This window comes from Phenylobacterium sp. (assembly GCF_035309685.1).
Classification (GTDB): domain Bacteria; phylum Pseudomonadota; class Alphaproteobacteria; order Caulobacterales; family Caulobacteraceae; genus Phenylobacterium.
On sequence record NZ_DATGEX010000031.1, the window covers coordinates 160,641 to 243,206 of the forward strand.

Here is an 82,566-nt window from a genome sequence, read left to right on the forward strand (position 1 = left end):
GGTGAGCTCGCCCTTGAAGACGAAGTTCACCCCAAGCCACAGGATCCAGACGATGCCCCCGAAGATCAGCGTGATCACCGCGGCGGTCATCACCGCACGCGCGCTCATCCGGCGCAGGGACGTGCGAAAGGAATTTTCCACCGCCTCGCCGAACCGCGCCGCGCCCGCCGCCTCGCGTCCGAAGGCCTGGACAATTTCCAGCGCATCCAGGGTCTCGCCGGCGTGGCCGACGGCGCGGGCGAACTGGTCCTGGGTCGAGGCGGTGAGCGTGCGCACGCGGCGGCCGAACAGGAAGAGCGGCGCGATCACCACCGGGAAGGTCAAGAGGATCAGGCCGGTGAGCTTGGGGCTGACGATCAGCATGTAGCCCATGCCGCCGATCAGCATCAGGATGTTGCGCAGCGAAACCGAGATCGAGGTGGTCAGCAGGTTCTCGACGATCTGGATGTCGGTGGTCAGGCGCGACAGCACCTCGCCGGTCCGGGTCATGAGGAAAAAGGCCGGGTCCAGCGACAGGATGTGGGCGTAGACGGCCTTGCGCAGGTCCGCGACGATCCGCTCGCCCAGCTTGGTGACGAAGAAGTAGCGCAGCGCCGAGGACAGCGCCAAGGCGATGGCGACGCCGCCCAGGCCCCAGAACCAGGGCGCGACGCTGGCCGCCGGCGCGTGCGCCGTGCGCGCGGCGTTCAGCTCGTCCACCAGGAAGCGCACCGCGCCGGTCATGCCGAGCGTCGCGATGGAGGCGGTGATCAGGAAGAAGCCGGCGGCCAGCGCGTCGCTGCGGTGCCCCGCCGCATAGGGGATCAGGTGGCCGAGCGCGCGGATATTGCGGCTCTTGCCACGGCGCGCCGCCGCCTCATCGATCGACTGGGCGAGCGCCTGGCCGGCGGTCGGCCGGCCGGCGACGTTGGCCTCGCCTCCCAGCTCGACCCCCAACTCAGCAACCGGGGGCTCACTCATGGGACGCTCGCACCTTGCATTTGGGCCGGCGTTTCTCTATACGCCCGGCTTCCTCGAACGGCCCCCTCGCGGGCGGACGTTCAAATCTCATTCGACGCTCCTTTAGAGCAGGCGCCCATCCGATGAAACAAGACACCCATCCGGACTATCACTTCATCACCGTGGTGATGACGGACGGCACGAGCTACCAGACCCGTTCCACCTACGGGAAGGAAGGCGCGACGCTGAACCTCGACATCGATCCCAAGACCCACCCGGCCTGGACCGGCGGCGGCCACCAGATGCTCGACCGCGGCGGCCGCGTGTCGCGCTTCAACGCCAAGTTCGGCGGCTTTACGCGGAAGTGACCGCGTAGCGAGTCATCCCCGCGAAAGCGGGGATCCAGCGAACGCACTATCCCAAAACAGCAACGCCGCGGGTCGTCCCCGCGGCGTTCTGCATTTCAAGATCGATGGGTCGCGGGCGCTAGAGCCCGAACGCGCTCTTCAGGCGGTCCTGCTGCGACAGCACCGGGTGCGGCGCCTCGTCGGCCTCGTGTTCCACATACATCCGCCGGTCAAGGTGGCGGACGCGTTCGTAGAGGCGCTCCGAGCGGTCCAGCAGGGTCACCAGTTCGCCGGGCAGCCCCTCGTTGTCCCCGGCTGAGCGGCAGACGTCCTGCGCGGCCAGCCGGTAGCGTTCCTCGCAGGCCGCGTCCGGCGGCATGTCGCCTTCGCGCACGGCGCGCTGCACGAGCAGCCAGGACGCCACCTGCATCAGGCGCGTGGTCAGCCGCATGCTCTCGGCGGCATAGGCCAGCGCTGCGTTGCGGGAGAGCAGCTTGGAGGCCTGGCGGCCGGCGCCGTCGAGATAGCCGGCGGTCTCCTCCACGAGGTCCATGCCCTCCTGGAAGGTGCGCTGGAACAGTTCCGAGCGCGCGAAATCCTGGATCACCTCGGCCCGCCAGGGGCCCGCGGCTTTGGACGTCGAAGAGGCGTTCAGATCACTCATGGGATGCTCAACCTACACGAAAGCCCGCCAAACGGTCGCGGAAAACCGTCTGTGCAACCCGCATGCCAGCCAGATTGGACCAAAAAACCCGTGAAAGGCGATCTGGCCAACCGATCTGGGCGAATTGGCGGCGGCGAGGGTGCGGCAGATCAGCCCGCAATCAACTTGGCCCCGCGCCGAACAGGGCGTCGGCGGCCGCGCGGCCGGCCCGCTTGCGGTCGATCTGCGCCTGGCAGCGGGCGATTTCCGACTGCAGCACCTCGATCCGCTCTTCCAGTTCGGCGACCCCGAACAGCTCCAGATCCTCACGAACCGCCTCGATGAGGCGCTGGCCGCGGCCAACTCGGACTTCCGCAGGTTCTTCCATGACGGGCTTTACCTTTCCGGTTCCCCGATGGGGCGCTATCTGACCGCGCACGCGCGGCGAGTGCAAGTTTCTGCAACCGCGGCGCTAACAGCTTTGCCGGAGCCGTCCACATGACTGAGATGATGACCGTGATCGCCATCGAGGGCGGCAAAGGTCCCGCCGAGGCCCTCAAGGCCGTGCAGATCCCCCGGCCGGAGCCCAAGGAGGGCCAGATCCTGATCCGCGTCCACGCCGCCGGGATCAATCGGCCGGACATCATCCAGCGCCTGGGCTTCTATCCGCCGCCGCCGGGCTCCCCGGAGACCATGGGCCTTGAGGTGGCCGGCGAAGTGGTGGCCATTGGACCCGGGGCCGCGGGCCGCTGGAAGGCCGGCGACAGGGTCTGCGCGCTGCTCGGCGGCGGCGGCTATGCGGAATACGCCGTCTGCGACGCGCGCCACGCCCTGCCGATTCCCAAGGGCCTGGACTTCATCCAGGCCGCGGCCCTGCCCGAGACGGTGTTCACGGTCTTCGCCAACGTCTTCGAACACGGCCGGCTGCGGAGCGGCGAGACCCTGATGGTGCACGGCGCCACGTCCGGCATCGGCACCACGGCGATCCAAATGGCCAAGGCCCACGGCGCCAAGGTGATCGCCACCGCCCGCGGCGCCGACAAGGCTCAGACGGCCCGCAAGCTGGGCGCGGACGTGGCCGTGGACGCCAAGACCGAGGATTTCGCCGAGGTCGCCAAAAAGGAAGGCGGCGCCGATGTCGTTCTCGACATGGTCGGCGGCGACTACTTCGCCAAGGACCTCGACGCGCTAAAAATCGATGGCCGCATTGTGTTCATCGCCAGCCTGGGCGGCGGCGAAGTCAGCCTGCCCATCGGACGGCTGATGCAGAAGCGCGGCGTCGTCACCGGCTCGACGCTGCGGCCCCGCAACCCCGACGAGAAGGCCCGGCTGGCCGCCGCCGTCGAGGCCTTGGTCTGGCCGTGGATCGAGGCCGGCGAGGTCCTCCCCCAGGTGGACGCGACCTTTCCCCTGGCGCAGGCGGCCAAGGCGCACGCCCACCTCGAGGACGGCGCCCACGTCGGCAAGATCGTGCTGACCATGCCGGAGCAACCCTGAGGTTGCATTCGGTATCAACGGGCGAACGTTGTTACACACCGCTTTTTTGAATGACCTGCAAAAAAGCCTCGAAACTGTCATTTTTCGGCAAACCGTGTTTTCGAAAAGTGGTTGTATTTTTGCCTCAGGGGAGTTGACGCCTCGGTACGGCTGAGCCAGTGGAACAAAAAAAAATCCGCTGGTTTCATTCCTGGCCCGCTGGGCTACTGGGGAGGTACAATTGAATAACAAAGTTCGCCTTTTGGCGTCTGGCGCCGCGCTGTTCGCGATCGCGCTCAGCTCATCGGTCCACGCTCAGACCAAGCCCGCCGCGGTCGCCGCCGCGAGCAACACCATCGAGGAATTGGTCGTCACCGCCGAAAAGCGGTCGCAGAGCCTGCAGGACGTCCCCGTCGCCATCTCGGCCTTCACGTCGGAGAAGCGCGACCTCCTGGGCATCACGTCCATCCAGGACATGACCAACTTCACGCCGGGCCTGAACTACACCAGCGCCAATGACCGGGCGTCCATCCGCGGCATCGGCCGCCTGACCAACGCCCACCCGGTCGCCGTGCCCGTCGCGGTCTACGACGACGGCATCTACACCACCTCGACGGTGACCGCCGGCAAGTCGCCGATCTTCACCGACCGGGTGGAAGTGCTGCGCGGGCCGCAGGGCACGCTCTACGGCCGCAACTCGCTGGGCGGCGCGATCAACGTCATCTCCAAGCGCCCGACCGAGGACCCCTACGGCGAAGTCCGCGCGACCATCGGCAACTACGGCCACACCCTGCTGGAAGCCGCCGTCTCCGGCCCGCTGGCGCCCGACCTGCAGTACCGCATCGCCGGCAACTGGGAAAAGCAGGCCGACGGCTACTTCAAGAACATCGTCCCGGGCATGCCGTCGGAAGGCAATGTCATCGACCAGTACTACCTGGAAGGCCAACTCCAGGCGAAGTTCGGCGAGCACGCCGACGGCTGGGTGAAGGCCTATATCACCGGCTGGAACAACGGCGGCGGCGGACCGGGCGCGCGCTCGGGCTACACCAACGGCCAGATCGGCTTTGGCGAATACGGCGCTCAGAACATCAACGCGGGCTACGCCTGCGCGCCCGGTTCGGGCGTCCTGAACGTCGTGAACACCAGCCCGCAGGGCTGCGTGAACCCCGCGAACAGCGGCGATCACCGCAGCTTCGCCAACAACATCGCCCAGTCCGTGTCGCTCGATGACGCCTATGGGATCGCGGCCACCTACACCTATCACTTCGACAATTTCGACGTGAAGTACATCGGCGGCGGGATCAACTACCACTACACCCTGTTCCAGGATAACTCGAACGACGGCTCGATCAGCTCGTTCCAGATCCCGGTGGCGGCGTTCAATCCGGCTCTGCCCGTCGCGGCGCAGGGTTGCCCGGCGACCAACGCGGGCGGCGGCTCCTGCCTGCCGCTGTCGATCTTCCCGCTGCAGTCCTCGACCTACGCCGAGGACTATCACAACATCAGCCACGAAATTAACGTCGCCTCGACGGGCAACGGCGCGCTGCAGTGGCTGGGCGGCCTCTACTACTACAAGGAAGGCTACAAGCAGCCGGTCTTCACGACCATGCCCAACCAGCCGCAACTGTCCGGCCCGATCACCCCGGCCGCCGCGGCGCTGACCGGCCCGGTGGGGCTGGACTTCCAGAACCGCCTCTACGACGACCGCACCCAGTTCGAGTCGGAATCCTACGCGGCCTACGGCCAGCTGGACTGGAAGTTCACCGACACCCTGAAGGCCACCCTTGGCCTGCGCTACAGCCACGACAAGCTGACCGGCACCGAAGCCGTGCGGGTCATCTGCTTCGGACCGAGCGCCTGCCTCAGCGGGTCCTCGCCGCAGCTGCTCGGCCAGACCTTCACCCCGCCGGTGGACGTGACGGCCGGCGTCGTCAACCTGGGCAGCCTGCCGACCGGCGTCGTGCCGGGCGGCGTGTTCGGCAGCGGCGTGACCTTCACGCCCGACGGCTTCGCGCACCGCGCCTACGACCACAGCTGGTCGGCGACCACCGGCACCGCCGGCCTCCAGTGGGATCCGAGCGCCGGCACCATGCTCTACGCCCGCTACAGCCGCGGCTATCTGATGGGCGGCTTCAACTCCGGCGTCACCAGCGTGCTCGGCGCCTTCCCGTTCACCGACGCCGAACACGAGAACGACTACGAAGCCGGCATCAAGAAGGACTTCTTCAACAAGACGCTGCAGGTGAACCTGGCGCTCTTCTGGGAAGACCTGGACGGCTTCCAGGCCCCGCTCAACGTGCCGTCGAACACGGGCAACCTGGCCGTGAGCCAGAGCCAGTACGTCAACATCCCGAAAGCGGTCAGCCGCGGCTTCGAGCTGGAAACCGTCTGGGCGCCCGTCGACCACCTGAACGTGCTGTTCAACTACTCCTTCAACGACGCCTACATTAAGTCGCTGAAGAACGTCATCGACCCCAATGACCCGGAAGCCCTGGCGCCCGGCGCCAAGCCGCTGACCGCGCTGGCGACCTGCACGGGCACCTCGGCGACCTCGCCGAACCCGAACCCGAATCCGAACGGGCTCTGCGACGTCTTCACCGGCATGGTGCAGCGCCCGCAGGACCTGAGCGGCAACAGCCTGCCGCAGATCCCCCGCAACAAGATTTCGCTGGCCGTGACCTACGCCTTCGAATTCGAAGCGGGCACGCTGACCCCGGAAGTCAGCTACATCTGGCGGGACAAGCAGTACGGCACCCTGTTCCAGCGCTCCTACAACGAAGCGCCGTCCTGGGATCAGACGGACCTGCGCCTGACCTGGAAGGACAAGGACAACCGCTACACGGTCATCGCGTTCGCCAAGAACGTCTTCGATCAGCTGGGCTATGACGGCGGCGCCTCCGGCTCCCGCCTCACCGGCGTCTACTCGGCGGCCACCATCGCGGCGGCCGGCCTGACGCCGGGCCTCGCGGCGACCCTGCCGGGCGGCGGTTTCAACGCCGTGCAGCGCAACGCGACCTTCAACGGGATCGACACCACCTACAATCTGACCCCGCCGCGCACCTTCGGCGTCGAGGTCCAATACCGCTTCTAACCAACGCAGTTTCCGGGGACTTCCCCGGCCTGCCGAGACTTGGAGGGGCGCGTCCGCGAGGGCGCGCCCCTTGTTTTTGCGCTTGGCGCCGCCTTGTTTCTTTGGGGCGAATCTGTGGCGGCCATGCCGACTTTTTGAATATTGCGAGGCCGAAATGGCCAAAAGGCGTTGACGCTGCGCTAGCCCTACCGCAGGTTCGGCGAACAATAGGATCGGACGGCTGCGGATTCCACCGCAGAAACGCCCGACGCAAGCCGCCAAAAGCGCGGCAGGGAGAACGTTATGGGGGCAGGGGGCGGCCTTCAGGCTGAGCTCGCGGGCGTGAGAACGCTTCGCGGCGCTGTGGCTTGCGCGTCCTTCACCCGACCGAACCAATTGAAATCAAAGACGTCCATGGCGGCGCCGCCAGCCAGGCCCGCAGCCCCAAAGGCTGCGCGCCCGGTCGCCGAACATGGATCAACGCACAGGAAACATTGAGTTTAATCAAGGGCCTAGTCGGCCACTGGGGAGGTTACGTTGCAACACAAGGTTCGCCTTTTGGCGTCAAGCGCGCTGCTGATCGCCGCCGCTCTCGGATCATCCGCCCACGCCCAGTCGAAGTCCTCGACCACGGCGGCGGCCTCCAACACCATCGAGGAACTGGTGGTCACCGCCGAAAAGCGGAGCCAGAATCTGCAAGACGTGCCGGTGGCGATCACCGCGTTCACCTCCGCCAACCGTGACCTGATCGGCATCAACACCATCCAGGACATGACCAACTTCACGCCGGGTCTGGCCTACACCAGCGCCAATGACCGCGCCTCGCTCCGCGGCATCGGCCGTTTGTCGAACCAGCAGGCCCTGGCCACGTCCGTCGCGGTCTATGACGACGGCATCTTCACCAAATCCACGGTGACCGCCGGCAAGTCGCCGATCTTCACCGACCGGGTCGAGGTGCTGGCGGGCCCGCAAGGCACGCTGTACGGCCGCAACTCGATCGGCGGCGCGATCAACGTGATCTCCAAGCACCCGACCGAAGATCCCTACGCGGAAATCCGCGCCCGCTTCGAGAACTACCGCCACTTCCTGGTGGAAGCCGCGGTTTCCGGTCCGCTCGCGCCCGACCTGCAGTACCGCCTGGCGGGGAACTGGGAAAAGCAGAGCCAGGGCTATTTCACCAACATCGTTCCCGGCATGCCCACTGAAGGCAACGTGATCGACACCTACTTCATCGAAGGCCAACTGCAGGCGAAGTTCGGCGAGCACGCCGACGGCTGGATCAAGGCGGACATCGCCGGCTGGAACAACGGCGGCGGCGGACCGGGCGCGCGCGCCGGCTATTCGCCGGGGCCGTTCAACTTCGCCGAATTCGGCGGTCTGCTGGGGAACGCCGGGTTTGCCTGCTCCCCCGGCGGCGTGGTGACCCAGGTGGTCAACACCTCGCCGCTCGGCTGCGTCAACCCGGCCTCGAAGAATCCCCGCGATTTCGCGTCCAACATCCCGCAGAGCGTCTCGCTGGATGACACCTATATCATCAGCGCCAACTTCACCTGGCACGCCGACGGCTTCGACACGAAGTACATCGTCGGCGGCAACAACTACCACTACACGCTGATTTCGGACAACGGATCGGGGTCCATCTCCTCCTACGTCATTCCGATCAGCGGCACGGGCACCTGCTCGACGCTGTTCGTGACTCTGGGGGTCTGTACGCCTCTGAAGATCTTCCCGCGTTACGACCAGACCTATCAGGAGAACTTCCACAATATCAGCCACGAGATCGACTTCTCGTCGACCGGCAATGGCGCGCTGCAGTGGCTGGGCGGCCTCTACTACTACCGCGAGGGCATCCGGCAGCCGGAATATACGACCCTGCAGCAGCAGCCGCAGCTCTCCAACGGCTCGGCCGTGGTCGCCGCGGTGCCGTCGCTCATTCCCGGCGGGGCCGTCCCCCTGCCCTTCGCCAGCCGGCTGTTCGACGACCGCTCGTCGTTCCAGAACGAATCCTATGCGGTGTTCGGCCAACTCGACTGGAAGTTCACTGACAGCTGGAAGGCGACGCTCGGCCTGCGCTGGACCCACGACCACCTGTTCGGGCAGGAAGACAACCGCACCCTGTGCTTCGCCACCACGCCTTGCGGCACCACGCCGGAATCGCTGGGCAGCTTCACCCCGGTCGTCGACATCACCGCCTCGCTCGCCTACGGGCCGCTGCAGAGCCTGCTGGCCGGCGGTGCGCCGATTGCGCCGCCCAAGGGCGTGGTCGGTGGGGCTCACGCCACCACCGCCGGCGTCTGGTTCACGCCGGACGGCTACGGCCACCGCAAGTACGACCTTGAATCTCAGGCGACCACCGGCACCGCCGGCCTGCAGTGGGAGCCGACCAAGGACACCATGGTCTACGCCCGCTACAACCGCGGCTATAATGAAGGCGGCTGCGCCGTCGGCGTGACCACCACCCTCGGCTCGAACGCCTGCGTCGACCCCGAGCACGTCAACGACTACGAAGCCGGCATCAAGATGACGATCGGCCACAACCTGCAGGTCGACCTGGCGGGCTTCTACTACGACTTCCAGAACTACCAGGCCCCGCTGACCGTGGTGAACAACACCGGCGCCCTGGCGACCAGCGCCAGCGGCTATATCGACATCCCCAAGGCGGTGTCCGAGGGTATCGAGCTGGAGACCACCTGGACTCCGATCGACAACCTACGGATCCTGTTTACCTACGGCTACAACCCAACCCGCGTCACCGGCCTGACCAACGTGGTCGATCCGGCCGACCCGTTGGCCGTGCAGCCCGGCGCCAAGCCGGTGACGCCCGGCGCGCTGGTGAAGTGCACCGGCACCGGAAGCACGGTCACCGCGGCTAACCCGCTGCCGAACCCGCTCTGCGACAACAACACGGGCTTCGTGCAACGGCCGCAGAACCTCAGCGGCAATGAGCTGCCGCAGGCGGCGAAGAACAAGGTGGCGGTCAACTTCCTCTACACCTGGAACTTCGAGAAGGGTTCGCTGAGCCCGTCGGTCAGCTACGTCTGGCGCGACAAGCAGTACCCCAGCTTCTTCACGCGGGCCTACGACGCCTCGCCGTCGTGGGATCAGGTGGATGCGCGGATTACCTGGAAGGACAAGGACAACAAGTACACGGTGATCGCCTACGTCAAAAACATCGGCAACACCCTCGGCTACGACGGCGGCGCGGGTGGCGGGCGGAACAGCGGCCTCTACGCCAACAACGTCATCGCGGCGAGCCAGGGCACGAGCAACCCGATTGTCGCGGGCAATCCGGCCACGGCCACCACCACCAACGGCCTGCTCACCGGCACGGGCATCGGGCCGGGTTCGATCACCCAGTCCTACGTGATCACCCCGCCCCGGACCTACGGCATCGAACTGCAGTACCGCTTCTAGACCTTCTTAGAACTTCCGGTTCAGGGGGCGCGTCCGCAAGGACGCGCCCTTTGTATTTGTGGAGGAATTTAGCCTCATCGCGCTCGGCGAAGAGACCTGTCTACGATGTAAGATCAAAACCGTTGACGCCTCCCAGAGCCTACCCCACGGTCCCCGGACAAGGATCGGGCAGGCGCCGCGACCACGGCTCCAGGAAGTCCGACGACAAGTCGCGGGCGCGCGCGACGGGAGGACAGTATGGCGTCAAGCGTCAGGGCCGCAGCCTTCGGGCTTCATAGAGCCCAACGACCGTGAGCCTGTCGGTCGCACCGCCGCCGCTTCCAACGTCCATCAAGATCACCTACGGCGTCGGCTCGGTGGCCATGGGCGTGGTCCTGGCGGTCCTCTCCGCCTCGGTCGTGCAGCTCTACTTCAGCCGCGTGCTGGGCGTGCCAGCCATCTGGGTGGGGTCGGCGTTCCTGATCTCCATGGTGGCCGACGCGGTGATCGACCCCTTGATCGGGCAATGGACCGACAATCACCGGTCCAGGCTCGGACGGCGCCATCCCTTCATGTACGCCGCCGCCCTGCCGGCGGGCCTGTTCTTCTACATCCTGTGGCATGTGCCGGGCAGCCTCGGCGCCGGCGCGGTCTTCGCCTTCTCCATCGCCCTGATGCTGGGCGTGCGGCTTTCGCTGTCGCTCTACGAAGTGCCCTCCAACGCGCTCGCCCCGGAACTCGCGCCCGACTACGACCAGCGGACGTCGCTCTTCGCCTGGCGCTGGTTCTTCCTGGTCTTCGCCACCGCGGCGATGGAGTTCATCCTCTACGACGTGTTCCTGGCGAAGGGGCCGGCCAACCCCACCGGCGTCATGAACCGGGCGCGCTACGCCGAGTTCGGGACCCTGGGCGCGGCGGTGATGATCGTCTGCATCCTGGTGTCCTCGGCGGCGACCCACAACCGCATCCCCTACCTGCATCAGCCGCCGAAACGGCAGGTGACCTTCGCGGTGACGACGAAAGAGATCTTCGGCGCGGTCCTCAATCCGGCGCTGCTGTCGGTGATCATCGCCAACATCCTGGGCGGCGCCTCCTTCGGCATGCAGACGGGGCTCTCGACCTACTTCTATTTCGACCTTTGGCGGCTTTCGCCGCAGAACGTCGCCTATCTGGCGCCAGGCGGCCTGATCGCCTCAATGCTGGGTGTCTTCGCCGCGCCCGCCCTCTCCCGCAGATTCGGCAAGAAGACGACGATGATGTTCCTCTTCACCGTCACCCTGCTGGTGCAGCTGACGCCGATCTCGCTCAGGCTCCTGGGCCTGATGCCGCCCGACGGGACGCCGGCGCTGTTCGCCGCCCTCTTCGCCAGCGTGCTGCTCACCTACCTGCTGGCCCTGATGGGTCTGGTGGTCCTGTCTTCCATGGTCGCCGACGTGGTCGAAGACCAGGCGGTGAAATCCGGCACGCGGTCGGAAGGCGTGGTGTTCGCGACCAACGGGCTGGTGCCGAAGATCACCGCCGGGCTGGGCGCCTTCCTGGCGGGCGTCATGCTGACCCTTGTCCACTATCCGCTGGGCGCCGCGCCCGGGACGGTCCCCTGGGAGGACGTCCGGCGCCTGGCGATGCTCTATCTGCCGCTGCTGGCGCTGCTCACCGGCTCGTCGATCTGGGCGCTGAGCTTCTACAAGATCGACCGCGCGACCCACGAGGCGAACCTGGATCGCCTGCGCGAGGTCGCCGCGCTCGCGACGATCCAGGAGCCGCCGCTCTAAGGCCTAGCGCGAGAACAGGCCCATCATCAGCGGCCGCGCGAAGACCGCGGGCGCCGCCTTCTGGCCGACGTCCGGCACCCAGAAGGTGAGCTCGGCGCAGGCGTTGACCATGGCGTTCAGCATCTGGGCGGCCAGGAACGGGTCGACGGGCCGCACCGACCCCTCGGCGATGCCGTCGGAGATCATCGAGGCGAAGCGGTCGGAGACCTTGTCGCAGTGCTGCACCATCTGTCGGCGGATCTCCTCCGGCAGGGCGGCGAGCGCGGAGCTGCGCAACAAAGGTCCGTGTTCGGAGAGCTGGTATTCGGCCAAGGCGGCCGCGGCGCTGGAGAGCTTCGTCCACTGATCGCCCGGCAGGGTGAGCGACAGCCGCTGGACCCGGGTCATCACCTCGAAGGTGCGCTCGAAGCAGGCCACCACCAGGTCGTCCTTGGCGTCGTTGTGATGGTAGAAGCTGCCCTTGGTGACATTGAGCTCGGCCGAGATCTTGTCCACCGAGGCCCCGCGGTACCCCCGCGCGTTGATCAGCCGGGTGGCCGCCAGCAGGAAGGTCTCCCGGGCCATCTCCTGCCGGCCGCGCGGCGTGACCTCGGCCACCGGGACCGGCTGCGGCGCCCAGACCGAGCCGGCCGCGGCGAGCCCGCCGGTCAGGATGTCGTACATCCGCTCGCAGACCCGGCCGTAGTCCTCCGGATCGTATTTCGGCAGCCAGGCCGCGGCCCAGAACAGCTGGGCGAGCAGGAGTTGGGTCCTGGCCGTGCGCCGGCCCCGCGTCAGGCCATCGAACTCCGGCGCCTCGAACAGCTGCCGCAGCCGGCGGAACATCTTCATGTAGGCGGCGGAGACCTCGCCCCGTTGAGGCTGGGCGAGCGCGCGGATCTCGGAGAGCAGCGGCAGCGGCGCGACCTCGCCAAGCGCCGCGCGGCGCATCCGCTGCAGGTAGAGGTCGAGCAGGCAATGCAGGCGCTCGGCCGGCGTCGCCTTGGCCATGGCGACGTTGACGATCTCGCTCAGGCAGGCGACGCCGCGCATCATCACCGCGGCGGCCAGATCGTCCTTGCGCCGGAAATAGTAGGTGACGCTGGTGGTGGAGAGGCCGACCGCGGCGGCGGCGATCCCGAGCGTCAAACCCTTCACCCCGCGACTGTTCAACAGCTCGGTCGAGGTATCGAGAATCGACTCGCGCTTACGCTCGAACCGGTCCGTGGACTGGACCGCAACCTGAGCCATGTTTCGTTCCCAGCGTTTCTGTCGGGAACGTGTTTCATTCCCGTTATTTTGCGGAATTAGCGCATGGAATTCGCCGTCGCGCCAGCGACTTACGCATGCCCGACTTGAAGCAATCGACAGCGACGGCGCCGCTTGTTCGGCGATTGCGTTCTCTCAAATTCAGGTCTCGGAAAAGCCGAACGGCAGGCTGGTGCGGCGGATATCGTCGGGCAGGATCTGGCGGCCGATCGGGGGCTCCGAGCGCGCCGTGCATTCGGTCCGCTGGCAGAGCCGGCAGGTGACGCCGATGGGGGTCGCAGGCGCGTCTCCGGTAAGACCTCCAGCCGGCGCGCCCGCGGTGTAGATCAGCTTGCCGGCGTGCTCGGCCGCACAGCCGAGCGCGATGGCCCGCTCCACCCTGGGCGCCCCAAACGCGCCGCCGCCGGCGGTCACCGTGCGGGCGATGGAGAAGAACCGCTGGCCGTCGGGCAGCTCCAGCCACTGGGTGACAACCTCGCGGGGCGTGCGGAAGACGTGGTGGATCGACCACAGCGGGCAGCCGCCGCCGTGCCGCGCGAAGGGAAAGCCGGCCCCGTCCAGCCGCTTGGACACATTGCCGGCCGGGTCGACCCGGATGAAGAAGAACGGCACCCGCTCCTGGCCGGGCTTCTGCAGGGTGGTGAGCCGGTGCGCGGTCTGTTCGAAGGAGCAGCCGAACTGGCGGGCGAGCGCTTCCACGTCGTAGCGGCGGGCCTCTACCGCGCGCGCGAAGGCCGAATAGGGCATCAGGACCGCGGCGGCGGCGTAGCTGGCCAGCGCGCGCCGCGTCAGGCGCTCACCGCTTTCGCTGGCGAAACTGCCGCCCTCCAGCACCGCGTCGATCTCCGGCGCGAGCTCAAGATAGCAGAGCTGCAGCGCCAGCTGGAACGCCTGGCTGGCGGCGTCCAGGCTGTCGTCGAGCAGCACCTCCTGGCGGTGGCGGTCGAGACGGCGTGTCGAGCCGACCATGAAGCTCGCCGGAACGCGCCGCACCCGCAGCCCGTGGCGGGTCTGGAAATAGCTGGTGACGTTCTCGCGCGCGCCCACCTGCTGGGCCAGGCGTTCGGCCGCGTCGTCGAGCGTGGGGAAGCTGTTGCGCCGCGCCGCCAGGAACCGCCGCGACTCGGCCACGGGGTCCGACGCATCGTCGGCGTCTGCGCCGGCGGCGGCTGCGCCCCGGTCGGCGAAGGCGAGCTGGCCCTCCTGATAGGTGGTGTAGAGCCGCAAGAGCGCCTCGGTGACGCCCGGATAGTTGGTGGCCATGTCGGTGAGCTCGCCCGCCGCCCCATCGATGCCGGCGAACATCGGGTCCTTCAGCACCGCCTGCAGCCGCGCGGTGTCGTCCGCCGCGCCGCCGCCGAGGCTCCCCAGGTCGACGTCGTAGGTCTGGGCGAGCTTCAGCAGCAGGCCCGCGGTCAGCGGCCGGTTGTTGCGCTCAAGCAGCGCGATGTAGGAGGCCGAGACCTCTAGCGCCGCGGCCATGTCGGCCTGGGTCAGGCCAAGGTCGCGCCGCATCCGCCGAAGCCTGGGCCCCACATAGAGCCCGCGTTCCGTCGCCATAGGTCCGCCCACTGAGAACTTTACAGCCTTACAGCATAGTTCTGTAAAGTTTTACAGCTCAACCTTGCGCGGACTCGCCGCGGGGTGGCCTCGCGCGTTAGGGCCGAGGTCAAGTTCGAGGGTCTCCCCGCCTTCGACAGCATGGAAAACGCGTCATGGCCTATCAAGACCACATCATCGAGATGAGCCAGCTCATCAAGGGCAAGTCCGGCGCCTGGGACGGCATCAACGCCGAGGGCGTGGCCCGCATGCGGCTGCAGAACCGGTTCAAGACCGGCCTGGAGATCGCCAAATACACCGCCGGGATCATGCGCGAGGACATGGCCGCCTATGACGCCGACCCCGCCAACTACACCCAGAGCCTCGGCTGCTGGCACGGCTTCGTCGCCCAGCAGAAGATGATCTCGATCAAGAAGCACTTCGGCTCGACCAAGGGGAAGTACATCTACCTCTCGGGCTGGATGGTCGCCGCCCTGCGCTCCGACTTCGGGCCGCTCCCCGACCAGTCGATGCACGAGAAGACCTCGGTGCCGGCGCTGATCGAAGAAATCTACACCTTCCTCAAGCAAGCCGACGCGCGTGAGCTCTCCCTGCTGTTCCGCGACCTCGACGCGGCCCGCGCCGCCGGCGACGCCAAGAAGGAACAGAAGCTGATCGACGCCATCGACGGCTTCGAGACCCACGTGGTCCCGATCATCGCCGACATCGACGCCGGCTTCGGCAACGCGGAAGCGACCTATCTGCTGGCCAAGAAGATGATCGAGGCGGGCGCCTGCGCCCTGCAGATCGAAAACCAGGTCTCCGACGAAAAACAATGCGGCCACCAGGACGGCAAGGTCACCGTCCCGCACGAGGACTTCCTGGCCAAGGTGCGCGCCTGCCGCTACGCCTTCCTGGAGTTGGGCGTCGACAACGGCGTCATCGTCACCCGCACCGACAGCCTGGGCGCAGGCCTGACCAAGCAGATCGCCGTCAGCCACCAGCCGGGCGACCTGGGCGACCAGTACAACGCCTTCCTCGACTGCGAGGAGATCTCGCCGGCCGACATGAAGAACGGCGACGTGGTGCTGAACCGTGGCGGCAAGCTGCTGCGGCCCAAGCGCCTGCCGTCCAACCTCTTCCAGTTCCGCGCCGGCACCGGCGAGGACCGCTGCGTGCTCGACTCGATCACCTCGCTGCAGAACGGCGCGGACCTGCTGTGGATCGAGACCGAGAAGCCGCATATCGAGCAGATCGCCGGCATGATGGACCGCATCCGCGCCGTCATCCCCAACGCCAAGCTCGCCTACAACAACAGCCCCTCCTTCAACTGGACGCTGAACTTCCGCCAGCAGGTCTATGACGCCTGGGCCAAGGCTGGGAAGGACGTGTCCGCCTACGACCGCGAAAAGCTGATGAGCGTCGACTATGACTCGACCGCGCTCGCCATCGAGGCCGACGAGAAGATCCGCACCTTCCAGGCGGACGCCGCCAAGCGGGCCGGCATCTTCCACCACCTGATCACGCTGCCGACCTACCACACGGCCGCGCTCAGCACCGACAACCTGGCCAAGGAGTACTTCGGCGACCAGGGCATGCTGGGCTACGTCAAGAAGGTCCAGCGCGAGGAGATCCGCCAGGGCATCTCCTGCGTGAAGCATCAGAACATGTCGGGCTCCGACATCGGCGACGACCACAAGGAATATTTCGCGGGCGAGGCGGCGCTCAAGGCCGGCGGCGCGCACAATACCATGAACCAGTTCGCCTAAGACGGCGGAACTCGGTCGACCAGACTTGGCTCCCGCCGCAAGGCGGGGGCCTTTCTTTTCTTCAGCGCGGCTGCTTTCTGAGCGCAACGCCCCCTTGAACGCCTGCGGTCATCCCATGGACATCTCTCCCAAGCTTTCGGTCGACGACATCCTGGCCCGTTTCGTCGAGGACGAACTGTTGCCCGGGACCGAGGTTGGCGCCGCGACCTTCTGGTCGGCGCTGGAATCGATCCTCGCCGACTTCACGCCGCGCAACGCCGCCCTGCTAGCGCGCCGCGATGAGCTGCAGGCCCAGATCGACGCCTGGTGGCGCGCGCGCGAGGGCCAGGCCTTCGACGTCGCCGAGGAGACCGCCTTCCTGCGCGAGATCGGCTATCTGCAGCCCGAACCCGCGCCGTTCGAGATTTTGACGACCGGTGTCGATCCGGAGATCGCCAGGCTCGCCGGGCCGCAGCTGGTGGTGCCGGTCTCCAACGGCCGCTTCGCGCTGAACGCCGCCAACGCCCGCTGGGGCAGCCTCTACGACGCCCTCTACGGCACCGATGCGCTCAGCCCCCCGACCGGCAAGGGCGGCTATGACCGGCAGCGCGGCGGCCAGGTGATCGCCTACGCCAAGGCCTTCCTCGACCGCGCCGCGCCGCTCTCGACCGGCAGTCACGCGGACGCGGTCGGCTATATCGTCGGCCACGGCGGCCTGATCGTCCAGCTGGCCGGGGGCCAGGAGACGGCGCTGGCCGATCCGATCCAGTTCGTCGGCTGGCGAGGCGAGACCACCGCGCCGCAGGCGGTGCTGCTGGTTCACAACAGCCTGCACCTGGAAATCCAGATCGACCGCAGCCATTCGATCGGCAAGGACGATGCGGCGGGCGTCGCCGACGTGCTGGTCGAGGCCGCGCTCACCACCATCCAGGACTGCGAGGACTCCGTCGCCGCCGTGGACGCTGAGGACAAGGTCGGCGTCTACCGCAACTGGCTGGGCCTGATGCGCGGCGACCTCACCGCGACCTTCTCCAAGGGCGGCAAGACCGAGAGCCGCGCGCTCGCCGAGGACCGGGTCTATTCGACCCTTCGCGGCAGCCTGACGCTTCCTGGCCGTTCCCTGATGCTGGTGCGCAATGTCGGCCACCACATGACCAACGACGCCGCGCGCTATGCGGGCGAGCCGGCCTTCGAGACCGTGGTCGACGCGCTGGTCACCGTCACCGCCGCCCTGCATGACCTGAAGAGCGATGGCCGCAACTCCACCGCCGGCTCGGTCTATGTGGTGAAGCCGAAAATGCATGGGCCCGACGAGGTCGCGCTGGCGGTGCGGCTGTTCGGCCTTGTGGAGGAGGCGCTCGGCCTCGCGCCCAACACCGTTAAGCTCGGCGTCATGGACGAGGAGCGCCGCACCAGCGCCAACCTGGCGGCCTGCATCCACGCCGCGCGCGAGCGGATCGTGTTCATCAACACCGGCTTCCTCGACCGCACGGGCGACGAGATCCACACGGCGATGGAGGCCGGCCCGGTGGTGCGCAAGGACGCCATCAAGGCCGAACCCTGGCTGCCCGCCTACGAGAAGCGAAATGTCGAGATCGGCCTGGCCACGGGCTTCCCGGGCCGCGCCCAGATCGGCAAGGGCATGTGGGCCGCGCCCGACATGATGGCCGCCATGCTGGCCGCCAAGATCGGCCACCCCAAGGCCGGCGCCAACACCGCCTGGGTGCCCTCGCCGACCGCGGCGGTGCTGCACGCCCTGCACTATCACGAGGTCGACGTGCCGGCGCTGCAGGCGCGGATGGCCAAGGCCGGCGCGAAGACGGGCACGGACGAACTGCTCACTCCGCCGCTGGCGAAGTCCAACTGGAACGCCGCCGACGTTCAGGAGGAGCTCGACAACAACGCCCAAGGGATCCTCGGCTATGTGGTCCGCTGGATCGACCAGGGCGTCGGCTGCTCCAAGGTGCCGGACATCCACGACGTCGGCCTGATGGAGGATCGCGCGACCCTGCGCATCTCCAGCCAGCACATCGCCAACTGGCTGCATCACGGCGTCTGCAGCGAGGCCCAGGTGCGCGAGACCCTGACCCGGATGGCCAAGGTCGTGGACGCCCAGAACGCGGGTGATCCGGCCTACACGCCGATGAGCCCGGACCCGGCGAGGAGCGTCGCCTTCCAGGCCGCGCTCGACCTGGTCTTCCAGGGCCGCGCCCAGCCCAACGGCTACACCGAGCACATCCTCAGCGCGCGGCGCCGTGAGCGGAAAGCCCAAATCGCCGGCTGAGGCGTTGGCGGCCTAGAGCCCGCCGGCGAGCGCCAGCGCCACGCCGCCATCCACTGCGATGGTGTCGCCCACCACATAGTCGCCGGCCGGGCTCGCCAGATAGATCGCCGCGCAGGCCATGTCCTCGTCCTTGCCGATGCGGCGCGAGGGGATTCGCTTGGCCACGGCCTCGCCTTCGTCGCGGGCCACGCGGTTCATCTCCGACGCGAAGGCGCCGGGCGCGATCGCGGTGACGCAGATGTGGTCGGCGATCAGCGTCGCGGCCATCCGGCGGGTCAGGTAGATGAGCCCGGCCTTGGAGGCATGGTAGCTGTAGGTCTCCTGCGGATTGAGCCGGATGCCGTCGATCGAGGCGATGTTGATCACCTTCGCCGGCCGCTCATGCGTACCGGCCTTCTTCAGCGCGCTGTGCAGGGCCTGCGTGAGGAAGAACGGCGACTTCAGGTTCAGATTCAACACCTTGTCCCAGCCGCTCTCCGGGAACTCATCGAACGCTGCGCCCCAGGCCGCGCCGGCGTTGTTGACCAGGATGTCGAGCTTGTCCTCGTGGTCCAGATAGCGGCCGACGAACGACTTGATCCCCTCCATCGTCGACAGGTCCTGCGGGAGCGAGATGCAGTTCTCGCCGAGCTCCGCGGCGGTCTCATCGCATTGGCCGGCCTTGCGCGAGGTGATGTAGACCTTCGCGCAGCCCGCCTCGAGGAAGCCGCGGGCGATCATCTTGCCGATGCCCCGCGAGCCGCCGGTGACGATGGCGGTGCGGCCCTTCAGAGAGAACATGTCGAGCATCATGAGCGCTTCCCCGTTTGGTTGACGCGGCGAGCGCCGCTGTAGGCTTCCCAGACCCCTCGCACATTTGACTTGGAAGGGTCCAGCGGGGTCTGTAACAAGCGTTTGAATTTCGGGGCCGCCACCCCATTTTAGCGAGCGGTCCGCCAGCCATAGGGATGCTTCAGGCCATGACCGAGATCAATGCGGTGACCACGCTGACGCGCGACGGCGACATCGCCGTCATCACGCTGAACTCCCCGCCGGTGAACGCGCTCTCGGCCAAGGTCCGCGAAGGCCTGTTCGAGGGCTTCAAGGCCGCCGGCGCGTCCGACGCCAAGGCGATCGTGCTGATCTGCGAAGGCCGCACCTTCATCGCCGGCGCCGACATCAGCGAGTTCGGCGGCGCCATGGCGGGCCCGAGCCTCTTCGATGTGCAGGACATGATGGAGGGCTCGCCCATCCCCGTCGTCGCCGCGATCCATGGCACGGCGCTGGGCGGCGGCCTGGAGGTCGCGCTCTGCGCCCACTACCGCGTCGCTGTCCCGTCCGCCCGCGTCGGCCTGCCGGAGGTGGCGCTCGGTCTCCTGCCCGGCGCCGGCGGCACGCAACGCCTGCCGCGCATCGTCGGCGTCGAAGCCGCGCTCGACATGGTCACCTCCGGCCGCCATGTGCCGGCCAAGCAGGCGCTGGCCATGGGCCTGGTCGACGAGCTGGTGGAAGAGGGCAAGCTGCTGGAAGGCGCGCTGGCCTTCGCCAGCAAGGCGGTCGCCGAGAACAAGCCGCTGGTGAAGGTGCGCGACAACAACGCCAAGCTCGAGGCCGCCAAGGGCCATCCGGAAATCTTCGCCGATTTCCGCAAGGCCAATGCGCGCAAGTTCCGCGGCTTCATGGCCCCGGAAAACAACATCAAGGCGGTCGAGGCGGCGGTGAATTCGGCCAGCTTCGACGAGGGCCTGAAGGCCGAGCGCAAGCTCTTCACCGAGCTGATGATGGGCGCCCAGTCGGCGGCCCAGCGCTACTATTTCTTCGCCGAACGGCAGGCGAACAAGATCCCCGACGTGCCGGACGACACGCCGATCCGCCCGATCAAGAAGGTCGGCATCCTGGGCGCCGGCACCATGGGCGGCGGCATCGCCATGAACTTCCTCAACACCGGCATCCCGGTGACCATCGTCGAGGTGCAGGAAGCCGCTTTGGAACGCGGCCTCGCCACGATCCGCAAGAACTACGAGCGCTCGCGCACCGCCAAGCCAGAGGAGACCGAGGCGCGGATGGCGCTGCTCTCCGGCTCGCTGGACTTCGAGAAGCTCGCCGACTGCGACCTGATCATCGAGGCCGTCTTCGAGCGGATGGACATCAAGAAGGACATCTTCGCCCGCCTGGACAAGGTGGCCAAGCCCGGCGCCATCCTGGCGTCGAACACCAGCTACCTCGACATCGACGAGATCGCTTCGGTGACCAGCCGGCCTGGGGACGTGATCGGCCTGCACTTCTTCTCGCCGGCCAATGTCATGAAGCTGCTGGAGATCGTGCGCGGCGAGAAGACCGCCAAGGACGTCATCGCCACCTCGATGAAGCTCGCCAAGCAGATCGGCAAGATCGCGGTCCTGGCCGGCGTGTGCCCAGGCTTCATTGGCAACCGGATGCTCTCCCAGCGACAGCGTGAGGCCCAAAAGCTGGTCATGGAAGGCGCCATGCCCTGGGACATCGACCGGGTGCTCTACGACTTCGGCTTCCCCATGGGCCCGTTTGCGATGAGCGATCTGGCCGGCCTCGACATCGGCTGGGTGAAGGAGAACTCCAAGGGCGAGACCATCCGCGACGTGCTCTGCGAGATGGACCGCCGCGGCCAGAAGACCGGCGCGGGCTACTACGACTACGACGAAAAGGGCGCCGCCAAGCCCAGCCCCGTCACCGAGAAGATCATCAACGACTTCATCGTCAAATCGGGCGCCAACCCGCGCAAGATCGGCGACGAGGAGATCCTCGAACGCTGCGTCTATCCGATGATCAACGAGGGCGCGAAGATCCTCGAAGAGGGCAAGGCGATCCGCCCCTCCGACATCGATGTGGTCTGGATCAACGGCTACGGCTGGCCGGTCTACCGCGGCGGCCCGATGCACTACGGCGACCAGGTCGGCGCGGACAAGGTGCTGGCCAAGATGAAGGAATTCCAGGCGACCATGGGCGAGGCGTTCAAGCCCTCGGCGCTGCTCGAGAAGCTGGTCGCCGAGGGCAAGAAGTTCTCCGACCTCAAGGCCTAACTCCTCCCCGAAAGCAGGACACTCCCCATGCGTGAAGCCGTCATCGTCGCCGCCCGCCGGACCCCCATCGGCAAGGCCTACCGCGGCGCGTTCAACAACACCTATGGCGCGACGCTGGGCGGTCACGCCATCGCCGCGGCGATCGAGCAGGCCGGCATCGACCCGGGCGAGGTCGATGACATCGCCATGGGCTGCGCCCTGCAGCAGGGCACGACGGGCAACAACATCGCCCGCCAGGCGGCGCTGCGGGCGGGCCTTCCCAACACCGTCGCCGGCATGACCATCGACCGCCAGTGCAGCTCCGGCCTGATGGGTGTCGCCACCGCCGCCAAGTACATCATCAACGACGGCGCCCCGATCGCCATCGGCGCCGGCATCGAGTCGATCAGCCTGGTTCAGAACGGCCACATCAACGGCTTCATGGCCGTCGATCCGTGGCTGAAGGAGAACGTGCCCGAACTCGGCACCTCGATGATCGAGACCGCCGAGATCGTCGCCGAGCGCTACGGCGTCAGCCGCGAGGCGCAGGACGAATACGCCCTCCAGTCGCAGCAGCGCACCGCCCAGGCCCAGTCGGAAGGCCGCTTCGACCGGGAGATCGCGCCCATGACCACGGTCATGAAGGTGCTGGTCAACAAGGAGACCGGCGAGACGGCGGATAAGGAAATCACCATCGGCGCCGACGAGGGCAACCGCCCGCAGACGACGCTCGCCGACCTGCAGAAGCTTACACCCGTGTTCAAGGGCGGCCGCTACGTCCAGGAGGGCAAGTACGTCACCGCCGGCAACGCCAGCCAGCTCTCCGACGGCGCCGCAGCGGTGGTGCTGATGGAGCGCAAGGAAGCCGAGAAGCGTGGCCTGGAGGCGCTGGGCGCCTATCGCGGCATGGCCGTCGCCGGCTGCGGCCCGGAGGAGATGGGCATCGGCCCGGTGTTCGCGATCCCGAAACTGCTCGAGCGCAACGGCCTGACCATCGACGACATCGACATCTGGGAGCTGAACGAGGCCTTCGCGAGCCAGGTTCTCTATTGCCGCGACAAGCTCGGCATCGACCCGGCGAAGTACAACGTCTCCGGCGGCTCGATCTCCATCGGCCATCCCTACGGCATGACCGGCGCCCGCTGTACCGCCCACCTGATGTATGAGGGCAAGCGCCGCAAGGCCAAGTACGGCGTCGTCACCATGTGCGTCGGCGGCGGCATGGGGGCTGCGGGGCTGTTCGAGATTTTCTAATCTGGATCCTCCCCATTGGGGGAGGTGGCTCGGTGCGTAGCGCCGAGACGGAGGGGGTTTCATCCGCGGCGGATGGACCGTGGGTGCAACCCCCTCAGTCAGTCTTCGCTGACAGCTCCCCCTCAATCGCGCTCCGCGCTGGGGGAGCATCTCTGGGGCAGCATCTTAAGTTGGACGCGCCCTCCTGGGCGCTCTCCGCCTTAAATCTCACGGCAGATGCGAGCCTTCCGGTCTCGGCAAGTCAAGGACGCGCTCTTCGGCGCGCCGCGTCGCGGCCGGGCAAAGCCCGATCCTTGAGTTGCCGAGACCGGAAGGCAAACTGGCCGCCAGGAGATCTATGGCTCGGTCCGTCCGATGGACTAGACTCGGACAAATGGACGGTGCGCCAACATACAAGATCGAAGAGTTAGCCGGATCACGCTGGTGGTGGCTGCTGTTTGCACCTTCCATCGCGCTCTGCCTAAGCGCGCTCGTAGTTGTCCGCGAAGGTCTGCATGACGTCACCATTGGCGATCGAGAACTAGTGGCATCAGCCCGCGTCACTTCCTATGACCCCGAGAACCACCTCTACAGCTACGTCTTCACATATGGAGAGGGGCAGTACGCGGGTAACGGCCATCCATTGGACGGAACCCTTAGGGTCGGCCAGCAGACACCAACCTACTTTGACCCCATCGCACCGCAGGACAACGCTCTGATCGATTTCAGGAGCAGCGGGCGAAGCACCCTGTTCGGGCCGACGTGGCTCCTGGGCGTCTGCGCGATTGCTCTTGTGGTTTTCCCGCTGAAACTCAGGCAGCGCGCGCTGGCGGCCACCTCGCCCCTAGCTCACCCCTCCGCGTCGATCTGAGCGAACGTCAGCCCCTTGGTCTCCTTCGCGAGCAGCACCGCCACGAAGCTGACCGCGCACGACCCCGCCAGGTAGATCGAGATCGGCAGGGACGAGTGGTAGTGCTTGAACAGCGCCAGCGAGATCAGGGGCGCCCAGGACCCGCCGACGATCGAGGTCACCTGGTAGCAGAGCGAGGCGCCGGAATAGCGGATCCGGGTCGGGAAGAGCTCGGCGATGAAGGCGCCCTGCGGACCGTTCATGGCGGAGTGCACGGTGACGCCGACGGCCATCGCCAGGATGATCAGGGCCGGGCTTCGGGTCTCCAATAGCGGGTAGAAGGCGAAGGCCCAGACGATCAGGCCCGCGGCGCCGAAGCCATAGACCGGCCGCCGGCCGATCCTGTCCGAGAGCCAGCCCCAGAGCGGCATGGTCAGCGCCCCCAGCGCCGCGCCGACGAGCACCCCGTTCAGGGCCACGCTGCGCGACAGGTGCAGCATCTCGGTGATGTAGGTGATGCCGAAGGCGGTCATCAGGTAGAAGCTGATATTCTCCCCGAACTTCAGCCCGCCGCCCAGCACTACCTGCCAGGGCCGGCGCTTCAGGGTCTCCAGCACCGGCGCGCTGTGCGCCTGCGCCGCCTCCAGCGCCGCCTCGAACACCGGCGTCTCCTCCAGCGAGGCGCGCACCCACAGGCCAATGACGATCAGCACGACCGACAGCAGGAACGGGATGCGCCAGCCCCAGGCCAGGAAGTCCTCGGGCTTCAGCGTCGCCGCCAGGATCGCCAGCACCAGCGTCGCCAGGAAGTTTCCGAACCCGCCGCCGGCCTGGGTGAAGCCGGTCCACAGGCCGCGGCGCTTGGCGTCGCCGAATTCCGCCGACATCAGGATCGCGCCGCCCCACTGGCCGCCCAGGCCAAAGCCCTGCGCGAGCCGCAGGATCACCAGCATGATCGGCGCGGCGATCCCGGCCTGGCTGTAGGTCGGCAGGACGCCGATCAGGAAGGTCGCCACCCCCATGATCAGCATGCTGATGGTCAGGATCGTCTTGCGGCCCACCCGGTCGCCGTAGTGGCCGAAGATCACCCCGCCGAACGGCCGCGCCAGGAAGCCGACGCCATAGGTCGCAAACGCCAGCATCGTCCCGGTGAGCGGGGTGGAGCTGGTGAAGAACACCTTGCCGAACACCAGGGCGGCGGCCGAGCCATAGAGCAGGAAGTCATACCACTCGACCGTCGTGCCGATGGCGCTGGCGAAGATCACCTTGCCGCCCAGGCGCGGCTTAGTGGGCGCAGCGTCCGCTGTGACCGCGCTCATTTTAACGCGTCGATTTCGGCGAAGGTCAGGCCCTTGGTCTCCCGGGCCTTGAGGGCGGAAAACGCGCTGATCGCGCCGGCGATGGCCAGGTAGATCGCGATCGGGACCCAGGACTTGAAGCGGTCCAGCAGCGCCAGTGCGATGATCGGGGCGAGCGAGCCGGCGAAGATCGAGGTGCCCTGGTAGGCGAGCGAGGCGCCGGAATAGCGCATCCGCGTCGGGAACAGCTCGGCGATGAACGCCGCCTGCGGGGCGTACATCAGCGCGTGGCAGACCAGGCCGCCGATCATGGCCAGCACGATGAGCGGCGTCTGGCCGGTGTCGATCAGGCGGAAAAAGACAAAGCCCCAGCCGGCGATGCCGACCGCCCCCAGGACATAGAGCGGACGTCTGCCCACCTTATCGGAAAGCGCCGCGAAGATTGGGATCAGCACCACCTCAACCGCCGTGCCGATCAGCATGGCGTTCAGCGCCTGGGACCGCGTCAGGTGCGCGTGGTCGACGATGTAGGTCAGGCCGAAGGTGGTGACGACATAGAAGCTGATGTTCTCGGCGACCCGCAGGCCCGCCCCGATGGCGATGCCGCCCGGCCGTTCGCGGATGGCGTCCATCATCGGCGCCTTGGGCGGCGCGCCGGCGTCGTCCAGCGCCTGCTGGAAAAGCGGGCTCTCGGCCAGGCTGATCCGCACCCAATAGCCGATCAGCACCAAGACGCCCGACAGCAGGAACGGCACGCGCCAACCCCAGGCCAGGAAGTCGGCGTTGGACTGGATCGCCGACATGATCGCCAGGACCGCGGCGGCCAGCAGGTTGCCGGCTGGAACCCCCGCCTGCGGCCAGCCGGCCCAGAAGCCGCGCCGGCGCGCGTCGCCGTATTCGGTGACCATCAGCACCGCGCCGCCCCACTCGCCGCCGACCGCGAAGCCCTGCACCAGCCGCAACAACACGAGCCCCAGCGGCGCGAGCAGCCCCACCTGGGCGAAGGTCGGCAGGACGCCGATCAGCATGGAGGATCCGCCCATCAGGAGCAGGCTCAGCATCAACAGCTGCTTGCGCCCGATCCGGTCGCCGAAGTGGCCGAAGATCAGCCCGCCCAGCGGCCGCGCCGCGAAGCCGAGCGCATAGGTCGCGAAGGACAGCATGATGCCCGTGGCGTGCTCGGCCTTGGGGAAGAACAGCTTGCCGAACACCAGCGCCGAGGCCGAGCCGTAGAGGAAGAAGTCGTACCACTCGATGGTGGTGCCGATCATCGAGGCGGCCACCACCTTGCGCAGACTGGCGATGGGCGCGGGCGTCCCGGCGGATGCGGTGGTCAACGAAATTCCCTCCCGAAGGCCCGCTCTGGCGGCGGGCTTGGAGGGTGCAGATGACCGCGAACGGTCGGCGCTTACAAGAGCGGGGCGCCGCTAGGCGAAATCCCTCGCCAGTTCGGCGCGTGTCGCGGGCGTCAGGCCGGCCAGGTGGCTGTACTGCTCGTGGTCGCAGCCGATCAGGATCTGGGTCGCCGGATCGCGGAACCGGGCGATCTGATCGGGGGTCAGGACGAAGCGCAGGAAGTGGACCGACGAGGTCTTGCCGTCCTCGCGGGTGCGCTCGACGTCGCCCTCCGGCTCGCCCGTCGCGCGGGTCTCGCCGACCTGGATGAAGAAGCGGTCCTCGACGCCGCCCAGACGGCTGAGCGCGGCCTCGCGCCGGACCTCGTCGTCGATCTCGAACATCACCGTCGCCACGAGTTCCGACCCTTGCGGGATCAGCGGATTGTAGGCGGCGAGCTCGTCGGGGACCTGCTCGGCGCCGCCGCGCTCGGTGAGCAGCATCTCCTGCACCTGGAAGAGCATGGTGTCGTAGTTCTCGAAGATGAAGGTGCAGATCGGTCCAAGCGGCACGCGGCGCAGGCGCTTGACCGGCAACAGCGCCGCGCGGCGCTCCCGCCGCTCCTTGGCGTAGTCGGCGTCGGGGATCAGGTCGGCGGGGGTTATCTGGCGGGCGGCGGCGGGCATGCTGTTTCTCAGAGCGCGTAAGCGCGGGCGAAAATTTCGATCGGGTGCGCCTGGCGCGGCGCAGCATGGGCCTCGGCGGAGGTCTCGGCGACCATCAGCTGGCCCAGGTGCTTGCAGGCCAGCGGGCAGTCCGAGCAGAGATTGTCCGTCGCCTTCTGCGCGGCCTGGCGCGCGGCCGGGCGGCCCACCTTGTTGGCGACCGCGTGCGTGGCCTTCATCACCCCGAAGGTGCCGCCGTGGCCGGAGCAGCGCTCCACCAGCTCGACCCGGGTGTCAGGGATCAGGCGCAGCATCTCGGCGGACTTGGCGCCCATGTTCTGCGCCCGGGCGTGGCAGGCGTGGTGCAGGGTGACGCCGCCCTCGACGGGGGTCAGGCCGGGCGCCAGGCCGAAGCTCTTCTGCAGGTCCACGACATATTCGCAGATGTCCTTGGTCGCCGCGGAGAGCGTCACGACCGCCTTGTCAGCCGGCTCGATCAGCGGCCACTCGAACTTCATCATCAGGCCGCAAGAGGCGGTGAGCGCGACCACGTCATAGCCGTCGGCGATATAGGGCGCGAAGACTGCCGCCACGCGGCCCGCGCGGCCGGCGACGTCGGCCAGGTCCCCGGCTTCCAGCTGCGGCATGCCGCAGCATTCCGGATAGACCAGCTTCACCTCGACGCCCTGCAGGGCCAGGACCTTGGCCGCGGCGACCGCCGTGTCGGGTTCGTTGTAGTCGACGAAGCAGGTCGCATAGAGCGCAACCTTGCGCTGGCCGAACGCAGGGCCCGCGGGGTTGGGCGCCAGTGGGTTCTTCAGCCGGTCGGTCGCCGTGCGCGAATGGTACTTGGGCAGCTCCGCCTCGGCGTCGATCTGGGCGATCGCCTCCAGCAGTTTGCGCAGCGGCGTGTTCGCCCGCGCGCTCATGGCGTTGACGACGCCGGCGAAGGGCTTGGCGAGCTTGCCGTTGCGGTCGGTCTTGCCCAGCTGTTCGCGCACGAACTCCCGGTGGCCGGCTTTCCGCTTGGCGGCGCGGTAGCGCAGGATCAGGTGGGGGATGTCGATGTCGAAGGGGTGCGGCGGGACGTATGGGCACTTGGTCAGGAAGCACATGTCGCAGAGCGTGCAGGCCTCATCGACCTTGGCGTAGTCGCTCTTCGGCACGCTATCGAGCTCGCCGGTCTTGCTCTCGTCGATCAGGTCGAAGAGCCGGGGAAAGCTGTCGCACAGGTTGAAGCAGCGGCGGCAGGTGTGACAGACGTCGAACTGACGCTCCATCTCCGCCTCGACCGCGGCGAGGTCGTAATAGGCCTCGTCCTGCCAGGCGATGGGATGGCGGAACGGCGCGTCGAGGCTGCCCTCGCGCGGGGGACCGGCGATCGATGATTTGCCGTCTTCGCTCATGCGTCCCGTCCCAAGCGAGCTGTCATCCCGGTTTGGCGGCACGCCAAGACCGGGACCCATAAACGCTTACTTCGAAGGCTTCGCTCGGCGCCGCCGCGGACCGCCTGCGACGCCGAGTCTATGGGTCCCGGTCTTCGGCTGCGCCGAAACCGGGATGACACCGATGGTTAGTCCAGCGTATCGAGCGCGCGCTGGAAGCGGCCGGCGTGGGACTTCTCGGCCTTGGCCAGCGTCTCGAACCAGTCGGCGATCTCGTCGAAGTTCTCGTCGCGGGCGGTGCGCGCCATGCCCGGGTACATGTCGGTGTATTCGTGGGTCTCGCCGGCGATGGCGGCCTTCAGGTTGAGCGCAGTGCCGCCGATCGGGAGGCCCGTGGCGGGGTCGCCGACGGCTTCCATGAACTCCAGGTGGCCGTGCGCGTGGCCGGTCTCGCCCTCAGCCGTCGAGCGGAACACGGCGGCCACGTCGTTGTAGCCTTCCACGTCGGCCTTCTGCGCGAAGTAGAGGTAGCGCCGGTTCGCCTGGCTCTCGCCCGCGAAAGCGGCCTTGAGGTTGTCGAGGGTTTTGCTGGTGGCCAGGCTCATCGTCGTCTCCTTTGGCGGTCCGCCGGCCGGCGCCGGCGCTAAGTCATCTCAATGCCTGACTATGGCGGCCCAGGGACAATAGAGATAATCGTTTTATTCTATCGAGAGCATCGAGCTGATCTGTCCGGAACCGAGCCCTTGCGGCCGGGTTAGCCCTGGAGCAACCGGAGGCCCAGCCATGACCGACAAATCCAAGATTCAGGGCGAGGGCGACTACGCCGCCGCCCGCAAGTTCGACGCCGAGGAACGCGCCTTCGTTGAGAAGGGCGGCATCGAGGAGAAGGCTCGGGCGGCCGAGGCCGCGCTGGACGGGCCGGAGGGCGAAGAGCTGGAACGCGCGCGCAAGGAAACCGGCGAGCGCGGCGCGTCGCCGAAGGCCTGATCGAGATTCAAATTCAACCATCTGGTTGACAATTGGCGGGGGCCGTCTAACTATCAACCACATGGTTGAATTACACACAGCCCCGGCCGCCCAGCTCGACGCCGTCTTCCACGCCCTGGGGGACGCGACGCGCCGGCGGATGCTGCGCGACTTGTCGGACGGCGAGCGCAGCGTCGGCGAACTGGCCGCGCCCTTCGACATGTCGCTGGCCGCAGCCTCGAAGCACATCAAGGCGCTGGAGAAGGCCGGCCTCGTCCGCCGCCAGGTCCGGGGGCGCACCCACCTCTGCCGACTGGAGCCGCGCGCGCTGGAGGACGCCCACGAATGGATCGCCTTCTACGAACGCTTCTGGACCGCGCGCCTGGACGTCCTCGAAGGCCTGCTGCGCCAAGGCGGGGCCCAGAACCCGTTCAACCAGACCCCGCCCAAAACGCCTGAAGGAGACAATTCATGACCGACACCGTCACCCGCGGCGCCTTCGGCGAGCGGATCGACCCGGCCGCGGTGCGGCTGGAGCGGATGCTGCCCGGCCCCATCGAGCGCGTCTGGGCCTATCTCACGCAGAGCGATCTGCGCGGCCAATGGCTGGCGGTCGGCGACATGGACCTGCAGGTCGGCGGCAAGGTCGACCTGACCTGGCGCAACGACGAGCTGACCGGCCACAAGGAGGAACGCCCGGCCGGCGTCGAAGCCCTGCACCGCCAGGAGAGCCAGGTGATCCGCGTCGAGCCGCCGCGCCTCCTGAGCTTCGGCTGGGCCGGCGGCAGCGACGTCACCTTCGAGCTGGAGCCCCGGGGCGAGGAGGTGAAGCTCACCGTCACGCACCGCCGCGCCCGCGACCGCAGCCAGCTGCTGGGCGTCTCCGCCGGCTGGCACGCCCATCTGGACGTGCTGGCGGCCCGCCTGGAGGGCCACGACCCGCAGCCCTTCTGGCAAACCTGGACAGAGCTTCGCGCGGCCTACGACCAGCGCCTGGCCTAGCCGCCCGCCAAACACCCAACACCGCCGTGACCACCAGCAACAGAGAGGTTCGCTATGCAGACTCATGTCGTATCGCCGGAGGCCTGGGCCGCCGCGCGCGAGGAGATGCTCGTCAAGGAAAAGGCCTTCATACAGGCGAAGGACGCGCTCTCCGCCGAACGCCGTCGAATGCCCTGGCAGGCCGTTGAGGCCGACTACCTGTTCGATGGCCCCGACGGCAAGGTGAGCCTGCTCGACCTCTTCGAAGGCCGCCGCCAGCTGGTCGTCTACCGCGCCTTCTTCGAGCCCGGGGTCTACGGCTGGCCCGATCACGCCTGCGTCGGCTGCTCCCTGGGCGCCGACCAGGTGGGCAACCTCGAGCATCTCAATGCCCGCGACACCACGCTCGCCTACGTCTCCCGTGCCCCACAGGCTGCCATCGCCGGCCTCAAGGCGCGGATGGGCTGGACCATGCCCTGGTACACGATCACCGACAGCTTCGACGCCGATTTCGGCGTGGACCAGTGGCACGGCCACAACGCCTTCATCCGCGAAGGCGACAAGATCTATCGCACCTACTTCATCAAGAGCCGCGGCGACGAAGCCATGGGAACGGTCTGGAGCTACCTCGACATGACCGCGCTCGGCCGCCAGGAGACCTGGGAGGATTCGCCCGAGGGCTATCCTCAGGAGCCGCCCTACAAGTGGTGGAAATGGCACGACGCCTACGCGGGCGAGCCCGGCCACGACCCCAAATTCGGCGCGGTGGTGGACGCCGCGATCGCCTCGACGGGCACAGGCCGGACCCCGTGAGCGCCGAGAGTCCCGGCGGACCTGACGCCCCCGCCCTCCGCCGGACCGCCCCAGGCGCAGCCGATTGGCTGCGCCTGGCGGCGACGCCCGCCTTCGCGGTTATGGCTGTCGCGACCGGGATGGACGCGCCCGCGGACATGGTCTGCGGGGCCGCCCACGCCTCGCCGCTGAGCGGCATGGCGCCGATGTACCTGCTGATGAGCGCCGTCCACGCCAGCCCCTGGCTCGCGCTCGTGAGTCACCGATTCAAGATCGGGCTTGCCGCGTAGACCCCGCCGACGGAGGCTGGTTCCAACGAGAGAGGAACCGCCATGTCCATCGACTTCGAGATCCCGCCGGAAGCCAAGGCCGTCCGCGAGCGCGTGCGCCAGTGGGTGAAGGACGAATGCATCCCGGCCGAGAGCCGGATCAAGGACAAGGAAAGCTACAAGGAGGTCCTCGGCGAGCTCCGCGCCAAGGCCCGCGCCCAGGGCCTGTGGCTGCCCTTCGTGCCCAAGGAATATGGCGGCATGGGCCTTGGCCCGCTGGCCAACGCCCTGGTGCAGATGGAGCTCGGCCAAAGCCACCTGGGGGCTCTCTCCATGAACAGCCAGGGGCCGGATGACGCGACCATCCTGACCCTGCTGGCGCACGGCACCGACTATCAGAAGGAGAAGTTCCTCAAGCCGCTGCTGAACGGTGAAAAGCGCGTCTGCTATTCGATGACCGAGAAGGCGTCGGGCGCCGACGCCACCGGCATGCGGACGAGTGCTGTCAAGGACGGCAACGAGAACTACGTCCTGAACGGCGAGAAGTGGTTCTCCTCCGCCGCCAGCGCCGCGGACCTCGCGTTGGTCATGGCGCGCACCGATCCGGACGCGCCGCGCCATCAGCAGTTCTCGACCTTCATCGTCGAGCTGCCGAACCCCGGCTACCGCATCAAGCGCGACATCCCAACCATGGCCGTCCACGGCCCGCTCGCCGAAGTCATGGGCGGCGGCCACGCCGAGATCGAGATCAAGGACCTGGTGGTCCCGGCCGAGAACCTGTTGGGCGGCGAGGGGCGCGGCTTCGACATGGGCCAGCACCGCTTGGCCTACGGGCGGCTGCGCCACGGCATGCACAACATCGCCATGGCCCAGCGCGCGCTCGACATGGCCACCGCGCGGGTCACCGACCGCGAGACCTTCGGTCGCAAACTCAGCGACCGCCAGGCCGTTCAGTTCATGCTCGCCGAGTGCGCGACGCAGCTCTACATCTCGCGCCTGATGCTGCTGCACATCGCCTACAAGGCGGAGAAGGGCATGGACATGCGGCAGGAGAACTCCATCGCCAAGGTCTACCTGGCCCACATGGTCCACCACGTGGTCGACACTGCCATCCAACTGCACGGCGCGCTGGGCTACAGCCTCGATACCCCGCTGGCGTCCTGGTACACCCACATCCGCAGCCAGCGCCTGGTGGACGGGCCGGACGAGGTGCACCGCTGGACCGTGGGCCGCAACGTCATCAAGGCGTTCCAGAAAGAGGGGACGACCGCCATGGCGGCGGGCGGGGACCTGCTCTAGGCGCAACCATCATGCCGGTCGCGCGAATGTGTAAGGCCGCTCGACCCTGGCGACCCTAGAGTCCGGCGGCTCCAGTAGCGTTGCGCATCCAAACCGGCGGCGGCGGGCGTCAGCACGACCGCCAAGCCGCCCTCATGACGAGGTGGTGGAATGGCTTCCGAAACTCTCGACCGCGCCCCTGCGGCGGTCGATCCCGACAAGCTGAACGCCTTCATGGGCAAGATGGTGGGCGAAATGGGCGCGGCGATGTCCGCCTCGCTGGTGGTCCTGGGCGAGCGCCTGGGACTCTACCAGGCGCTGGCCGCGCACGGCCCGGCGAACTCCTTCGAGCTGGCCGACGCGACCAGGCTCAACGAGCGGCTGATCCGCGAGTGGCTGGCCGCTCAGGCCGCCGCCGAATACATCACCTTCGACGCCGCCACCGGCAGCTTCTCGCTCTCGCCCGAGCAGGTGATGGTCTTCGCCGACGAGGAGAGCCCGGTGTTCCTGGCCGGCGGCTTCGAACTGCTGTCGGCCGTCTTCAAGGACGAGCCCAAGGTCGCCAAGGCTTTCCAGTCGGGCCTAGGCCTGGGTTGGCACGAGCATGACGTCTGCCTCTTCCGCGGCACCGAGCGGTTCTTCCGCCCGGGCTACAACGCCAACCTGGTCGCCAACTGGATTCCAGCGCTCGAAGGCGTCGAAGCCAAGCTCAAGGCCGGCGCCCAGGTGGCCGACGTCGGTTGCGGCCATGGCGCTTCGACCATCCTGATGGCCCAGGCCTATCCGAGCTCGCACTTCACCGGTTTCGACTACCACCCGCCCTCGATCGAGCGCGCGCGTCAGGCCGCCGCCGCCGCCGGTGTCGCCAGCCGCACCGACTTCCAGGTCGCCTCCGCTCAGGACTACCCGGGCGATGGCTATGACCTGGTCTGCATCTTCGACGCCCTGCACGACATGGGCGACCCGGTCGGCGCCGCCGCCCATATCCGCAAGAGCCTTAAACCCGATGGGACCTGGCTGCTGGTCGAGCCGTTCGCCCACGACAATCTCGCCGACAATCTCAATCCGGTCGGACGCATGTTCTATTCGGCCTCGACGATGGTCTGCACGCCGGCCTCGCAGAGCCAGGAGGTTGGCCTGGCGCTCGGCGCCCAGGCCGGTGAGGGACGCCTGCGCAAGGTCGTCGAAGACGGCGGCTTCACGCGCTTTCGCCGCGCCACGGAAACGCCGTTCAACCTGGTCCTGGAAGTCCGGCCCTAGGGAAGCCCCGCCCAGCAGAAAGGGCCGCCCCGGGGGGAGAGGCGGCCCTTTCGCTCTATCGAGGCCCCAATTCTTGGGGGGAAAGATTGGGGGAAGCGCTCTTAGGCGGCGGGCGCCGCCTTGAACTCGGCCTCGATGGTGAGGGTGACCTTGTCGCTGATCGCCGGGACATAGGACTTTATACCGAAGTCCGAGCGCACGATTTCGGCCGTGCCCGCGAAGCCCAGCGAATACTTCTTGTCGAGCGGATTGACGCCGCCCTGATTGAACACCGCGTGGACCACCACCGGCTTGGTGACCCCGTGCAGGGTCAGTTCGCCGGCGATGTCGGCGGTCTTCTCGCCGGTCTGGGTGACCTTGCCGGCCTTGAAGGTCGCGGTCGGGAAGGCGGCGACGTCGAGGAAGTCCTTGGACTTCAGGTGGGTGTCGAGCGCCGGGTTGAGCGTACCCAGCGAATTGGCGTCGACGGTGACGTCCAGCGCCGAGGCGCCGACCGCCTTGGGATCGACTTTCAGGGTCGCGTCCACATGGCTGAACTGGCCGATGTAGGTGGAGAAGCCGAAGTGGGTCACCGACCAGGTGATCTTGCTGTGGTTGGGATCGATCTTGTAGGTCCCGGCCTGCACGGCGGCGGGCGAGGTGGTGATCTGCGCCTGGGCGGCGCCGGCCGCGGAGAGCGCGAGCACGGCGGCGAAGGCGGCGGTTTTGAGGAAATTCACGGGGGCGGACCTTCCGTCTGATGGTGTGACGCTAAGGTAGCCCGGCCGCGCCGAATGTTAATCGCCCGGCTTGGCCGTAAACTCATTCCAGATTGGAAATTATGACTCCAGCTCTTCCCCCTAACTCTTCGGTTCAGGGGAGGAGCGCTAGTGCATCCTGGCGATGTAGTCGCGCACCACGGCCAGGCCTTCGTCGTGGACGATGGAGCGGCCTAGCTCCGGCATCATCACGCCCGGCTCGGTCGAGGCCATGCGGAAGGCGATGATCGAGGCGTCGGGACGGCCGGGGACGAGGTCGGTCTCCAGGTCGCCGGAGCCTTTGCCGGCGGCCACCGGGCGCTTGCCGATGCCGTACCGGGCCGGCCGCGCTTCTTCGAGATTGAGGAACAGGCCGGTATTGGACGCCGTGCCCTTGGGGTTGTGGCAATGGCCGCAGTTGCCGTCGAGATAGGCCCGGCCCCGCGCGGCCAGCGGCTCGGCCGGATCGTCCCAGACGGCTGTCCGCGGCCACTTGTCGGGCGTCGGCGCGCCCATCAGCATCCCGGTCCGCGTCCAGTGGGCGAGCTGGTTCTCCGGCCCCTCGGCATAGGCGAAGACGCCGTTCAGGTTGCGCGCCTTGACCCCGATCGGCGCGATGCGGCCCGACAGCGAGTGGCACTCCTTGCACTGGTTCTGGTTGGGCACGTGGTAGTCGACCTGGCGGGCCTGGCCGTGGGCGTCGGTGAAGCTGACGTCGAGCCGCTTGCCGGCCCGCTTCAGCACCGCCTGCGTCTGCTCGTCGTTCCAGACATAGGTCAGCGCGACCCAGCCGCTGCGGCGATGGATCAGCAGCCGCGTTTCGATTCTGCGCACGGCCTCGGCCGGCCGGCGCAGGTCGGCGGGGTAGGCGAAGGTCTTGATCAGCGTCGCGCCCACCGGCAGCTCGACCGCGCCCTCCGGCCTGTAGGCGGCGTGCTTTCCCGGCGGCAGGTAGAGGAAGCGGCTCTTCTCGGCATAGTCGCTGAACAGTGGCGTGTTGAGCGCATAGGGTGTCACGCCGGTGTTGGCGTGCTGCGCGACATCGTCCGTGAACAGACGATAGGCCGCGAGCGTCGGCGCGGGCGTGCTCGACAGCAGCGCCTTCAGCGCCACGCCGCCCGTGTCCTGTGCGGGCGCAGGCGCCGCGCCCAGCAGCGCCAGCGCCGCCAGCGCGGCGAAGGCGCGTCTCATAGGCCGGCTTGCGCCTTGGGCAGGACGACGGGCTTGGGCTCGGCGATGGGCCCGTCATCCAGAGTCGGCTTCACGTCCGGCTTGGCGCTGAACACATTGCCGGGGGCTGCGAAGTGCAGGTTGGCCACCGGCCCGTCGGTGAAATGGACGTGCACGGCAATCGGCGCGGTCATGCCCTTCGGCGTGAAGTTGGTCACCCCGTCCCAGACCACCGGCGGGATGGTCCCGCCCATCGCCTTGGCGATCACGTCGCCGCCGGGGAACTGCGGCGCCCAGCCGTTTTTGCCGATCCGGTTGTCGTGCACGGCGATGTCGCGCGGCAGCGGGTTGTAGGTCAGGTCGTCGTAGTTCTGGGTGTAGCTGACCACCATGACCGCGGCCGTCTGGTTCTGGTCGATGTCGTTGTCGAAGACGTGGATGTCGCGGTTGGCCATCACCATGACGCCGGTCCCGGTCGGCACGTCGCCGACGATCGCGCCCTTCTTGGCGAAGTTCTTGGTGTCGTTCTGCACGACCTTGTTGTGGAAAACCCGTGTGGAATGACCGCCCATCTGCGGCAGGTTCGGCAGGTCGAAGACCAGGATGCCGCCGGCGTTGTGGGTCGACAGATTGTCGTGCACGTCGGCGTTCATCGAGTTCTCGATCTCGATGCCGGCGACGTTGAACTCGGCGGTGGAGTTCCTGACCACGATGTTCTTCGACTGGCCGACGTAGATGCCGGCGTCCGACGCCCCGTTCACCGTCACCTTGTCGATCAGGACGTTCGTCGACGACACCGGATAGACCCCATAGGCGCCGTTGGTCGACTTGGGCCCGCCGGTCCAGACGACCTTGAGGTTCACGAAGCTGATCTGGTCGACGCCCTTGGACTTGATCCCGTCGCCCTTGGAGTCCTCCATCGAGAGGTCGCGGACCGTCACCTTGTTGGAGGTGATCAGGAAGCCCTCGCCGGAGCTCTTCTGGCCCTTGAACGACAGGACCGTCGCGTCCGGCCCCGCGCCCTTCACGGTGACATTGGCGACGTCCAGCGAGAGGCCGTCGGTCAGCTCATAGCGGCCGGCGGCGATCATCACCGTGTCGCCGGGCTTGGCGTCCAGGAGCGCGGTCTGCAGCTTTTCCTGCACGTCGCCGCCGGGCGTGACGGTGAGCGTCTTGGCCTGCGCCTGGCCGGCGAGCAGGGCCGCGACGGCGGCGGTGATCAGCAAACCCTTCATGCGGGCCTCCTCCAGAACCTTCGGCATCGTGACGCGCCGTTCAACTTTGTATGCCGCGCTCCCGTTGCGGCACGCAATGGGCGTTTCAGGTCCTGAAGTTGCGCAAGGTGATGGAGTAGCGGTGGGCCGCCACCGGCGGGATCGAGTGCTCCCAGGCCGCGCGCGCTTCGCCCGTGAGGCGGTAGATCGAGCGCGGGCCAAGCTCCAGGGCCGCCCGCTGGAAGCCGTCGCCAACCCGGCGGCGCAGGCGGAAGGTCGCCGGCGCCAGCAGTGAGATCCCCACCACCGTCTCGAAGATCGGCCGGTCGCGGTGCCAACCGATAGGCGCGCCGGGCAGGTATTCGTTGATCAGGCACTGCTGCAGGTCTTCGGGCGCGAGGTCTGCGAAGGCCGCCGCGCGGCCGCGCACCGCCGAGAGCTCCGCCGGCATGTCGTCCGCCTTCTCCAGGTTGCTGCGGGTGAAGTCATACCGCCAGCCGAAGGAGATCACCCGGCGTTTGCCCTCATAGCCACGGAACTGGAAGGGCTCGAACGGCTGGGTCGCGAGCCAGGCCGCAAGCCCCGCCTCCTCGTTCGCCGACAGGAACTCCGGCTGGTAGACGAACCCGTCGGGCAGGCCGGCCGGCGCCGCCGGCGCCATGGCCTCTTCGAACAGCGACGGTTGACGGGCGAGCGGCATCCCCTGCCATGTAGTGCGCCGTCCGCTCACCGAAAGCGCCACATGCAGCTCGAGTGCTTCCCGACCCTCCCCAATCCACCGCGGATGGTCCCCGGCCGGCCCGACCGGCCCTGGATGGACGCGTTTGGCGGGCGCACGCCCTACCGTTGCCTGCCGCTGACCATGGCCAACACCACCGGCTGGGAGATTCTCTGCCCCTTCGGCTTCACAGCCGAGTGGACCGGCGGCCCAGCGGTCGCCGATCTGACCGTCATCCCGGACACGCCGACCGACGACCTCGGCCGGTTCGTAAGCTCGCACTTCGCCTATGGCACGCTGACCTTCCACACCGGCTATCTGTTCCGCACGCCGCCCGGCTGGGCGACCCAGGTCACCGGCGCGCCGAACCAGATCAAGCACGGCATCCGCGCGCTCGACGGCCTGGTGGAGACCGACTGGCTGCCGTTCCCCTTCACGATGAACTGGCTGTTCACCGGGCCCGGCCGGGTGCGCTTCGAGAAGGACGAGCCCTTCTGCTTCGTCAATGTCATCCCGCACGGCGAGGTCGACCGAATCGAGCCGGTGATCAAAAGCCTGGAGTCCGAGCCGCAGCTGAAGGACCAGTACGAGGTCTGGTCGCGGTCCCGCTCCGAGTTCAACCAGAAGCTCGCCGAGCGCGATCCGGCGGCGCTGAAGGAGTCCTGGCAGCGGTTCTACTTCAAGGGCGCGCCGCCGGAACGCGGCGGCCCTGCGCCCACGGACCACATTAACAAGCGTCGGCTGAAGACGCCCAAGACCAGCTAGTTCGGCTCAGCCCAGGCCAGAAACCGCCTCCGCGACCGCCGCGGACTTCTCGAGAATCAGCATGTGGCCAGCCTCAGGGATCGAGACCAGCTGCGCGCCCGCAATGCCCTTCTTGAAGGCGTGGGCGTAGGTCGGCGAGATCAGCCGGTCCGAATCCCCCCAGACGATCACGGTCTTGGCCTTGATGCGGTAGAGCCGCTGCTGGAGGCCGCGCTCCGGAATCGGGAACAGGATGCGGCCGGCCATGCCGAGCTGGCGGGCGTTGGTCACCAGATAGGCCTGCAGGAAGCCTGGGTCCTCGACATTGCGCCCGGCGGTCAGGATCGCCGCGCCCGCCACCGCGTCGTGGAACAGGAGCTGCGGCATCTCGAAGGGGAGCGTCGCGAACATGTCGACCACCGGATGGTCGTCGTCCCACAGGCCCGCCGGCGCGATCAGGGCGAGCCGACTGACGTCGTTTGGCGCGACGGCGGCCATCTCGGCGGCGATCATCCCGCCCATGGAGTGGCCGACCAGGATCGGATCCTTCAGCCCCAGCGCCTCGACCACGTCCCAGGTATGGAGCGTGAAATCCAGCATGTCGCGGATCTCAGGGCATTCCTCGCTGTCGCCGTAGCCCGGGATCAGCGGGGCGTAGACATGATGCTTCGCCGCCAGGGCGTTGAGGAACGGATCCTCCGCCGTCACGCCGCCTGCGCCATGCAGGAAGACGAGGTCGGGACCGGAGCCACCCTCGAAATAGCGGACGGGGACGTGAGGGGTCTGGACGGTCTTGAGCTGCATCATTCCCCGGCCTCCAGCGCATAGGTCTTGGCCAGGTCCGCGGACGTCGGGGCCTCTTTCGGCAGCCGGCCGGAGGTCACGCGCTTCTCCAGCGGCGTGGTCCAGAAGCGGTTGTCGCTCTCCCAGTCGGGGAACATGCCGCGCAGCTTGGGCATCACCTTCTCGGCGAACAGCTTGGTGGAATACATGCACTTGTCGGCCGGCATGTTCCCCACGTGCATCAGGCAGAAGATGTTGCCGACGTTCAGGCCCTTGCAGAGGTCCTCCATCCGCTGGCGGACGGTCTCGGGGCTGCCTGCGATCACGTGGCCCTGCTCGACGAGGTCTTTCCAGGTGAGCTCGGTGAAGCCCTGCGGGCGGCCATATTGCGACAGCGCGCCGGTCTGGATCGTCTTGATGGTGCGGTAGCCCGGCGCGTCGGCGAAGCCCGGATAGACGTGCAGGCACCGGTTATAGAAATAGCTGACGTGCTCGGAATAGAGCCGCTCGGCCTCTTCGTCCGTGTCGGCCACAAGGATCGTCTGGGCGAAGCCCGCGCGATAGGGGCTCTTGTCGACGCCGCGCTCCTCCACGCGCTTCCAGTAGCCGTTCATCAGGGCCTGGGCGCGCAGGTAGCCGGAGAAGCTGAGGTAGGAGTAGCTGTAGGTGTTGTCGATGCAGAAGTCGTAGGTCTCCACCGACCCGCCGCCGGGGATATGCACCGGCGGATGCGGCTGCTGGATCGGACGCGGCCAGATGTTCACGTGCCGCAGCTTGTTGTAGCGGCCGTTGAAGGCGAAGGGCTCGCGCGTCGTCCAGGCCTTGATGATCAGGTCGTGGGCTTCCTGGTACTTCTCGCGCGTGAGGCTCGGAATCTGGCCGTAGCAGTAGTTGGTGTCCATCGACGTTCCCACCGGGAACCCCGCCACCAGCCGCCCGCCGGAAATGCAGTCCAGCATGGCGAACTCTTCCGCCACCCGGACCGGGGGATTGTACAGCGCGATGGAGTTGCCCAGCACCACGATGGCCGCGTCCTTGGTCCGGCGCGCGAGGCCGGCTGCGATGATGTTGGGGCTGGGCATGATGCCGTAGCCGTTCTGGTGATGCTCGTTCACGCCCACGCCGTCGAAGCCGAGCGTGTCGGCGTATTCGAGCAGGTCCATGTAGGTGTTGTAGACTTCGTGGCTCTTGGCCGGATCGAACAGCTTCTGGTCGATATCCACCCAGACCGAGCGGTTCTTCTCCCGGAAATCGTCCGGCAGATAGGGCCACGGCATCAGGTTGAACCAGGTGAACTTCATGGGCTCGTCCTCCGGGGCCGGCTCTGCAGGCCAGTCTCCTGAACGACGATAACCTTTGTAGGGCGGGCGCCAACCGTGGAATCACGGGTTCGGCACAGAGGAGAGCCATGGCCGACCCAACCCACTTCTATGCCGGCTGGCTGGTCGACCCGGTGGCGCGCGAGGCCCTGCTGGCGCAGTTCCCGCCGCGCTATGAACGCGTGGTCGCCCATCACGTGACGCTGAAGTTCGGCGACGAAACAGCGGCGCCGCCGGCCGAGACGCTGGGCGAGATCGTGGGCGGGGCCGACGATGGCGCGGGCGTCCAGGCCCTGGTGGTGGCGATCGGCGGCCGTCCCGCGCGGCCGGACGGCGGGGTCTTCCACATCACCTGGTCGCTCGGCGAGGGGCGCGAGGCGCGGGAGAGCAACGACGTCATCGCCCGCGGCTGGACGCCCCTGGCCGAGCCGGTGACGGTGCGCCTGATCCCGAAGGCGTAAGCAGCAGTCACGCTTGCTGAGTGCTAAGGCACTGAATTTCCGGAACCTTATCCAAGAATCATGCCTACCCTTGATGCGTACAGAGAGCGTTGGGTATTGGCATGCAGGCGTCGCCCGAATTTGCGAAGCAGATGGCCGGATATGGCCTGACCACCGCCGAAATCCTCTACCGCATGCCCGACCATCCGGCCCTGCTGCAGAGCTACATCTGGCAGGACTACGACCTGTTTCCCGAATTCCCGGCCCTAAAGGGCTTCCTCGAGTTCTGGACGCGCACGCTCGACGGCCCCCTGTTCAAGGTGACCGTCGGCCATTGCAAGCTGATCAAGCCCATCGACTGGAAGGCGCTGGGCGGCGAGTTCCGCCTCCAATAGCGCCTAGCGGTATTCCCAATGGCAAACGCGGTGGGTGTCGTTGTGCTTGGCGATCTGGTGGCCGATGACGCCGCCGGCCACGGCGCCCAGGATGGTGCCGCCGGTCTTGCCGCCGCCGTGGCTGAGCGCATTGCCGGCCAGCGCGCCGCCGACCGCGCCGACCGCGGTGCCGGTGTTGCGGGCCCCGCGGCTCGACACATCGCGGCAGACACGGACGCGGTGGCGCTCGGGCTGGGCCTGGCTGAAGCTGGGAATAGCGGTGGCCACGGCCAGGGCCGAGCACAGCAGGGTCGCACTGGCGATGAACTTGTTGCGCACGAGGAAATCTCCTTGGAAGGCAGCGGACACGCTTCGGACCTAAACGCCGCCCCATGGCGAAGGTTGCGTGGCTCAACTCCTATTCGTCGGCACGGAACCGATGGACGCATGACGCCTTGTTGCTGCAAGCCGCCGGGCGACGTTTGTTTCGCGCCGGCCATTCGGAGAAACGCTCATGTCCCTTCTCGCCTGGCTCGTTCTGGGTCTGGTCGCCGGCTTCATCGCCAGCAAGCTCGTCAACCGCACCGGCAGCGGCATCATCATGGATCTGTTCCTGGGCGTGGTCGGCGCCTTTGTCGGCGGCTTCCTGTTCACCCGCTTCGGCCACGCCGGCGTGACCGGCCTGAACCTCTATTCGTTTATGGTCGCAACGCTCGGCGCCGTCGTGGTGCTGGTGATCTTCCACGCCCTGGAGGGCCGCCGCAGGTTGTTCTAGCCGCGCCGTCCCTCGCCGACTCCTGAGAAGCCTCGCTCCAAGCCGGAGCGGGGCTTTTCGCTGCGTGGGGCCTCAGTCCCCCAAGGCGGCGCCGGTCTCGGCGCGGGCGACGATCAGCTTCTCGGCGTCGACCTTTCGGCCGCGCTCGGCGATCTCGAGATGGATGTGGTCGGTGATGCCGAGCGGATAGCGCCGCTGCAGGCTGTGGGCCTGGCCGATCGGCTGGCCGACGGCGACCGTGTCGCCCACCGCCACGGCGGGGTCCACGTAGAACACCCGCGCCGTGAGGTGCAGCGCCGGATTGTCGATCTCCACGAAGCGCAGGGTCTGGTCGTCGGGATAGGCGTAGCCGATCTTGGAGACATAGCCCGAGATCGGCGCCGACACCGCTTGGCCGGCGGTGGCCACATAGTCCACGCCCTCGTGGTCGCGGGCGCCGCCGTCGCGGGACGCGTGGAAGCGGCCCTCGCCATAGGCGTCGGTCCCGCGCGGCGCCTGGCCGGTGGGGTTGGCGATATCGGGCTGGCCGTCGCCGTCCAGGTCGGCGCCTTCCCAGACGGTGCGGGTCTCCAGCGTCAGCGCCTTGGGCGCAGCGCCGGAGGTGAAGACCGCGAGTTCGGGAACCGCGCGCAGGCCTGAGAGCTTTCCCGCATGCACGGCGGCCTCGGCCATGCCCAGAGAGGCCGCCGCGACGCCGAGCGCCAGAGCGGCCACGGCAGAGGTTCGCGGGGTGAAGGCGGCGTGGCTGAAAAGCTGCGCGAGCCGGGTCCGGAGGAACTGTTTGACGCCCATCGGCGCGCACTTAGGCGGCGATCTGGGCGAAAAAATGCGTGAGCTTCAGCGTATAGCCGCATCCGGACGAAGGGTCGCAGCGTGGCCGCAGGCCGGCTAGGGCTCCCTCAGCATCCGCTCAACCCGCGGATCGGGCGTGAACCAGATCGCGGCCACCACCACATAGAGCGCGACCGACGCCATCGGCTGGACGAAGGCGAGCGCGACGCCGACGGCGTAGATCGCCAGCGAGACCTTGCCCTTGATATCGCGGCCCATGGCCCGGGCCAGTTCCGAGTCCGCGCCTTCGTGGCGGATCAGCAGGGTCATCAGGATCGTGAAGGCGACGGCGTTCATGATCAGCACCCCGCCATAGAGCGCGACGGGCGCGGTGGAGAGCTGGTTCTCCCCCATCCAGGCGGTGGCGAACGGCACCGTCGAGAGCCAGAACAGCAGGTGCATATTGGCCCACAGGATCGGCCCGGTGACCGAGGTCGCCAGCGTCAGCAGGTGGTGGTGATTGTTCCAGTAGATGCCGACGTAGATGAAGCTCAGCACGTAGGCGAGGAACACCGGCAGGACCGGCAGGAGATCCCGCAGGGCGGTGCCGTGCGGGACCTTCAGCTCGAGCACCATGATGGTGATGATGATCGCCACCACCCCATCGCTGAACGCCGTCAGCCGTTCCTTGCCCATGGCCGGACTCCCCGCGACGCGGACGCCCGCGCCACGGGAGCTTAGGACGTCTGGCGTCCCATCGTCAGCAGGCGGGTGAGCGGCGACGGATGGGGTGCGCCAAGCGCCACGCAGCTCAACAACAGCGTGGCGCTGCCCTGAACCGACGGCGCCGCTAGGGGCGCAGCAGCAGCTTGTCCTTCACCCGCGCCTCCAGCTCCCCGAACGGGAAGGGGCCGTCGGCGAGGACGGCCTTGTGGAACGCCGGCCAGCGCCCCCGGTCGGCCGGACGCCAGGTGGCCAGCGACAGCGCGCCCAGGCCCTCGGCGGCGCACTTGCCGGGCTGGGCCGCGATGCGCGCGACGTCCGCCTCGATGGTGATGAAGGCGGCGCCGAATCCCTGCAGATCGCGCAGCGCCGCGACAGCCTGGTCGCGGCTCCAGCCCATGGCGTGCAGGCCCGTGTCGGCGACGATGCGGCCGAGGCGGAACAGCCGCCATTGCAGGTAACCGATCTCGCCTAACGGATCGCCGGCATAGGCGCCGAGGTCGCAGCAGAGCTGTTCGGCATAGATCGCCCAGGCCTCGACGTAGGCGCCCGAGGCCTTGATCCGCGCCTCCGGCGGGCAGGCTGCGCCTTGGAGCGGAAGCTGCAAGAGGTGGCCCGGCGTCACCTCATGGAAGCCGACGCTGGGGAGCGTCCAGGACGGCCGCGCCCGGATGTCCCTCAGGTCGATGTAGTAGGCGCCCGGCTTGCCGTCCGCCGGCGCCTCGCGGTAGCCGCCCTTCCCGGCGGCGACGTCGGCGGCCGACATGCGCCGCACCGCCGCGGGCGCGATCGGCAGGTCGCCCAGGGCGCGGCGCAGGTTCGGGCGGAAGGCGCTAAGCCGCGTGTTCATCTCGCGCACCGCATGGTCGCGGCCCGCTTCGCTGTCCGGATAGAGCCAGCGCGGATCCTTGGCTAGCGTGCGCAGGCGCGCGCCCGGACCGCCGGCGGTCAGGCCCTGGCCGCGCAACAACGCGTCCAGCCGCGCCTGCGCCGCGGCGGCGGCGGCCTGGGCGCTCTGGTGGGCGCCCGCCGGGTCGACCGGCCCGCCATAGGCCGCAGCCAGGGCGCTGCGATAGGCGCCGGCAGGCGCCGCCATGGCCGGCGCCGCCAACGCGCCGAGGCCGGACGCCAGCAAGGTTCTGCGGGTCTGCATCGCGCTCACGCTAGCGAGCCGAAACGCTGAATACCACCCAGGCGCCAGCCCATGATCTTCGACAATTCGACCCGCCCCGTCGACGACCCGCGCGGGGCCGAGCGGCGGCTCTTCGCCAAGGTCCCGTTCATCCAGGCGGGAACCTAGGACGCGGCGGCCGGCGCAGCGGGACCGGGCAGCCGCCACCGCGCCGTGAGCCGGCGCGCCAGCCGGTTCGCCGGCGTCTCGATGAAGCGTTGGGTGACGGCGGCGGCGAGCAGGGAGGCGATGGCGGCCAGCGCGATCGCGACGCCCAGGGGCGCGTGCTTCAGGACCGCGAACAGCACCAGCGATCCGACCAGGCCATGCAGCAGATAGACCGAATAGCTGGTGTCGGCGAGGAACCGGATTGCGCGGCGCTGCGGCAACCGAAGCCGCATGACCGCCAGGAACAGCAGCACCGCATAGGCGACCGAGATCAGGTAGGAGTTGGTTGCCGGCAGATAGCTCGGCTGGATCAGCCGCACGCCCCAGAGGAACACCGCGAAGGCCGCCGTCAGATACGCAAGCCCCCAGGCCGCCGACAGCCGCGACCTCGCCAGCCACCAGTAGATCGTCTGACCCATCACCAGCACCGGCATGTAGGCCACGAAGGCCGCGAACGGGGTGAAGATCCCGCCGAGCACCCCGCGCTTCCAGACGACCAGGGCGGTGAAGATCAGGTTGATCGCGATGCGGTGCGGGCTGTTGCGGGCGAACTGCGTCACCGCCGTCAGGCCGTAGAAGATCATCTCGATGAACAGCGTCCAGGCCACCCCGACCAGGGCTGTCAGGGGTACGAAGAAGTAGTTGGCGAGCGTCAGGTTGAGCAGCAGGCTCTTGGCGTTCACCTGATCGCGCGCGTCGACGAAAGCGGCCGCGAACAGCACCGCGAAGATGAACATCGGATAGATCCGCAAGAGCCGCTTGACCGCGAACTCGCGGAAGCTCTCGACGCTCGCCCGGTCGCTGATGATGAAGCCGCTGATCAGGAAAAACACCGCCACCCCGAACCAGCCGAAGTCCTGGATGATCCCGAGCGGGCCGGTGACGTGGTCGCGGACCCACTGGGCCGGGACGAACACCAGATGCACCCAGCCCGGCAGGATGGTTCCCAGATGGTCCCAGACCACCAGCCAGGCCGCGAGTGCGCGAAGATAGTCGAGGAAGACATACCTCGCAGCGCTGTCTGCTCCCGGGGGACTGTCTGCGGCCGACGGCATTGACGAATCCACCCCAAGGTCTGCGACCCGCGACAATCGATGTCCTGCGCCCCAGGTCAACGCATGTTCGAAAAGGCCGCGCGCACAGGCGGGGAGCTAGGCGCGGGCCGGCCGATATGCCAGCCTCGGTCCGGGCGGGGAGCGGGCGATGGACGAGCGGGATGCACTGCCGGCGCAGACCGGCCTCGACCGCCGCGCGCTGCTGCAACTGACTTCGGGGGCCGCCGCGAGCGCGGCGGTAGGGGCCATGGCGACGGACAGTTCTGCGGCGGCTGCGGCCTCCGCGAAGACATCTGACATCGTGATGATGGACGCACGCGCGCTGGCGGCCGCGATCCGCACGCGGAAGCTCTCGGCCGTGGAGGTGATGGGCGCCTACCTCGACCACATCGAGGCGATCAATCCGAAGGTCAACGCCATCGTCGGCCTGCAGCCGCGGGAGGCCTCACTCGCGGAGGCCCGCAAGCGCGACGAGCAACTGGCCCGCGGCGGACCCGTGGGCCTGCTGCACGGCCTGCCGCACGCGGTGAAGGACCTGCAGCCGGCGAAGGGCCTGCGCTTCACCCAGGGCTCGCCGATCTTCCGCGACACGGTCGCGACCACCGACAGCATCATGGTCGAGCGGCTGCGCGCGGCTGGCGCGGTCATCGTCGGCAAGACCAACACCCCGGAATTCGGCCTGGGCTCGCACACCTACAACCCGGTCTACGGGATCACCCGCAACGCCTACGACCAGAGTAAGTCGGCGGGCGGGTCGAGCGGCGGGGCGGCGGTGGCGCTGGCCACGCGCATGCTGCCGCTGGCCGACGGCAGCGACTATGGCGGCAGCCTGCGCAATCCGGCGGGCTGGAACAACGTCTTCGGCTTCCGCACCAGCGCCGGCCGTGTGCCCGTCCACGGCAAGGAGGACTGGCTGCCGTCCATGGGCGTCACCGGGCCGATGGCGCGCAATGTCGGCGACCTGGCGCTCCTCCTCTCGGTGCAGGCCGGGTTCGACCCCCGCGCGCCGCTCGCCATGGAGAGCGGCGGCGAACAGTTCCGCGCCATCCCCAAGGCCGGGGTCAAGGGCAAGCGCATCGGCTTCCTGGGTGATTTCGGCGGCGAGACGCCCTGCGAGCCGGGCGTGCTGGAGGTGTGCCGAGCGGCGCTGAAGACCTTCGAGACCCTGGGCTGCGAGGTCGCCGACGCCCGCGTCGACTATCCGGTGGAGAAGGTCTGGCAAGCCTTCATCCGCCTGCGCGGCTGGCAGCAGGGCGGTAGCCTCCTGGAGGGCTACAACGATCCGGCCAAGCGGCCTCTTCTGAAGCCCGAGGCCATCTTCGAGATCGAGACCGGGGCGAAGCTCTCGGCCTTCGACGCCACCGCCGCCTCGGTGGTCCGCACCGACTGGAGCCAGGCGGTGCGCCGGCTGTTCGACCGCTTCGACTACCTGATCGCGCCCACCGCCCAGGTCTTCCCGTTCCAGGCCGAACTGCACTGGCCGCAGGAGATTGCCGGAAGGAAGATGGCGACCTACCACGAGTGGATGAAGGGGGTCTGCCTCATCACCATGTCCGGCTGCCCCTCGCTCGCCTGCCCGGCCGGCCTGGGCCCCAGCGGCCTTCCCATGGGCTTCCAGATCATCGCGCCCGTGCACCATGAGATGGACTGCCTGCGACTGGCTGCGGCCTACGAGACAGCCGCCCCGCTCTCGGCGAACCGCCTGCCGCCGATGCTCGGCCGCGCCTAGCGCCCGCCGGCCGCGCGAAGCTGCGCCCTATCTATTCGGCCCCAAAGGGCCCATATGGGGAACAGCGCCGTCGCGCGGTCGCCGCCACTCAAGCGGTCTAGCCTTCGCGACGCGGCGCCTGTTTCGAGACAATCCATGCCGATGCTGTTCGTGGCCGCCGCGCTCTGTGCGCTGGCCGCCGGCGTTTCGCCGTTCGTCTACGCCCTGGCCAAGAGCGGACGCCGGTCGTGAGCGATCCGCATAAGGCCCCACCCGAATTCCCGCCGACGCCGTTCTTCTCGCTGCGCAACGTACCCTTCTGGTTTTGCCTGGCCCTGATCGCCGCGTTCGCCGGCCTGATCTGGTGGGCGCCATAGATGTCCGCCCGCGCGTCCGACCCCAGCGAGGTGCTGATCGTCGACGACTTCGACGCCCTGCCCGACCGTCAGGCGATGATCTCCGCGGAGCTGCACCATCGGGTGCAGAACACGCTCGCCATCGTCCTGGCGCTGGCCCGGCTGACCGCGCGCTCGGTCACCACCATTGAGGAGTTCCAGGTGGCCTTCGCCGACCGGGTGCAGGCGATGGCGCGCACCAACACGCTTCTGCTGCGCGGCCAGGCCCAGGCGATCGACGTCCGCGCCGCGCTGGAGACCGAGCTTGAGCCCTATTGGGGCCGTGGCGACGAGATCATCCTGGAGTGCGAGCCGCTCAGCATCGTCTCCGACGGCGCGCTTTCGCTCAGCCTGCTGATCCACGAACTGGCGACCAACGCGGCCAAGTACGGCGCGCTCTCCTCGCCGGGCGGCCGGCTGACCGTGGACTGCGTGCGCGGTCCGGGCGGCGGCGTGCTCACCTGGAACGAAACCTCCTTGACCCCAGTCAAGCGGCCCAAGCGCAAGGGCGCTGGCTCGCTCTTGATCGAACGCCTGGCCCGCGACCTGGGCGGCACGGCCGAACTCACCTTCCGTCGCCGCGGCCTGCTGGCGGTCATTTCTTTCAGCCTCGACCCGGCCGCGCTGGCCCGCCGCACCGCCGCGGCCGCCGCCCGGCTGGGCGTGACGGTCTCGCGGCCACCGTTGATCTAGATGTCGGCGCCTAGCTGGCGGGCTACGGAAAGTTCCACCTGAGGAATTGATCTGCGACCGCCGGATTCACTGCCGTCGCCGCCTTCATGTCAGCCTCTGCCTCGGCTTTTCGGTCGAGACGCAATTCCGACAGAGCCCGCCCGAAAAGAGCGGACGGCAACGCATGGTTCTGTCGATAGGCCGTGTCGAAGTCCGCATAGGCCTTGTCGAATTCGCCCTTGCGGTACCAGACAAGCGCCCGGCTGAATTCGGCTGCGACGCTTCGGCGATCGATCGCGAGCGCCTGGGTGCAATCGGCAAGCGCGAGATCGAGGTCGCGGTTGGCCACTGCCCGGAAAAGCGCCCGCCCGCTAAGCGCCACGGGCTCCCGCGGCTTCAGAGCGATCAGCGCGTCATAGTCGCTGAGCGCCCCGTTGTACTCGCCTTCCTGAAATCGCACTTGGGCCCGTGACTGGAGCGCCTCGGCGAAATCAGGCTTCAGTCTGAGCGCCTCATCCAGGTCGGCCATCACCGGATCGGACCTTACACCGGTCTTGGCGTCGACGCTGATCGACAGGCCCCGCTGCGCTCGCAGCATCGCTCGCCGCTGCAATCCCATGGCCTTCGCTGCGGGTGTGTCGGCAGTCATCTGGATCAGGATGGTGCAGCCAGCGATCTGAACGTCGTAGGCGATATTCGGTCCACCGGCGCAGACCGCCGCAGCGTCCATAGTCCCTGCGGCGGGCGGGGCTTCCTTGGCCTCTGCGGACAGCGCGCAAGCGGCCATCAGGCCAAGCACCAGTGCAGCACGGCAAGCCGCCTTAAGCCTCACGCTGGCGATCCTTCATGCTGCCTGGGGTCGGAAGCCGAGCGTGGCAGGCTTGCCAGCGGAACGCCACAGCAAAGCCGAAGCTCAGCGCGCCAGCCAGCCGCCGTCCACGGCCACCACCGCGCCGTGCATGTAGTCCGAGGCCCGGCTCGCCAGGAATACGGCCACGCCGGCCAGGTCGTCGGGCGTCCCCCAGCGGCCGGCGGGGATGCGCTCCAGAATCTGGCGGCTGCGGGTCTCGTCGGCGCGCAGGGCCTCGGTGTTGTTGGTGACGAAGTAGCCGGGCGCGATGGCGTTGACGTTGATCCCCAGGTGCGCCCACTCGTTGGCCAGCGCCTTGGTGAGGCCGGCGAGCCCGCTCTTGGACGCGGTGTAGGAAGGGACCCGCAGACCGCCCTGAAACGACAGCATCGAGGCGACCTGGATGATCTTCCCGCCGCGTCCCTGCGCGATCCAGCCCTTGGCGACCGCCTGACTGAGGAAGAAGGCCACCTTCAGGTTGGTGTCCATCACCGCGTCCCAGTCGGCCTCGCTGAACTCGGCGCTGTCGGCGCGGCGGATGATGCCGGCGTTGTTGACCAGGATGTCGATGGGGCCGGCGTCGGCCATGATGCGGTCGATCGGCTCGGTCGAGCCCAGGTCGGCGGCGATGGCGGTGAGCTTGCGCCCGGCCGCGGCGACCTTGGCCCGTGTCTCGTTGGGCGCGCTTCGCCCCACCGCGACAATGTCGGCGCCGGCCTGGGCGAGGCCAACCGCGATGGCCTGGCCAAGACCTGTGTTGGCGCCGGTGACGAGCGCGACCCTGTCGGTCAGATCGAAGGGGTTGGCCATCTACTTCAGCTGGCAGATGTCGAGGACGTGCATGTCGGTGTAGTCGAGGTTCTCCCCGCCCATGGCCCAGATGAAGGCGTAGTTCGAGGTCCCAGAGCCCATGTGGATCGACCAGGGTGGGCTCATGACCGCCTCTTCGTTGGCCATGACGATGTGGCGCTGGGCGTCCGGCTCGCCCATGAAGTGGTAGACCCGCTCGGCCTCTTTAAGGCCGAAGTAGAAATAGACCTCGCTGCGCCGGTCGTGCAGGTGCGGCGGCATGGTGTTCCAGACGCTGCCGGTGTTGAGGATGGTAAGCCCCAGCAGCAGCTGCGCCGACTTGCAGGTGGCGGGCACGACCAGCTGGTAGATGGTCCGCTCGTTGGACTGTTCGAGCGAACCGCGCGCCAGCGGCACGGCCTCGGCGATCGAGATCTGCTTCACCTCGAACCGCGCATGCGCCGGCGTCGAGACCAGGTAGAACCGCGCGCCCTCGCCCTCGAACACCACGTCCTTCGAGCCCATCGGCACATAGAGGCAGTCGCGGGAAGCCAGGGTGTAGGCGGTCCCGTCGACGGTGACCTTGCCGGGCCCGTCGGAAACGTTGACGATTCCCAGCTCGCGCCGCTCCAGGAACGGATGGCCGGCGGCCGACGCCGGCTCGGTCTGATCCGGCAGTTTCAGCGGGGTCTTGCCGGGCGCCGCGCCCCCGACCACGAAGCGCTCGTTGTGCGAATAGTTCAGCACCACCTCGCCCGCCTGGAACAGGCCGCCGATCAGGTGACGATCGCGCAACTGGTCGTTGGTGGCGCCGTCCATCATGTCGGGATGGGTGGCGTGATAGGTCTTCTTGAACACGAGCGTCTCCTCAGGCGTCCAATTTGTAGGCCCGCTTGGGCAGGTTGTAGGCAAGGTCCTTGGCCACCTCGGCGGCCTCGTCCTCGGTCAGGCGATGCTCGGCGACCAGGCGGCCCAGGAAACCGCAGTCCACGCGCCGGGCCACGTCGTGCCGCGCCGGGATCGACAGGAAAGCGCGGGTGTCATCGTTGAAGCCGACGGTGTTGTAGAAGCCCGCCGTCTCCGTGGTCTGCTCGCGGAACCGGCGCATGCCTTCGGGGCTGTCGTGGAACCACCACGCGGGCCCGAGCTTCAGCGCCGGATAGTGGCCGGCCAGCGGCGCGAGCTCGCGGCTGTAGGCGGTCTCATCAAGGGTGAAGACGATGACGCTCAGGCCCGGCTCCCCGCCGTAACGGTCGAGCAGGGGCTTCAGCGCCCGGACATAGTCGGTCGGCTGCGGGATGTCGGCGCCCCTGTCGCGTCCGAAGGCCCGGAACAACTGGGCGTTATGGTTGCGGAACGAGCCCGGGTGGATCTGCATCACCAGCCCGTCGTCCAGGCTCATCCTGGCCATTTCGGTCAGCATCTGGGCGCGGAACAGCTCGGCGTCCTCTCTCGACCGCACGCCGTCGAGGATGCGGTGATAGAGCGCCTCGGCGTCGGCGGGCGCCAGATCGGCGGTCGCCGCGCTCGGGTGGCCGTGGTCGCTGCTGGTGGCGCCCGCGGCGATGAAGGCGCGGCGGCGAATTCGGTGCGCCTCAAGGTAGCCTGCCCAGTAGGAGACGTCCTGTCCGCTCAGCCGAGCGAACGCCTCCAGTGAGACCCAGAAGTCCTCGTGCTCCGGATCGACCACCGGGTCGGGCCGGTAGGCGGTGACCACCCGGCCCCTGGAGGTCTTGGCCCAGCCGCTCTCGCGGATCGCCTTGTGGTAGGCGAGCTCGTCGGTCGGCGATTCCGTGGTGGCGAGCAGCTCGATATTGAACCGGTCGAACAGGGCGCGGGGCCGAAAGGCGGGCGTCGCCAGCCGTTCGCCGATCCGGTCGAAATAGAGGTCGGCGGTCGCCGCCTCCAGCGCCACGTCGAAGCCGAACACCTCGGCGAACACATGGTCGAGCCAGATGGCCGACGGCGTACCGCGGAAGAGATGCATGTGGTTGGCGAACAGCCGCCAGGCTTCGCGAGGATCGGCCGCGCTCACCCCCCTGCGGCTCGGCACGCCCAGCGCCTCCATCGGCACGCCCTGGCTGTAGAGCATCCGGTAGAGATAGTGGTCGGGCGCGAGCAACAGGCTCGTGGCGTCGGTGAAGGCGTCGTCGGTCGCGAACCAGGCCGGATCGGTGTGACCGTGCGGGCTGATGATCGGCAGGCCCGCCACCTCGCCATACAGCCGGCGCGCCACGGCCCGCACCGACGGCTCCGCCGGAAACAGCCGATCTTCGTTAAGCGTCAGCGGTCGGGTCGGCGGCGTGGGCATGGGCTTGGCGGCGCTCTCTCGGGCTGGCGGCAGGTAACCGGTGTCATCATCGGCTGGCAAGCCCTGTCGGCAAGCCTGACCGGCAAATTGACACCGGTTACCTAATCGCCCAATGTCGCCTCATCGTGACCCTCAAATCGCCTCCAACCAAGACTGAAACGACGGCGCGCGCGCTTTGCGGGGCGGGCGCTCGGTGAACGACTCGCTGGCGAAATCGGCGGCGGCGCTGGCGCCGCTGGAGGTGGCGCGGCGTTTCGTGGACGCCCGCCGCGCGGCGCGGTCGCTGGCCGATTTCCCGGGCGCGATCCCCGCCGACATGGCCGCCGGCTACCAGATCCAGGAAGCCGCCATCGGCCTGTGGCCAGACGCGATCGCCGGCTGGAAGGTCGGCCGCATCCCCACCGAGCTGCAGGCGGAACTCTCCGCCGAGCGGGTGATGGGCCCGGTGTTCGCCGCCAACGTCACCCAGGCCGGCAAGGACCCGACAGCCGTCTTCGCCATCCCCGGCGGGTTCGCCGCGGTGGAGGCGGAATACATCTACCGCATGGGCCAGGACGCCCCGGCCGGCAAGACCGACTGGACACCCAAGGCTGCGGTGGCCCTGGTCGAGGACGAACTGGTCGGCGTCGAGTTCGCCGGCAGCCCGCTGGCCAGCATCAACATCCTGGGCCCCCGCGTCGTGGCCGCCGATTTCGGCAACAACGCCGGCCTGATCCTGGGCCGCACCATTCCCGACTGGCGCACCCGCACCGACGACTGGCCTCCTTGCGAAGCCTGGGTCGACGGAAAGCGGGTGGGCAGAGGCGCTCCCTCCTCGCTGCCGGGCGGCCCCGCGGCCTCCCTCGCCTTCCTTATGAACGCGGCAGCCGCGCGCGGCCGGCCGCTGAAGCGCGGCCAGCTGGTGACCACCGGCGCGGCCAGCGGTATCCACGACATAGAGGCCGGACAGACGGCCCGCATCGCCTTCGGCGACCTGGACGAGATCGTCTGCATTGCGCAGGCCGCCTCTCCCGCCGAGGGTCAGGGAGGATCAGATGGCCACGGCGACACGTCCGGCTAGGTCCGGCCCGGCCGCCGCGGTTGGCCGCTACCGCTGGGTTATCGTGGCGCTCTTGTTCACCGCCATGGTGATCAACTACGTCGACCGCCAGACCATCAGCTTCCTGAAGGGCGACCTCTCCAAGGAGTACGGCTGGGACGAGACAAACTATGCCGACTTGGTCTTCTGGTTCCAGGCGACCTACGCGCTCTCGTACCTCGCCTTCGGGCGTATCGTCGACCGGATCGGCGCGCGTTGGGGTTTTGGCCTGGCCTTCCTGATCTGGCAGGCCGCCCACATGTCGCATGCGCTGGCCAAGTCGCTTGGCGGCTTCATCGGCGGGCGTCTCTTGCTGGGCGTCGGCGAGGGCGGCGCCTTCCCGGGCGGCATCAAGGCCATGGCCGAGTGGTTCCCCAAGAAGGAGCGCGCCTTCGCCACCGGCCTGTTCAACGCCGGCACCAACATCGGCGCCATCGTCACCCCGCTCCTGATCCCCGCCGTGGTGCTGGCCTTCGGCTGGCGCGCGGCCTTCGTGGTGACCGGCTTGGGCGGGCTGCTGTGGCTGCCGATCTGGCTCTTGGTCTACCGCACGCCGCGCCAGCAGAAATCGCTGTCGGCGGCCGAGCTCGCGCACATCGAGAGCGATCCCGCCGACCCGCCGGGCAAGGTTCTCTGGTCGGTCCTACTGCGACAGCGCGAGACCTGGGCCTACGCCATCGGCAAATTCCTGATCGATCCGGTCTGGTGGATGTGGCTGTTCTGGCTGCCGGACTTCTTCGGCAAACGCTACCACCTGGACCTGAAGACCTTCGGCCCGCCGGTGGTGGCGGTCTATCTGTTGAGCGATGTCGGCAGCATCGGCGGCGGCTGGCTCTCCAGCCGGTTCATCAAGGCGGGCTGGAGCATCAACCGCGCCCGCAAGACCACCATGCTGATCTGCGCGGTCCTGGCCCTGCCCGTCGCCTTCGCCGCCCAGGCGTCCAGCCTGTGGCTGGCGGTCGGCATCATCGGCATCGCCACCGCCGCCCACCAGGGTTTCTCAGCCAACCTCTACACCCTGCCTGGCGACGTCTTTCCGCGCTCGGCGGTGGGGTCGGTGGTCGGCATCGGCGGGATGATCGGCGCGATCGGCGGCATGGTCATGGCCAAGTACGCGGGCTTCGTGCTCGACAGGATCGGCGTCTACACGCCCATCTTCGTGGTGGCGGCCAGCGTCTATCTGCTGGCGCTGCTCGCCATCCACCTGCTGTCGCCGAAGCTGGAGCCGGTTGAGATCTAGCCCGGCTCAGCCGGCTTTGAGGGGCCCCGAGGATTCCCGCACCACCAGCACCGGCAGCCGGTCCTTCTCGGCGCGGTTTTCGTCGTCGCGGCCCATCAGCCGCTGCACGGCCAGGCGGCCGATCTCGCGGGTGGGCGTGCGGATCGTCGTCAGGCTCGGCCACAGGCGCCTGGCGATCTCGAAGTCGTCGAAGCCCACCACCGACAGGTCGCCCGGCGCCGCGACGCCCATCTGCCGCGCCGCCTGCAGGACGCCGGCGGCCATCTCGTCATTGCCGGCGAAGATCGCCGTCGGCCGGGGCGACAGCTTCAACAGCTCCGCCGCGCAGGCGATGCCGGATTCGAAGGTGTAGGCGCCTTCGCGGGCGTACTGCGGCTCCAGCTTCAGCCCCCGCGCCGCCAGCCCCGCCTCGAACCCCTCGCGCCGCTCGCGCGACGAGCGGAAGCTGGGCGGACCGGAGATGTGGGCGATGCGCCTGTGCCCGAGATCGGCCAGGTGCCCCGCCGCGGCTTCCCCGCCCAGGCGGTCGCGGGTCTCGATCATGTGCTGCGGCGCATCCACCGAAACCGAGGCCACGCGGACATATTCGCAGCCGATGGCGCCCATCAGGGCGGCCACCCGCTCGTCCTCGGAGACCGAGGGGGTGAGCACCACGCCGAACAGCTTCTGCCGCTCGATGAAGCCCCTGAGGTCCGTCAGGAAGGTGTCGCTCGCCCGGTTGCAGGGGTGCACCACCAGCTCGAAGCCCGAGCCCTTCATGCCGTCCAAGAGGCCCAGCTGCATGTTCACGACGTACTGCGGATTGGGGTTGTCGTAGACCAGCCCGATCAGGAACGAGCGGCGGAACGCCAACCCCCGCGCCTGCGGGTCGGGCGCATAGCCGTGCTCGGCGATCACCGCCTCGATGCGCTCGCGGGTTTCCTTCTGGACGTAGGGGCTGGCGTTGATGACCCGGCTGACGGTCTTCTTGGAGACCCCGGCCAGGCGGGCGATGTCGTTGATCGTGGGCCGGCGGCGCGGGCCGGCGCCCGTTCCCTGGTCCTCGATCTGCGGCGCCTCGCCCTTCGCCATTCCGGTCGCGTTCCCTTTGCCTTACGGCTTCATAGCCGCAGCCACGGCGCAGGGTATAGGCCGAAAGCATGACACCGGTTACCATGGCAAGATGTCTTCGCTCCTGAAGATCGACCCGCGCGATGACAGCGGCGAACGCGAGATCGCCCTTTGAGCCCGCGCCTCAGCGAGACAACCCTGCCGCAGGCCAGGGCCGAGGCGATCCGCCCGGCCTATGACCGCGCCGAGAGCCGGATCGGCGTCGTCCACTTCGGTCCCGGCGCCTTTCACCGGGCGCACCAGGCCTTCTTCTTCGACCGGATGCTGACCCGCGATCCGGGCCTGGCGATCAGCGTGGTGTCGCTGCGCAGCGACGCGGTGCGCGCGGCCCTCGAACCGCAGGACGGGCTCTACAGCCTGCTCGAGCGGGAGGCGGAGCCCAGTCTGCGCGTCATCGGCGCGATCCGGGAGGTCCTGACCGCGCCCGGCGATCCGGAGGCTGTCTTCGCCCGCCTCACCGACCCCATGGTGCGGCTGGTCAGCGCCACGGTGACCGAGAAGGGCTATTGCCTGACACCCGCCGGCGACCTGGACACCAGCCATCCGGACATCCGCCGCGACCTCGCCGATCCCGCCCGGCCGAGCACCCTGGTCGGCTGGCTGGTGGAGGGCCTGCGCCGGCGCCGCACCGCGGGTCTGCCCGGCCTGACCGCGCTCTCCTGCGATAATCTTTCGAGGAACGGTGACGCGTGGCGGCGGACGGCGCTGCAGTTCGCCCGGGCCCGCGGCGAGGCGGACCTGGCGCGCTGGATCGAGGGCGAGGTCGCCTTCCCCGGCAGCATGGTCGATTCCATCACACCCGCCACCGACGAAGCCCTGCGCACGGAGGCGGAGCAGGCGCTGGGCCTGACCGACGCCTGGCCGGTCCAGCGGGAGCGGTTCGCGCAATGGGTGATCGGCGGGGATCTGGGCGCCGACGCCGCCACCTTCGCCGAAGCCGGCGTCATCCTCACCGGCGACGTGGCGGGCTTCGAGCGGGCGAAGCTTCGCCTGCTCAACGGCGCCCATTCCACGCTCGCCTACGTCGGCCTGGCGCTGGGCGTCGCGACCGTCGCGCAGGCCATGGCCGAGCCCAGGCTCGCCGCCTTCGTCGAGGCCCTGATGCGCCGCGAGATCGCGCCCACCGTCGCGGCGCCGGCCGGCCTCGACCTCGACGGCTATATCGGCGAAGTGCTCACCCGCTTCCGCAATCCGGCCATCGTCCACAAGCTGTCGCAGATCGCCTGGGACGGCTCTCAGAAGCTGCCGGTGCGGCTGCTGGCCACCCTCGATGACGCGCTCACCCAGAACCTGCCGATCGACCGTCTGGCGACCGGGGTCGCGGCCTGGATGCTGTTCGTCCGCCGCCAGGCCGGGGCCGGCGAGGCCCTGGTCGACCCGCTGGCGCGGGACCTGGTGGCGGTCGCGCGGACCTGCACGGGCGAGCCCGCCGCCGACGTCGCCCGGTTCCTGGCCTTGGACGCGGTGTTCCCGCGCCGGCTGGCGCAAAGCCCGCGCCTGCGCGCCGCCCTGGAGGCCGGCTACGCCAGCCTCTCCAGCCCCAACGCCCGCGCCGAGTTCGCCGCCTAGCCCCGCGCCGCCACGCCCGCCGACGCGCCTGCGATCCGCCCGAACACCGCGCCCGCCATCAGGCCCGTACCGCCGGGATAGTTCTCGTAGAACAGGCCGCCGACCATCTCGCCGGCCGCATAGAGCCCGGCGATCGGCGCCAGATCGACGTCCAGCACAGCAGCCGACGGATCGATCCTCACCCCGCCGAAGGTGAAGGTGACGCCGCAGGTCACCGCATAGGCTTCATAGGGCGGCGTATCGAGGCGGTTGGCCCAGTTGGACTTGGGGATCGCGAGACCAGTGGTTCCGCGGCCGTCCTTCACGTTCGGATCGAAGGCGATGTCGGTGCGCACCGCGGCGTTGAAGGCGTGGATGGTTTCCAGCGCGCGGGCGGCGTCCACGTCCTCCAGCTTCGCCGTCAGCGCCTCCAGGCTGTCGGCGCTGACCCTGGTCACCTGGCGGATGCGGTACTCGTCGCGCAGCAGGTGGCGGACCTTGGCGTCGAAGACCTGCCAGGCGAACTGGCGCGGCTGTTTCAGCACCTCGCGGCCGTACTTGGCGTAGGTGTAGTTGCGGAAGTCGGCGCCCTCGTCGAGGAACCGCTCGCCTCGGGCGTTGATCAGGATGCCGAACGGATAGCTGTGCTTCTGGAAACCGTCGCCGACCGCCAGGTCGCCGAATTCCGGGGCGTTGCGCTCCCATTGCACCGCGTGGCTGCCCGACCACTGGCCGGTCGGCATGGCGCCGATCTCCAGCGCCATTCTGAGGCCATCGCCGGTGTTGAAGCGGCTGCCGCGCACCTTGGCCAGGTCCCAGCCGGGGCCGAGGTAGCGGGTGCGCCACTCGGTGTTGGCCTGGAAGCCGCCGGCGGCCAGCACCACGGCCTTGGCGGGCAGGTCGTGGGTGACGCCGCCCTGCTTGACGCGGACGCCGCGGACGCCGCCGTCGTCGGCGATCAGCGACACCGCGCGGGCCCCATAGAGCACCTCGATTCCGGCCCGCGCCGCGATCGCCGTCCAGGCCTCCAGCAGCCCCGGCCCGCCGCCGGCCGCCTCGACGGTGAGCCCGCCCCAGAACTTGAACCTGCCGTCGACCTTGAAGGCCTGGCGCCCCCAGATCGGGGCGAAGCGGACGCCCTTGTCGCGCATCCAGAACATGGTCGGGCGGCTCTGGGTCACCAATGCCTCGCAGAGCTCGGGATCGGTGCGGTAGTCGGTGACCCGGCCCATGTCCTCGAAGAACTGCGCCTCCGGGTAGGCGCCGAAGTCGGTGACGGCGGCCTCCGCGTCGGTGAGGTCGGGCATCAGGCGGCGCAGGTCGTCGACGCCGTCGTAGGCGAACCGCATGGCGCCGGCGGTGAAGGCGGTGTTGCCGCCGGCCAGCGCCCGCGGCGCCCGCTCCAGGACGGTGACCGAGGCGCCCTGCTCGGCGGCCGAGACCGCCGCGGCGAACGCCGCATTGCCCGCGCCCACCACGATCACATCGGCCATACGTCTGACGCCCTCGCCCGCGTGGAGGAGAAGCTTAGGGCCTGGCGGCCGGCGATGCGAAGGGTGAAACGGCGGCGGGGCTCAGGACCGGCGATCGAGCGGAACCGGCTCGGCCGACGACGTCCCGGACTCGGGAAACTGCGCAGCGTATTTGGCCAGCCTCAGATAGCCCGCCGCGATGCTCAGGTAGCTCTCGCGCTCCTCGGGGGTGCGCGCGGCGCCGGAGAGCTGCGAGAAGCGGCTGGCCCGCTCGGCATAGGTTCGTGCGTCGAACATGCTCAGAGTCTAGCGAGACCGAGGTTATCGGAGCAGACGCCATCGCGTCGCAGCCGGTGCGGCCTTTTGGCCGCCCGCCGGCGAAAGCCGCCGACCCGCGCCTGTTGACGTGTGGCCCCCTCTTCACCCCAAGATGGCGGCCATGAGCATCCCAGCGGAACTGGCCGACGTGGTCGGCGAGATCGATTTCGATCCCGACGCCCTGCACGCGAAGTATCTGGCGGAACGCGACAAGCGTCTGCGCGAGGACGGGGCGGCGCAGTACGTCGAGGTGAAGGCCGAGTTCTCCCACTACGTCGACGACCCCTACGTCGACCCGGGCTTCACCCGCGCGCCGGTGACCGATGAGGTGGAGTTCGCGATCATCGGCGGCGGCTTCGGCGGCCTCCTGATGGGCGCCCGCCTGCGCGAGGCCGGTTTCGACAGCATCCGCATGGTGGAGAACGCCGGCGACTTCGGCGGCACCTGGTACTGGAACCGCTATCCCGGCGCCATGTGCGACGTGGAGAGCTACGTCTACCTGCCGCTGCTGGAAGAGCTTGGGTACATGCCCAAGCACAAATATTCCTTCGCGCCCGAGATCCTCGAGCACAGCCGCAACATCGCCCGCCACTACCGGCTCTACGACGACGCCCTCTTGCAGACCTCGATCACCGGGATGGCGTGGGACGAGGCGGCCGCGCGCTGGATCGTCTCGACCAACCGCGGCGACCGCTTCAAGGCGCGCTATGTGGCCATGGCCAACGGCCCGCTCAGCCGCCCGAAACTGCCCGGCATTCCCGGCATCAACGACTTCAAGGGCCACACCTTCCACACCAGCCGCTGGGACTACCGCTACACCGGCGGCGACTCGTCGGGCGGCCTCACCGGCCTGGCGGACAAGCGGGTCGGCATCATCGGCACCGGCGCCACGGCGATCCAGTGCGTCCCGCACCTGGGCGAAAGCGCCAAGGAGCTCTACGTCTTCCAGCGCACGCCGTCGTCGGTCGACGTCCGCAACAATGCGCCCACCGACCCGGCCTGGGCCGCCTCGCTGACGCCGGGCTGGCAGACCCGCCGGCGCGAGAACTTCAACATCCTGGTCAGCGGCGGCGACGCGGACGAGGACCTGGTCCACGACGGCTGGACCGACATCTTCCGCAACCTCACCGGCGCCGCCGCCAAGCAGGCCTCGCAGAAGCTGGGCCGGCGGCTGACCAGCCAGGAGCGCGGCGAGCTGATGGCGCTCGCCGACTATCGCAAGATGAACCAGGTCCGCGCCCGGGTGGACGCCATCGTCAAGGATCCGGTCACCGCCGCGGCGCTGAAGCCCTGGTACCGCCAGTTCTGCAAGCGCCCGTGCTTCCACGACGAATATCTGCAGACCTACAACCGCGAAAACGTCCATCTGGTGGACACCCACGGCAAGGGCGTCGAGCGGCTGACCGAAACGGGCGTCGTCGCCAATGGGGTCGAATACCCGCTCGACTGCCTGATCTTCGCCACCGGCTTCGAGGTCGGCACCGCCTACACGCGCCGCGCCGGCTACGACATCACCGGCCGCGGCGGCGTGACGCTCTCGGAGCACTGGGCCGATGGCCTGCGCACCCTGCATGGGCTGACCGCGCATGGCTTTCCCAACTGCTTCTTCCTGGGCTTCACCCAGACGGCGATCACCATCAGCGTGCCCCAGGCGCTGAACGAACAGGCCAACCACGTGGCCCATGTGGTGAGCGAAGCGAAGGCGCGCGGCCGCCAGGTGCTGGAACCGACCGCGGAAGCGGAGGCCGCCTATGTGGAGGAGATCCGCAGCCTGATGCGGGTGGGCCAGCGGTTCTACATGGAATGCACGCCGGGCTACTACAACTCGGAAGGCCAGGCCGGGAACCGTAACGGCTTCTTCTCCGAGATGTATGGCGCGGGCCCGCTGAAGTTCTTCGACAAGCTCAAGGCCTGGCGCGCCGACGGGCGGCTGGAGGGGCTTTCGCTTCGGTAGCGACGCCCTAGTTGAAGGCGGCCGCCACGCTGTTGAACAGCGCGCCGATCTGGGTGGCCATCGCCCCGACCGCGGTGACGATGACGACGGCGATGAGGCTGGCGATCAGGGCGTATTCGATCGCCGTGGCGCCCGCGCGGTCCTTGCCGAACCGCCGCACAAAGCCGGACATCAACGCCTCCCGCGCCGAGGGCCCTGCAACTGAGCCCACGGGGACTATGCGCGATCGCGGTGAATCCACCGTGTACCGGCGGAATTTTTGTGGGTCTGGGGTCGGCCGCGGGCGGGGCCTCTGGATCAGGACGTGTTGGGCGCGTGGACGGCGGGGCCGTTGCGGGTGCGGCTCGCCCCCTCCACCAGCCGCTCTTCGGCGGCCGGTCCCCCTCCCGCCGTCGCTGCCGCGACGGGGGAGGTGAGCGGCGGCGCGAAGCCGAGGTCGCGGCAGAGGCGCGCGATCAGGTCGTCGACGGGGACGTCGAGGAAGTCGTCCTCGCCCTCCAGCTCGTCCAGCCGGGCGTTGAGGTCGTCGCGGAACAGCTCCGCCTCCTCGTCGTCCTCCAGCTCGTTCCAGACATGGCGGGTGATCGCGGTGCGCAGGCGCACGCGCTTGATATGGCGGGGGACGAGTTCGGGATGCAGCTCAGGCCCGCGCGCGGCCGCCTCGCCCGCCAGACGCTCAGCCTCGAGCCGCTCGGCCTCGAGCCGCTCGGCCTCCAGCTTGCGGTGGATCAGGATCGACTGGCGCACGCCCCGCGCCAGCTTGGCCATCGAGCCGGTCAGCTTGACGAAGTCGTCCGTGGTCTCCGCCGCCAGCAACCGCCGCTGCGCCTCGCGCGCCGCGGCATGCATCCACTCGGCCAGCTCGCCCAGGATTTCTTCCCTGCGTTCAGCGGTGGCGGTGGGGTCGGACATGAACAAAACGAGAACATGAGAGTGGGGGGAAGTCAAGAAAAATGAGAGGGGGCGCTGTGCGACCGCAGCGCCCCCTCCACCACTTCGTGGTCCCCCTCCCCCGCGTTGCGGGTGAGGTATTTTGGCTAGCCGGCAGGTGGTGGCTTAAATCTCATGACGGCCAGTTTGCCGTCGGGCCTGGGCAACTCAAGGACGCGCCAAAGGCGCGCCGCCGTGCGGCCGGCCAGGGGCCGGTCCTTGACTTGCCCTGGCCCGAAGGCTCGCATCATCCATGAGGTTTAAGGCCGGGTGGCATCTCTGGGAGATGCGCGACAACCTGATTCCTATTGGAACTTGCGCCGCTCGAACGCCGGGACATCAGAAGGGCTTGGCAGGAATGGGAGGCAAGGCCTTGAACACCGGCCAACAGCTTCTCGAACACGGCCAGGACGGCATGTCCGTCCTTGCAGACATAGCTGACGTTTGAAGTGACGCTCCGCCTCGTGAGGCCTGAGCAGGCTCATTGCCCCTGACCTTGATCGCAACAACGGCCAAAGCGAAAAATCGACCGGCAACACGACGCGTCGAAACCGCAAGAAGCGGATTGGCTAGATCAGCTACCGATGACGAGTCCGCTCCGGTCAGCTCGATTGCCGGTCTGCGGAGGAAATGGCGACTCGGGCTACAAGGTGGCGCTCGATCCGAGAGTACGCCATGGCCAAAGCGTTGCCGGAACCACCGATCCGCCGCTATCGGGGCCTGACTGTCGCCGAATGGCTGACTGCGGGGGTTGGGCTGGGGTCGGTGGTGATCGGCATCGGCTCGCTGGCCGTCGCCTGGCTCACTTACGAGAACGGCAAGGACACGCGGGACATTAAGCGCGCCATTGCCAGCCTGACGACGCTGGCAGAGCAAACCAAACGCCAGGCCGATAACAGCGCTGGCCAGCTGGCTGTCCTTCGAGATCAGGTCGGAGAAACCAGAAGGCAGACTACAGCTATCGAGGCCAGTGCGACTGCGAATGCGAAGTCTGCGGAAGCTCAGAGAAAGGCGGCTGACATTGACGTGAGCACGACCAGGGCGGCGCTTACGCTGAGTGATCCGAATATCTTTCTATACTCGGGGGAAATAGATGAGAATGCAACGATTCTCGTAAAAATAAGACCAGAGTTTTCAAATATAGGTTCGACGTCAATATATCTCGGAGCTGGAGAATATCATATATTTATTGGGGGAGGACTTCCGGCGGTGCCGCCCAATACCCCGACAAATAGATTCGGTGGCGCAAACGATCTAGTTTCTCAGCCCCACTCGACCTTTGGGCCGACAGATCCAATTGAATTCAGGATAACCAAAGCGGAGTCTAACGAAATAGAGGCGGGACGGGATAACGTCTATATATATGGATTCATCAATTTTACGGATTTTCTTCAGAAGCGTGGAAAGTATTGCTTTGCCTATAGGGTGAGCTTTCAAAAACAGCATATCCTGACGCAATCAACGGGTGGGCCGGCCTACCACTGCGCCGGGTATGCGGTTCACTAGTCAGCAGACAAACACCCAACCGCTCCGAAACTCGTTATCTAGCGCTTCAAGGCGAGACCACCACGTCTTGAGGGTTGGCCACACTCCACGCATTTTCTTCTCGGTGTCAGGGCCTGACGCGTGAACGGCGCGGCGAAGGCGGACAATGAGTTCCGAATAGGCGACCGTCGCTGAATCGACGCCGAACGCCTGAACATTCTTGAGAAGGATTACGAGCACTCTGAGGTGACGTATCGCAATTTCATGGACTAGTGGATCTAGCCTTGCCGCCCCCAGCTTGGCGATCATGGCCTCAACTTCAACGACCAAATCTAACGCTTCTTTAGGAGGGTCACTTGGGCGCGCTTGGCTACCGGCGAACGTCGCAAACAGAGCAATAGAACTGACCAGCGTTGGCAGTGGACCGCCAATAGACCCGTTGATCCCAGCAGGTGAAAATGCCGTCCTCAATCCGCCTGTTGTCTGACAAAGACCTTCTGCCGATTCGGCCGGCACACCTGATCCTCGAATGACTGCCTCGGCACCTTCTGCATTCTCTAGGACATAGGCGCACATCCTAGCCGCTAGCGCCTCGCTGAATGGCTCTCCAACCCAACGGTGCAAGTGCTGGAAACCCGTGTGATTGGGCTCGGGCTTGAGAAGCCTCAGGATGTTCAGGACGTTGGTGATGTAGTCGGCCATCTTCCAAAGCTACGCCATGGAAGGGTCATCCAGCCATACATACATGCAGGCGCGAGGTCAGTGCAGAGGACTCCAAGCCCAGCACCCCCCAATCACTAAATTCAACCGGATCACCCTTCACGCCGTTCCCCATTTCATCGCCATCACAATTGCGGTGTCGATTGAGGACTCACTCTAGGATCAAGCACCATAATTTCCTCAAAATATTGAAATTGTGAGGATTATCCTCAAGGCTCTGCCGGAGAGGGTGGGATTCGAACCCCGGCGCCCTTCAAGGTACGCCGCATTTCAAGTGCGGGGCTTTCGACCCCTCAGCCATCCGCCGCTCGCCCAGCCCCGCCTACCGGCTGGGCGCCAGCGGTTCCACCCCCGCCGTTAGCGCGATCCGCACGGCGGCGGAGAGGCTTCGGGCGTCGAGCTTGTCCATCACATTGGCGCGGTAGATCTCGACCGTCCGCACGCTGATATCGAGCTCATAGGCGATCAGCTTGTTGGGCAGGCCCGCCAGCAGGCCGCGCAGGACCTCGCTCTCGCGGCCGGTCAGCTTGGCGACCAGGGCCTTGGATTGGGCGGTCACCGCGCGGTCTTCGGTGGTGGCCTCCAGCTTGACGAAGGCCTCGCGGACCGCCTCCAGCAACTGCTCGTTCAGATAGGGCTTTTCGAGGAATTCGAAGGCGCCGTGCTTCATGGCCTGGACGGCGATGGAGATGTCGCCCTGGCCGGTGAACACGATGACCGGAAAGGCGATCTGACGCTCGGCCATGTGGCGCTGGACCTCCAGGCCGTCCATCTGCGGCATGTGGATGTCGAGCAGGACGCAGGCGGGGACCGAGGCGTCCGCCTTCGCCAGGAACTCGACGCCGGAGGCGAAGGTGGTGACCCGATAGCCGGCGCTTTCCAGCAGCAGGGCGGCCGATTCCCGGACGTCTTCGTCATCGTCCACGATGTGCAGGGTCCTTCGGCTAGGCATGCTGCAGGTCCTTCGTGGCGAGCGGGATCGTGAAGCGGAAATCGGCGCCGGCGCGCTTCGGGTCCGACGGCTCCAGCCACATCCGGCCGCCGTGCGCCTCGACGATGCGGCGGCAGATCGACAGGCCGACGCCCATGCCGTCGTTCTTGGTCGAGACGAACGGCGAAAAGAGCCGGGCGGCGAGGTCCGGCGCCACGCCCGGCCCGCTGTCGCGGACCGACACCTCCACCATGCCGCGCCGGGCCATCGTGCCGATGGTCAGGATGCGAGGCGCCGGCAGGTCGCGCATGGCCTCGCCCGCGTTGCGCACCAGATTGACCAGGATCTGCTGGATCTGGATGCCGTCGGCCAGCACGCGGCCGGCCTTGGGCGAAAACTCCAGGCGCACCTCGGTGCCGTCGGACTTGGCGTTCGGCGCGGCCAGGGCCACGGCGTCGACGATCAGCTGGTCGAGCCGCTCGATGCGCGCGTCGGCCTCGCCGCGGGCGATGAAGTCGCGCAGGCGGCGCACGATCTCGCCGGCACGCACGGCCTGGCCCTCGGCGTGGTTGGCGGCGCGCACGATGCGGGCGCGGGCGGTGTCGTCGAGCGTGCGGCCGCCGTCGCTCAGCATCATCTTCAAGGCGCCCACGGAGTTGCCGATGGCGGTCAGCGGCTGGTTGAGCTCGTGCGCCAGGGCCGCGGCCATCTCGCCCATGGCGCTGAGCCGCGAGACGTGGGCGAGTTCGGCGCGCAGCTGTGACAGGTGATCGCCGCGGACCGCCAGTTCGGCCTGGGCGCGGCGCTCTTCGGTGACATCGCGGTAGATGCCGATGGTGCGGATGTGGGCGCCCTGCGGCGAATAGAAGAACCGCCGCACGCCGTGGAAGTCGCGGATTTCGCCGTCGGCGCGGCGCATCCGAAGGTCGTCGATCTGCTGGGACTTGCCCGCGGCGATGTCATCGTCGCGGTGCGGGTCCCGGGCCACGATCATGCCGTTCAGGAGGTTCAGGGCGTCGGGGTCATCCTGCAGCCTGCCAGGCTCCAGCCCCAGCAGGCGCTCGAACCCGTCGTCGCAGACCACGGTGCGGGAGGGCACGTCGAGGTCGGCGATGCCGAGGTCATAGGCGTCCACCGCCAGCCGCACGCGCTCCTGGCTCTCCCGCAGGGAAGCCTCGGCGGCCTTCAGATCGGTGATGTCGGCGATGGTGCCGACGACGCGATCCTCGCCGTCCTCCGCGCCTTTCTGGAGCACCCACTGCAGCGCGACCCAACGGATCTCGCCGCTCTTGGTCCAATGCTGGATCTCCCCGCGCCATTCCCCGTGCTCGCGGATGGCGGCTCGGGTCGCCTGGCGGACCGACGCGCCCTCGACGTTGAGGAACTCGCCCGGCCGGCGGCCCAGCACTTCCGCCGCCGTCCAGCCGTAGAGCGCCTCGCAGGCCGGCGGCCAATGCTGCAGCCGGCCATGGCCGTCGACGATCATCACCGTCGAGCGCGCAAGGGCGGTGGCCAGGCTGTCGCGCCGGCCGCGCTCGCGGCCCAGGGTCTGGGCGGCCCAGAAGGCCAGGACCAGCAGGGTCACCGCGCTCAAGACGATGATCAGCAGCATCCGCACGTCGGGCCCGTAGAAGCCGGCGCGCACGCCGGCGTTGGCGAGCATCCCGAAGGCGACCGGGATCAGCGCCACCGGCGCCAGGAGCCGCGCGATGCGTCCCGGCTCGCCGCCGCCGGCCACCAGCCGCACCCAGCCGGCGTCGCGCTTGAGGATCAGCACGCCGGCGCAGAGCGCGCCCACCGCCACCGAGGTGTTGAGCGCGATCCGCAGGCTCTGGTTCAGGATCGAGAGCTGCGAGGGGTCCTGCAGCAGGAAGGGCAGGATCGACAGGCTGGCGATCAGGGCGCCCAGGCTGGCGGCGCTCAAGGCCAGGAGCTTCAGCCGGGGCTGACGCACGCCCACGCCCAGCAGCGAGGCGGCATAGAGCGCGATCACCACGCAGGTGATGATGCTGGGCCGTCCGGGCCACAGCGGCAGCGGCCGCTGGGCGAGCACCTCGCGGCGGTAGAGCATCAGGTCGGTCGGGACGGCGTGGGGCGAGGCGTAGGCAGAGAGCCAGACCGCGCAGGCCGCCAGCAGCCCCAGGCCCACGAGGCGGGAGATCCAGCGGTGGCCGGCCGCCCCGGCCGAGAGGCCGGCCGCGCCGACGATGAGCGCAACGGCGGTGGCCGGCTGCAGGGCGACGGCGCCGGGGATCACCGAGGTCAGTGGGACGCTGCCGGTCCGCCAGCCGATCAGGGCGGCGAGCGCGATGGCCACGACGGCGAGCGCGATGGCGACCGCGCCCCGTTCCGGCCGCCGCAACCGTTCCGCGAACCTCAAGTTCATGCCTGCCCCGAACACCGTTCGCGAAGAGCAAGCTGGCCACATCGCAGCGGCCTATGCCAGGGGCATTCTTGTCGCACCGGTTGTATCGGAAGGCATGCAGCCCATGAATGCTCCCGGCCATTTCGATATCCGCGTCGTTTCGGACTGAAGTCTTGCCGATCACTGATCGAGTTCAGCCAAATCCGTCCTTCGCACATACCCCTGTAATTTCCCTAGGTTGGGGCCGCCCGGCGCGATCCCTAGGCTCTGCGCGTCGCCGCGCTCCGCATCCCGCGGGCGGGCGAGAGGGCTTTGGTTCGCGTGCCGGCGGCGTCGACTCATCAGGCCAGCGCCATCGTCGTCGTGCGGGACCCGGTCCTGGCGTCGTCGCTGGAACTCGCCCTGCTGGCGGGCGGGATGAACGCCCTCCTCTATGACCCGGCGCAGGGCCTGGACGGCCTGCCGCTCGAAATCGCCATGACCCTGATCGTCGACGGGCAGGTCCTGAAGCCGGACCCCGCGGCCTTCGTCGCCGGCCTGCGGGCGCGGCCGTGGGACGGGCTGGTCATCCTGGTGACCGGCGATGGCGAGGCGCTGCAGACGATCTTTTCGCGGTCGCATCGGATCGCGGTCCTGGAGATGCCGTTCGGCGGCGCCGACCTGATCGCCGCCATCCGCGCCGTCTGGCCTGACGAGGCCTAGGTCATTTGGCCTGCCACCCGAAGCCCGTCAGGGCGAAGGGTGGCGGAGAGGGTGGGATTCGAACCCACGGTACCCTTCCAGGTACGCCGCATTTCGAGTGCGGTGCTTTCGACCACTCAGCCACCTCTCCAGAGCCGGCGATCGGACCCAAGGAAAGGGGTCCGCTGAGCGAGGCGCGGAACCTACTCATCCGACCCTGGCTGTGCAAGTGCGGGAATCCCTCAGATCCTCCCCCAGCGCGGAGCGCGATTGAGGGGGAGGTGGATCGCGGCGCAGCCGCGAGACGGAGGGGGTTGCAGCCCACTCCGGCGCGACGTTGGGAAAGACTGCGGAACATGGCGGCGGCCCTCGGAGTGGGCTCGAACCCCCTCCGTCCTGTCGCTGCGCGCAGGACACCTCCCCCTCAATCGGGCTGCGCCCTGGGGGAGGATCTAGAGGTCATTTCGGCCAGAGCACCATCTGGGTGCAGCGGAACAGCGCCATGGTCTTGCCGGTGGTCCGGTTGACCGCCTCGGCGTCCCAGACCTGGGTCATGCGGCCGCCGTGGACCAGGCGGGCCGTGCAGGCGACGGTCTCGCCTTCCTTGGCGGTGCCCAGGTAGTTGGCCTTGAGCTCGATGGTGGTGAAGCCGGTGGCGCCGTCGGGCAGGCTGGCCACGCAGGCGTAGCCGCAGGCGCTGTCGACCAGCGCGATCACCGAGGCCGCATGCAGGAAGCCGTTGGGCGCCATGTGACCCCTCGTGGTCGTGAACCAGCCCGAGGCGCGACCCTGGGCCACCTCGTCCCACTGGATGCCGAGCTCGCCGGGCAGATGGCCCTTCTGGCGTTCCTGAAAGCTCGCCGCCTGATTGCCGTCCATCTTCGACCCCGTCGCCTGTGGAAGACTGAGCTAGGGACTGGGCGGCCTGAAACCAAGCCCTGCCGATTGTCGCCGCACCGGCGGCGCGCTAACCCAGAGCCATATTCGCGGGCGATATTTCGAGGAGGATCATGAGTATCAAGGGCAAGGCCTATCTCATGGGCGCGTTCGAGCATCCGCTGCGCGACGCGCCGGACACCTCGACCCCGCAGCTCCACGCCGAGTGCGCCAGGGGCGCCCTGATCGACGCGGGCCTGACCAAGGACGACGTGGACGGCTACTTCTGCGCCGGCGATGCGCCAGGCTTCGGCGGGCTTTCCATGGTCGACTACATGGGGCTGAAGAACGTCCGCCACCTGGACAGCACCGAGACCGGCGGCTCGTCCTACATCGTCCATGTGGGCCACGCGGCGCAGGCGATCGCGGCGGGGAAGTGCTCGGTGGCCCTGATCACGCTCGCCGGCCGGCCTCGGCATGGCGGACGGCGGCCGGGCGCCGGGATGGCGCCGGGCGGCGGCGGCGGCCTCACCGACGGGCCGCCGGAGGCCGGGTTCGAGAACATCTACGGCGGCTCGACCCACAACACCTACGGCATGTGCGCCATGCGCCACATGCACCAGTACGGCACCACCTCCGAGCAGCTGGCCTGGATCAAGGTCGCCGCCTCGCACCACGCGCAGTGGAACGCGCACGCCATGCTGCGCGAGGTGGTGACGGTGGAGGAGGTGCTGGCCTCGCCGATCATCGCCAGCCCGCTGCACCGGCTGGACTGCTGCGTGATCTCCGACGGCGGCGGGGCGGTGATCGTGGTCTCGCCCGAAGTGGCCAGGAGCCTCAAGCGGCCCCTGGTGAAGATCATCGGCTCGGCCGAGGCCCCCAAGGGACCGCGCGGCGGCGGCGGCCTCGACCTCACCTTCTCGGCCGGGGCGTGGTCGGGGCCGGCGGCGTTCGCCGAGGCCGGGGTGACGCCGGCCGACATCAAGTACGCCTCGATCTACGACAGCTTCACCATCACCGTCCTGATGCAGCTGGAGGACCTGGGGTTCTGCGCCAAAGGCGAGGGCGGGAAGTTCGTCGCCGATGGCGCCCTGATCTCGGGGGTGGGGAAGCTGCCGTTCAACACCGACGGCGGCGGCCTCTGCAACAACCACCCGACCAACCGCGGCGGCATCACCAAGGTGATCGAGGCGGTGCGGCAGCTGCGCGGCGAGGCGCACCCCAAGGTGCAGGTCCCCTCCTGCGACCTCGCCATCGCCCACGGCACCGGCGGATCGCTGGGCGCGCGGCACGGGGCGGCGACCCTGATCATGGAACGGGAGTAGGCGCATGAACCGGAAGATCCACGCGCCGGCGATCAACAACGAGACCAAGCCGTTCTGGGACGCCGCCCGGGAGGGCCGCTTCCTGATCAAGCGCTGCCGGGCCTGTGGCAAGGCCCACTGGTATCCGCGCCTTGCCTGCCCGTTCTGCTTCAGCGACGAGACGGTGTGGGAGGCATCGCCCGGCGAGGGGGCGATCTACACCTTCAGCGTCATGCGCCGCACGGACGGGCCGGCCTACGCCGTCGGCTATGTGACGCTGGACGAGGGGCCGGCGATGCTGACCAACTTCGTCGACTGCGACCTTACGGCCCTGAAGATCGGCCAGCGGGTGAAGCTCAAGTTCCAGGAGACCGAGGGCGGCCCGCCCGTCCCGGTGTTCGCGCCGGTGTGACGGAGCGAGGGCTTCCTCCCTCCCCTTCATGGGGAGGGACAGACGAAGCGAAGCGAAGTCAGGGTGGGGAACCGCGGCGCCGTACCCCACCCTGACGGCTGCGCCGTCGGTCCCTCCCCATGAAGGGGAGGGAGGTTGACGCCGGACGGTCGGGGGCGCCACGCTGACCGCGACCATCAGGGAAGGACGCCGGGGATGATCCGCAAGCCCATTTCGGCCGACTCGCACATCACCGAGCCGCCCAACTGCTACGTCGACTACATCGACCCCGCCTTCCGCGACCGGGCGCCGGTGATCAAGGAATTGCCCAAGGTCGGCGACGCCTTCGTGATCGAGGGCATGGCGACGCCGGTGCCGCTGGGCCTGTTGGCCGCCGCCGGCAAGGAGCCTTCGAAGATCACCACCGACGGCGTCGCCTTCAAGGACCTGTGGCGCAGCGGTTGGGACCCCAAGTACCGCCTCGCCGACCAGGACCGCGACGGGGTGGCGGCGGAATTCATCTATCCCACCGTCGGCATGCTGCTGTGCAACCACGCCGACTTCGACTTCAAGAAGGCCTGCTTCGAGGCCTACAACCGCTGGCTGGCGGAGTATTGCAGCGAGGCGCCTGACCGCCTGCACGGCCTGGCCCAAGTCTCGATGCGCTCGGTCGAGGACGGGGTCGCCGAGCTGAAGGCGGTCAAGGCCATGGGCTTCAAGGGCGTGATGATGCCCGGCGACCCGGCGGTGGAGGACTACGACAGCAAGATCTACGATCCGGTGTGGGCGACGGCGGTGGAGCTGGGCCTGCCGCTCAGCTTCCACATCCTGACCACCAAGGCCGGGGCGATGGCGCAGAACCCGCGGGGGCCGCGGATCAACAGCTTCCTCTCGATCATCCGCGGCTGCCAGGACATCATGGGGACGCTGATCTTCAGCGGCGTGTTCGACCGCCATCCGGGGCTGAAGGTGGTGTGCGTGGAGGCCGACGCCGGCTGGGTTCCCCACTACATGTACCGCATGGACCACGCCTATAAGCGCCACCGCTACTGGATGAAGGCGCCGCCCCTGGAGCGCCTGCCGAGCGAGTACTTCGCCGAGCACATCTATGTGACGTTCCAGGACGACTGGGTGGCGTTCCGCACCACGCACCTGTGCAACGTGCGCCGGCTGATGTGGGCGAGCGACTTCCCCCACTCCGACTCCACCTGGCCGCACTCGCAGGCGGTGCTGGCTGAGCAGACGCAGGGGCTCAGCGACGAGGAGCGCAACTGGATCTGCCACGACAACGTGGCCGAGCTCTACGGGCTGAGCGTCAACTGAACTCCGCGGAGGTGCGGGAACTCAGCGGCCGAGGGCGGTGAGTTGGCGCCAGCCGTCCCAGATGACCTGGATGCCGATGCAGAGCAGGATGAAGGCCGATAGCCGGAGCAGGACGTTCGCGCCTGTTCGACCCAATACGGATGTGAGGTTCTGCGCGAAGCGGTAGGCCAGGTAGATCGTCGCCGCGAGCGCCAGCAGGCCGGCGATCGCGCCTCCCAGAACGGGGAGGGCCTCGAGCCCGGCCACCCTCGGCCGCTGGACGCCCAGCGTTATGGCGACCGACATCGACCCGGGACCGACCGTCAGCGGCATGGTGAGGGGATAGAAGGCGTCCGGTATGGTCGCGCCCGGCCCCTTCGCGGCCTCGTCGCGGTCGGGCGAGGGCTCGGAATTGAGAAGCCGCCAGCCGAGCGCCGTGACCACCACGCCGCCGCCGATCCGCACCACCGGCAGACTGATGCCGAAGACCCCGAGCACGTGAGAGCCGATGAACAGCGACCCCAACAGGAGCAGGAAGCTGTTGACCGCCACGCGGCGGGACTGGTCGTTGCGCTGCTCGCGGGTGCAGAACTGCGTCAGTTCAAGGAAGATCGGCGCGTTGCCCACGGGGTTGATGATCGGAAACAACCCCGCGTAGATCAGCAGAAAGCTGTTCGTCAGAGCCTGTATCTCCGCGGACGGCCGCAACGTCAGATCGCCACCCGGCAGAGCGGGAGCGGCTGGCCGGGGACGTCGACGCGGGTGCGGAAGATCGTGCCGCCGTTCTCGCTGGGGGCGCCCTCAGAGCCGGTGACCACATAGAGGTCGCACAGGTCCTCGCCGCCGAAGCAGAGGCTGGTGACCATCGGCAGAGGGACCGCGACGTCCTGCCGGTGACTCCCGTCGGGATTGAAGACGGCGACCCGGCCTCCTCGCGCGTCGGCGACCCACACCGAGCCGTCGGCCGCCACCTTCAGGCCGTCGGCGCCGCCGTCGAAGGCGACGAAGGGGCCCCATCGCTCCACCGTCCCGTCCGGGCCGATATCGTAGACGCGCACCACGTTGCTGCGGGTGTCGGAGTGGTAGAGGCGCCGGCCGTCGGGGGAGAAGCCGAGCCCGTTGGTCAGCATCACCCCGCCCGCCGCCGTGCGCATCGACCCGTCGAGGTCGATGACGTGGAGGCTGCCGGGCTTCGGCTCATCGCCGCTGAAGACGCGGAAGGCCAGGGAGCCGACCCAGATCCGGCCAGCCCTGTCGGTGGTCAGGTCGTTGAAGCCGATGCCGCCGGCGGCCGCGGAGGCCAGCAGAACCTTGCCCTCGCTCCCGTCCAGGGGCGACCAGGAGATGTCCCGGCCGCCGAACACCAGCCCGCCCTTCTCGTGCAGGGCGACGCCGCCGACGCCGCGGCGGCGGGGGAGGACGATGGAGACCTCGCCGGCGTGGTCCAGCAGGTGGATGCCCCCGTCGCGGACGTCGCTGAAGTAGAGCCCCTTGGCCGGATCCCAGACCGGCCCTTCGATCAGGCCATAGCCGGTGACGACTTCCTGCATGGCGCGCACTCCCTGGTTTTCCGGACTTGATCGCGGTTCGGACGCCCGTTGGCAAGCCAACCCCGGAGCGCCGGCGTCTCGCCGGCTCTCTTCGTGCGCCGCGGCTCGCAAAAACAAGCAAGGGCCGGCGGGACGCCGGCGCTCCGATTGCGGCGCGGGCGATCTCGGGGTCTAGTGGCCGGGAGGCGGCCGGCGAGCGCGCCGGGCAGGACGCGGATCAGGGATGGACAAGATCAGGGTGTCGGCCGCGGGGGCCGTGCGGGAGGTGGTGCTGGCGCGGGGCGAGAAGCGCAATGCGCTGGACGCCGAGATGCTGGGCGCCCTGACGCAGGCCTTCGCCGTCGCGCCGCCCGGTGACGAGCGGGTGACGGTGATCCGCGCCGAAGGGTCGGTGTTCTGCGCCGGGCTGGACCTGCGCGAGCGGGGCGGCGGGACGGTCGGATCATCGGCGATCGAGACCATGCTCCACGCCATCGAGCTCTATCCCCTCCCCGTGGTCGCCGTGGTGCAGGGCGACGCCATCGCCGGGGGCAACGAGCTGGCCCTGCACTGCGACTTCGTGGTGGCCAGCGAGACGGCGCGGTTCGGCATGTCGCTGGCCAAGATCGGCCTCGCGCCGACCTGGTTCCTGGCCAAGAAGCTGCTGGAGGTGGCCGGGCCGGTGGGCGCGCGCGAGATGCTGTTGCTGGGCGACCTGCTGCCGGCGCGGCGGATGGCCGAGCTGGGACTGATCCACCGGGCCGTACCTGCCCAGGACCTGGAGACCGCGGCCCGGACGGTGATCAACCGGCTGGCCGGCAACGCGCCGCTGTCTCTGAAGGCGATGAAGGCGCTGCTGGTGCGGGCGATGGCGTTCCGCGACGGCATCCCGCATGACGACATCGACGCCCTGGTCGCCGCCGCCGGCCGCAGCGCCGACGCCCGCGAGGGGATCGCCGCCATGCTGGAGCGCCGGACGCCCCGGTTCGGAGGCCGCTGAGCGTGACCGGCGTGCGCCTCGACAAGCCCTGGCGGCCGCTCACCGCCGAGACCGTGGCCGACCTGCGCGGAGAGCTGGGGGTCTACCAGCTGGCCGACGGCGAGGGGCGGGTGCTGCGCATCGGCTACGCCGGCGGCCGCTCGCTGTTCGGCCTCAAGGGGGAGCTCGGCGCCGCCCTGGCGGCCGGCGAGGCCGCGCGGTTCCGCGTCGAGGTCACCGCCCAATACCTGAGCCGCTACGAGGAGCTGCTGATGGTCCACAAGGCCGACTTCGGGGACCTGCCCCCCGGCAACGCCGCCGACGCCCGCCGGCGGCTCGGCCGGCTGAGCCCTGGCTGAGAGGAGCGGCCATGGATTTCGAGATGAGCGAGGAGCAGGCGCTGATCGTGGATCAGGTCCGCCGGTTCGTCCGCGAGGAGGTGGTCCCGCTGGAGGCGAAGCTCGACCCCGACGCCTCGCGGCTCGAGCCGGAGGACCAGGCGCGGCTGACGGCGATGACCAAGACTATGGGGCTCTATGGCCTCGGCATCCCGCCGGAGTTCGGCGGCCCGGACATCGACATCGTCACCCAGACCCTGATCGCCATGGAGACCTCGCAGCACCGCGCCGGGCTCTACTCCCCCTGCTTCGGGGCGTTCGGCGGCGCGGGCCTCGCGCAGCTTTTCGAAGCCAACGACGACCAGAAGGAGCGGTATCTGTTCCCCATGCTGCGCGGCGAGAAGCGCGGCTTCTTCGGCCTGACCGAGCCCTCCGGCGGCTCCGATCCGGCCCGGGCGATCCGCACCAAGGCGGTGCGCGACGGCGACGACTGGTTGATCACCGGCTCGAAGATCTTCATCTCCGGGGCCGATGTCGCCGACTTCGGCATCGTCTTCGCCCGCACCGACGCCTCCAAGGGGCGCGGTGGGGTGACCTGCTTCATCATCGACGCCGACACCCCCGGCTTCCACGTCCGCCGGGTGGTGCACACGCTGCGCTCGGGTAACTACGGCACCGAGCTGCAGTTCGAGGAGGCGCGGGTGCCGCACGCCAACGTGCTGGGCGAGGTGAACCGCGGCTTCGCGATCGCCAACGACCGCCTGACCCGCCAGCGCATCCCCTACGCGGCCGGCTGCATCGGGGTGGCGATCAAGGCGCAGGCGATGAGTATCGACTACGCCAAGCAGCGCGAGACCTTCGGCGCGGCCCTCTCCACCCGCCAGGCGATCCAGTGGATGGTGGTGGACAACGAGATCGACATCCGCACCGCCCGCTGGGCGACGCTGGCGGCCGCCTGCAAGGCCAAGCGCGGCGAGCCGTACCGCGCCGAGGCGGCGATGGCCAAGCTGCTGGCCTCGGAAGGCGCCAGCCGGGTTGTCGACCGGGCGATCCAGATCCACGGCGGCTACGGCGTCACCAAGGACTTCCCGTTCGAGCGCTGGTACCGCGAGATGCGCATCCGCCGCATCGGCGAAGGCCCCAGCGAAGTGCAACGCATCGTCATGGCCCGCGAACTGTTCGACCAGGCGCTGTACTAGTGGAGGAGGTCCGCCCGCCGCCGCTGACCGGCGTCACCGTCATCGACATGGGCCAGATCTACCAGGGACCCTACGCGGGGCTGCTGCTGGCCAAGGCGGGGGCGCGGGTGATCAAGGTCGAGCCGCGCCACGGCGAGCCGTTGCGCGTGCGCGAGGCGGTGGGCGGCGGCGCCTCGCTGCCGCTGGCCATGCTCAACTCCAACAAGCGGGCGATCACCCTCAACCTGAAGGCGCCGCGCGGCGTGGAACTGATGAAGGCCCTGGCGCGGAAGGCCGACGTGCTGCTGGAGAACTTCGCGCCCGGCGTGATGGACAAGCTCGGCGTCGGTCCGGCGGCGCTGATGGCCGAGAACCCGCGGCTGATCTACGCTTCGGCGACCGGCTACGGCCTTACAGGCCCCGAACGCGACAACCTGGCCATGGACATCACCATCCAGGCCGCTTCCGGCGCGATCAGCGTCACCGGCTTTCCGGACGGGCCGCCGGTGAAGGCCGGGCCGGCGATCGCCGACTTCCTCTCCGGCACCCACCTCTACGGGGCCATCGTCACCGCCCTCTACGAGCGCGAGCGGACCGGGCGCGGGCGGCTGGTGGAGGTGGCGATGATCGAGACCATGTTCCCGAGCCTCGCCTCCAACCTCGGCATGATCCACAGCCGCCCTGACAACACGATCGGGCGCACGGGCAATCGCCACGGCGGTCTCTCTGTCTCGCCCTACAACGTCTACGCCTGCCAGGACGGCTGGTTCGCCATCATCTGCACCAACGACGGCCACTGGCGCAGCCTGGCCACCGCCATGGGCCGCCCCGAACTGGCCGGCGACCCGCGCTTCGCCAGCAACGCGGCGCGGGTCACGCACATGGCGGAGACCGACGCGGCGGTGGAGGCGTGGGCGGCCAACCTGACCCGGGCCGAGATCTTCGCCGCCACCGGCGCCCACCGCGTGCCCTCGGCGCCGGTGCGGGACCTGCAGGAGGTGCTGGAGAACGAACACATGAAGGGCCGAGGCATGCTGGAGGTGATCGACCACCCGAGCCTCGGGCGGATCACCGTCCCCGGCAGCCCCCTGCGCTACCACGGCACCCCCCAGACACCCGCCACCCCCAGCCCAGCCATCGGCGCCGACAACGCCGTGGTCTACAGCGAGCTGCTCGGGTTGAGCGCGGAGGAAGTGGCCACGCTGGCGGAGGCCGGGGTGATCTGACCTCAACCGCCGGAGTTGGGTTGTCCATCGGGCGCGGCGGGGGGTATCGATGGGCGAAAGGCCGGGCGCAGGCCGTCAGGGATCACGGGACATGGCGGAGGGTTTTCGCGAGCGGGCGAAGCTGAGCCCAAAGGGCCGCCTCTACGAGGACTTCCAGGTCGGCGAGGTGCGCGTCCACCATTGGGGGCGGACGATCTGCGAATCCGACACCGTGCTCTTCACCACCCTGACCCTCAGCTTCAACCCGCTCTACACCAACCGCGTCTACGCCCAGGCGCACGGCCACCCGGACATCGTGGTCAACCCGCTCTTGGTGTTCAACACGGTGCTGGGCCTCTCGGTGGAGGACAACAGCGAGATCGGCGGGCCGTTCGTCGGCGTCGGCGCCCTCACCTACCACCAGCCGGTCTATCCGGGCGATACGATCGTCGCCCGGTCCACGACCAGGTCGGCGCGGCTGTCGGCCAGCAACCCGGCCAACGGCATCGTCACCTGGCACACCGAGGGCTTCAACCAGCGCGACGAGCGGGTGATCGACTTCGAGCGCTCGAACCTGGTGCGCCTGCGCCATCCGCCGGCGAAGGACGCCGCCGCGTGAAGCTCTCCGACCTCACCGGCAGGACCAACTACTTCGAGGACTTCACCGTCGGCCAGGTGATCCGCCACGCCCGCGGCAAGACCATCGAGGGGCTGGAGAACGTGCTGATCACCAACCTGGTGATGAACACCGCCCAGGGCCACTTCAACGAGCACGCCATGAAGACCTCGCCCTGGAAGGGGCGGCTCTCCTACGGCGGCGTCAACTTCTCGCTGGTGATGGGCCTGGCGATGCAGGACACCGGCGAGAACGCCCTGGCCGAGCTCGGCCTCGACAACATCCGCCTGATGAACCCGGTGGTGCACGGCGACACCCTCTACGCCTACTCCGAGGTGCTGAGCGTCGAGGACGCCGACCGCGAGGACGCCGGGGTGGTGACGTTCCGCCACTACGGCGTCAACCAGGACGACCAGCAGGTCTTCCAGGGCGATCGGCGGATGCTCCTCAAGCGGCGCAGCCACTGGGGCGACAGGTGAGCGGCGGAGGAGAAGCCTCGGGTCCCCTGGCGGGGCTGAAGGTGCTGGACTTCACCCAGGCGCTGGCGGGGCCGTTCTGCACGCAGAATCTGTGCGACCTGGGGGCGGAGGTGGTGAAGGTGGAGGGGCTGCGCGGGGGCGACCTGTCGCGCAACTCCGGGCCGTTTCATGAGGCGGACACCGAGCGGCGCTATTCCGGCTACTTCCAGTCGATCAACCGCGGCAAGAAGAGCATCGCCGTCGACCTCAAGTCGCCGGCTGGCGTGGAGCTGATCAAGCGGCTGGTCCCGTCGTTCGACGTGGTGGTGGAGAACTTCCGGGTGGGAGTGATGGACCGGCTCGGCCTCTCCTACGAGACGCTGGCGGCGCTGCACCCTCCCCTCGTCTACGCCGCCATCCGCGGCTTCGGCGATCCCCGCACCGGCGAGAGCCCCTACGTCGAGTGGCCGGCCTACGACGTGGTCGCCCAGGCGATGGGCGGGATGATGGGAATCACCGGCCCGGCCGGCGGGCCGCCGACCAAGATCGGCCCGGGCGTCGGCGACACCGTGCCGGCGCTCTACCTGGCCCTCGGCATCGTCAGCGCCGTCCTCGACGCCCGGCGGACCGGCGTCGGGCAGTTCGTCGACGTCGCCATGGCCGACGCGGTGCTGGGGGTGTGCGAGCGGATCGTCCACCAGTATTCGTTCGCCCACCAGGTCCCGGGGCCCGAGGGCAGCCACCATCCCTTCCTGCTGCCGTTCGGCATCTATCCGGCGGCGGACGGCTTCGTCGCCATCGCCTGCCCGGGCGATCCCTTCTTCCGCGCCCTGCTCGCCGCCCTGGACGCCGGCGCGGTGCTGGAGGAGCCGGCGTTCGCGACACCCAAGGCGCGCGCCGGCAACCGCGCGGCGGTGATCGAGCGCCTCTCCGCGCTCACTGCGGCATTCACCAAGGCGCAGCTGCAGGCGCGGCTGGGCGGGGTGGTGCCGTTCGGGCCGGTGATGACCATCGAGGAGATCGCCCACGACGCCCACTTCGCGGCGCGGGCGATGCTGGAGCCGCTCGCGCTGCCGGGCCTTCCCGACACCCTTCGCGTCGCCGGCCAGCCGATCAAATTCGCCCGCACCCCGGCCGGGGTCCGCGGACCCGCCCCCGACCTCGGGGCCGACACCACCGCGGTGCTGAAGAGCCACGGCTTCGCCGACGACGACCTCGCCCGCTGGCGCGAGGCCGGCGCGATTCCTACGGAGTGAAGATTATGACCACCCGACCCGCCCGCCTGCGGCGCTCGCAGCTCTCCGTGCCCGGCAGCAGCGAGAAGATGATCGCCAAGGCCGCCGCCTCCGACGCCGACCATGTGTTCCTGGACCTGGAGGACGCGGTCGCGCCGTCGGCCAAGCCCGGCGCGCGCAAGACCATCGTCGCGGGACTGAACTCGCTCGACTGGGGGAAGAAGACCCGCTGCGTGCGGATCAACGACGTCACCACCTCCTGGTGCTTCGAGGACGTCATCGAGGTGGTGGAGGGGGCGGGCAGGAACCTCGACACCATCATGCTCACGAAGGCGATGCGCGCCGCCGACGTGCAGTTCGTCGAGCTGCTGCTGAACCAGCTGGAGGCCAAGCTGAAGCTCACGCGGCCAATCGGCATCGAGGTGCTGATCGAGGAGGCGGCGGGCCTGCAGAACGTCGAGGCCATCGCCGCCTCTTCGCCGCGCCTGGAGGCGCTGATCTTCGGCATGGGCGACTATTCGGCCTCGCAGCAGATGAACCTGCGCAACTGGGGCAGCGACGGCTATCCGGGCGACATCTTCCACTATCCGCGGTTCCGCATCGCCATGGCGGCGCGGGCGGCGGGACTGGATCCGGTGGACGGGCCCTACGCCAACTTCCGCAACGAGGAGGGCTACCGGCGCGAGGCGCGCTGGGCCCAAATGCTGGGCTTCGTCGGCAAGTGGGCGATCCACCCGGCCCAAATCGCCCCCGCGCTGGAGATCTTCTCGCCGAGCGCCGAGGAGGTGACCCGCGCCCGCGAGCTGGCCACGGCCTACGACAAGGCGCTCGCGGAGGGAATCGGGTCGGTGAGCGTCAACGGGATCATGGTGGACGCCGCCTCGATCCGGATCATCATGAACACGGTGCGCAAGGCCGAGCTGATCGGCCTGTAGTGGAGAGAGCGTGATGGCGGACGATGCGGCCGGCGTGGCGGCGAGCGAGGGCTATCTGACCCCCGAGCGGATCATGATGCGCGACATGGCGCGGCAGTTCACGCTCGAGGAGGTGCTGCCGGCCGCCAACCGGCTCGATCCGGTCAAGGGCGACATGCCGGCCGAGATGATCGCGCGGATGGGCGAGCTCGGCTTCTTCGGCATCCTGATCCCGGAAGAATACGGCGGCCTGGGGCTCGGCGCGTTCGAATACTGCCTAGTGGCCGAGGAGCTGGCGCGCGGCTGGATGAGCGTCGCCAGCATCATCGCCCGGGGCAACTCCTTCTACCGCTCGATCCCCGGCGAAGGCGAGGAACGCCGGCGCAAGATCGAGGCCATGGCGCGCGGCCAGTACCTGGGCGCGGCGGCGCTGTCCGAGCCGGGCGTCGGCTCGGACCTCGGCGGCGTCACCTGCCGCGCGCGGCGGGAGGGCGACGAATGGGTGATCACCGGCTCGAAGTACTGGTGCACCTTCGCCGACGGCGCCGACTTCATCAGCGTGCTGTGCCGGGTCGACGATCCGGCCGCGCCGCCCGGCAAGGGCGCGACGGTGTCGGTGTCGGTGGAGAAGCCCAAGGGCGAGCTCCCACGGGGCGTCACCGGCGCCCCGATCCCGAAGATCGGCTACTATGGCTGGCGGACCTGGGAGCTGCACTTCGACGCCGTGCGCGCCCCGGCCCGCGCGCAGGAGACCGGCAACCCGGAGGCCGGCCGGGCCGTGCAGGGCGTCGCCTTCGGCCTCGGCCTCGCCCGCGCCCACACCGCCGCCCGCTCGATTGGCCTGGCGCGCGGGGCGTTGGAGGACGCCATCGCCTACGCGAAGGAACGCAAACAGTTCGGCCAGCCGATCTCCGACTTCCAGGCTATCCGGTTCAAGATCGCCAGCATGGCGACCGAGGTCGAGGCCGCGCGGCAGCTGATGTACTACGTCTGCAGCGAGATCGACGCCGGGCGCGCGGGCCGGGTGGAGACCTCGATGGTCAAGCTGTTCGCCTCGGAGATGGCCGAGCGGGTGACGAGCGAAGCCCTGCAGATCTTCGGCGGCGCCGGCTACACCACCCTCTATCCGATCGAGCGCTACTGGCGCGACGCGCGGCTGACCAAGATCTTCGAGGGCACCTCGGAGATCCAGCAGCGCATCATCGCCGACACCCTGCTCGGCAAGCCGACAGTGCGGGGCTCGAACTGATTGACGCGCCTGGCCGCCACCCTGGCCGCGGCGTGCCTCGTGCCGATGTCGAGCGCCGCGATGTCGGCGCCTCGGGGGGCGTCGATGGCGCCGAGCAGAACGTTCTCCAATATCACAGCGGCGACCCTGGTGTGCGTGGCGGACAGAAGCCGCAAGCAACACGGCACCGTTTACATAGCGGACCCGAGGAACCCGAACATCGTCACCTCGGAAACCCACTACTTCGGCCTGACCAGGATCGTCTACGACTTCGATCCACCGGCCCGAACGGTCACCTACCGGATCCTTCAAAAGCCCGGCCTCGCCTCCTACGGCCAGGTCTGGGACGGCATCCGCGACGCGATCGCGGCCTGCTCATGATGGGCGGGAGGGGAAGGATATTCAGCGGGGCCGACCCTGCGTACCCTCGCCGACGGTAATGAACAGCGCCGTGGCTTCGCCGTCGATGTCGGCGGTGTGCCATACGCCGGGGTCGTTGATCGCATACT

At 68.3% G+C, this 82,566-nt stretch carries 80 protein-coding genes and 1 tRNA gene (1 of these 81 cut by a window edge); 43 read left to right on the forward strand and 38 right to left on the reverse strand.

What is annotated here, in order from left to right:
• Positions 1–960: the 5' portion of an ABC transporter transmembrane domain-containing protein gene (locus VKQ35_RS10335; protein WP_324361204.1), read on the reverse strand. The gene continues 924 nt to the left of window position 1, outside the view; only the first 960 of its 1,884 coding nucleotides appear in the window; it begins with the start codon at positions 958–960; the stop codon falls past the left edge of the window.
• Between the two features lie 122 nt (positions 961–1,082).
• On the opposite strand from VKQ35_RS10335, the gene rpmE reads away from it, so the two are divergent.
• Positions 1,083–1,307: a 50S ribosomal protein L31 gene (rpmE, locus tag VKQ35_RS10340; RefSeq protein ID WP_293366641.1), complete on the forward strand. Its 225-nt coding sequence runs from the start codon at positions 1,083–1,085 to the stop codon at positions 1,305–1,307.
• A 118-nt stretch (positions 1,308–1,425) separates the two neighbouring features.
• Here the strand turns inward: rpmE and VKQ35_RS10345 are convergent, their stop codons facing one another.
• Entirely contained in the window at positions 1,426–1,950 is a 525-nt protein-coding gene (locus VKQ35_RS10345) for a DUF1465 family protein (protein ID WP_324361209.1), read from the reverse strand.
• Positions 1,951–2,110: 160 nt separating this feature from the next.
• Positions 2,111–2,317, reverse strand: a complete 207-nt coding sequence (locus tag VKQ35_RS10350) for a DUF1192 domain-containing protein (protein WP_324361211.1) — start codon at positions 2,315–2,317, stop codon at positions 2,111–2,113.
• A gap of 110 nt (positions 2,318–2,427) precedes the next feature.
• On the opposite strand from VKQ35_RS10350, the gene VKQ35_RS10355 reads away from it, so the two are divergent.
• The 4 genes from VKQ35_RS10355 to VKQ35_RS10370 all read left to right on the forward strand — a co-directional run bounded on the left by VKQ35_RS10355 (position 2,428) and on the right by VKQ35_RS10370 (position 11,640).
• Positions 2,428–3,426 (forward strand): NAD(P)H-quinone oxidoreductase, encoded by a 999-nt coding sequence (locus VKQ35_RS10355; RefSeq protein ID WP_324361213.1) that lies wholly within the window; start codon positions 2,428–2,430, stop codon positions 3,424–3,426.
• Between the two features lie 220 nt (positions 3,427–3,646).
• Positions 3,647–6,496: a TonB-dependent receptor gene (locus VKQ35_RS10360; RefSeq protein WP_324361215.1), complete on the forward strand. Its 2,850-nt coding sequence runs from the start codon at positions 3,647–3,649 to the stop codon at positions 6,494–6,496.
• Positions 6,497–7,012: 516 nt separating this feature from the next.
• Positions 7,013–9,889, forward strand: coding sequence for a TonB-dependent receptor (locus VKQ35_RS10365; protein WP_324361217.1), 2,877 nt, complete (start codon positions 7,013–7,015; stop codon positions 9,887–9,889).
• Between the two features lie 290 nt (positions 9,890–10,179).
• Complete coding sequence (locus VKQ35_RS10370; RefSeq protein WP_324361219.1) at positions 10,180–11,640, forward strand: MFS transporter; 1,461 nt, start codon at positions 10,180–10,182, stop codon at positions 11,638–11,640.
• A gap of 3 nt (positions 11,641–11,643) precedes the next feature.
• Here VKQ35_RS10370 and VKQ35_RS10375 read toward each other — a convergent pair whose 3' ends face one another.
• Both VKQ35_RS10375 and VKQ35_RS10380 read right to left on the reverse strand, forming a co-directional pair.
• Positions 11,644–12,870, reverse strand: coding sequence for a TetR/AcrR family transcriptional regulator (locus tag VKQ35_RS10375; protein ID WP_324361221.1), 1,227 nt, complete (start codon positions 12,868–12,870; stop codon positions 11,644–11,646).
• A 159-nt stretch (positions 12,871–13,029) separates the two neighbouring features.
• Positions 13,030–14,448 carry a helix-turn-helix domain-containing protein gene (locus VKQ35_RS10380; protein WP_324361223.1) on the reverse strand — a complete coding sequence of 473 codons (1,419 nt, stop codon included), beginning with the start codon at positions 14,446–14,448 and terminating at the stop codon, positions 13,030–13,032.
• Between the two features lie 155 nt (positions 14,449–14,603).
• On the opposite strand from VKQ35_RS10380, the gene VKQ35_RS10385 reads away from it, so the two are divergent.
• A complete protein-coding gene (locus VKQ35_RS10385) occupies positions 14,604–16,196 on the forward strand; it encodes an isocitrate lyase (protein ID WP_324361225.1) in 1,593 nt (530 codons plus the stop codon).
• Positions 16,197–16,311: 115 nt separating this feature from the next.
• Positions 16,312–18,459, forward strand: a complete 2,148-nt coding sequence (locus VKQ35_RS10390; RefSeq protein WP_324361227.1) for a malate synthase G — start codon at positions 16,312–16,314, stop codon at positions 18,457–18,459.
• A 12-nt stretch (positions 18,460–18,471) separates the two neighbouring features.
• On the opposite strand, the gene VKQ35_RS10395 is transcribed toward VKQ35_RS10390, so the two are convergent.
• Positions 18,472–19,251, reverse strand: a complete 780-nt coding sequence (locus VKQ35_RS10395) for an SDR family oxidoreductase (RefSeq protein WP_324361229.1) — start codon at positions 19,249–19,251, stop codon at positions 18,472–18,474.
• Positions 19,252–19,418: 167 nt separating this feature from the next.
• Here VKQ35_RS10395 and VKQ35_RS10400 point away from each other — a divergent pair, with 167 nt between their 5' ends.
• The 3 genes from VKQ35_RS10400 to VKQ35_RS10410 all read left to right on the forward strand — a co-directional run bounded on the left by VKQ35_RS10400 (position 19,419) and on the right by VKQ35_RS10410 (position 23,577).
• Positions 19,419–21,494, forward strand: a complete 2,076-nt coding sequence (locus tag VKQ35_RS10400; protein WP_324361231.1) for a 3-hydroxyacyl-CoA dehydrogenase NAD-binding domain-containing protein — start codon at positions 19,419–19,421, stop codon at positions 21,492–21,494.
• Positions 21,495–21,521: 27 nt separating this feature from the next.
• Complete coding sequence (locus tag VKQ35_RS10405) at positions 21,522–22,727, forward strand: acetyl-CoA C-acyltransferase (protein ID WP_324361233.1); 1,206 nt, start codon at positions 21,522–21,524, stop codon at positions 22,725–22,727.
• Positions 22,728–23,100: 373 nt separating this feature from the next.
• Positions 23,101–23,577, forward strand: coding sequence for a hypothetical protein (locus tag VKQ35_RS10410; protein WP_324361235.1), 477 nt, complete (start codon positions 23,101–23,103; stop codon positions 23,575–23,577).
• On the opposite strand, the gene VKQ35_RS10415 is transcribed toward VKQ35_RS10410, so the two are convergent.
• The 5 genes from VKQ35_RS10415 to VKQ35_RS10435 all read right to left on the reverse strand — a co-directional run bounded on the left by VKQ35_RS10415 (position 23,556) and on the right by VKQ35_RS10435 (position 28,844).
• Complete coding sequence (locus VKQ35_RS10415) at positions 23,556–24,875, reverse strand: MFS transporter (RefSeq protein ID WP_324361237.1); 1,320 nt, start codon at positions 24,873–24,875, stop codon at positions 23,556–23,558. The genes VKQ35_RS10410 and VKQ35_RS10415 overlap by 22 nt on opposite strands.
• Positions 24,872–26,191: an MFS transporter gene (locus tag VKQ35_RS10420; protein WP_324361239.1), complete on the reverse strand. Its 1,320-nt coding sequence runs from the start codon at positions 26,189–26,191 to the stop codon at positions 24,872–24,874. Before VKQ35_RS10420 ends, VKQ35_RS10415 begins: the two co-directional genes overlap by 4 nt.
• Before the next feature lie 90 nt (positions 26,192–26,281).
• Entirely contained in the window at positions 26,282–26,875 is a 594-nt protein-coding gene (locus VKQ35_RS10425; RefSeq protein ID WP_324361241.1) for a DUF3501 family protein, read from the reverse strand.
• Between the two features lie 8 nt (positions 26,876–26,883).
• Positions 26,884–28,260 (reverse strand): heterodisulfide reductase-related iron-sulfur binding cluster, encoded by a 1,377-nt coding sequence (locus tag VKQ35_RS10430; protein ID WP_324361243.1) that lies wholly within the window; start codon positions 28,258–28,260, stop codon positions 26,884–26,886.
• Positions 28,261–28,427: 167 nt separating this feature from the next.
• Positions 28,428–28,844: a rubrerythrin family protein gene (locus VKQ35_RS10435; protein WP_324361245.1), complete on the reverse strand. Its 417-nt coding sequence runs from the start codon at positions 28,842–28,844 to the stop codon at positions 28,428–28,430.
• Between the two features lie 178 nt (positions 28,845–29,022).
• Between VKQ35_RS10435 and VKQ35_RS10440 the strand changes: the two genes are divergently transcribed.
• The 7 genes from VKQ35_RS10440 to VKQ35_RS10470 all read left to right on the forward strand — a co-directional run bounded on the left by VKQ35_RS10440 (position 29,023) and on the right by VKQ35_RS10470 (position 33,785).
• Positions 29,023–29,226: a hypothetical protein gene (locus VKQ35_RS10440; protein ID WP_324361247.1), complete on the forward strand. Its 204-nt coding sequence runs from the start codon at positions 29,023–29,025 to the stop codon at positions 29,224–29,226.
• Positions 29,227–29,287: 61 nt separating this feature from the next.
• On the forward strand, positions 29,288–29,680 hold the full coding sequence (locus VKQ35_RS10445; protein WP_324361249.1) for a metalloregulator ArsR/SmtB family transcription factor: 393 nt from the start codon (positions 29,288–29,290) through the stop codon (positions 29,678–29,680).
• Complete coding sequence (locus VKQ35_RS10450) at positions 29,677–30,207, forward strand: SRPBCC family protein (RefSeq protein ID WP_324361251.1); 531 nt, start codon at positions 29,677–29,679, stop codon at positions 30,205–30,207. The genes VKQ35_RS10445 and VKQ35_RS10450 overlap by 4 nt, the downstream gene beginning before the upstream one ends.
• Positions 30,208–30,261: 54 nt before the next feature.
• Positions 30,262–30,999 carry a DUF899 domain-containing protein gene (locus VKQ35_RS10455; protein WP_324361253.1) on the forward strand — a complete coding sequence of 246 codons (738 nt, stop codon included), beginning with the start codon at positions 30,262–30,264 and terminating at the stop codon, positions 30,997–30,999.
• 119 nt (positions 31,000–31,118) lie between these two features.
• Positions 31,119–31,268, forward strand: a complete 150-nt coding sequence (locus VKQ35_RS10460) for a hypothetical protein (protein WP_324361255.1) — start codon at positions 31,119–31,121, stop codon at positions 31,266–31,268.
• 42 nt (positions 31,269–31,310) lie between these two features.
• Entirely contained in the window at positions 31,311–32,546 is a 1,236-nt protein-coding gene (locus tag VKQ35_RS10465; RefSeq protein WP_324361257.1) for an acyl-CoA dehydrogenase family protein, read from the forward strand.
• A 150-nt stretch (positions 32,547–32,696) separates the two neighbouring features.
• Positions 32,697–33,785 (forward strand): class I SAM-dependent methyltransferase, encoded by a 1,089-nt coding sequence (locus VKQ35_RS10470; protein WP_324361259.1) that lies wholly within the window; start codon positions 32,697–32,699, stop codon positions 33,783–33,785.
• A 101-nt stretch (positions 33,786–33,886) separates the two neighbouring features.
• Here the strand turns inward: VKQ35_RS10470 and VKQ35_RS10475 are convergent, their stop codons facing one another.
• The 4 genes from VKQ35_RS10475 to VKQ35_RS10490 all read right to left on the reverse strand — a co-directional run bounded on the left by VKQ35_RS10475 (position 33,887) and on the right by VKQ35_RS10490 (position 37,606).
• Positions 33,887–34,504, reverse strand: a complete 618-nt coding sequence (locus VKQ35_RS10475) for a YceI family protein (RefSeq protein ID WP_324361261.1) — start codon at positions 34,502–34,504, stop codon at positions 33,887–33,889.
• A gap of 147 nt (positions 34,505–34,651) precedes the next feature.
• On the reverse strand, positions 34,652–35,713 hold the full coding sequence (locus tag VKQ35_RS10480) for an SO2930 family diheme c-type cytochrome (protein ID WP_324361263.1): 1,062 nt from the start codon (positions 35,711–35,713) through the stop codon (positions 34,652–34,654).
• Positions 35,710–36,954: a parallel beta-helix domain-containing protein gene (locus VKQ35_RS10485; protein ID WP_324361265.1), complete on the reverse strand. Its 1,245-nt coding sequence runs from the start codon at positions 36,952–36,954 to the stop codon at positions 35,710–35,712. The genes VKQ35_RS10480 and VKQ35_RS10485 overlap by 4 nt, the downstream gene beginning before the upstream one ends.
• A gap of 58 nt (positions 36,955–37,012) precedes the next feature.
• Positions 37,013–37,606 (reverse strand): alpha-ketoglutarate-dependent dioxygenase AlkB, encoded by a 594-nt coding sequence (locus VKQ35_RS10490; RefSeq protein ID WP_324361266.1) that lies wholly within the window; start codon positions 37,604–37,606, stop codon positions 37,013–37,015.
• A 42-nt stretch (positions 37,607–37,648) separates the two neighbouring features.
• Here VKQ35_RS10490 and VKQ35_RS10495 point away from each other — a divergent pair, with 42 nt between their 5' ends.
• The gene (locus tag VKQ35_RS10495) at positions 37,649–38,389 is read left to right on the forward strand and encodes a DUF6065 family protein (protein ID WP_324361268.1); all 741 of its coding nucleotides are present in this window, start codon (positions 37,649–37,651) and stop codon (positions 38,387–38,389) included.
• Positions 38,390–38,395: 6 nt separating this feature from the next.
• Here VKQ35_RS10495 and VKQ35_RS10500 read toward each other — a convergent pair whose 3' ends face one another.
• Entirely contained in the window at positions 38,396–39,175 is a 780-nt protein-coding gene (locus VKQ35_RS10500; protein ID WP_324361270.1) for an alpha/beta fold hydrolase, read from the reverse strand.
• On the reverse strand, positions 39,172–40,452 hold the full coding sequence (locus tag VKQ35_RS10505) for an LLM class flavin-dependent oxidoreductase (protein WP_324361271.1): 1,281 nt from the start codon (positions 40,450–40,452) through the stop codon (positions 39,172–39,174). Before VKQ35_RS10505 ends, VKQ35_RS10500 begins: the two co-directional genes overlap by 4 nt.
• Before the next feature lie 107 nt (positions 40,453–40,559).
• On the opposite strand from VKQ35_RS10505, the gene VKQ35_RS10510 reads away from it, so the two are divergent.
• Positions 40,560–40,931 (forward strand): hypothetical protein, encoded by a 372-nt coding sequence (locus VKQ35_RS10510; RefSeq protein ID WP_324361274.1) that lies wholly within the window; start codon positions 40,560–40,562, stop codon positions 40,929–40,931.
• Between the two features lie 101 nt (positions 40,932–41,032).
• Positions 41,033–41,305, forward strand: a complete 273-nt coding sequence (locus tag VKQ35_RS10515) for an usg protein (RefSeq protein ID WP_324361276.1) — start codon at positions 41,033–41,035, stop codon at positions 41,303–41,305.
• A 3-nt stretch (positions 41,306–41,308) separates the two neighbouring features.
• Here the strand turns inward: VKQ35_RS10515 and VKQ35_RS10520 are convergent, their stop codons facing one another.
• Positions 41,309–41,623: a glycine zipper 2TM domain-containing protein gene (locus VKQ35_RS10520; protein ID WP_324361278.1), complete on the reverse strand. Its 315-nt coding sequence runs from the start codon at positions 41,621–41,623 to the stop codon at positions 41,309–41,311.
• Positions 41,624–41,798: 175 nt separating this feature from the next.
• On the opposite strand from VKQ35_RS10520, the gene VKQ35_RS10525 reads away from it, so the two are divergent.
• Positions 41,799–42,059 (forward strand): GlsB/YeaQ/YmgE family stress response membrane protein, encoded by a 261-nt coding sequence (locus VKQ35_RS10525; RefSeq protein WP_324361280.1) that lies wholly within the window; start codon positions 41,799–41,801, stop codon positions 42,057–42,059.
• Between the two features lie 72 nt (positions 42,060–42,131).
• Here VKQ35_RS10525 and VKQ35_RS10530 read toward each other — a convergent pair whose 3' ends face one another.
• The 4 genes from VKQ35_RS10530 to VKQ35_RS10545 form a co-directional block, all read right to left on the reverse strand.
• Positions 42,132–42,851, reverse strand: coding sequence for a M23 family metallopeptidase (locus VKQ35_RS10530; RefSeq protein WP_324361282.1), 720 nt, complete (start codon positions 42,849–42,851; stop codon positions 42,132–42,134).
• A 96-nt stretch (positions 42,852–42,947) separates the two neighbouring features.
• Positions 42,948–43,526: a TMEM175 family protein gene (locus VKQ35_RS10535; protein WP_324361284.1), complete on the reverse strand. Its 579-nt coding sequence runs from the start codon at positions 43,524–43,526 to the stop codon at positions 42,948–42,950.
• 154 nt (positions 43,527–43,680) lie between these two features.
• Positions 43,681–44,706 carry a DUF885 family protein gene (locus VKQ35_RS10540; RefSeq protein ID WP_324361286.1) on the reverse strand — a complete coding sequence of 342 codons (1,026 nt, stop codon included), beginning with the start codon at positions 44,704–44,706 and terminating at the stop codon, positions 43,681–43,683.
• 143 nt (positions 44,707–44,849) lie between these two features.
• The gene (locus VKQ35_RS10545) at positions 44,850–45,947 is read right to left on the reverse strand and encodes an acyltransferase (protein WP_324361288.1); all 1,098 of its coding nucleotides are present in this window, start codon (positions 45,945–45,947) and stop codon (positions 44,850–44,852) included.
• 148 nt (positions 45,948–46,095) lie between these two features.
• Here VKQ35_RS10545 and VKQ35_RS10550 point away from each other — a divergent pair, with 148 nt between their 5' ends.
• From VKQ35_RS10550 to VKQ35_RS10560, 3 genes are all read left to right on the forward strand, one after another.
• Complete coding sequence (locus VKQ35_RS10550; protein WP_324361291.1) at positions 46,096–47,676, forward strand: amidase; 1,581 nt, start codon at positions 46,096–46,098, stop codon at positions 47,674–47,676.
• A 227-nt stretch (positions 47,677–47,903) separates the two neighbouring features.
• Positions 47,904–48,032, forward strand: coding sequence for a hypothetical protein (locus VKQ35_RS10555; protein WP_324361293.1), 129 nt, complete (start codon positions 47,904–47,906; stop codon positions 48,030–48,032).
• Entirely contained in the window at positions 48,033–48,743 is a 711-nt protein-coding gene (locus VKQ35_RS10560) for a sensor histidine kinase (RefSeq protein WP_324361295.1), read from the forward strand. It begins immediately after the preceding gene.
• Between the two features lie 22 nt (positions 48,744–48,765).
• On the opposite strand, the gene VKQ35_RS10565 is transcribed toward VKQ35_RS10560, so the two are convergent.
• The 4 genes from VKQ35_RS10565 to uxaC all read right to left on the reverse strand — a co-directional run bounded on the left by VKQ35_RS10565 (position 48,766) and on the right by uxaC (position 52,672).
• On the reverse strand, positions 48,766–49,554 hold the full coding sequence (locus tag VKQ35_RS10565; protein WP_324361297.1) for a hypothetical protein: 789 nt from the start codon (positions 49,552–49,554) through the stop codon (positions 48,766–48,768).
• Positions 49,555–49,635: 81 nt separating this feature from the next.
• On the reverse strand, positions 49,636–50,382 hold the full coding sequence (kduD, locus tag VKQ35_RS10570; RefSeq protein WP_324361299.1) for a 2-dehydro-3-deoxy-D-gluconate 5-dehydrogenase KduD: 747 nt from the start codon (positions 50,380–50,382) through the stop codon (positions 49,636–49,638).
• Positions 50,383–51,219, reverse strand: a complete 837-nt coding sequence (gene kduI, locus VKQ35_RS10575; protein ID WP_324361302.1) for a 5-dehydro-4-deoxy-D-glucuronate isomerase — start codon at positions 51,217–51,219, stop codon at positions 50,383–50,385. It abuts the gene before it with no gap.
• Between the two features lie 10 nt (positions 51,220–51,229).
• The gene (gene uxaC, locus VKQ35_RS10580) at positions 51,230–52,672 is read right to left on the reverse strand and encodes a glucuronate isomerase (RefSeq protein ID WP_324361304.1); all 1,443 of its coding nucleotides are present in this window, start codon (positions 52,670–52,672) and stop codon (positions 51,230–51,232) included.
• 193 nt (positions 52,673–52,865) lie between these two features.
• On the opposite strand from uxaC, the gene VKQ35_RS10585 reads away from it, so the two are divergent.
• Together VKQ35_RS10585 and VKQ35_RS10590 are read left to right on the forward strand one after the other, a co-directional pair.
• Positions 52,866–53,732: a 2-keto-4-pentenoate hydratase gene (locus VKQ35_RS10585; RefSeq protein WP_324361306.1), complete on the forward strand. Its 867-nt coding sequence runs from the start codon at positions 52,866–52,868 to the stop codon at positions 53,730–53,732.
• Positions 53,707–54,990, forward strand: coding sequence for an MFS transporter (locus VKQ35_RS10590; protein ID WP_324361308.1), 1,284 nt, complete (start codon positions 53,707–53,709; stop codon positions 54,988–54,990). Before VKQ35_RS10585 ends, VKQ35_RS10590 begins: the two co-directional genes overlap by 26 nt.
• A gap of 6 nt (positions 54,991–54,996) precedes the next feature.
• Here the strand turns inward: VKQ35_RS10590 and VKQ35_RS10595 are convergent, their stop codons facing one another.
• Entirely contained in the window at positions 54,997–56,061 is a 1,065-nt protein-coding gene (locus tag VKQ35_RS10595) for a LacI family DNA-binding transcriptional regulator (protein ID WP_324361310.1), read from the reverse strand.
• Between the two features lie 150 nt (positions 56,062–56,211).
• Here VKQ35_RS10595 and VKQ35_RS10600 point away from each other — a divergent pair, with 150 nt between their 5' ends.
• Positions 56,212–57,669, forward strand: a complete 1,458-nt coding sequence (locus tag VKQ35_RS10600; RefSeq protein ID WP_324361312.1) for a mannitol dehydrogenase family protein — start codon at positions 56,212–56,214, stop codon at positions 57,667–57,669.
• Here VKQ35_RS10600 and tcuA read toward each other — a convergent pair.
• Together tcuA and VKQ35_RS10610 are read right to left on the reverse strand one after the other, a co-directional pair.
• Positions 57,666–59,141 carry an FAD-dependent tricarballylate dehydrogenase TcuA gene (gene tcuA, locus VKQ35_RS10605; protein ID WP_324361314.1) on the reverse strand — a complete coding sequence of 492 codons (1,476 nt, stop codon included), beginning with the start codon at positions 59,139–59,141 and terminating at the stop codon, positions 57,666–57,668. The genes VKQ35_RS10600 and tcuA overlap by 4 nt on opposite strands.
• Positions 59,142–59,222: 81 nt before the next feature.
• Entirely contained in the window at positions 59,223–59,417 is a 195-nt protein-coding gene (locus VKQ35_RS10610; RefSeq protein WP_324361316.1) for a hypothetical protein, read from the reverse strand.
• A gap of 142 nt (positions 59,418–59,559) precedes the next feature.
• On the opposite strand from VKQ35_RS10610, the gene VKQ35_RS10615 reads away from it, so the two are divergent.
• The gene (locus tag VKQ35_RS10615) at positions 59,560–61,392 is read left to right on the forward strand and encodes an NAD(P)/FAD-dependent oxidoreductase (RefSeq protein WP_324361318.1); all 1,833 of its coding nucleotides are present in this window, start codon (positions 59,560–59,562) and stop codon (positions 61,390–61,392) included.
• 7 nt (positions 61,393–61,399) lie between these two features.
• Here the strand turns inward: VKQ35_RS10615 and VKQ35_RS10620 are convergent, their stop codons facing one another.
• A complete protein-coding gene (locus VKQ35_RS10620; protein ID WP_324361320.1) occupies positions 61,400–61,564 on the reverse strand; it encodes a Flp family type IVb pilin in 165 nt (54 codons plus the stop codon).
• A gap of 125 nt (positions 61,565–61,689) precedes the next feature.
• A complete protein-coding gene (locus VKQ35_RS10625; protein WP_324361322.1) occupies positions 61,690–62,304 on the reverse strand; it encodes a hypothetical protein in 615 nt (204 codons plus the stop codon).
• Between the two features lie 693 nt (positions 62,305–62,997).
• On the opposite strand from VKQ35_RS10625, the gene VKQ35_RS10630 reads away from it, so the two are divergent.
• Positions 62,998–63,828 carry a hypothetical protein gene (locus VKQ35_RS10630; protein ID WP_324361324.1) on the forward strand — a complete coding sequence of 277 codons (831 nt, stop codon included), beginning with the start codon at positions 62,998–63,000 and terminating at the stop codon, positions 63,826–63,828.
• Here the strand turns inward: VKQ35_RS10630 and VKQ35_RS10635 are convergent, their stop codons facing one another.
• From VKQ35_RS10635 to VKQ35_RS10645, 3 genes are all read right to left on the reverse strand, one after another.
• Positions 63,829–64,509, reverse strand: coding sequence for a hypothetical protein (locus tag VKQ35_RS10635; protein ID WP_324361326.1), 681 nt, complete (start codon positions 64,507–64,509; stop codon positions 63,829–63,831).
• A 340-nt stretch (positions 64,510–64,849) separates the two neighbouring features.
• Entirely contained in the window at positions 64,850–65,479 is a 630-nt protein-coding gene (locus VKQ35_RS10640) for a response regulator transcription factor (protein ID WP_324361328.1), read from the reverse strand.
• Positions 65,472–67,844, reverse strand: a complete 2,373-nt coding sequence (locus tag VKQ35_RS10645) for a PAS domain-containing sensor histidine kinase (RefSeq protein ID WP_324361330.1) — start codon at positions 67,842–67,844, stop codon at positions 65,472–65,474. The genes VKQ35_RS10640 and VKQ35_RS10645 overlap by 8 nt, the downstream gene beginning before the upstream one ends.
• A 291-nt stretch (positions 67,845–68,135) precedes the next feature.
• On the opposite strand from VKQ35_RS10645, the gene VKQ35_RS10650 reads away from it, so the two are divergent.
• Positions 68,136–68,525 carry a hypothetical protein gene (locus VKQ35_RS10650; protein ID WP_324361332.1) on the forward strand — a complete coding sequence of 130 codons (390 nt, stop codon included), beginning with the start codon at positions 68,136–68,138 and terminating at the stop codon, positions 68,523–68,525.
• 40 nt (positions 68,526–68,565) lie between these two features.
• Here the strand turns inward: VKQ35_RS10650 and VKQ35_RS10655 are convergent.
• Both VKQ35_RS10655 and VKQ35_RS10660 read right to left on the reverse strand, forming a co-directional pair.
• Positions 68,566–68,655: transfer RNA gene (locus VKQ35_RS10655), tRNA-Ser, on the reverse strand.
• A gap of 308 nt (positions 68,656–68,963) precedes the next feature.
• Positions 68,964–69,383 (reverse strand): PaaI family thioesterase, encoded by a 420-nt coding sequence (locus VKQ35_RS10660; protein ID WP_324361334.1) that lies wholly within the window; start codon positions 69,381–69,383, stop codon positions 68,964–68,966.
• A 131-nt stretch (positions 69,384–69,514) separates the two neighbouring features.
• Between VKQ35_RS10660 and VKQ35_RS10665 the strand changes: the two genes are divergently transcribed.
• The 3 genes from VKQ35_RS10665 (at position 69,515) to VKQ35_RS10675 (ending at position 72,398) form a co-directional block, all read left to right on the forward strand.
• On the forward strand, positions 69,515–70,705 hold the full coding sequence (locus VKQ35_RS10665) for a thiolase domain-containing protein (protein WP_324361336.1): 1,191 nt from the start codon (positions 69,515–69,517) through the stop codon (positions 70,703–70,705).
• 4 nt (positions 70,706–70,709) lie between these two features.
• Entirely contained in the window at positions 70,710–71,096 is a 387-nt protein-coding gene (locus tag VKQ35_RS10670; protein ID WP_324361338.1) for a Zn-ribbon domain-containing OB-fold protein, read from the forward strand.
• 195 nt (positions 71,097–71,291) lie between these two features.
• Positions 71,292–72,398, forward strand: a complete 1,107-nt coding sequence (locus VKQ35_RS10675; protein WP_324361340.1) for an amidohydrolase family protein — start codon at positions 71,292–71,294, stop codon at positions 72,396–72,398.
• A gap of 21 nt (positions 72,399–72,419) precedes the next feature.
• Here the strand turns inward: VKQ35_RS10675 and VKQ35_RS10680 are convergent, their stop codons facing one another.
• Together VKQ35_RS10680 and VKQ35_RS10685 are read right to left on the reverse strand one after the other, a co-directional pair.
• Positions 72,420–73,085: a MarC family protein gene (locus VKQ35_RS10680; protein WP_324361341.1), complete on the reverse strand. Its 666-nt coding sequence runs from the start codon at positions 73,083–73,085 to the stop codon at positions 72,420–72,422.
• Between the two features lie 2 nt (positions 73,086–73,087).
• Positions 73,088–73,927, reverse strand: a complete 840-nt coding sequence (locus tag VKQ35_RS10685; protein WP_324361344.1) for an SMP-30/gluconolactonase/LRE family protein — start codon at positions 73,925–73,927, stop codon at positions 73,088–73,090.
• A gap of 223 nt (positions 73,928–74,150) precedes the next feature.
• On the opposite strand from VKQ35_RS10685, the gene VKQ35_RS10690 reads away from it, so the two are divergent.
• The 10 genes from VKQ35_RS10690 (at position 74,151) to VKQ35_RS10735 (ending at position 82,438) form a co-directional block, all read left to right on the forward strand.
• Entirely contained in the window at positions 74,151–74,906 is a 756-nt protein-coding gene (locus VKQ35_RS10690) for an enoyl-CoA hydratase/isomerase family protein (protein WP_324361346.1), read from the forward strand.
• A gap of 2 nt (positions 74,907–74,908) precedes the next feature.
• Entirely contained in the window at positions 74,909–75,244 is a 336-nt protein-coding gene (locus tag VKQ35_RS10695; protein ID WP_324361348.1) for a DUF7508 domain-containing protein, read from the forward strand.
• A gap of 11 nt (positions 75,245–75,255) precedes the next feature.
• Complete coding sequence (locus VKQ35_RS10700; protein ID WP_324361350.1) at positions 75,256–76,422, forward strand: acyl-CoA dehydrogenase family protein; 1,167 nt, start codon at positions 75,256–75,258, stop codon at positions 76,420–76,422.
• On the forward strand, positions 76,422–77,627 hold the full coding sequence (locus VKQ35_RS10705) for a CoA transferase (RefSeq protein WP_324361353.1): 1,206 nt from the start codon (positions 76,422–76,424) through the stop codon (positions 77,625–77,627). The genes VKQ35_RS10700 and VKQ35_RS10705 overlap by 1 nt, the downstream gene beginning before the upstream one ends.
• 91 nt (positions 77,628–77,718) lie before the next feature.
• Positions 77,719–78,225: a MaoC family dehydratase gene (locus VKQ35_RS10710; protein ID WP_324361355.1), complete on the forward strand. Its 507-nt coding sequence runs from the start codon at positions 77,719–77,721 to the stop codon at positions 78,223–78,225.
• Positions 78,222–78,701 carry a MaoC family dehydratase gene (locus tag VKQ35_RS10715; RefSeq protein WP_324361357.1) on the forward strand — a complete coding sequence of 160 codons (480 nt, stop codon included), beginning with the start codon at positions 78,222–78,224 and terminating at the stop codon, positions 78,699–78,701. The genes VKQ35_RS10710 and VKQ35_RS10715 overlap by 4 nt, the downstream gene beginning before the upstream one ends.
• The gene (locus VKQ35_RS10720) at positions 78,698–79,936 is read left to right on the forward strand and encodes a CoA transferase (protein ID WP_324361359.1); all 1,239 of its coding nucleotides are present in this window, start codon (positions 78,698–78,700) and stop codon (positions 79,934–79,936) included. Before VKQ35_RS10715 ends, VKQ35_RS10720 begins: the two co-directional genes overlap by 4 nt.
• A gap of 5 nt (positions 79,937–79,941) precedes the next feature.
• Positions 79,942–80,850, forward strand: coding sequence for a CoA ester lyase (locus VKQ35_RS10725; RefSeq protein ID WP_324361361.1), 909 nt, complete (start codon positions 79,942–79,944; stop codon positions 80,848–80,850).
• Positions 80,851–80,863: 13 nt separating this feature from the next.
• Complete coding sequence (locus tag VKQ35_RS10730) at positions 80,864–82,078, forward strand: acyl-CoA dehydrogenase family protein (RefSeq protein ID WP_324361363.1); 1,215 nt, start codon at positions 80,864–80,866, stop codon at positions 82,076–82,078.
• The gene (locus VKQ35_RS10735; RefSeq protein ID WP_324361365.1) at positions 82,079–82,438 is read left to right on the forward strand and encodes a hypothetical protein; all 360 of its coding nucleotides are present in this window, start codon (positions 82,079–82,081) and stop codon (positions 82,436–82,438) included.
• Positions 82,439–82,566 lie beyond the last annotated feature (128 nt).

Excerpts from the sequence above, each read along its gene's own strand:
- VKQ35_RS10355 (WP_324361213.1), top strand. The coding sequence starts at position 2,428 with ATGACTGAGATGATGACCGTGATCGCCATCGAGGGCGGCAAAGGTCCC.
- VKQ35_RS10685 (WP_324361344.1), bottom strand. The coding sequence starts at position 73,927 with ATGCAGGAAGTCGTCACCGGCTATGGCCTGATCGAAGGGCCGGTCTGG.
- VKQ35_RS10620 (WP_324361320.1), bottom strand. The coding sequence starts at position 61,564 with ATGTCCGGCTTTGTGCGGCGGTTCGGCAAGGACCGCGCGGGCGCCACG.
- VKQ35_RS10530 (WP_324361282.1), bottom strand. The coding sequence starts at position 42,851 with ATGGGCGTCAAACAGTTCCTCCGGACCCGGCTCGCGCAGCTTTTCAGC.
- VKQ35_RS10625 (WP_324361322.1), bottom strand. The coding sequence starts at position 62,304 with ATGTCCGACCCCACCGCCACCGCTGAACGCAGGGAAGAAATCCTGGGC.
- VKQ35_RS10350 (WP_324361211.1), bottom strand. The coding sequence starts at position 2,317 with ATGGAAGAACCTGCGGAAGTCCGAGTTGGCCGCGGCCAGCGCCTCATC.
- VKQ35_RS10460 (WP_324361255.1), top strand. The coding sequence starts at position 31,119 with ATGGACGCGCCCGCGGACATGGTCTGCGGGGCCGCCCACGCCTCGCCG.
- VKQ35_RS10610 (WP_324361316.1), bottom strand. The coding sequence starts at position 59,417 with ATGTTCGACGCACGAACCTATGCCGAGCGGGCCAGCCGCTTCTCGCAG.
- VKQ35_RS10515 (WP_324361276.1), top strand. The coding sequence starts at position 41,033 with ATGCAGGCGTCGCCCGAATTTGCGAAGCAGATGGCCGGATATGGCCTG.
- kduD (WP_324361299.1), bottom strand. The coding sequence starts at position 50,382 with ATGGCCAACCCCTTCGATCTGACCGACAGGGTCGCGCTCGTCACCGGC.
- VKQ35_RS10385 (WP_324361225.1), top strand. The coding sequence starts at position 14,604 with ATGGCCTATCAAGACCACATCATCGAGATGAGCCAGCTCATCAAGGGC.
- VKQ35_RS10525 (WP_324361280.1), top strand. The coding sequence starts at position 41,799 with ATGTCCCTTCTCGCCTGGCTCGTTCTGGGTCTGGTCGCCGGCTTCATC.
- VKQ35_RS10540 (WP_324361286.1), bottom strand. The coding sequence starts at position 44,706 with ATGCAGACCCGCAGAACCTTGCTGGCGTCCGGCCTCGGCGCGTTGGCG.
- VKQ35_RS10390 (WP_324361227.1), top strand. The coding sequence starts at position 16,312 with ATGGACATCTCTCCCAAGCTTTCGGTCGACGACATCCTGGCCCGTTTC.
- VKQ35_RS10410 (WP_324361235.1), top strand. The coding sequence starts at position 23,101 with ATGGACGGTGCGCCAACATACAAGATCGAAGAGTTAGCCGGATCACGC.
- VKQ35_RS10470 (WP_324361259.1), top strand. The coding sequence starts at position 32,697 with ATGGCTTCCGAAACTCTCGACCGCGCCCCTGCGGCGGTCGATCCCGAC.
- VKQ35_RS10710 (WP_324361355.1), top strand. The coding sequence starts at position 77,719 with ATGGCGGAGGGTTTTCGCGAGCGGGCGAAGCTGAGCCCAAAGGGCCGC.
- VKQ35_RS10495 (WP_324361268.1), top strand. The coding sequence starts at position 37,649 with ATGCAGCTCGAGTGCTTCCCGACCCTCCCCAATCCACCGCGGATGGTC.
- VKQ35_RS10405 (WP_324361233.1), top strand. The coding sequence starts at position 21,522 with ATGCGTGAAGCCGTCATCGTCGCCGCCCGCCGGACCCCCATCGGCAAG.
- VKQ35_RS10345 (WP_324361209.1), bottom strand. The coding sequence starts at position 1,950 with ATGAGTGATCTGAACGCCTCTTCGACGTCCAAAGCCGCGGGCCCCTGG.
- VKQ35_RS10505 (WP_324361271.1), bottom strand. The coding sequence starts at position 40,452 with ATGAAGTTCACCTGGTTCAACCTGATGCCGTGGCCCTATCTGCCGGAC.
- VKQ35_RS10500 (WP_324361270.1), bottom strand. The coding sequence starts at position 39,175 with ATGATGCAGCTCAAGACCGTCCAGACCCCTCACGTCCCCGTCCGCTAT.
- VKQ35_RS10455 (WP_324361253.1), top strand. The coding sequence starts at position 30,262 with ATGCAGACTCATGTCGTATCGCCGGAGGCCTGGGCCGCCGCGCGCGAG.
- VKQ35_RS10595 (WP_324361310.1), bottom strand. The coding sequence starts at position 56,061 with ATGGCGAAGGGCGAGGCGCCGCAGATCGAGGACCAGGGAACGGGCGCC.
- VKQ35_RS10485 (WP_324361265.1), bottom strand. The coding sequence starts at position 36,954 with ATGCCGAAGGTTCTGGAGGAGGCCCGCATGAAGGGTTTGCTGATCACC.
- uxaC (WP_324361304.1), bottom strand. The coding sequence starts at position 52,672 with ATGCCCACGCCGCCGACCCGACCGCTGACGCTTAACGAAGATCGGCTG.
- VKQ35_RS10660 (WP_324361334.1), bottom strand. The coding sequence starts at position 69,383 with ATGGACGGCAATCAGGCGGCGAGCTTTCAGGAACGCCAGAAGGGCCAT.
- VKQ35_RS10560 (WP_324361295.1), top strand. The coding sequence starts at position 48,033 with ATGTCCGCCCGCGCGTCCGACCCCAGCGAGGTGCTGATCGTCGACGAC.
- VKQ35_RS10630 (WP_324361324.1), top strand. The coding sequence starts at position 62,998 with ATGGCCAAAGCGTTGCCGGAACCACCGATCCGCCGCTATCGGGGCCTG.
- VKQ35_RS10380 (WP_324361223.1), bottom strand. The coding sequence starts at position 14,448 with ATGGCGACGGAACGCGGGCTCTATGTGGGGCCCAGGCTTCGGCGGATG.
- VKQ35_RS10700 (WP_324361350.1), top strand. The coding sequence starts at position 75,256 with ATGGATTTCGAGATGAGCGAGGAGCAGGCGCTGATCGTGGATCAGGTC.
- VKQ35_RS10490 (WP_324361266.1), bottom strand. The coding sequence starts at position 37,606 with ATGCCGCTCGCCCGTCAACCGTCGCTGTTCGAAGAGGCCATGGCGCCG.
- VKQ35_RS10510 (WP_324361274.1), top strand. The coding sequence starts at position 40,560 with ATGGCCGACCCAACCCACTTCTATGCCGGCTGGCTGGTCGACCCGGTG.
- VKQ35_RS10730 (WP_324361363.1), top strand. The coding sequence starts at position 80,864 with ATGGCGGACGATGCGGCCGGCGTGGCGGCGAGCGAGGGCTATCTGACC.
- VKQ35_RS10450 (WP_324361251.1), top strand. The coding sequence starts at position 29,677 with ATGACCGACACCGTCACCCGCGGCGCCTTCGGCGAGCGGATCGACCCG.
- tcuA (WP_324361314.1), bottom strand. The coding sequence starts at position 59,141 with ATGGCCGATGTGATCGTGGTGGGCGCGGGCAATGCGGCGTTCGCCGCG.
- VKQ35_RS10425 (WP_324361241.1), bottom strand. The coding sequence starts at position 26,875 with ATGCCCGCCGCCGCCCGCCAGATAACCCCCGCCGACCTGATCCCCGAC.
- VKQ35_RS10440 (WP_324361247.1), top strand. The coding sequence starts at position 29,023 with ATGACCGACAAATCCAAGATTCAGGGCGAGGGCGACTACGCCGCCGCC.
- VKQ35_RS10635 (WP_324361326.1), bottom strand. The coding sequence starts at position 64,509 with ATGGCCGACTACATCACCAACGTCCTGAACATCCTGAGGCTTCTCAAG.
- VKQ35_RS10395 (WP_324361229.1), bottom strand. The coding sequence starts at position 19,251 with ATGATGCTCGACATGTTCTCTCTGAAGGGCCGCACCGCCATCGTCACC.
- VKQ35_RS10550 (WP_324361291.1), top strand. The coding sequence starts at position 46,096 with ATGGACGAGCGGGATGCACTGCCGGCGCAGACCGGCCTCGACCGCCGC.
- VKQ35_RS10415 (WP_324361237.1), bottom strand. The coding sequence starts at position 24,875 with ATGAGCGCGGTCACAGCGGACGCTGCGCCCACTAAGCCGCGCCTGGGC.
- VKQ35_RS10690 (WP_324361346.1), top strand. The coding sequence starts at position 74,151 with ATGGACAAGATCAGGGTGTCGGCCGCGGGGGCCGTGCGGGAGGTGGTG.
- VKQ35_RS10535 (WP_324361284.1), bottom strand. The coding sequence starts at position 43,526 with ATGGGCAAGGAACGGCTGACGGCGTTCAGCGATGGGGTGGTGGCGATC.
- VKQ35_RS10545 (WP_324361288.1), bottom strand. The coding sequence starts at position 45,947 with ATGCCGTCGGCCGCAGACAGTCCCCCGGGAGCAGACAGCGCTGCGAGG.
- rpmE (WP_293366641.1), top strand. The coding sequence starts at position 1,083 with ATGAAACAAGACACCCATCCGGACTATCACTTCATCACCGTGGTGATG.
- VKQ35_RS10725 (WP_324361361.1), top strand. The coding sequence starts at position 79,942 with ATGACCACCCGACCCGCCCGCCTGCGGCGCTCGCAGCTCTCCGTGCCC.
- VKQ35_RS10640 (WP_324361328.1), bottom strand. The coding sequence starts at position 65,479 with ATGCCTAGCCGAAGGACCCTGCACATCGTGGACGATGACGAAGACGTC.
- VKQ35_RS10465 (WP_324361257.1), top strand. The coding sequence starts at position 31,311 with ATGTCCATCGACTTCGAGATCCCGCCGGAAGCCAAGGCCGTCCGCGAG.
- VKQ35_RS10480 (WP_324361263.1), bottom strand. The coding sequence starts at position 35,713 with ATGAGACGCGCCTTCGCCGCGCTGGCGGCGCTGGCGCTGCTGGGCGCG.
- VKQ35_RS10430 (WP_324361243.1), bottom strand. The coding sequence starts at position 28,260 with ATGAGCGAAGACGGCAAATCATCGATCGCCGGTCCCCCGCGCGAGGGC.
- VKQ35_RS10670 (WP_324361338.1), top strand. The coding sequence starts at position 70,710 with ATGAACCGGAAGATCCACGCGCCGGCGATCAACAACGAGACCAAGCCG.
- VKQ35_RS10590 (WP_324361308.1), top strand. The coding sequence starts at position 53,707 with ATGGCCACGGCGACACGTCCGGCTAGGTCCGGCCCGGCCGCCGCGGTT.
- VKQ35_RS10435 (WP_324361245.1), bottom strand. The coding sequence starts at position 28,844 with ATGAGCCTGGCCACCAGCAAAACCCTCGACAACCTCAAGGCCGCTTTC.
- VKQ35_RS10615 (WP_324361318.1), top strand. The coding sequence starts at position 59,560 with ATGAGCATCCCAGCGGAACTGGCCGACGTGGTCGGCGAGATCGATTTC.
- VKQ35_RS10675 (WP_324361340.1), top strand. The coding sequence starts at position 71,292 with ATGATCCGCAAGCCCATTTCGGCCGACTCGCACATCACCGAGCCGCCC.
- VKQ35_RS10665 (WP_324361336.1), top strand. The coding sequence starts at position 69,515 with ATGAGTATCAAGGGCAAGGCCTATCTCATGGGCGCGTTCGAGCATCCG.
- VKQ35_RS10645 (WP_324361330.1), bottom strand. The coding sequence starts at position 67,844 with ATGAACTTGAGGTTCGCGGAACGGTTGCGGCGGCCGGAACGGGGCGCG.
- VKQ35_RS10375 (WP_324361221.1), bottom strand. The coding sequence starts at position 12,870 with ATGGCTCAGGTTGCGGTCCAGTCCACGGACCGGTTCGAGCGTAAGCGC.
- VKQ35_RS10400 (WP_324361231.1), top strand. The coding sequence starts at position 19,419 with ATGACCGAGATCAATGCGGTGACCACGCTGACGCGCGACGGCGACATC.
- VKQ35_RS10445 (WP_324361249.1), top strand. The coding sequence starts at position 29,288 with ATGGTTGAATTACACACAGCCCCGGCCGCCCAGCTCGACGCCGTCTTC.